The following is a 113,870-nucleotide window of genomic DNA, read 5'->3' as shown; positions in this document are numbered from 1 at the left end:
TCGATGCGCGAGTCCTCGGTGAGCAGGGCCGTGAGCGTATTGGCCATGGTGGGCGAGTCGTCCACCACCAGCACGCGAATCGGGCGACGGGTGTTCATGCGCGCCCTCCCCTGCGACTCATCACGTCGAGCACCTCGGCGAGGAGCCGACCCGCGGCACACTCGCGCTTGCTGAGATAGCCATCCGCGCCCGCCGCCATGCCCCGCTCCCGCGCGGCGGCACTGTCATGCGCGGAGACGAGGATGACGGGCAAGGACGACGTCTCCTTCTTCTCGCGCAGGCGGGCGATGAGCTGCGTTCCGTCCATCTCCTCCATGTCCAGGTCGCAGATGACGACGTCGTACGTGTCCGTCGCCAGCCGGTCCAGGGCGCGTGCGCCACTGGCCGCCAGATGCACGCTGAAGCCACCCGCCTCCAGCATCGCCCGGTGCAGCGCGCGCGCGGTGAGAGAGTCGTCCACCACCAGCGCCCGGCGCTGCGCGGCCACCGCGGCCTGCCCCGACTCCGTCACCAGCCAGTCCGGCCGGCAGATGAGCAACAGCTCACCCCGGCTCAGCGTCGCCGCGCCCTGCCAGGCGGGCACGTCCCGCACCTCGGACGGCAGCGGACGGATGACCAGGTCCCGGTCTCCCACCACGGCGTCCACGCCCAGCGCCACGCGCTTGCCGCCACTCTGGACGATGAGCAGCGGCTGTCCCTCCACCGGAGGCGCCAGGGCCCGCAGGCCCAGCCGCGCTCCCAGGTCCACCACCGGCAACAACTGCCCCTGGTATTCCAGGTGCGCCTTGCGCTTGCCGATGCGCAGCGAGTCCGCGCGCGCCAGCTGCGTGGCCTCCACCGCCAGCATCGGCAGGCCCACCAGCTGCTCCAGCGCGCGCACCACCAGCACCGGCGAGCTGCCCAGGTCCACCGGCAGCGTCATCACGAAGCGCGTGCCCTGGCCCGGCGTGCTGTTCACCTCGATGCGGCCCTGCAGCCCCTCCACCGACGCGCGCACCGCGTCCAGGCCCACGCCGCGGCCGGAGGTGTCCGTCACGTCGGAGCGGGTGCTGAAGCCGGGGCGGAAGATGAGGTCCCGCACCTGGTTCTCGTTGAGCCGCTCCGCCTCGTCGGAGGTGACGACCCCGCGCGACTCGGCCACCTTGCGCACGCGAATCACGTCGATGCCCGCGCCGTCGTCCGAGCACTCCAGGAAGAGCAGGTTGCCCTGCTGCTCGATGCGCAGCGTGAGCGCGCCCTCGTGGTGCTTGCCCGCCTTCTCGCGCTGGGACGGCATCTCCAGGCCGTGGTCCACCGCGTTTCGCAGCAGGTGCACCAGCGCGCCCTGGAGCTTCTCCAACAGGCGCCTGTCCAGCGACAGCTCCGAGCCCACGACGGACAGCCGGGCCTCCTTGCCGAGCTGGCGCGAGAGGTCTCGCACCATGCGCTGGAGCGGATCCAGAATCGTGCGCACCGGGCGCGTGGTGATGGCCTTCAGTCCATCCTCCAGCGCGTCGACGATGTCGCTCGTCTCCTCGCCATCGGTGCGCAGCGAGCGCGACGTGCCGGACAGCAGCGTGCGCGCCTCGGCCGTCTCCGCCAGCAGCCCCTGCTTGGCCAGCACCGTCACCACGCGGTCCAGCTCGCGGCCGCGCTCCTCCACCCGCAGGCGCACCTCGCGCAGCCGCTCCACCTCGCGCATCAGCGACGTCACCTGCCGCACGCTGACCCGCCAGCCCGTGTCCGCCGACTCCGGCACCGCGTCCTGCGGATTCAGCGCCGACGCGGCCTCCACCAGCGCATTCTCTTCGGGCGTCGTGGAGGGCTCGACGGGGGCCGACGCGGGGGCCGCGCCCGCCAGCAGCGCCCCCACCGTCTCGGGCGGGGGCCCTTCGGCCACCAACTGCGCCAGCGCGGCGGCCGGGTCGGGCAGCGCGTCACCCCGCCCATCCGCGTGGGCCTGGGCGCGCAGCATGAAGAGGTCCAGGCCGTGCAGCAGCACGTCCACCACGGACCGGGGCATCTTGCGCGTGCTCGCCTTCAGCGGAGCCAGCGCATCCTCCAGCTTGTGGGCGATGTCGCCCAAATCCTGAAGGCCCAGGCTGGAGGCACTGCCCTTCAGGGTGTGCAGGTGCCGGCCCAGCCGGACGTAGAGCCTGGCGAGCGCGCCCGCATCCAGGCCCTCTCGCTCCAGCTCCAGCAGGTCCATGGTGACCTTCTGGATGACTTCCTGGGCCTCCACGGCGAAGCCCGTGACGAGCCCCTGCAGCATCGGGTCAACGGGCATTGCGTCCTCCCGTCGAGCGCGTGGTGAACAGGCGATTGAGGTCGATGAGGTGGATGAGCTGGCGGTCCTGGGTGAAGACCTCCATCACCGGCCCCTCGGCGCGCACGCGCGCGGCCTCCACCACGCTCATGGGCAGGGTGGTGGGCCGGGGAATGGCCTCACAGTCGAGCGCGCACAGCTCGCCGTCGCCTCGGTCCACCACCAGCAGCACCGCCGGGTCCTGCCGCCAGCCATGGCCTCCCAGCATGGACGCGAGGCTGAGCGCGGAGAGCACCTGGCCCTGGAAGCGCAGCACCCCGACGACATGGGGCGCGGACAGCGGCACCGGCGTCACCATGCGCAGCGGCAGCGCCGCGCGGAGCATCTCCAGGGAGAGCGCGTAGCGCTCCTCGCCCAGGGGGAACTCGGCGATCCAATGCACCGCCTCCTCGACGGTCGTCTCCGCCTGCTCACGCAGCCGGGACGCGCGCCTCTCCAGGAGCTCCACCGCCTCCTGCTCCTGAGCCTCCTCCATGCTCCGAGGAAGGATTTTCATTCGAGCGCCCCCAGGTTGAGGTAGGCGTCAGCGGACGCCTGATAGAACCGCGCCGGAAGGGCTTCGGGCCCGTCCACGAGCTGGTCCGGAGGAAGTCTCTCCGCGCGCATGCGCAGAGCCCGCATCAGCGGCACCGCCGCCTCGCGAGCCCCGGAGCGCTCGCGCAGGAGCGCCAGCTCCAACAGGCCCGGCAGATAGTCGGGCGCCTGACGCACCAGCGACTCCAGCACCGCCGACGCACCGTCCACGTCGCCCCCCTCGATTCGCTCCAGCGCCTCCAGGTGGAGTCGCGCGGGCGGCGGCGGCGGCGTCACCTGCGCGCGCACGGGCGCGGGCGTGGCCATGGGACGACGGATGAGGGGCGCGGGCGGCGCGGCGCGCTCCACGAAGCGGGGCACGGGCGTGGGCGAGGCGGACTCGCCCGGCCCCAGCAGACGGAACGTCTGGAGCTCCGGCGTGCCCTCGCGAACCATGCCCGCGGGCACCCGGTCCGCTTCCACGGCGCCCAGGAAGAGCAACCCGCCGGGATTGAGCGCCCGGGCCAGCAGGGCGATGGCCGCTTCCCGCGCGGACAGGGAGAAGTAGGTGAGCACGTTGCGGCAGAAGATGAAGTCGAAGCGGCCAAAGCGCTCGGGCAGCGGCGCCAGCAGGTTGGACTGCGCGAAGGAGGTGATGCGCCGGACGACGGGGAGGATGGTGACCTGTCGGTCCACGCCGTCCAGGTAGAGCGGGAAGAGGCGGGGCGCCGACTCGCGCCGGGACCAGGTGCCGTACGAGGCACGCCGCGCCGTCTCCAGGCTGGCCTCGTGCAGGTCCGTGCCCAGCACCTCCACCGGGAAGCCGTGGGGCACGGAGGCTTGCAGCGCGGCGGCCAGCGAGTACGCCTCCTCGCCCGTGGCGCAGCCCGCGCTCCAGCCGCGCAGCGCCAGCGAGCCCCGGCGCAGGGCCGCGGGCACGCCGACCTGGGAGAGGTAGCGGAAGTGCTCGGGCTGGCGGAAGAAGTACGTCTCCCCCACCAGGGCCGCGCGCACCAGCGTGCCGGACAGCGTCGACTGGGGAAAGAGCATCTCCCCCAGCAGGTCCGCCGACGAGCGTCCGCGCGCCAGCTCTCCACGCACGACGCGCTCCATCGCCTCGTTGGCGATGGCGTCGTCGCGGAAGCCGGTGATGGATGACACCACCTCCCGCGCTCGGGTCAAAAGCCGCGGGTCGAGCTCTGCGCTCATGCGCTCCGCCTGGCCTCCGCGGCCTCGACCATCCGAGGCAGCTCCCGCAGCAGGCCGCGCGCGACGAACACCCGCGGGTCCAGGATGGGCAGCAGGTGGCCACCCGAGCGCAACATGCCGATGAGCCCCTCGCGCAGCGGGCCGTGGTCCGCGCCGCCCACACGCTCGCGCCGGTCGATGTCCGCCGCCGCGTACTCCTCCGGGTCCTTCACCGTGTCCACCGCGAGCGCCAGCGCCACCCCGTCCACCTGGATGACCACCAGCATGCGCTCCACGCGCGGCATCGAGTGCTCCACGCTCAGCCGCCGCGCCACGTCCAGCACGCACAGCGCCTCGCCCCGCACCTCCACGTATTCACGCAGGTACGAAGGCGCCGTGGGCAACGGCCGCGTCGCCGGGTGCAGCAGCACCTCGCGCACCGAGTCCAGGGGAATGGCGAACTCCAGCGTGCCCACCGTCACCCGCAGCACCAGCAGCGAGCCGGTGCGCGCGCGCCGCCGCGAGTTGGCCAGCGCCTCGCCCACCGCGAGCAGGAGCTCGTCGGCGCGGAAGGGCTTGGCCAGGAACGTCTCCGCCCCCAACCCGATGCACGCCTCCGCGCGGGACTTCTCCGAGGAGATGATGATGACGGGGATGTCCACCGTGGCGGAGTCGGACTTCATCCGCTGGAGGACCTCGTCACCGTCCATCTCCGGCATGGACAGGTCCAGCAACACCGCGGCGGGCCGCAGGCGGGAGACCTTCTCCAGCGCCTCGCGGCCGTTGCTCGCCGTGTGGATGGTGTAGTGGCCGGAGAGGATGGCGCGCTCGAGCGCCAGGATGGCGTCGCTGTCGTCGACGAGCAGCAGGGACGGCAGGCTCACGGCATCAGGCCTTGGACAGGAACTGACGGACGGTCTCCGTCAGCTCGTGGTGGGACACCGGCTTCTGGATGAAGGCGTTGGCGCCCGCCTCCGTGCCGCGCTGGCGCAGGTCCACGCTCTTCTCCGCCGTCAACAGCAGGATGGGCACCGTGCGCAGCTGCGCGTTGCGGCTGGCCCTCACCTCCTTGACGAAGGTGATGCCATCCATCCCCGGCATGTTGATGTCCGCGATGACCAGATTCACCGGGACGAGCTGGAGGATCTTCAGTGCGCGTGTCGCATCGTCCGCCTCCAGCGCCTCCACCCGGAGGTTCATGAGGTAGATCTTGACGATGTTCCGAACGGTCGGGCTGTCGTCCACCAGCAAGACCTTGGTGCTGTTGGTGCTCACGGTGCCACGGCTCCTGCGCAAAGGCTCGCCCACGCGGCGGGATACCCCTGCGAAACGTTGGAGACTCTACCGTGAGGCCTCACACGGTAGATAGCGGGGGGGTCCGCCCGCCGTGACAGCGGGCGGGCAGGTGTCGGATGACCTCGGGGTTCGCCCCCTCCGGCCTACTCGCTCGCCGGCTTGGACGCTGCGGGCTGTGCCCCCTCGTCCGCCTTGAGGTCCACCGGCGGTGCGCCAATCGCGTGGTAGCCACCGTCCACGTGGATCATTTCGCCCGTGGTGGAGGGCAGCCAGTCGGACAACAAGGCACACGCGGTCTTGGAGACCATGTCGTGGCTGTCCTTGGAGTTCCAGCCCAGGGGGGCCTGCTTGCCCCAGCCCTGCTCCAGCGCCTTGAAGCCGGGGATGCCCTTCGCCGCCATGGTGGCCAGCGGCCCCGCGGCCAGGATGTTCACCCGGATGCCCTTGGGGCCCAAATCGCGCGCCAGGTAGCGCGCGGTGGACTCCAGCGCGGCCTTGCACACGCCCATCCAGTCGTAGATGGGCCACGCCACGTTCTGGTTGTCGAAGTCCAGCGCGACGATGGAGCCGCCCGGGGGCATCAGCGGCATGCACGCCACGGCGAGCTCCTTCAGGGAGAACGCGGAGATGCGGAACGCCGTCTGGACACTCTCCCAGGGCGTGTTGAGGAAGTTGCCGCCCAGCGCGTCGTCCGGGGCATAGCCGATGCTGTGCAGCACCCCGTCCACCCGGCCCCAGCGCTGCTTGAGCGACTCCGTGAGCGCCGTGAAGTGGGCGGGGTTCGTCACGTCCAGCTCCAACACCTCGGTGCCCGCCTTGAGGCGCTTGGCGCTGCGCTCGGTGAGCGACTTGGCCCGGCCAAAGCCGGTCAGGACGATGTCCGCGCCCTGCGCGAGCGCGTGCTCGGCGATGCCGAAGGCGAGGGACTGGGGAGTGAGGACCCCGGTGATGAGCAGCTTCTTACCCTGGAGCAGCATGTGCGGCGGCCTCGTGGGAGAGGAAGGGGTGGGGAGCGGGCTGTCTAGCACTCCTTTCGCCCGAAACGGGACGAAACGGGCGATGGGAGTCCCCGGGTGTCCGGGTCTTCCCATCCCGGGGAGGAAGCAGGGTTTCGGTCCGTGGGAATTCCAAGGGTGAAGCTGCGCTCAACAGGGGCATGAATCCTCCTGCTCCCCTGAAGCGGCCATACCCCTGGGGTGCCCCCCGAGGCTCAACAAAGATGCCGCGAAAAACCCCCAACGGGGCGCCCTTCCAGTAAAAGACGACACCGCCATGGCGAACTTCCAGGACACGTTCCTTTCCGGCGCCAACATCGACTTCATCGAGGGGCTCTACGCCCGCTATCTCGAGGACCCCGCCAGCGTGGATTCAAGCTGGCGCGAGGTGTTCGAGCGAAACGATGGTGCCGGCCGTCCCATCTTCAACGCGAAGCTGCTGGAGGCCCCCACGCCGGCCGCACCCGCGGCCAAGGCCAATGGCAAGGCTCCGGCCGCGGCCCAGACGCCCGCGCCCGCCGCCGCTGCCCCCGTGGCTCCCGCCAGCACGGCCCAGGCCCAGGCGCTGGAGCTGCAGTCGAAGGTGGACCAGGCGCTGTTCGCCTTCCGCCTGCGCGGCCACCTGCGCGCGAACCTGGATCCGCTCGGCCGCCCGCGCCCCGCGCTGGAGCACGTCGCGGACGTGGGCATGGTGGACGACAGCCACTTCTCCGCGCGCGAGCGTGAGCAGGAGGTGGAGAGCAGCAACACCTTCCCGCAGCAGCGCGTGAAGCTTGGCGACCTCCTGACGCGCCTGCACAGGACCTACACCGGCAGCATCGGCGTGGAGGTGATGCAGATCCTCGACAGCCAGCGCCGCCGCTGGCTGATGCAGCGGATGGAGCACAGCGAGAACCGCACGGACTTCACCGTGGAGGATCAGCGCCACCTGCTCACCAAGCTCTCCTACGCGGAGGGCTTCGAGAACTTCCTCCACACCAAGTACGTGGGCGCCAAGCGCTTCAGCCTGGACGGTGGCGAGGCGCTCATCCCCATGCTGGATGCCATCGCCGAGGTCGGCTCGGGCATGGGCCTGAAGGAGATCGTCATCGGCATGGCCCACCGCGGCCGCCTCAACGTGCTGACGAACATCCTGGGCAAGCAGCCCAGCCAGATTTTCAGCGAGTTCGACGGCCCCAAGGACCCCAAGGCGTACCTGGGTCGCGGCGACGTGAAGTACCACATGGGCTTCTCGTCGGACCACACCACGCGCCAGGGCAAGAACGTGCACCTGTCGCTGGCCTTCAATCCCAGCCATCTGGAGGCCGTCAATCCGGTGGTGGAGGGCCGCGTGCGCGCCAAGCAGGAGCGCGGCGGGGACACCGAGCGCGTGGGCGTCATGCCCCTGCTCATCCACGGCGACGCGGCCTTCATGGGCCAGGGCGTCGTCGCGGAGACGCTCAACCTGTCCGGCCTCAAGGGCTACGCGACGGGCGGCACCATCCACGTCGTCATCAACAACCAGGTCGGCTTCACCACCGACCCGCATGACTCCCGCTCCTCCATCTACGCGACGGCCATCGCGCAGATGCTGGACATCCCCATCTTCCATGTGAACGGGGATGACCCGGAGGCGTGCGTCCACGTGGCGCGACTGGCGGCCGAGTACCGGCAGACGTTCCACAGCGACGTGGTCATCGACCTCATCTGCTACCGACGCTACGGCCACAACGAGGGTGACGACCCGTCCTTCACCCAGCCGGCGATGTACGAGCTCATCCGCAAGCACCCGACGGTGCGCACGCTCTACGCGAAGGCGCTGGCGGAGCAGTCGCGGATTTCCGCGGAGGACTCGGAGGCCATCAAGCAGCGCTGCCTCCAGGAGTTCGACGCGGCGCTCGTCCGCGCGCGGCAGGAGAGCCAGTTCAAGGAGCCCAGCGCGTTGGAGGGCCTGTGGAAGCCCTACCAGGGCGGCTCGGTGAAGAACGCGCCCCAGGTCGCCACCCGCGTGGACAAGGCGAAGCTGCGCGGCGCGCTCCAGCAGCTGAGCACGGTGCCCGAGGGCTTCCATGTCCACCGCGACGTGGAGCGCACCGTCATCAAGAAGCGCCTGGGCATGCTCGACAGCGAGGAGCTGCAGTGGAGCGAGGGCGAGACGCTCGCCTACGCCACCCTGCTCTCCGAGGGCCACCCGGTGCGCCTGTCCGGTCAGGACTGCGAGCGCGGCACGTTCAGCCACCGCCACGCGGTGCTGCACGACGTGCAGACGGGCGAGGAGTACACGCCGCTCAAGCAGTTCGCCACCGGCCGCGCCAGCTTCCAGGTCGTCAACAGCGCCCTGTCGGAGATGGGCGTGTTGGGCTTCGAGTACGGCTACAGCCTGGACGTGCCGGACGGCCTCACCATCTGGGAAGCCCAGTTCGGTGACTTCGCCAACGGCGCGCAAATCATCATCGACCAGTTCATCGCGGCGGCGGAGAGCAAGTGGCGCCGGCTCAGCGGCATCACCCTGCTCTTGCCGCACAGCTACGAGGGCCAGGGCCCCGAGCACTCCAGCGCTCGCCTGGAGCGCTTCCTGGATTTGTCCGCCGAGGACAACATCCAGGTCTGCTACCCCACCACGCCCGCGCAGATCTTCCACCTCCTGCGCCGTCAGGTGCTGCGCCCGGTGCGCAAGCCCCTGGTCATCATGTCGCCCAAGAGCCTGCTGCGCCGGCCGGAGGCCACCAGCAAGCTGGACGAGCTGGCCACGGGCTCCTTCCAGGAGGTCATCCTGGACAAGGTCGCCCCGGAAGGCGTGACGCGGCTGCTGCTCTGCAGCGGCAAGGTCTATTACGACCTGGTGAAGGCGCGCGACGAGCGCAAGGACGACAGCATCGCCATCGTCCGGCTGGAGCAGCTCTACCCGTTCCCCTTCGACGAGCTGGCCAACCTGGTCGGCAAGCTGCCGAAGCTCGCGGAGATCTTCTGGGTGCAGGAGGAGCCCCGGAACGCCGGCGCGTGGCACTTCATGTTCCCGCGACTGCACGACCTGGCTTCGTCGCGCTCGCAGCAGCAGGTGAAGTTGGGCTACATCGGCCGCGCGGAGGCCGCCAGCCCCGCAACCGGCTTCCCCAAGACTCACGAAATCGAGCAACAGCTCATCATCGAGGAAGCCATCTTCCGAGGGACCAAGAATGGCCGTTGAACTGAAAGTGCCCCCGCTGGGCGAGTCCATCACCGAAGCAGTCGTCGGCAAGTGGAACAAGAAGCAGGGTGACGCGGTGTCCGCGGACGAGCCGCTCGTCGTCCTGGAGACCGACAAGGTCACCATCGACGTGCCCTCGCCCTCGGCCGGCTCCCTGGCCAGCGTCGCCTTCAAGGAGGGCGACAAGGTGCGCGTGGGTGACGTGCTCGGCCTCATCGAGGCGGGTGCCGGCGCTCCCGCCGCGAAGCCCGCCGCCGCTCCGGCTCCCGCCGCGGCTGCTGCCCCGGCCCCTGTCGCCGTCGCTCCCGCCGACGCTGGCGCGGACGCGCGGATGACGCCCACCGCCCGGAAGATGGCGGAGGACAACAAGCTGGACGTCACCCAGCTCAAGGGCAGCGGCACCGCCGGCCGCATCACCAAGGAGGACGTGCTCGGTCAGCTCAACCGCCCGGCCGCGCCTTCCCAGCCCGCCGCCCCCGCCCAGCCCTCGGGCCCCCGCCCCAACGCCGCCCGCGAGGAGCGCGTCCGCATGACGCCCCTGCGCAAGCGCGTGGCGGAGCGCCTCATCCAGGCCCAGTCCAACGCCGCCCTGCTCACCACCTTCAACGAGGTGGACATGGGCGAGGTGATGGCGCTGCGCAAGAAGTACAACGAGAAGTTCCAGGCGAAGCACGGCGTGAAGCTGGGCTTCATGAGCTTCTTCGTCCGCGCGTCGATTGAAGCCCTCAAGGCCTTTCCCCAGGTCAACGCGGAGATTGACGGCGAAGACGTCATCTTCAAGCACTACTACGACATCGGCGTGGCGGTGAGCGGCAGCCGCGGCCTCGTCGTCCCCGTCCTGCGCAACGCGGACAAGCTGTCCCTGGCGGAGCTGGAGAAGGGCGTCGCGGACCTGGGCACCCGGGCTCGCAACGACAAGCTGGGCCTGGCCGACCTCCAGGGCGGCACCTTCACCATCACCAACGGCGGCATCTTCGGTTCCATGCTGTCCACGCCCATCATCAACCCGCCGCAGACGGGCATCCTGGGCATGCACAACATCGTGGACCGCGCCGTCGTCCGCGACGGGCAGATTGTCATCCGCCCCATCATGTATGTCGCACTCACCTACGACCACCGGCTCATCGATGGCCGCGAGGCCGTCCAGTTCCTCGTGCGCGTGAAGGAGTGCATCGAGGACCCGGAGCGCCTTCTCCTCGACGTCTGAGTTGTAGGTGACGCGCCGCGCCGCGACTTACCAGGGAGGCCCGAGCTCAGTGCAACTCGGGCATTCCAGGCCGCTGGCTGGACTTCCAGGCAGGCGTTTCACTACAACTGGACATTGTCTCCCGGTCGTCGGGGGGCGGGAAGAACGGGCGGCTCTCACACGTCGCCCCGCGAGACTGAAGGAAGTGCAATGGCAACCGGTACCGTGAAGTGGTTCAACGACGCGAAGGGCTTCGGCTTCATCACCCAGGACGGCGGAGGTGAGGACGTTTTCTGCCACCACACCGCCATCAACATGGATGGCTTCCGCACCCTCGCCGAGGGTCAGAAGGTGGAGTTCGAGGTGACGCGCGGCCCCAAGGGTCTGCAGGCGCAGAACGTTCGCGCGGGCTGAAACGTCGTCGTAGGTCCTGGCCCTTCCGCGCGGAGGGCCGATGAACGGAGGCCCGCCCCTGGAGTTGAGGGAACCGGGCCTCTTGCTTTTGCGGGGTACGGGGACAGGCCCCGGGCGCGAACGCCCGGAGCCCGGAATCACATCACAGGTTCTTCTTGAAGTGCTCCATGACGCGCTCCCACTGGCGCTCCTTCACCAGCGGGTCCGGCACCATGTGCGTCAGGCCGCTGAGCGGCAGGAGTTCATGGGGCTTGCCGGCGCGGAAGAGCGCATCGCTGAGCTTGAGCGTGTGGAAGAAGTACACGTTGTCATCCGCGGTGCCGTGGATGAGCAGCAGCTTGCCAATGGGCTTGTCCGTCTTCGCGTAGGTGAGCAGCGAGCTCTTCTCGTACGCCTCCGGGTGCTCCTGGGGCAGGCCCAGGTAGCGCTCGGTGTAGTGGGTGTCGTAGTCGAGCCAGTCCACCACCGGGGCGCCGGCCACCGCGGCCTTGAAGACGTCTGGGCGCTGGAGGGCGGCGAGCGCGGCCATGTAGCCGCCGAAGCTCCAGCCCTCGATGCCCACGCGGTTGATGTCGATTTCCGGCAGCACCTTCGCCAGCTCCTGGATGGCGGCGGCCTGGTCTTCAATCGTGATGGTGGCGAAGTCGTACTTCACCTCGCGCTCCCACGCGGCGCCGCGCAGCGGGGTGCCGCGCCCGTCGAACTTCACGACGATGAAGCCGTGGTCCGCCATCCACTGCGGCATCAGGTGCGCCGCCATGCTGTGGTGGACGACGGTGGTGGTGGGGCCGCCGTAGACCTCCACGATGACGGGCAGCTTCTTGCCCGCCTTGAAGTCACGCGGGCGGGTGATGGAGGCCCAGAAGCCCTTGGGGCCCACCTGCCGCACCTCGGTGTTGGGGATGAAGGGCGGCTCCTGCGCGACTTCGGGCAGCTCGCCCAGCTTCGTCCCATCCGCGCGCAGCACCTGGGTGCGGCTCATGCTCTTCAGGCTGGAGCCGTTGACGACGAGCACGTTGCCGTCGCGTGAGGCGGAGCCGCCTTCGACGCCGTCCTTGTTGCCCGTCACGCGCTCCGGCGCGCCGCCCGCCTTCACGCGCCACAGCGCGCTCTGCGTGGGGTTGGGGCCGCCGTTGAAGTACAGGGTGTGGTCCTTCTGGACGAAGCGCGTCATGCCGCGGAAGCCCGCGTCCGGCTTCACCACGCTGCGCTCCAGCGAGCCGTCCGCCTTGCGCTGCTCCACCTCGGGGCCGCCGTTGCGCTCGGTGTACCAGAGGAAGCCACTGCCATCCTCGAGCCACAGCGGGAAGTCCTGCTCCAGGTTGAGCCAGGCGGAATCCTTCTCCACCAGCAGCTCGCGCGTCTTGCCCGTGGCGGGGTCCACCGCGAGCAGCTGCTGCTCGGTCTGCACCCGGTTCTGCACGAGGATGGTGAGCGGGGCGCCCTTCGCCCACGTCACGGTGGCCAGGTACGGGTACTTCGCCGCATCCCACTGGACCCAGGTCGTCTTGCCGCCGGTGACGGGGGTGACACCCAGGCGCACCTTGGCGTTGGGCTTGCCGGGGCGCGGGTACGCGAAGATTTCGCCGCCGCGCTCGGGGTGCATCACATCGACGATGGTGAGCTTCTCCACCTCGGCGGTATCGGACTCGGTGTAGGCCACCGACTTCGCGTCCGGGCTCCACCAGTAACCGGAGAAGCGGCTCATCTCCTCCTGGGCGACGAACTCGGCCACGCCGTGCGACTTCGCGTCGGAGCCGCCCTTGGTGACCCGCTGTTCCTTGTTCGCGGCGACGTCGATTCGGTAGACGTCATTGTCCCGGACATAGGCCACCTGCTTGCCGTCCAGGGAGAAGCGCGGGTCCAGCACGCCGGGGCCCGTCTTGAGCTCCGTCACCTTGCCGCTGGCGCGCTCCACCACGTAGAGGCGGCCGGACAAGGGGACGAGCAGGCGCGTGCCGTCATCCGAAACCTGGTACGAGGTGAAGCCTCGGGCGCTGACGCGCATGCGCTCGCGGCGGGCCTTCTCCTCGGGGGTGAGCGTCTCGTCGGAGCCCTTGAGAATCGCCTCGGGAGTGAGGACCTCCTTCGTCTGCCCGGACGCCACGTCGAACGCGTAGAGCGTCTGCACGTTGGAGGTGGGCTGGGTGCGAAGGAAGAGGACCTGCTTCTCGTCGGGGGTGATTTTGATGCTCACCGGGCGACCGCTCGAGAAGTTGCGGGTCTCCGTGAGCTGTCGCAGGAAGGTGTCTTGCTTCCGCTCCGTCTGGGACATGGGTAGGGGCTTCATCTCCTGGGCGAGTGCGGACGTGCTCACGAAGAGGAGCGCGGCGGTAAGTACCTGGCGCATGGGTCGTCGAAATCCCGCCGGTGGCGGGGCTCCTTTCACGGAAAGGTGCGGGGGAGCCTACACTCGGCCGCCGCGCAAGCTGAGCAAACCCACAACGGACGTGAGGATTCCCGAGGGATGCAGACCGAAGACGACGCCCCGCGGCACCTGAGGCTGGCGGGCATCATCCGACTGGGGCTGGGAGGCGGGCGAGGGCCCTCGGACGCCTATGTCTTCGACCCCCATCGGCTGGCGCTCCCTTCGTGGGCGTGCGCGCTCGGGGAGTCGGGCTCCCCTGCCCTCCTGGTGACGCTCGACAGGCACCTGGACGTGGTGGTGCCGCGAGAGCCCGGGAAGGTGCCCGACCGCTCGGCGGGACTGCGCGCGCTGGACGAGCACGCCCGGTGGTCGCTGGACGTGCGCAACTACGACCACATCCTCGCGGCCATGGAGGCGGGGCTGGTGGGGGATGCCTTGCTGGTGGCCAGGACTCGGCCCCGGGGCTCCTTCGCGGGCGAGACCTACGTGGACACGAAGGGTCGCTCGCACCGACTGGTGGTGGTGCCCACCGTGGACCGCGCGTCCGAGGCGTGGAATCACCCCGCGCCCGGTGACGCGGTGCGAGATGTCCTGGAGCGCGCGGACCAGGTGTTGCTCGACATCGACCTGGACTGCTTCACGTCGCTGAGCGACGCGGACCCGACGACGGTGATTCCGTGGCCTCGCGCCATCATCCGCGAGTTCCTCCTGCCCGAGGGCTCCGAGGATTTCTGGGACGCGGTGCTGAAGCGCACGGTGGCGATGACGCTGGCGCGCGAGCCGCATCACTGCGGTGGATTGCTCGCCTCCGGTGAGTTGTTCCGCGATGCGGCGGAGGTTCTGTTCCGCGAGCTACTGCGCGTCGAGCCGCCGTGAGGCACGGCGGCGCCGGTTCGGAGTGACTCCGCGCGAACGTGGCGAGCTGAACGAGCCACTGTGAGCGAGCCGGCACCCGTTCGTGGCGACTCAGCGCTACAACGACAAGCGGAACGAGCCGCCGTGAGCGAGCCGGCACCCGTTCGTGGCGACTCAGCGCTACAACGACAAGCTGAGCGAGTCGCTGTGAGCGAGCCGGCACCCGTTCGTGGCGACTCAGCGCGACAACGACAAGCGGAACGAGCCGCCGTGAGCGAGCCGGCACCCGCTCGTGGCGACTCAGCGCTACCACGACAAGCCGAGCGAGCCGCTGTGAGCGGGAGCAGCACCGCTGGACGCGCTACAGCGGCGAGTCGAGGAAGCTCGGCCGCAGGTCCGTGACCTGACCGCCCGCGAGCGAGAAGCGGCTGCCCACGGGAGGACGGTCTCCGTTGAGCACGTAGCCGAAGTCGAGGCGGAACGGCACGACGTTGAACTGGGGGAACAGCACGCGCAGGCCCACGCCCACCGACGTCACCATGTCCGGCCTGTCGTTGAACGCGCTGCCCGAGTCCAGGAAGAGCACCCCGCCCACGTGCACCGTTTTGATGACGACGGGCGCGGTGCGGTACTCCACGTTCACCAGCAGCATCCGCTTGCCGGAGTACTCATCCGCCGGTGCGCCGCGAAGCCCGTTGCCACCGCCCAGCAGCGTGATTCGGTCGAACAGGTCATCGATGTTCACATCCAGCAGGCCGCGCGCGACAAAGCGCCCGCCCAGAATCTTGGGCGACACCTGCGCCAGCTCCGCGGCCCAGTGACGATTGTTCCACGTCGCGCCCTCACCGAGCTGCCGACGGATGGCGCCTGACGCGGACACGGTGGTGAGCGCCTCGCCCCAGCGAAGGCGGTAGCGCGCCGCGAGCCCCGCCTCCGTGAAGTGGTTGTCGTCCCCGAAGACAGGAGGCGCATAGCGCACCGTCGCGGAGACCCAGTGGCCCATCTGGTAGTCCTCCGAGAGCACGTACGAGTCCACGTCGCGCAGCACCTCGTACCGCGCCTCGAAGGCACGCAGGGACAACGAGGCGTAGCCCGCGTCCTCCGCGCGCGGCAGGTAGTTGCGGCGGAACCAGTCGGACTGACCCTCCGTCAGCATCGACGAGGAAGGCGGGTCGTAGGAGTAGTGGTACGCGCCCAGCGAGCCACTCACGTTCCACTTGTAGCGCAGGCCATACGAGCGCGTGTACGAGGCCGCGCCAGCGACCTCCTCCGTCCGGTACACGTAGGGCACCGTCGGGCCGTCGGGATACGGGAGCTGCCATATCTCCGCGCCCCGGTAGATGCGATTGGTCTCCACGTTCCACGCGACGGACGTGCTCACGCTCCACGGCGTGGACAACGAATAGAGCGGACGGCTGACGGAGAGACTTCCCCGCGAGCCCTCGGCCTTGCCGCTCTCGCGTCCGATGATGAGCGCGGCGGACTCACTCAAGGACCAGCGGCTGCCCAGCACGCGCGGGTCGGTGTAGCTCTGTCCGAAGCTCAGCGTGTCCAGGCGGAGGGTGAAGTCCAGCGCCAGCTTCTTGCCTCGGCCCAGGAAGTTCTGCTCCGTGCCCTGGAGCCGCAGGTACTGCAGCAGAGAGCCCACCGCGGAAAAGTCACTGTTGAGGCGCAGCGACCAGATGTCCTTGGTGACGACGAGCAGCGCCACCGTCCCGGGCACCTTCCCTTTCACCGGGACGACTCGCACCACGGAGAACAACCGCAGCCCCCGCAGGTTGCGCGCCGTCTCGTCCGCGAGCCGCGTGGAATACGGCTGCCCCGGTGGGAGCAACACCTCGCGTCGGACGACCTCCTCGCGGGTGCGGATGTGGAAGATGTTGAGGAAGTTCGGATACGGGTCGCTCTCCGCGACCACTTCCTCGGTGTCGACGAGCACCTCGGCCAGCGGCATGCCCTCGGGTGACGGCTCCAGTTGACGGCCGTGACGCGTCAGCGCCTCGACGATGAGGGCTTCCTCGTAGTTCTCCTGGGAGAGGCCCTGGGGACGCGCTGGCGCGGGCTCCACGGAGGTCCCCGCCGGAGCCTTCTCCCCTTCTTCCGTCGCACGGGCCTCGCCTGGCGATGGAGCAGGAGACGCGACGGCGGGAGCCGGCGTCTCGGGAACGGGCTCCGCCTGGAACGAGGACAGGGTGAGAGGAACGACGATGAGCACGAGCAGCGGGAGCGCCACGCCGCCATCCTGGCATGCGCGGCCTTCCGCGTGAGCATCTTCATCGCACGGCCCTCCGGATTGCGGCGTGGAGCGCCGACTGTCATCCTCGCCAGATGGACGCGGATGCCCGCGAGTACCGCGCGATTCAGACGTTCTACGGACGGCGCCGCGCTCGGCGCTCCGGCATCCCATACCTGCACCACATCAACGAGGGCCTGTGGGTCCTCCGAGCCCTGGGCGCGAGCGACCACGCCCAACGCGCGTACTGCCTGCACCCGCTGGTTCAGGAGGATGACGCACGAGCCGCCGCCTGGGCCCACGCGCTCGCCACCGGAGCGGACCTCTCCGTGCCTCCCGTCGACGGTGTGAGCGATGAGCCGCGTGTCCTCGCGCTCGCGCTGGACTACCGGGAGACCGCCAATGCCGCGCTGTCCCATCGACCGGACCTGAAGGGGCCCGACGACATCGCGCTCAGCGCCGAGCCCGAGGTCAACGACATGCTCCGCGCCGACAAAGTCCAGAACTACAAGGACTTCATCCGCCATCACCGAGGCAGCCATCCCAGGTCCGCCGAGCTGGAGCGCTATTTCCAGGCGTGGCTCGCGCGACTCGACGTGTCCCCGGAGCAGCTCACACGCTGGCACGCGGCGCTCGAACACCTCCAGGACAACATCCCCCGCACCTGACCCTGTCCCGGGCCGCGCGCCCTCCCATGAGGCTCCTCGACGGCCCGAGGCTCCGTCATGGCGCCTCAGTGAACCTCGCGCGTCCTCTTTGTCCACGCAGAGCTCGAGCCACGGCCCACGGCTCCGTCATGGCGCCTCAGTGAACCTCTCGTGCGTCCTGTCCACGAGGAAGCCGAGCCACGGGCCGGCTCGGCCCTCGGTCGCTCGTCGGGTCGCTCGGAGTGACAGTCCCTGGAGTGCGGCGTCGCCTCTTCCGAGGCGAAAGGTCCCCACCGAAAAACCCGGGTGTAATCCCGACCAGGAGCGGGCGTCTTCCTGGGTGAAGGCGGACAGCCCCTCTCATCACGAAGGGCGAGCCCGCCACGAGCACTCAGCCTTGGAGGCGTCGTCGCCCATGTCCGGCTCCCACCAACACACTCCTTCGACACATAGCCGGGCCTTCGCGCTGGGCATCGGCCTCAACCTGGTCTTCGTGGCCGTCGAGGCCACCTTCGGCTTCCTCTCGGGCTCGCTTGCGTTGCTCGCCGACGCCGGACACAACCTGAGCGACGTGCTCGGGCTGGTGCTCGCCTGGGGCGCCAGTGTGCTGGCCCGTCGCAAGCCCACGGAGCGTTACACCTACGGACTGCGCGGCGCGTCCATCCTGGCCGCGCTCCTCAATGCGCTGCTCCTGCTCGTCGCGGTGGGCGTCATCGGCTGGGAGGCGGTGCAACGATTGGGGCAACCCGCTCCCATCGCCACGGGTACCGTCATGCTCGTGGCGGGAGTGGGTACGCTCATCAACACCGCCACCGCGCTGCTGTTCTGGAAGGGGCGCCAGAGCGACCTCAACATCCGAGGCGCCTTCCTGCACATGGCCGCCGACGCGGGCGTGTCGCTCGGCGTCGTCCTGGCCGGCGCCCTCATCTCCTTCACCGGCTGGATGTGGTTGGACTCCGGGGTGACGCTCGGCATCGCGCTCCTCATCCTCGTGGGGACCTGGGGGCTGCTCCGGGACTCCGTCAACCTGGCCCTGCATGCCGTTCCGGCGAACATCGACATGCCTTCCGTGCGGCTGCAGCTGACACAGTCACCCGGCGTCGCCGAGGTGCATGACCTCCACGTCTGGGCCATGAGCACCACCGAAGCGGCACTCACGGCGCATCTCGTCGTGAGCGAGCAACCGCTGGACGACTCGCGCCTGAGCCACCTCAAGCGCCTGCTCCATGACCGGTTCGGCATCGAGCACGTCACCCTGCAGCTCGAATCGGACACGGCCCGGAATTGTCGCCCGCTCGCATCCAACGACGCTGTCTCCCCCTGCCTGTGAACGACGCCAGCTCCCCATGCACCCCACCCTCCGAGCCCATTTCGACCACGAACTCCAAAGCGCCTCCGAGTCCCAGACCCGGGGCGACTTCCAGGCGGCGTGGCACTTCCTGGAACGTGCCCATGTCCTGAGCCAGGCCCATGCATGGCCTCACCTCCAGGTGCACGGCGCCATGTTCGTCTGGGCCTGGCGGCACGGTGACGTCCGGGAGCTGTTCGGACAACTCCCCCGCTTGTTGCTGGCCGCGCCCGGGTCCTGGCTCGGACGCGCGCCACGGGGAAACACCGGGGGCTCGAACGTGGGCATCTTCACGCCCCTGCCCGTTCCGGAGGACCTCCAAGTCATGCTGCGTCACGAAGCTCCTCCCGCCCCGTGAGGGGCGCGTGCCGTGCGAACCCTCGTTCGCCACCGCGATGAGACAAACGCGGGACGCCCCAGGCGCGGGGCACCGGTTCAGCGAGCAGGCTCCTTCGCCCTGAAGCGCGTGAGCCCCCAGAACAGCAGGGCCACGGCGGCGATGGCCGCGCCCTGGACGCACACGCCGCTCCAGCCCGCGTGCGCGAACACCAGGGTCGAGGTGATGGACCCGGCGCCACTGCCGATGGAATAGAAGACCATGTAGCCGGCCACCAGCCGACTGCGCGCCTCCGGACGCACGGCGTACAGCTCGCTCTGGTTGGTGACGTGCAAGGCCTGGATGGCGAGGTCCAGGGCGACGATGCCCACGCCCAGCGCCCACAGTGACTTCGGCGCCAGCGAGACGGGCCACCACGAGACCAGCAAGACGACGAGTCCGACGCTGGTGGTCCAGTTTCCCCAGCCCCGGTCGGCCAGTCGCCCCGCCCGTGACGCCCCCAGCGCGCCCGCCACGCCCACGAGGCCGAACAGGCCAACCTGCGAATGCGAGAGCGAGAACGGAGGCGCTCCAAGCAGCAACACCATCGGCGTCCACAAGGTGCTGAACGAGGCGAACATCAACAGCGCGAGCACCGCCCGCACACGCAAGACGGGCTCCTCCACGAACAACGTGAACACCGAGCGCAGCAGCGCCGAATAGGACAGGTGCGTGCTCACGCGCTCGCGAGGCAGGACACGGACCAGCGCGACGACGAGCAACAGCGTGGCCCCCGCCGAGACCAGATAGACCGAACGCCAGCCCGCGAGGTCCGACAGGAACCCCGCCACGGTGCGCGCCATGAGGATGCCAATCACCACACCGCTCGTCACCAGCCCGACGACGCGGCCTCGCTCGGCGGGTGCGGCCAGCGTCGCGGCGAAGGCCACCAGCACCTGGATGACGACCGCGAACAGTCCCACCACCGCCAGCCCCGTGAGCAACACCGCCCCCGTGGGCGCGAGTCCCACGACGACGAGCGCCAACACGGACAAGAACATCTGCACCGCGACGAGCCGGCGACGCTCCACCAGGTCTCCCAGCGGCACCACCAGCAACAACCCCAGGCCGTACCCCACCTGCGTGACAGTCACCACGATGCCCACCAGGGCCGGACGCAACCCCAGGTCCCGCGCCATCGAATCCAACAACGGCTGGGCGAAATAGACGTTGGCGACCGCCAACCCGCAAGCCACCGCGAACAACGCCATCACGGCACGCGACAGCGGGGGCGCGGCGTCACCCTCCGACCGAGCGGCCACCTCCTCCACCGGGCGCACGTCTCCACCCTCGGCGCTCCGCGCCTCCGCCCCACTCCGCATGAACCACCCGCCGCAATATGGTTTCAAAATGAAACCACCCGGAATTAGCGACGGGGTTTTGATATTTCAACCCGACATGGCGAAGAAGAAGCCTCCCAGTCGGGCGGAGTGCCCTGTCGAGCGGTCCGTGGACATCATCGGCGACGAGTGGTCGCTGCTGGTCATCCGCGACGCGTTCGACGGCGTGCGCCGGTTCGGCGAGTTCCAGAAGAGCCTGGGCATGGCGAAGAACATCCTCTCCACCCGGCTGCGCCACCTCGTCACGCACGGCATCCTGGAGGTCGTTCCCGCCTCGGACGGCAGCGCGTTCCACGAGTACGTCCTGACGAGGAAGGGGCGGGACCTGTTCCAGGTGCTCGTCGGACTGAGGCAGTGGGGTGAACACCACTGCTTCCAGCCGGACGAGGCCCACTCCGTCCTGGTGGACACGGAGCAGGGGCAACCGGTGCGCGCCTTGGAAGTGCGCTCGGAGAGTGGCCGCCCCGTGACGTCGACCGATACCGTCGTGAAGAAGGTCGCGGAGAAGAAGCCTCGCGCGAAGCGGTGAACCGTGGCCCTCGCGGAGCCACGGCCCGCGACACGCCCTACCCCTCCGACTGCACTTCGATGGTCGGCTCCATCACCACCTCGGCGGTGATGCTCTGCCCGATGAAGCAGTACTTGTGCGCCTTCACGAACATCTCACGCACCTTCTCCACGTCCGTGCCGGGCGCCACGCGGATGAGCGGCGCGAGCCGCACCTTGTTCACGCGCTTCACCTTCTCCACCGTGTCCAGGAACACCGTCACCTGGTCCTCGTAGGAGCGCACGTCCAGCCGCAGCTTCTTCGCCAGCGCGAGGAACGTGAGCAGGTGGCACTGCGCCACCGACGCGCCCAACAGGTCCTCCGGATTCCAGCGCGCGTCATTGCCTCCGTAATTCGTACCCGAGCTCACGAGCAGGTCCGGCTTGCCGTCCGTGCCAGCCACCGCATCGCGGCTGTACTCGCCCGCGGTTGAACCCTGCCACTTGAGCCGCAGCGGAAACCCTTCCACGTCACACCTCCGAGTCGCGTGTCCTGTGGCATCCAGCATAGGCGCTCGACGTGAGCGCGAAGGCGCCTTCCGCGTGTCACTCCCTCCATCGAGGGAGCGCTTCGTCACGACAGGTCCGAGCCCGCGACTCACGCCCCGCGCAGGTCCGCGCCCTTTGGCACGGGCAGCTTCTCGCCCCGGGCCACGGCCGCGACGATGCGCGCCAGGCGCTCCACGCCGTCCGACAGCGCCGCCGGCCCCGGCTGGAGGATGAGGCTGCTCTTCACCTCGTAGAGCTGGTCATCCAGCACCGCGCGCACCTGGGCCCAGCCCGGCCGCGCGGCGATCTTGTCCCGCTTCGCCTTGCGTCCACACCAGCTCGCGATGACGCCGTCCGGGTTGCGCCGCGCCACCTCTTCCGGCTCGAAGATGCGGCCCTTCGCGCCTTGCGACGCCCGCGACTCGCGGCAGATGTCCTCGCCGCCCACCAGCTCCACCAGCTCCGAGCACCAGCGGATGCCGGAGATGAGCGGCTCGTGCCACTCCTCGAAGAAGATGCGCGGCCGTCGCGGCAGCTTCTGCGCCGCCTCCGCGTGTCGCGTGAGGTTCGCCGTCAGCTCGGCGGCCAGCTTCTCCGCCGCCTCCGCGCGCCCCACCAGCGCCCCCGTCACCCGCACCGTCTGCAGTATCTCCGCGAGCGAGCGCTGGTTGAACAGGTACACGGGCACGCCGCGCTTGCACAGCTCACGGCCCAGGTCCGCCTGCAGGTCGGAGAACCCCAGCACCAGATCCGGCTTCAGCTCGAGAATCCGCTCGAAGTTCGCGTCCAGGAACGACGACACCCGGGGCTTCTTGCGCGCCTCGGGCGGGCGCACCGTGAAGCCCGACACGCCCACCACCAGCTCCCCCGCGCCAATCCGGTAGAGCACCTCCGTCGTCTCCTCCGTCATGCACACCACCCGCCTCGGGTAGGGCGGCGCGGAAGAAAGCAACTCGGTCAGGTGGACGCTCATGACGCCACCCTAACGCGCTCCACCTCGCTCGGCCGCTCCCTTGAGACGCCCCCCACGCCTGCTCGAATTCGAGGCCCTCGCACTCCCAGTCGCTCGCCGTGCCAGTCCAGCCGTCCCAGCTGACACACGCCTCGTATCAAACGATGTCCGGTGCTGGACTTTGGCGCGCCCAGGCCGGTTTCTCGGCGTTTGATGCACTGCGCCAACCTGGCAGGTCGCTTGGGGAGTGGACGATTGCGGTGTTAGCATTCCAGCGCATGTTCGACCGGAGCGTCGTGTGCCTTCCCGGTCGGTGGGGGCAGACATGATCGAAAGCAACGCCCCGACGAATGGCGCCCCACCCGAGCTGGTGGACCCGCTTCTTGGACGGGTCCTCAATGAGCGCTTCCGCATCCTGGAGACCCTGGGTGCCGGTGGCATGGGCCGCGTCTACAAGGCCATGCAGGCGCCACTGGACCGACTGGTCGCGCTGAAGGTCCTCAACCCTCACTACAACGACGAGGGCAAGGACCCGGGCTTCCAGAAGCGCTTCTTCCTGGAGGCCAGCGTCACCGCGAAGCTGCGCCATCCGAACACCGTCACCGTCATCGACTACGGCAAGACGGACGACGGCATCTACTACATCGCGATGGAGTACCTGGATGGGCTCACGCTCAGCCAGTTGCTCACGCAGATGGGACCGATTCCGTGGGCGCGCGCGCTCAACATCACGCAGCAGATCGCCCGCTCGCTGCGCGAGGCGCACAAGGTCGGCCTCATCCACCGCGACCTCAAGCCCGCCAACGTCATGGTCCTCAACCAGGAGACGGACCACGACATCGTCAAGGTGCTCGACTTCGGCCTGGTGAAGTCCTTCATCGGCGAGAGTGAGGCGCAGCAGGACACGTCGCTCACGCAGGCGGGCATCATCCTCGGCTCGCCGCAGTACATGGCGCCGGAGCAGGCGCGCAACATCGCCGACCCGCGCAGCGACGTGTACAGCATGGGCGTGGTGCTCTATCAGATGCTGATGGGCCAGCCGCCCTTCCTCGCCGCGCAGAGCATCGACGTCATCGTCAAGCACATCAACGAGCCGCCGCCGCCCTTCGGCGCCATCTGGCCCGGCCACGCCGTGCCCGCCGAGGTCGAGGCGCTGGTGATGAAGTGCCTGGCCAAGCTCCCCGTGGAGCGCTACCAGTCCATGGACGAGGTGCTGGAGGCCATGCGCCGAGTCGCGCACGCCGTCGGCGTCAGCGGCGTCTTCAGCGGCCCCCGCCTGACGGGCGTCGGCAGCGGACCTCGCAGCGGCCCCATCAGCGCGCCTGGCGCCGGCTCCGGCCCCAGCACCATGGCGCTGGACATCGCTGTCGAGGAGCCACCCGCGAAGCCCGGCAAGAGCATGGTGCCGCTCGCCATCTTCGGCGGCTCGCTGCTGCTGGGCGGCGCCGTCGCGCTGGCGTTCGCGCTGCGCCCCTCCACGCCGATGCCCAAGCCCCTGGCCTCGCCCCCCATCACCGCGACGGCGCCCGCCAACCCGACGCAGCCCCCGGCCGTCCCCACCCGGCCGGCCGCCGCCGCGAACTCCCCGGCGACGGCCGCCCTGGGCGCCGCGGATGATGAACTGGCGCTGGCGCCGCTCGTGCCTGGCAATGGCCCCACGGTGCGCTTCGAAATCACCAGCGAGCCCAGCGGCGCCCGCGTGCGCTATCGCGGCAAGGACCATGGCGAAACGCCCCTGAACCTCAAGGTGCCCCTGGACGACGATGGCAGCGCCAGCGCGGTGCTGACCTTCACGATGGACGGCTATCAGCCCGTCACCATCACCGCCACGGGCTCCGGTACCAAGCAGCTCGTCACCCAAAAGCTCAAGAAGAAGTCGAGTCCTCCCCGTCCCCCGCGGGCTTCTGACTCGAACGACAAATTCAAGGACAACCCGTACTAGTGAGACACTACAAAGCCCTTCAACGAGTGGGCCTGCTCGCGCTGTGTCTGTGCGCGACGCAGGTCCTGGCGGACGCACGTCTCGAAGCGCGTCGCCATTTCCGCAACGGCATGAGCCTCATCGGCAAGAAGGATTACGACGAGGGCATCGCCGAGCTGGAGCAGGCCTACGCCATCAAGCCGCACCCCAACGTCCTCTACAACATCGCCCGCGCGTACCAGGACGCGGGCCGGACGGCGGAGGCGCTCGACGCCTACAAGCGCTACGTCACCAGCAGTCCGGCGGACGCGGCCTCCGTGGAGGCCACCATCGCCGCGCTCGAGGAGAAGCAGCGCGCGAGCCAGGCCGCGGCGCAGCCGGAGGACAACTCCGCGCTGCCCATGCCGCCCCCGCCCGCCAGCATCCAGTCGCAGCAGCAGTTGGGCGCGCTCCTGGAGCGGCTGGAGAAGGCGATTGAGCGCGCGGAGACCATGCCCACGACGGGCCCGGGCACCGCGACGCCGTCCACGTATGTCCCGTCCGCGCTGCCCGGCCTCGCGGAGGCGGCGAGCGGCGATGACGGCGCGGTGCCCTACGAGGAGCGCGTGGTGACGGCGAGCCGCCGTGCCCAGTCCTCGCTGGAAGCACCCAACGCCACGACGGTCATCACCGCCGAGGACATCCGCCTGTCGGGCGCCACCAGCCTGCCGGAGCTGCTGCGGCGGGTGCCTGGCGCGGACGTGATGTCGCTGGGCATCGGCAGCGCCAACGTGTCGCTGCGCGGCTTCAACCAGCGCATCGCCAACAAAGTGCTCGTGCTGGTGGACGGCCGCACCGAGTACCAGGACTTCCTCGGCCTGACGCTCTGGTCCTCCATCCCCATCGGCCTGGACGAAATCGAGCGCATCGAGGTCATCCGCGGCCCGGGCAGCGCGCTGTACGGCGCCAACGCCATGTTGGGCGTCATCAACATCATCACCCAGTCCCCGGGCTCGGGGCCCCGCGCGCGCTTCAACGTCACGGCCGGCACCGGCAACAGCGTGGCGGGCTCGTTCCTCAGCCACGGCAACACGGGCGCGCTGCGCTACCGCACGTCGGTGGCGTACTCGCAGGCGGACAAGTGGAGCCGCGACTACGCCAGCAACCGTCCGGACATCGTGCTCAGGGACCCGGACCCGGACATCGGCATGCGCGGCGCGCGCGCCACCCTGTCCGCCGTGTACACCTTCGCGGACGACAAGCAGGTGGGCCTGTCCGGCGGCGTGCACCGCTACACCACGGAAATCTATCCGCTGGGCCTCTTGCGCAACTACTTCATGGACGGCCTGGGCGCCTACGCCAAGGGCGACGTGGAGCTGGGGCCGCTCAAGCTCAAGACGTTCTGGAACCACATCTCCGGCAGCGCCGGTCCCCAGTACGAGCCCATTGGACAGCGCTCGCTGGGCACGGACATCAGCTCCAACCTCTTCAACGCCGAGCTGCTCTTCGCGCGCGCCTTCCAACTGGGCGGCGAGCACCAGCTCAACGTGGGCGTCGAGGGACGCCTCAAGCGCGTGGGCTGGGACTACCTGGGCCCGCTGCGCGAGGAGATTCACGCCGCGGCCTTCGTGCAGGACGAGTGGCGGCTGGCCGAGCCCCTGCGCCTGGTCGCAAGCTACCGCGTGGACCGGCACCCGCTGCTGGACGCAGGGACGCCGGGCCTCGCGCACTCGCCGCGCATCTCCGCGCTGTTCATCCCGATTGAAGGCCACGCGTTCCGCATCAGCGCGGCCTCCGCCTTCCGTGAGCCGACGTTCCTGGAGAGCTACACGCGCCTCCTGGTCCCCGTGCAGGGCGTCAACGGCGCCAGCGCGCTCACCACCGGCAACACCGCGCTGCGCCCCGAGCGCCTCACCGCCTTCGAGCTGGGCTGGCGCGGCGAGTCCGCGGAGCTGGGCATGGACTGGGATGTGGCCCTCTACCAGAACCGGGTGAAGGACCTCATCGGCCTGTCCGCCTTCGAGCGGCTGCCCGCCGGCGAGTCGTATGACGCGGCCTCGGGCAACTACCTCATCGGCCGCTCGCGCTTCGTCAACGAGGACTCCATCTACACCGCGCGCGGCGTGGAAGCGGGCCTCACCCTGGCCCCCGTGGACGGCCTGGGCATCAAGGCGAGCGCCGCCTTCCAGAACGTGACGTCGGACCTGGAGGAGAAGGAGGCGTGTGGGCCGTGCAGCCAGGCGCCGCAGCTCAAGCTGTACGGTGGCGTCACCTACCGCACCAAGGCGGACCTGGAGTTCGGCGTGGACGTGGCCTACACCTCGTCCACCACGTGGATTGAGCGCGAGCCCGCCGCGTCGGACCCCACCCGCATCGAGCTCTTGTCCAACCCGCTGGGCGCCTACGCCGTCATCAACGCGCGCGTCGGCTACGCGGCGGTGAAGAACACGGTGGACGTCGCGCTGGTGGGCAGCCAGCTCGGCTCCGCTCACTCCCAACATCCTTTCGGCAACCGCATCGAGCGGCGCGTCTACGCGACGCTGACGGTGACTCCATGAGCCGCACCCTCCCTTCCTGGAAGCAGTCGCTGGGAGGCGTCCTCGCCGCGTCCCTGCTCGTCGCGGGCTGCGAGTCCCCCACGGTGGTCCCCACCGCGGACGGACGGCAGAACATCCACACCGCCCGCATCGAGGGCAGCCTCGTCGTGCAGTCGCGCTCGCGGGGCAACGCGGTGGTGTTCATCTACGACGCGGACCGGCCACCTCCGCCGCAGGGCACGGGCCGCCCCATCGCCTTCACCGTCGTTCCGGCCGAGCAGCTCTTCGGCCCGGCGCTCGGCACCGACGCGCCCGGCCCCTTCACCGCGCCGTTCTCGCTCAGCCTCGTCGCGGCGGGGCGCTACACGCTGCGCGGCTTCATCGACGTGGACTCCTGCCGCTCCGGCGCGACGCCCTGCCACTTCTCCGACTTCAATCCCTGGTACGGCGTCACCAGCGAGCCCAACCAGGGTGACGTCGGCGGCGCCGCCGTGGACCCCACCACCGGCGTCCCCCTGACGCTGGAGGTCGCCGTGGACCAGGAGGGCCATCCCCTGCCCCTCACCAACGTCACGGTGAGCTTCTCTCAGGCGAGCGCGCAGGTGCCGGTGGACCGGCCCGCGTTCCAGGCCAGCGTCATCGTCGGCGGAGACGCCGTGCTCACCGCGGGCGGGCCGCCCAAGGTGCTGCGCCTGGTGCCCCAGAGCATCGAGGGCGGCGCGGTGGAGCAGCGCCCCAAGGCGTTCCTCGTCAGCTACGTGGACGCTAACCGCGACGGCGTCCCGGATGACGCCAACCGCGACGGATTCGGCGACCTCTGGCCGCGCGTCGTCGTGCGCAAGCTGGCGGACTCCCCCGGGTTGCTCGAGGACAACGACCTGGACCGCAACGGCATCCTCGATGCGAATGGCACCGACTATCCGCACGCCGACGGCACCCGCGATGGTCAGCCGGACCTGGTGGTGCTGGCGGCGGCGCTCGTGCCGGACGCGCTCTACCCGGCGCTCACGGATGAGGCTGGAAACCCGCGCATGACGCCCGTCCCCGTGGCGGAGCTGCACATCGGCGTGCAGGCGGTCGCCCTGGATGCTCGGGACCCGGCCGCTCCCGCGCGGTTGGAGGGACTGCCGAAGGGGCGTTACTCGGTGGTGCTGATCCAATCCACCGGACAGACGTGGCGCGTGCCCAACGAGCTGGCGCCCGCGATTGCCACGGGCATCGGGTTGACCGGGGTGGAGAGCCAGGCGTTCGTGCTCGAGGCCCCCTGATTCCCGCTTCGTCAAGTGGGGTATGGGACGCCCCACGTTCGAAAAACGAGAGGAAGGACGGTGCTTTGACTTCGGCATGTCCTTCCGTCAACATGATTGGGTCTCCAGGGGGACAGCCCCACCAGAGGTTGATGATCCGATGAAGGCCGGCACCCTCCCCTCCCCAGAGCCCGTACCCAACCGCACCACGACGGACCCGGCGCGCCCTCTGGGAGGCCGGACCACCGCGGGCGCGGTGCCCCAGCGTGTCCTGCTGGTGGATGACAGCCGCTCCATCCGGACGCTGCTGAAAATCTACCTGATGGCCCGCAACTTCGAGTTCCTGGAGGCGGAGTCCGCCGAAGAGGGACTGAAGGTCGCCGAGGCGGAGACCATCGACCTCATCCTGACCGACTTCCACATGGACGGGATGAACGGCGCCGACTTCGCGGCGCAGATTCGCGCCAACGCCAACCCCAAGCTGGCCAAGGTCCCCATCCTGATGATGACGGGTGACCCGAACGTGGCGGAGGTCCGCGCCCTGGGTCAGAAGGCCGGCATCAGCGCCTTCGTCCGCAAGCCGGTGAGCTGCGCACAGCTCATGACGCTGGTGGACACCATCCTCCCGCTGCCGCGCAAGTAGTCCCCCAAGCGGCTCGCGCCGTCACTCACGCCGGGTTCCGGGCCGCCGAAGCGGTGCGGGCCCGGCGTTTTCGCATCGCCTCTCTCACGCGCACCGCGAACAGCAGCGCCAGCACCGCGCCGTAGACGAGCGGCTCGGTGACGTCCTGCTTCACCCGCCACACGAAGTGCACCACGCCCAGCACCGCGGCCACGTAGGCCAGCCGGTGCAGCCGCTGCCACCGGGGAAAGCCCAGCCGGCGCACCCAACGGTTCGTGGAGGTGACGGCCAGCGGCACCAGCAACACCAGCGCGGTGAAGCCCACGGTGATGAAGGGGCGCTTCACCAGGTCCTCCAGCAGCGCCTTCAGCGACAGGCCCTGGTCCAGCACGAGGTACGTGAGGAAGTGCGCGCACGCATACGTGAAGGCCAACAGGCCCAGCGTGCGGCGGATGCGCGCGGGCCACGTCCACCCGGTGACGATTCGCAGCGGCGTGCATGAAAGCGACGCCAGCAGCAGCACCAGCGCGAGCAGCCCCGTCTGGTTGAGCGCCGTCTCCACCGCGTTGGGCCCCAGCGCGCCTTGAGGCCCCTGCACGGCGAGGAGCGCCAGGGGCGCGAGGCCGCCCACGGCGAGCGCGGGGTTGAGCCAGGGATGCGGAGGCGAGGCCATGGCTCAGTAGTTCTTCCGCAGGTCCAACCCCGTGTAGAGGTGGGCCACCTGCTTGGCGTAGCCGTTGAAGGGCAGCGTGGGGCGGCGCTCGAAGCCCTCGCCGATGCGCCGCTCGGTGGCCTGACTCCAGCGCGGGTGTGCCACGGCGGGGTTCACGTTGGCGTAGAAGCCGTACTCCTCCGGCCCCGCGAGGTTCCACGTGGTGAAGGGCTGCTCGCGAGTGAGGCTGATGCGGACAATGGACTTGATGCCCTTGAAGCCATACTTCCACGGGACGACGAGCCGCAGCGGCGCGCCGTTCTGCGCGGGGAGCTGCCGGCCGTACAGGCCCATGGCCATGAAGGTGAGCGGGTGCAGGGCCTCGTCCAGCCGCAGCCCTTCCACGTAGGGCCAGTCCAGCACCGCTCGCGTCTGGCCGGGGAGCTGCTCCGGGTCCATCAGCGTGGTGAAGGACACGTAGCGCGCGTGACTGGTGGGCTTCACCCGGGCGAGCAGCGCGGCCAGCGGGAAGCCCAGCCACGGAATCACCATGGACCAGGCCTCCACGCAGCGCATCCGGTAGACGCGCTCCTCCATGGAGAACCAGGAGAGCAGCTGGTCGATGTCCACCGTCTGGGGCTCGTGCACCTCGCCGTCGAGCGTGACGGTCCACGGCCGGGGCTTGAGCAGGTGCGCGAGCCGGGCCGGGTCGTTCTTGTCGAGCCCCAGCTCGTAGAAGTTGTTGTACGTGGTGACGTCCTCGTACGGCGTGCGCGGCTCGTCCGTGTCGAAGACGCCCGTCGCCTTCGCCACGGGCCCCGTCACCTGCCCCGCGTCCGGGACATAGGCGTCCATGGCGCGGCGCTGCTTGCCGCTCAGGAGGTACAGGCCCCCCGCGACGGCGGCGGCGGTGCCGGCGAACAGGCCCGCGTTCTTCAGGAGCTCGCGGCGGCGGAGGTAGAGCGGTTCAGGGGTGACTTCGGAGCCGGGCGGCTCCACGGGCGGCTTGTCGCTCATGCCCCTTTATAACGGGCCCACCCGTCCGGCGGTTACATCGCGGGCGGTGGAGGCTGCGCGCGACGCGTCGGCGCGGGCGTCCTTGACCCGCCACAGTCGCCACCAGGGCGTGCCAGGGGACTGGTGGTGCTCCCAGTGGTAGCCGAAGAAGAAGCAGGACAGCATGGCCCACAGGTGGTTGCGCGGCAGGGTGCGCGCGTGGTGGGGCGCCATGTCCGGAGTCTCCGGGCGCCGGTGCGGCTGGTAGGTGCCGAAGTAGAAGAGCTGCAGCGTGCCCAGCACGGCGGGCAGCACCCAGAACGCGAGGATGCGCGGCTGGGAGACTCCCATGAAGACGAAGATGTTGAACTTGGCCGCCATCACCCCCAGCTGCGGGAGCGTGGTGTAGCGGGCCATGAACGTCCCCAGCCACGGCCAGAAGGACTGGGTGCGGGTGGAGAAGTCCGGGTCCGCGTCGCCCGTGGGCTGCTCGTGGTGGGCGTGGTGGTTGAGCACCAGTCGGCGGTACGACAGGCCGGCGAAGAGGAAGCAGGCGACGGTGCCCACCGTCTCGTTCACCCAGGACTGTCGGGCCACCGTGCCGTGCATGGCGTCATGGCCGGTGATGAACAGGCCGGTGCACAGCCATGCCTGCAAGGCGACATGCAGCCAGGTGAGCGGGGAGTCCCAGGGCAGCTCGGGCGACAACAGCATCCACGACAGGTGCGTTCCCCACGCGCCCAGGATGACGAGCGCGACGAGGATGCCCCAGGGGCCAGGCGGGGCCGAGCGATAGCGGGCCGAGTTCTCCATCTCTCCTGACTCATGGGGCCGGTCCGCCCGCCGCGCACGGGAAACGCACCGCGCGTGGGGGCGAACCAGCGACCGTGGCTACTTCCGCACGCCGGCGTCGGCCGCAGGTGCGGTGGCCTCGCGAACGAGTTCGTCCGCCGTGACGTAGTGGGGCGCGATGTCCACCGGGACGTCCTTCAGGCGCTCCAGCACCTTGCGCACCGGAGGCCGCACCACGCCCATCTTCGCCAGCAGGGCCTCGGCGGCCTTCCGGTCACCCCTGCCCTGGATTTCCATCAACTGCTTCGTCAGGGAGGCGACGGACTGCTGAATCTTCTCCGGCACCACGGAGAAGGTGCCATCCGCGTTGACCTTCACCGCCCCGGTGTCGAGGAAGTGATTGAGTTGGAGGGCCACGCCCTTGCCGTGCGCCTCGTCCGTGCCGAAGCGGATGGAGCGGAACGCGGAGGCCAGGAACGTCGTGTACATGGTGCGGCCCATCGACTTGTCGATGACCCCCGTGTCCATCAGCCGCTGGAGCGCCCACAGGCCGGAGATGTCCGCCTTGGCCTCCTCGAGCGCGCTGGAGGCCACCTGGAGCGCCTGCCGCACCGTCGTCGCCTTGCCGCCCACGGTGATGTTGTGCGGCCCCAGGCCGTGCATCAGCTCGTGCATCAGGATGTGCGTGAAGAAGGCATCGAAGGCCACGTCCTTCTGGTCCTTCGCGGACAGGGCCACCTTGGAGATGGGCACCAGCACGCGCTCGAACTTGGCCTCCTGCACGTTCTTCAGCATGACGCGCTTGGAGCCCATGGCCTCCGTGACGCGCTCGTCGTTGGGCAGGTTGTACGCCGCCGTCTGCACGCCGCGGTTGGCGTCACCCGAGGAGAAGAGGCTGTTGACAACGCGGATGGGGGCCAGCGCGCCAATCTTCGGGTTGCGCAGCTTCGGGTCGATGGGGAGGTTGCTCTCCAATTCCTGGAGGTGGTCGCTGAACTTGGACAGCTTCCCCGTCTCCGCTTCGTCGCGCAGGCCGACGAACGCCTCGAAGGCGGCCTTGTAGTTGAACCAGCCATCCTCGTAGACCTCGTAGGGTCCGACGGTGGGCTCGATGCTCGCGTCCAGCTTCATCCACGCGACTTCGCTGGCGTAGTAGTCGTTGGACAGGAACGCGTCCGCGCGCGAGGTGAGGAACGCCTTGAGCGTGGGCTGCTTCGTCAGCGCGGCGGCCTCGCGGAACAGGGAAGCGGCCAGCGCCAGCTCGCCCTGGTACTCCACGCTGTACGGCACGGTGATGAACTTGCCGTCGGTGCCCTTGCGGATGGTGGTGTAGAAGCCGGTGGCCTCCTTTTGCTGCGCCTCGGGCAGCGCCTTTATCCAGGCCTCGACTTCCGCCTTGGTGGAGCCGGCCGGGTAGAAGTTGCCGGCCTCCGGCTTCGGGGGCACGCCGGGCAGGAAGGGCCGCCCCTCGTCGAGGCTGTTCCACGGGCCCTTGTCCAACAGGAACGCGTGCAGGCGCGCGCGGCCCAGGGGCGACTCGTCCCTCAAGAGATTCAGCAGCACCGTCTCGCTGCCCGCCCAGCGCTGGCGCAGGAACAACGCGTCCATCAGCTGCGAGGCCTGGACGATGCGGGCCAGCGCGCGGCGCTCGTTGTCGGGCAGGGCCTTCAGGTCCACCCGCAACTCCACCGGAACAAAGCGCGCGGTGAGCCGCTGCAGCTCCGCGGCGTCGGGGAACGAGGTGGGGGCTTTCTCCTCGGCGACAGCGGAGCCGGACAGCAGCACCGCCCCGAGCAGGGACAGGAGGGTTCGGTTCATGGCTCTTCCCTACTCCAACCCCGCCCGCCCTCCCAACAATGCGTCGCCCCCGTGTACGTCAGAACATTTCAACCAGACGGTCCCATGACGCGTGACGCGACGCGCGTCGGGGCCTGCTGCCAACATGGGAGAGCCCTGGATTCCCCAGGTTCCTGGAGCCGGCCGAGGGGCTGGCTCATGAAGAGGTTTTCATGACGACGAACCGACTCTCTCTCCTCTCCCGGTGGCGCGCGGCGCTGTGCGTGCTGGCCGGGCTCGCCGTGGGCCTCTCGTCGGCCTCCGCGCACGCGGCGGACGAGGTGAAGCTGCTCAAGGCGGTGAGCACCGTGGGCACCCGCTACGGGCAGACGTGGCAGGACGTCACGTACTTCGTGGTGGTGAAGAACCTGGCCTACGAGAAGCAGGTGGCCATCCACGACAAGCAGCCCGACGGCACCTGGACGGACCTGGCCGCTTCCTACGCGGGCGATGCGGGCGCGGGGCTGGAGCTGTGGAAGGTGACGCGGCAGTACCAGAGCTGGGGGACGACGCCCCAGCCGACGCGGGATTTGGAGTTCGTGGCGAAGTTCACCGTGAATGGCCAGACGTACTGGGACAACAACGGCGGGGCCAACTACCACCTGGGCCGCGCGGACGGGCCGCTGTTGCCGCGCGCCAACGTGCTGGTGGGCACGAGCTACTGGCAGCCCACGGGGGACGTGGACATCGGCATCGACGTGAAGAACCTCGCCTACTCGAAGAACGTCACCGTGGTGTACTCCACGGACGGGTGGGCCACCTCGCACCAGGTCGCCGCCACCTTCACCACCGGGTACTCCGTGGGCTACTCCTACGTCTCCAGCCCCAACGCCCAGGGCGTGGAGCGTTGGCAGGCCCGGATTCCCGCCGGGACGGGCACCCCGGCCTACTACGTCCGCTACGAGGTGAACGGACAGACGTACTGGGACAGCAACTTCGGCTACAACTACCCGCCCGTCTACCCTCCCCTGTAACCCACCCGAGGGGGGACCCGGGTGCCAGGCCTTCACGGGCCCGGCCCGACGGCAGGCTCCCGGGCACCCTCCCCTCGACAGGCTGTTTTCCATGGTTATGGGGAGACGACGCTTGCCGCCCACCCGGGCGCCCGGAGGCCCTGTACCCATGACCGTCGAAGCTGCCCCCCAGCGGGAAACCCACGCCTTCCAGGCGGAGATCAACCAGCTCCTCAGCCTGGTCATCAACTCGCTCTACAGCCACAAGGAGATCTTCCTGCGTGAGCTGGTGTCGAACGCGTCGGACGCGCTCGACAAGCTGCGCTTCCGCGCGATTACGGAGCCGGAGCTCCTGTCGGACGCGCCGGAGCTGGAGCTGCGCATCACCCCCGACGCGGAGAAGAACACGCTCACCATCGAGGACACCGGCATCGGCATGTCCCATGACGAGCTGGTGAAGAACCTGGGCACCATCGCCCACTCCGGCTCGCGCGAGTTCCTCCAGATGGCGACCCAGCGCGGGCAGAAGGACGTGCAGCTCATCGGCCAGTTCGGCGTGGGCTTCTACAGCGCGTACCTCGTCGCGGACCGGGTTGAAGTCGTCAGCCGCGCGGCGGGCAAGGACTCGCAGGCGTGGAAGTGGTCCTCGGAGGCCCACGGCTCCTTCACCGTGGAGCCCGCCGAGCGCGCCGCCCGGGGCACCGCCGTCATCCTCCACCTGAAGGAGGACCAGAAGGAGTTCCTGGACGAGTGGCGGGTGCGCTCGCTGATTACGCAGTACTCCGACTACGTGGGCCACCCCATCAAGCTCCAGGTGAAGAAGACCACCGGGACGGGGGACGACGCGAAGACGGAAGTCGCCCTGGAAGTGGTGAACAAGGCGAGCGCGCTGTGGCAGCGCTCGAAGAGCGAAATCACCGACGAGCAGTACCAGGAGTTCTACAAGCACCTGACCCACGACTGGGACGTGCCGCTGGCGTGGACGCACTTCAGGGCGGACGGCAACCAGCAGTTCACCGGGCTGCTCTTCGTGCCGAAGAACCCGCCGTTCGACTTGAACGCGCAGCAGCAGCGCGGGGTGCGGCTGTTCGTCAAGCGCGTGTTCATCATGGACCGCTGCGAGGAGCTGGTGCCGCAGTGGCTGCGCTTCGTGCGCGGCGTCATCGACTCGGATGACCTGCCCTTGAACGTGTCGCGCGAGCTGCTCCAGGACTCGCAGGTGGTGCGCGCCATCCGCAAGCACGTGGTGAAGAAGTCGCTGGACCTCCTGGAGAAGCTGGCCAAGGACAAGCCCGAGGACTACACGGCGTTCTGGAAGTCGTTCGGCACGGTGCTCAAGGAGGGCCTGGCCACCGAGGCCGAGCACAAGGACAAGCTGGGCGGCCTCCTGCGCTACGAGAGTTCTCGCGAGGAGGGGCTGACGTCGCTTTCGGACTACGTGTCGCGCATGAAGGAGGGCCAGGAGGCGCTCTATTACATGTACGGCGAGTCCCGGAAGGCGGTGGAGGACAGCCCGCACCTGGAGGCGCTGAAGCAGCGCGGCTACGAGGTCCTCTTCATGACGGACCCGGTGGACGAGTGGGCCGCGCAGGGGCTGCGCGAGTTCCAGGGCAAGCCGCTGGTGTCCGCGCTCCAGGCGGACCTGAAGCTGCAGTCCACCGACGAGCAGAAGAAGGAGCACGAGCAGAACTCGGAGGGGCTGAAGGGACTCACCGCGAAGATGAAGGACGTGCTGCAGGACTCGGTGCGCGAGGTGCGCGTGTCGGACCGCCTGACGGACTCGCCGGTGTGCCTCGTGGTGCCGGAGGGCGGCTCGCCGGCGTACCTGGAGCGGCTGCTCCAGCAGCGGGGCAAGGGGATGCCGCGCGTGAAGCGCATCCTGGAGGTCAATCCCAAGCACCCGGTCATCGAGCACCTGAAGGCCGTGCACGAGAAGGACCCCGCGCAGGCGCAGGTGTCCGAGTGGATTGAACTCTTGCATGACCAGGCGCTGCTCACCGAGGGCAGCACCATCTCCGACCCGAACCGCTTCGCGCGTCGGCTGACGGCGCTGCTGACGCAGGTGGCGGGGCAGGCCGCGAAGGCGCCGGTGCCCGAGGTTCCGGCCCCGGCGGTGCCCACGCAGGCCGCGAGCTGACGGCGGCGGCCATGGACCTCCGCCCTGCTTATCCGGGGCTGGAGGTCCGTGGCGGGACTGTTCCGCCGACGTCTGGTGGACAGCGCTGGTGACCTTTCGCGCAAATCGAGGCCGCGGCATTAGACAGCCTTGTGAGTGATAGGGAATGATGGCCGGATGTCCCAGACCTCCTTCGCCGTCTTCACTTGCGACATCCTTCCGACGGCGGCCCCCTCGGCGCGCGCCGCCATCCAGGGAGTGGTCCGAGCCGAGCTCAGCAAGCCCCGCCGGCGCGTGCGTCAGCCGCTCGGCAACCAGTGGCTGGTGCGCTTCGATGACGGGGGCTTCAACGCCTTCGTCCTGGTGATGAGCACGCTGCGCGCGCGCCACCCGGATGCCTTCCGCTATCTGGTGGTGGGCTGGAATGACATGGGCTCGGTGGCGCTCTATCCGCTGGGTGGCGCGGCGCCCACGACGCTCAGCCTCGTGACGGCGATGGCGGCCGTGGCCTCTGGCGCGGATGAGCTGGCGGCGCCGTTGCTCCTGGCCTCGGGTCCGCTGACCGCGGAGTCGTTCCCCTTGCAGTGGACGGAGGAGGCCGGCGCCGCGGAGGACCTGCTGGGTGCGCCGCCGCCCCGGGCGAAGCGAGCTGCCGCGACGGGCCCCCGGCGAACGGTGACGCGTGCCAGGACGGCGCCCGTGGCTCCGGCGGCGAGCGTCGCCGTGCCGGTCACCGCCAGCGTCGCGGTGGTGCGGGAAGTGGCGCCCGTCGCGAAGGCCCCCGTGGCGCCCACCGTGAGCGCGGCTCCGGCGAGTGTGGGCGAGGAGACGAAGGGCCGTGCGCGCAAGAACGCCCGTCACAAGGTGGGAAGCGGCAAGGCGCGTGGGAAGCAGGCCGTGAAGCGCGCGGGTGCGAAGGCGGGTGGCAAGAGCGCCGCGAAGGCACCTCGTGCGGAGCGCGCGGCCGAGGCCGCGAAGCGGCGGCGTCCTACCGCGACCAGCAAGCGGTCTGGGGGAGCCCTCAGCCGCAAGCGACACGGTGCGACGGTGAGCGCCAAGCGCTCCACGTCGGTCAAGGCGACGCGAGGTGCCGCGGCGAAGGCCAAGGCGCCCAAGGCCCCTCGCGGGGCGGCGAAGCGCAAGGGCAAGAACCGCGCTCGCTGAGCCGAAGCCTGAACGCCGCGCTCGTCGATTCGAGATGGAGCGCGGCGCTCGCTGAGCCGAAGCCTGAACGCCGCGCTCGTCGATTCGAGATGGAGCGCGGCGCTCGCTGAGCCGAAGCCTGAACGCCGCGCTCGTCGATTCGAGATGGAGCGCGGCGCTCGCTGGGCCGCGGCATGAGCCCACGCGCGCGGAGATGTGGCTCGAACACGGTGCTCGCCTCGCAAGCGCGGTGCCCACCGTGCGCGCTGCCCCCCGCTACGAGTACAGCCCCAGGTCCGTGAGCACGGCCTCGGCCGCGCGGCGCCCCGAGCCCAGCGCGCCATGGATGGACGCGCTGTCCCGATGGTCACCGCACACGTAGAGCCCGGGTGACAGTCGAACCGGACGGTGTGGAGGCTCCAGCGCCTCCACCGTCTGCGCGGGCAACGCGAACGGCAGCGAGTACGTCCGCAAATGCCGCCACTCCGCCACGCCCGCGCCAAACCACTCCGTCAATTCCTCACACACCCGCGCGCGCAGCGCCTCCCCATCCGAGGACACGCCCAGCACCGACACGGACACGAGGGACTGTCCGCGCGGCGCATACGCCGGAGAGACCTCGCTCATCATCGCCACGTTGTTCACCACGCCCCGCCCCTCGCCGTTGAGCACCAACCAGGGCCCCTCCACCGGTGGCGCGGGCGCGGCGAAGTAGAGACACGTCACCGCGTTCATCATCGGCACCGGCATACCGGGCAGCAGCCGCGCCGCGGCCGGCGGGTCCGCGGCCACCACCACCGCCTGCGCACCCACCATCTCCCCGTCCGCCAACCGCGCACGGTGGCCCCACACCTCCGCCACGGGTGCGTGTCCGCGCAGGCACCCGGGGGGCAGCTTCGCGGCGAGCTGCTCGGGAATCGCGCCCATCCCCTGCTCCGGCACGCCCGCGTCCCCCGAGGAGAACATGCGGAAGACGAACTCGAGGAACCTGCTGGACGTCATCAGCGAACGGTCCAGGAAAACGCCCGCCAGGAAGGGCCGCAAGAAGCCCTCCACCATCTCCTCCGTGAAGCCCAGCTCCTCCAGGTAGCGCCGCGACGTGCGCTGGGGACGCAGCCACACGTCCACCTCCTCGCCCGAGCGCGCCAGCTGCCGCAGCTCCAACACCCGCAGCTTGTCCCAGAAGGTGCCGACCGAACCGAACAGATGGGCGAGCGCCGTCACGGGCTGCCGCAGCGGGTCCACCACCGTGTGCAGCCGCCCGCCCCGCCACACCTTTGCTCCGGGCATGAAGCAATGGAGCTTCAGCGCCTCGACATCCAGTATCCGCTGAGCTTCCGGATAGGCCGTGAGGTACACCTGGAATCCCCGGTCGAGCAGGAAACCCTCGTGCACGTCGGTGCGCACGCGGCCACCCGGTTCCGCCCCGGCCTCCAGGAGCATCACTTTCAAGCGGGATTGGACGAGCGCTCGCGCGCACGCCAGCCCCGAGAGTCCCGCGCCCACGACGATGACGTCCGGGTTCGACACGTGCTCTCCCACATCCGCGCTGGCCCCCCTCCATGCTGGGTCGCCTGGAGCGCGAGCCGCAAGTGGCACTGTCGTCCGGGTTGCTCGCGAGCGAACACTGTGCGGAACTGGCAGGCGAGGTTTCGAAACCTCGAGGCCTCACAACGCCGGCTTCCCGGCGTCAATTAGCGGAGAGAAAGCGGGTATCCCCATGTTGATCGTGATGCGACCAGACGCGACGGCCCAGGACATCGAGCGTGTGAACGACGAGATCCGCCGTCGTGGCTGGCAACCGCACGCGATTCCAGGGGGCACTCGCACGGCCATCGGCATCACCGGCAACCCCGGTGCGGTGGAACCCGAACCCTTCCGAGTGCTGCCCGGCGTCGCGGACGCGGTCTCCATCTCCCAGCCCTTCAAGCTCGTCAGCCGCGAGGTGAAGCCGGAGGACACGCAGCTGCGCGTGGGTGACCTCACCATCGGCGGCGCGTCGTTCCACGTCATCGCCGGCCCGTGCTCGGTGGAGTCGCGTGAGCAGATTCTCTCCACCGCGCACGCGGTGAAGAAGGCGGGCGCCACCATGCTGCGCGGTGGAGCGTTCAAGCCGCGCACCAGCCCCTATGAGTTCCAGGGCCTCAAGGGTGACGGACTGGCGCTGCTCATGGAGGCGCGCAAGGAGACGGGCCTGCTCGTCACCACCGAGGTGAAGGACACCGCGACGCTGGACGCGGTCGACGAAGCCACGGACATCCTGCAGATTGGCGCGCGCAACATGCAGAACTTCAGCTTGCTGGAGGCGGTGGGCGAGCGCCGCAAGCCGGTGCTGCTCAAGCGCGGCATGTCCGCCACCATCAAGGAGCTGTTGATGGCGGCCGAGTACATCGTCGCCCGAGGCAACACCCAGGTCATCCTCTGCGAGCGCGGCATCCGCACGTTCGAGACGATGACGCGCAACACGTTGGACTTGAACGCCGTGCCCATGCTCAAGCAGCTCTCGCACCTGCCCGTCTTCGTGGACCCCTCGCACGGCATCGGCGTGCGCAAGGCGGTGCCGGCGATGATGCGGGCGGCGGTGGCGGTGGGGGCGGACGGCATCATCGTCGAAGTGCACCCGGACCCGCCGCGCGCGAAGTCGGATGGAGCCCAGTCGTTGGACTTCCCCGAGTTCGAGAAATCCATGCACGAAGTGCGAGCGATTGCGCGGGCGATGGGCCGCGAAGTCGTGTCGCTGGGATAGGCGATGACACTCAAGGAAGCGCTGGGCAAGGTGGTGGGCCGGCGCGACCTCACCCGCGAGGAGATGGCCCGGGTCATGGGCCTGATGCTCGCGGGAGAGGCATCGCCTGCTCAAGTGGGGGCGCTGGCGACGGCGCTCAAGATGAAGGGGGAGACGGAGGACGAAATCCTCGGCGCGGCGGAGGCGATGCGGGCCTGCGCGGCGAAGCTGTCTCCCCGGGCGGAAGTGGTGCTCGACACCTGCGGTACCGGGGGTGATGGGGCGCACACCTTCAACATCTCCACCGCGGTGGCCTTCGTGGCCGCCGGGGCGGGGGTGACGGTGGCCAAGCATGGCAACCGCGCCGTCTCCAGTCGGTGTGGCAGCGCGGACGTGCTCGCCGCGCTGGGGGTCTCCATGGAGCGCCCGCATGAGCGCGTGGCGCTCGACATCGACGAGCACGGGGTGGGCTTCCTCTTCGCGCCCTCGCATCACAGCGCGCTGAGGCACGTGGCCCAGGCGCGGCGGGACATGGGCTTTCACAGCATGTTCAACCTGCTGGGTCCGCTGACCAACCCGGCCGGCGCGCGCTATCAGTTGCTGGGCACCTTCGACGGCAAGCGCGTGGAGCAGACCGCGCGCGTGCTGGGACGACTGGGCAGCCGGCGCGCGTGGGTGGTGCACGGCCACGACGGGCTGGACGAAATCTCGCCCTGCTCCCCCACCGAGGTGGCGGAGCTGCGAGAGGACGGCACGGTGCGAGTGTTCACCGTGAGGCCCGAGGACGCGGGGCTGGACCTGGTGCCTCGCGAGGCCATCGCCGGCGGCGACGCGGACGAGAACGCGCAGCGGCTGCGCGCGCTTTTGGCCGGCGAGCGCTCCGGGCTGCGCACGGCGGTGCTGCTCAACGCCGCGGCGGCGCTGGTGGTGGTGGGCATGGTGTCGGACCTGCGCGAGGGCGTGCGGAAGGCGGAGCACGCCATCGACTCAGGGGCGGCGGCGCGCAAGCTGGCTTCGCTCATCCACGGGGCCGTGTCGTGAGCGGGGCACATTCAGGAAGTGCGTCTCCGGCCGCGCCGGGGACGCTGGACCTCATCATGGCGCGCAAGCGACGGGAGCTGGCCCAGCGGCCTCCCCTGTCGCCGCGCGCGCGTCCCGAGCCACGTGACTTCGCGGACGCGCTTCTGAGACGAGCACCGGGGCGCCTGGTGAGTGTCATCGCGGAGGTGAAGCGCAAGAGTCCCTCGGGCGGCGCGTTTCCGCACGCGGACGTGGTGGCGGTGGCCCGGGCCTACGAGGCCGCGGGGGCCAGTGCCATCAGCGTGCTGACGGACGGGCCGGACTTCGGTGGCGCGCTGGAGGACCTCGTCGCCGTGCGAGCGGCGGTGTCGGTGCCGGTGCTGCGCAAGGACTTCCTCGTCGCGGCGCGCGAGGTGGAGGAGAGCGCGCTGTGGGGCGCGGACGCGGTGCTGCTCATCGCGGATGCGCTGGAGGATGGCGAGCTGCGGGAGATGCTCGCCACGGCGCGCGCGGTGAAGGTGGCCGCGCTGGTGGAGGCTCATACGGAGGCGCACGCCGAGCGAGCCCTGGCGGCGGGCGCGGAGCTGGTGGGCATCAACAACCGGGACCTGGCCACGTTGAAGACGGACGTGGGCACGGCGTTGCGGGTGATGCCTCGGCTTCGGACTCGCGCTCGGGGCCTGGTGGCCGAAAGCGGGCTCAAGTCCGTGACGGAGCTGGTGTCGGCGCGTGAGGCCGGAGCTGACGCGGTGCTGGTGGGTGAGTCGCTCTTGCGCGACGCGGACCCTGGACGGGCGCTGCGGCGGCTGCTCGGCGAGGAAGGCCTGTCACCGTGAGCGTTCGGGTGAAGGTCTGTGGTGTCACCCGGCTGGAGGATGCTCGAGGCGCGTGGGAGGCGGGCGCGGATGCGCTCGGGCTCAACTTCTACGCACGCTCTCCCCGGTGCGTGGACGTGGCCACGGCGGCGGCGCTGGCGCGGACCCGGCCGCCGCTGGGCGCGGTGGTGGGCGTGTTCGTCAACGCCTCGCCGGACGACATCCGAGCGAAGGTGCGGGAGTGCGGCCTCACGGCGGTGCAGCTCCATGGGGACGAGCCTCCGGAGGCCTGCTCGGGGTACGGGGTGCCGGTCATCAAGGCGCTTCGCGTGCAGGGGCCGGATGATGTGGCGCGGGCTCGGACGTATCTGCGAGTGGGAGACGTGGCCGGGCTGCTGTTGGACGGGGCGGCGCCGGGGTATGGCGGGGGCGGCGTGGGCTTCGACTGGTCGCTGGTGGCGGGGCTGTCGGGGCATGGCGTGCCGGTGTTGGTGGCGGGTGGATTGAAGCCCTCCAACGTGGCGGAGGCGGTGCGCGCGACGCGGCCGTACGGAGTGGACGTGGCCAGCGGGGTGGAGTCGGCCCCGGGCATCAAGGACATGGACGCGGTGCGCGCCTTCGTGCGGGCCGCGAAGTCCATCAACCTCTGGGAGTGACAGGGATGAACACGGAGACTGCCGCCGGTCGCTTCGGGCGCTTCGGCGGGCGCTACGTGCCGGAGACGCTCGTCCCGGCGCTGATGGAACTGGAAGAGGCGTACGCGGCGGCTCGCGCGGACCCGACGTTCGACGCGGAAGTGGCGCGGGTGCTGCGCGAGTTCGTGGGCAGGCCCACGACGCTGACGCCCGCGCGCCGGCTGACCGAGGCGTGGGGGGGCGCGCACGTCTGGCTCAAGCGCGAGGACCTGGCGCACACGGGGGCGCACAAAATCAACAACACCGTGGGGCAGGTGTTGCTCGCGTTGCGCATGGGCAAGAAGCGCATCATCGCGGAGACGGGCGCGGGCCAGCACGGCGTCGCGACGGCCACCGCGTGCGCGCTCTTCGGCCTGCCGTGCGAGGTGTACATGGGCGCGCTGGACGTGGAGCGGCAGGCGCTCAACGTCTTCCGGATGCGCGCGCTGGGCGCGGTGGTGCGCCCCGTGGAGTCGGGCTCGCGGACGCTGAAGGACGCGATGAACGAGGCCATGCGCACCTGGGTGTCGCAGGTATCGGACACGCACTACGTCATCGGCAGCGCGGCGGGGCCGCATCCGTATCCGACGGTGGTGCGCGACTTCCAGGCCATCATCGGCAAGGAACTGCGCACGCAGGCGCAGGCCGCCTTCGGGAAGCTGCCGGATGCGATTGTGGCGTGCGTGGGTGGCGGTTCGAATGCGATTGGCGTGCTGCATCCGTTCATCGGCGACGCGAGCGTCCGGCTCATCGGCGTGGAGGCGGGAGGCCATGGGCTGGACTCGGGTCAGCATGGTGCGTCGCTGACGCTGGGTTCGGAGGGCGTGTTGCACGGCTCGCGCTCGCTGGTGTTGCAGGACGGGGACGGACAGATTCAGGAGGCGCACAGCATCTCGGCGGGCCTGGACTATCCGGGCGTGGGGCCGGAGCTGGCGCATCTGGCGAAGACGGGGCGCATGGAAGTGCGCACCGCCACGGACGACGAGGCGCTGGCGGCGTTCTACGAGGTGGCCCGGATGGAGGGCATCCTCCCCGCGCTGGAGACGTCGCATGCGTTCGCGCGAGGCAGGGAACTGGCGCGGGAGCTGGGCGTGGGTAGGTACCTGGTCATCAACTGCTCGGGCCGAGGGGACAAGGACGTCGCGACGATTTCCGCGCGAGGCGTCCCGCCCGCGGTGGGGGCGAAGGCGTGAGCGGCGATATCGCGAAGGCGTTCGCACGGGCGAAGGCGCGGGGCGAAGGCGCGCTGGTGGCGTACGCCATGGCGGGGGACCCGGACCTGCCGCGCTCGGTGGACGTGTTCACCGCGCTGGTGGAGGGTGGCGCGGACATCGTCGAGGTGGGCGTGGCGTTCAGCGACCCCATCGCCGACGGGCCCGTCATCCAGGGAGCCGCTGAGCGCGCGCTGAAGGCGGGCTCCACGCTGAAGCGCGTGCTGGAGGAGGTGGTGCCGGAGGTGCGTCGGCGCTGCCCGGAGACGCCGCTGGTCATCATGACGTACGTCAACGTCATCATGGCGATGGGTGAGGAGCGCTTCGCGAAGCTGGCGCGTGAGCGCGGCGTGTCGGGAGCCATCCTTCCGGACCTGCCGCCCGAGGAGAGCGGGAGCCTGCGCGCCACGTTCGACGCGGCGGGCGTGGACCTGATTCCGCTGTGCGCGCCGACGACGCCGCGAGCGCGAGCGGAGGCCATCGCGAAGGACGCGCGCGGCTTCGTGTACTGCGTGTCGGTGGCGGGGGTGACAGGCATGCGCGCGGAGCTACCGCCGGACCTGTCGCAGCGATTGGACCTGGTGCGCAACGCTTCGCCGGTGCCGGTGGTCGCGGGCTTCGGCATCTCCAGCGCGGACCAGGCGCGGACATTGTCGGCGCATGCGGACGGCGTGGTGGTGGGCAGCGCCATCGTCCGGGCCGCGCATGCTGACGGGCCTCAGGCCGCCAAGGCGCTCTGCGCTGAAATCAAGCGCGGCCTGAAGCGCTGAGCGAAGAGGCTTCGGTACGAGGGAGAACGGCGCGAGGAACCCGTCCTCGCAGCGCCTCTCTCGTACCGCACGCGAAGCTATCGGAACGCGTCACCCTGGACCATCTGCATGGCGGAGGGCGCGCACCTGCCATGTAGGAATCGTGATGGGACCGTGAGGAACCCCAAGCCCTCGCCATGTCTCATGACGGCCTTTCCGACGGAGTTGGAGAGGAGTCCTTCATGAGATGTGGCAACTGGGCCGGAGTGATGGCGACGGCGCTGTTTACGGCGAGCCCCACGCACGCGCAGATGGAACCACAAGCAGTCTCCCCACTGGCGTGCCTGCTTACGGCATCGCATGGGGCGCTCCGAATCCACTTCGAAATCAATCGCTGTTACGTCAGCGAGTCGGGGACGGTGAACCTCATCCTGACGCCCTTCGTGGCGAAGATTGAAGGAGGATACGACTCGGGGCTCTACTTCAGCCTCCGAGTGTCACAGCGGACGCTCTCACCCATCGCCGGATACCAGATGGTCCGCGAGTTGGTGGATGCAGCCACCCAGCAAGAGACAGCGCCCGATTGCGGAGACAATGGGAGCTATCGGGCGGCCCTTGAGTGGAGCTGCGATACCCGGAGCACCGCCGGCTGGCAGACCACTGCGCTTAGCGCCCCCACTTGCTACGCGGACATCTTTCCTGACCTCCCCTATGGGACCGCTACGCACAAGGGGACCGCCGTGGACACGAAAGCGGAGGAGCCGTTCTACATGCGCGCCTACGGCATCCATCGCGTTGCGAACCGGATGCTCCAGGAGGCACTGCGCTAAAGCGGGCCCGGCGCACCTCAAGGAGAGGCCGAGCGAGCCTTCTCCCAGATGGCCCGGTAGTCATACGTCGGGTAGAACTCCGTGCGGAACGCGCCCCACGCGCCCTTCTCGAACGCGAGGTTCACCTCGCGCAGTTTCTCGGGAGGAAGCCGCACGGTGACGACCTGTCCCACGCCCATCATCACGTACCAGGACACCACCTCCACGCCGGGAGGCGGGAAGCTCTTGCGAAAGCCCGTGCGGTCCAAATGCGCGTTGATCTCCTCCAGCGTCTTGCCCTGGTCGTGCTTCATGAAGATGGTCAGCAACATCGTGCCATCCGTGCTGGCCCCCTTCCCCGCTGGAGCCTGCGCATGTCCCGGCAGCGCCAGTGTCGAGGCCAGGAGCAACGCGAGGACGGTGGAAGCATGGGGCAACGGGCGAAGGTGACGCATGCGTGACTCCTCGGGAGCAACGTGAATCACCCCAGGGTGCGGTGGACGACGCACGGGTTCAAGCCTCGCGCGTCCGTCGTTGGACAGCGGACCAGATGAAGCGCGCGCCTGGGACGGCGTGGATGGCACAATCCGACCAATGAAAACGCGGGGTCCGCAGGTGGTGCTCGTCCGGCACGGAGAGACGGCATGGAGCCGCAGTGGCCAGCACACGGGGCGCACGGACGTCCCGCTGCTGGAGGAGGGTCGGAAGATGGCGGCGCTGCTCGGCGCCCCCCTGCGCGCCTGGACCTTCTCCCAGGTGTGGAGCAGCCCCCTGAGCCGAGCCTTCGAGACCTGCGCGCTGGCCGGCTACGGCGACGCGGCCCAGCGGCGTGATGACCTCATGGAGTGGGACTACGGCGACCACGAGGGCCGCACCGGCGCGGAGATTCGCGTGGAGCACCCCGGCTGGACGGTGTGGAAGGACGGAGTGCCCCACGGCGAGACAGTGCAACAGGTGGGCGCTCGCGCGGACCAGGTCATCGCCGATGCCCGCGAGGAGAAGGGAGACATCCTCATCTTCTCCCACGGCCACTTCCTGCGCGTGCTCGCCTCGCGCTGGCTGGGCCTCCCGCCGGATGATGGCCGACTGTTCCTCTTGAGCACCGGCTCCATCAGCGTGCTCGGCTCCGACGGAGATGCCGCCCAGCCGGCACTCGCCGGCTGGAACGACACCACCCACCTCAAGGGGTGAGCCACGCCACGCGGCGCGGGCTCAGCACTCTCCGCAGCTCAGCACGGAACCACTGCTCGTCTGCTCGTAGTCCGTGCACGAGGCGCCCGCCGGATTGAAGCACACGCGATAGCGCTCCTGCGCGCCCATGAGCGCGGGGTTGGGCTCGCGGTAGAGGATGCCGCAACACGGGGGCAGCAGCTCCGCGCCGTCCTTCGCGGGAGGCGCCTCGGCGGCGACGCCATTCGGACAGCCCCAGGGGTCCTCCTCGCAGACCCAGCGCGTGCCACAGGCGGAATTGAGGCCGCAGTAGCTACCACCCACGGAGTACCAGGGAGACCAGTTCGCGCAGGAGTCGTAGCCCGGGCACATGCCCAGCGCCGAGTCCACGCTGGACAGCTCCATCTCCTCCACTGGTACGTCCTGTCCACCTTCCGCGGACGACGCGCCTCCGCACGCGCCCAGCATCAGCGCGCCGAACACCACGGCAAGACCGCGCAACACCACGCTTCGGTTTCTCATCGAGGCTCCCTTCCGGCGCCGACCCCGGGAGGGGGCCTCGGTCGCCGGAAGGGCGATGCTACGCATGCGGGTTTCCACGCCCTGGAGCCCTGCTTCGTCGCAATCCAGACAGAGTCAGTCGAGCGACAATGACCCAGCCCCACAGGGCGATTCCCTTCTCTACAGGCGCCCCTCCAGGAAGTTCTTCACCAGGGTGGGTCCCTCGGGAGTCAGCACGCTCTCCGGATGGAACTGGAAGCCCACCACGGGCTTCTCGCGGTGGCGCAGCGCCATGACGAGCCCGTCCTGGCTCCACGCGATGGGCTCCAGTTCGGACGGCAGCGAGGACGCCTCCACGATGAGCGAGTGGTAGCGCGCGGCCTGGAACCCCTGGCTCGCGCCGGTGAAGACACCCGAGCCTCCGTGCTGGATGCGCGCGGACTTGCCGTGCACCGGCTCCGGTGCGCGTATCACCTTGCCGCCAAAGGCCGCGCCAATGGACTGATGTCCCAGGCACACGCCCAGCACCGGCACGCGCGACTGGGCAATCGCGGCCACGCTGATTCCGGCCTCGTGCGGCGTGCAGGGGCCCGGGGAAATCACCAGATGTGACGCCCCCTGGGCCGCGACGCCCGCGATATCGAGCGTGTCATTGCGCACCACCTTCACCTCGGCGCCCAGCGTGTAGAGGAGCTGGACGAGGTTGAAGGTGAATGAGTCGTAGTTGTCGATGACGAGAATCATCGGCCACCTCCCTCACGAGCCAGCCGGAGCGCGGCGGCCATGGCACCCGCCTTGGCCTCCGTCTCATCGGCTTCCTTCGACGGCACCGAGTCCGCCACCAGTCCCGCGCCCGCGGTCCACATGGTCCGGTCTCCATCCACGAAGAAGGTGCGCAAGGCGATGGCCACATCCAGCGTGCCGCAGAAGGACAGGTAGCCCACCGCGCCCGAGTAGGGCCCGCGCCGCTGCACCTCCAACTCGTCGATGATCTGCATCGCGCGAATCTTCGGCGCGCCGGATACGGTGCCAGCGGGGAAGGTGCTGGCCAGCGCATCGAGCGCGTCGAACTTCGAGTCCAGCTTCCCGCGCACCTGCGAGACGATGTGCATCACGTGGCTGTAGCGCTCGATGACCATCAGGTCCTCGACGCGCACCGAGCCCGGCGCCGCCACGCGACCCACGTCATTGCGGCCCAGGTCCACCAGCATGATGTGCTCGGCGCGTTCCTTCTCGTCCGCGAGCAGCTCCTTCTCCAACGCCAGGTCCTCCGCCTCGGAGGCTCCGCGCCGCCGCGTGCCGGCGATGGGGCGCACCACCACGTCCCCGTCGCGCACCTGCACGAGCAGCTCCGGCGATGCACCCACCAGCGCGCGCGCCTCGCCCAGCTCCACCAGGAACAGGTACGGCGAGGGGTTCACGCGCCGCAGCGCGCGATAGAGCGACAAGGGAGGAGGCGCGCCTCGCGACTCGAAGCGTCGCGCGAGCACCACCTGGAAGATGTCGCCCGCGCGGATGTATTCCTTGGAGCGCTCCACCGCGGCCTCGTAGCTGGCGCGGTCCCAGCAGGCCACGGGCTCCCCATCGCCCTTCATGCGAGGCGAAGGTGCATAGGCCTCCGGAGGCAGCGGCTTGAGGAGTCGCTCGGCCATGGACTGCGCGCGGTCCTCCGCGTCCTTCAGCGCGACGGCCACGCTGGCATGCAGCGAGGGCCGGGCGATGGCGGTGACCTTGAGCGTCCCCGTGCGCGAGTCGTGGGTGACGAAGTCCTCGGAGATGAGCCACTCGGAGTCCGGAAAGGACGTGTCGCGAGGGTGCCGGTCCGGAACGGTGGGCTCCATCCACGAGACGCAGTTGTAGTCCATGTACCCCACGAGCCCGCCGAGGAACGGCGCCTCACCGGGGAGCCGGGCCACCGCGAGTTCACGCCACAAGGAGCGCAACACGTCCATCGGCTTGCCGTCGCGTCGCTCCTCGCGCGAGCCACGCCACACGGTGGCGCCGTGCGCGTCCAGGCGCACGCGACCCGCGGCGTGGGTGCCCACGTGGCTGTAGCGCCCGAAGCGCTCGCCGCCGTAGCACGACTCGAGGATGAAACCGCGCGAGCCTCCGCCCAGCTTCAGATACGCCGACAGCGGCGTGTCGAGGTCCGCCGGCAACTCCACCGAGACCGGCACTGCCTCGCCCTGCTCCGCGCGCTGGCGGTAGGCCGCCTTCCGCTCCTGTGCATCCATGGTCATGACCTCTCCCCCGCTACCGCATTGTCTCCGTCCTCCAGACGACCGAGGACTTCGCTCCGGGTGGCGACTCCCGCGCGACCTTCAAGCGCACGCAAGCCGCGCCCCCGCGGCGCGGTCCTCGGTGTAGCGCGGCGGACGTGTCCCGGCGAGGACCATCGGCGAGCCCCTGGGCCGCCATTCCCGGTGAAGCCGTCAAGGCGGGGAGTGATGACCGGGCGGCTGGCGACCATCCCAGGAACCAGGGCGGGTAAGAGGCCTGCGCCCCCCCGGTGGTCGTGCTCGGAAGCCCTCGTTATTTCTGAAGGACCGTGGACGCCTCCGTCTCCTTCCAGGCCCGAAGGCCGCTCGTCACAGTGACGCCCCACGGGCTCTATTGTGAGCCTGGAGGTTTCCACATCGACCCCTGGCGTCCGGTGGAACGGGCGCTCATCACCCATGCGCACGGGGACCACGCGCGCTCGGGCCACCAGCGATACCTGGGCACCCGAGCGGGCGAGGCCCTGCTGCGACGTCGAGTGGGCGCCGACTCACACATCGACACCCTGGAGTATGGCGAGTCGCTGAAGCTCAACGACGTCACCGTGAGCTTCCACCCGGCGGGCCACGTGTTGGGGAGCGCGCAGGTTCGCCTTGAGCACCAGGGCGAGGTGTGGGTCGTCTCTGGCGACTACAAGCGGGCGGCGGACCCGACGTGCGCGCCCTTCGAGGTGGTGCGCTGCCACACCTTCATCACCGAGGCGACGTTCGGCTTGCCCATCTTCCGCTGGGACGATGCGCGCGAAGTGGCGGAGGACATGCTGCGGTGGTGGGACGCGAATCGCGCGGTGGGACGCTCGGCGGTGCTGTTCTGCTACGCCCTGGGCAAGGCCCAGCGGATCCTCGCGGAGCTGGCGCGACTGACGGACCGGACCGCCTTCATCCATGGCGCGCTGCATGGGTTGGTGGAGGCCTACCGGGACGCGGGCGTGAAGATGCTGCCCACGCAGCTCGTATCGGAGGTGGAGAAGGGCACGTCCTTCGCGGGCGCGCTGGTGCTGGCGCCTCCGAGCGCGGGCGGCTCCACCTGGATGCGGCGGTTCGGCGAGGCGGAGACAGGCTTCGCTTCGGGCTGGATGCGCGTGCGCGGCAACAGGCGGCGGCGGGGCTTCGACCGGGGCTTCGTGCTGTCGGACCATGCGGACTGGCCCGCGCTGCTCCGCACGGTGGCGGACACAGGCGCGGAGCGGGTGCTGACGACGCACGGCTCCGCCGAGCCCCTGGCGCGCTACCTCCGCGAGCAAGGCGTGGACGCATCCCCACTGGCGACCCCCTTCGAGGGCGAGGCGGAGGACTGACCCATGCGACGACTCGCGGACCTGTACGAGCGCCTGGACCAGACCACCTCCACGAACGCGAAGGTGGAGGCCCTCACGCGCTACTTCCAGGAAGCGCCTCCCGAAGACGCCGCGTGGGCGCTGTACTTCCTCACGGGACAGAAGCTGAAGCGACTGCTCACCACGAAGCAGTTGGTGGGATGGACGCAGGAGCTGACGGGCATTCCCGACTGGCTGTTCGCGGAGGTGTACGCGTCCGTCGGGGACCTGGCGGAAGTCATCGCCCTGCTGCTGGACAACCTGGAACGACCGAGCACACCGGAAGAGCTCCCGCTGTCGCTATGGCTCACCCAGCGACTCATGCCCCTGCGTGAGCTGGAGGTATCAGCGCAGCGCGAGCAGGTGGTGTCCTGGTGGCGGTCGATGCCCCGGCGCGAAGTCTTCCTGTTGAACAAGATGCTCACCGGGGAGCTGCGCGTGGGCGTCTCATCCACCCTGGTGGTTCGCGCACTCGCGAAGGTGGCGGAGCTTCCCGCGCCGGACGTCGCGCACCGGTTGATGGGGACCTGGACGCCCTCGAAGGAGTTCTTCCAGCAGCTCGTCTCGCCGGACGTCTCGGATGGGCACCATTCGCGCCCGTATCCGTTCTATCTGGCGTCTCCCCTGGAGCAACCGCCGGAGTCCCTGGGCGACCTCTCCGAGTGGCTGGTCGAATGGAAGTGGGACGGCATTCGAGGCCAGCTCATCCATCGGCGGGGCGACGTCTATCTCTGGAGTCGGGGAGAGGAGCTCATCACCGACCGCTTCCCCGAAATCACCGAGGCGGCGAAGGCCCTCCCCGAAGGCACGGTATTGGACGGCGAGGTGTTGGCGTACGAGGACGGCAAGCCCCTGCCCTTCGCGCGGCTCCAGCGTCGAATCGGTCGGCAGAAGCTGACGCCCCGGGTGCTCGCGGAGGCGCCCGCCGCGTTCATCGCGTACGACTTGCTGGAACAGGACGGTCAGGACTTGAGGGCGCTGCCGCTGCGCGAGCGTCGCGAGCGACTGGCCGCGCTGCTCAAGCACCATCCCGCCTTCCCACTGTCCCCCGCCGTGGAGGCGTCCTCGTGGGAGGCCCTGGCGCACACGCGAAGCGAGGCACGTGAGCGGAACGTCGAGGGCTTCATGCTCAAGCGTTCGAGCTCCGCGTACCTCACGGGGCGCAAGCGTGGCGATTGGTGGAAGTGGAAGATCGACCCGTTCACCGTGGACGCGGTGCTGCTCTACGCTCATCCGGGACACGGCCGACGCTCCTCGCTGTACACCGACTACACCTTCGCCGTGTGGAACGGCACGGACCTGCTGCCGGTGACGAAGGCGTATTCGGGCCTCACGGACGAAGAGATTGGCCGACTGGACCGGTGGATTCGCGCGCACACGCGCGAGAAGTTTGGACCGGTGCGTTCGGTGGAGCCCGAGCAGGTCTTCGAGCTGCACTTCGAGGGCATCCAGAAGTCACCCCGCCACAAGTCGGGCGTCGCGCTGCGCTTCCCTCGCATCGCCCGCTGGCGCACGGACAAGAAACCGGGGGACGCCGACTCGCTGGACTCGCTCAAGGAGCTGCTCCATGCCGGCGCGTAGGTCGCCCTCGCTCCGAGCCCAGCTCCAGGCCAGGAGAAAGGCACTCCATGGCGACACGACCTCGACTCCCGCGACCCCGAGGAGGAAGAAACCTCGCCCAGGAGCGCGCTCACCTCCGGCCGTGAGAAGCCCTCCCATGGAGCGACTTCGCGGCTGGTTCACGTCGAAGGGTTGGTCGCCCTATGCCTTCCAGGAGGAAGCCTGGGCCGCGTATGCGCGCGGGGACAGTGGGCTCATCCACGTCCCCACTGGCGCGGGGAAGACGTACGCCGCCTATCTCGCGCCGCTGGCGGAAGTGGCCGAGCACGGAGAGAAGGGGCTCCAGCTTCTCTACGTGACGCCGCTGCGCGCGGTGTCACGCGACGTGGAGCAGGCCCTTCGCGAGCCGCTGAGCGTGCTGGATGCGGACCTCGAAGTGGAGAGCCGCACCGGAGACACCTCCTCCTCGGTGCGACAGCGACAACGGCAGCGCCTTCCCGAAGTGCTCATCACCACACCGGAGTCGCTCTCGGTGATGTTGTCGAACGAGCGCGCACCGGAGCTGTTCTCCTCGCTGCGCGCCGTCATCGTGGACGAGTGGCACGAGCTGCTTGGCTCCAAGCGAGGCACGCAGACGGAGCTCGCCCTGGCGCGATTGAGAGGCTTCGCGCCACGCATGCGCACCTGGGCGCTGTCCGCCACGCTGGCCAACCTGGAGCAAGCCGCCCGACACGCGGTCGGCACCCGCTTCCACCCCACCCTCGTCAGCGCGGACCTGGAGCGCCCGGTGGACGTGGAGACATTGCTGCCGGACGAGGTGGACACCTTTCCATGGGCGGGACATCTGGGCTTCACCATGCTGGCCCGCGTCGCCGCGCGATTGGACCCGGCGCAATCCACGCTCATCTTCACCAACACGCGCTCCCAGGCGGAGCGTTGGTTCGAGGGCCTGCGCTTCGCGCGTCCCGAGTGGGAACACCTGCTCGCGCTGCACCATGGGTCCATTGACCGTGACGAGCGGGAGCGCGTGGAGCGTGGCCTCAAGGACGGCTCCCTGCGCATCGTCGTGTGTACCTCGTCGCTGGACCTGGGCGTGGACTTCGGCCCCGTCGAGCGAGTGGTGCAGGTGGGCAGCCCCAAGGGCATCGGTCGAACGCTCCAGCGCGCGGGACGCGGAGCCCACCGTCCCGAGGCCACATGCAACATCCTCTTCGTTCCCACGCACGCACTCGAGCTGGTGGAGATGGCCGCCGCCCGAGAGGCCCTCGCACGCAAGGAAGTCGAGCCGCGCGAGCCTCCCAACAAGCCCTTGGACGTGCTGGCCCAGCATCTGGTGACGTGCGCGCTCGGAGGCAGCTTCACCCGAGAAGCCCTGCGCCATGAGGTGCGCGGCGCCGCAGCCTACGCGGACCTCACCGATGAGGAGTTCGACTGGACGCTCACGCTGGTCCGTGAAGGCGGCCCCACGCTGACCGCCTACCCGGAGTTCCGCCGCGTCGAGGAGCACGAGGGACGCTTCGTCGTGAAGGACGCCCGCGTCGCCCGGCTGCACCGCCTCAACATCGGAACCATCAGCTCCGACGACGTGGTGGAGCTGCGATACTGGAGCGGGGGCCGGTTGGGCAGCGTGGAGGAGTCCTATGTCAGCCGGCTGCGCCCGGGAGACACCTTCCAGTTCGCCGGAAAGAAGCTGGAGCTCGGCCGACTCCAGGGGCTCACCGCGTATGTGCGGCCCGCGAAATCGAAGGTGACGCGAACCCCGCGCTGGGGCGGCAGTCGCCTTCCACTGTCCACCTCACTGGCCGCCGCCGTCCGCCGCACCCTCGACTCCGCGCGCCACGGCGACGTCACCTCCGACGAGCTCGCCGCCGCATGGCCCATCCTGGAGGCCCAGGAGCGACTGTCACGCATCCCCGCTGCGGGCTCGCTGCTGGTGGAGGTGTGTCAGACGCGCGACGGGCATCACCTCTTCCTCTATCCCTTCGAGGGACGGCGGGTGCACGAAGGACTCGCGGCCCTGCTCGCCCTGCGGCTGACGCGGCTCCAGAAGGCCACCTTCAGTGTGTCCGTGAATGACTACGGCCTGGAGTTCCTCAGCCCCGCACCCTTTCCCTTCGAAGAAGCCCTGCGCCCCCGCCTCTTCACGCGCGAGCGCCTGGTGGAAGATGTCCTCGAGAGCGTCAACGTGGGCGAGCTGACGAAGCGTCAGTTCCGGGACATCGCCCGCGTTGCGGGCCTGGTGCTGCCCGGGCTCCCCGGAGCGCGCAAGTCCACGCGGCAGGTACAGACGAGCGCCGCCCTCCTCCATGATGTCTTCGCCCGCTATGACCCGGGGCACCTGCTGCTCACCCAGGCCCGCCGCGAGGTGCTGGAGCAGCAGTTCGAGCAGGGCCGCCTGGAGCGCGCGCTGGAACGCCTGGAGTCGAGCCCCCTGGAGCTGCTCCATGTCCGGAGGCCCACGCCCCTGGCCTTTCCGCTCGTCGTCGAGCGCATCAGCGCGAGCCTCTCCAGCGAGTCCCTGCTGGAGCGGGTGGAGCGAATGAAGGAGCGATGGACGCGAGACGATGCCAGGTCCGCGTAGGCGGCACCCCGCTGGAGCTTCTTCCAGAACGAGCCCTGCACTGGCCCGAAGCCCGCACGCTCGCGGTGGCCGACCTGCACTGGGGCAAGACGGAGAGCTTCCAGCAACACGGCATCCCCCTCCCCCTGGGGGTGCTCGAGGACGACCTGGCCCGCCTGTCCTCGGCGCTCGCCACCACGGGCGCCCGTCGGCTGCTCGTCCTGGGAGACCTCGTCCACTCCAGGGAAGGCCTCACCCCCGCGCTCATCCGAAGGCTCGCGGACTGGCGCGCCTCCCACGCCGACGTGGAGCTGGTGCTGGTCCGGGGCAACCATGACCTCCGCGCGGGACCCCTGCCAGCGGAGTGGCACCTGGACGTCCACGAGTCCCACCTGGATGAGGGCCCCTTCCGCTTCGCCCACCACCCCACCCCCTCAGCGGGCCGGTACGTGTGGGCCGGTCATCTCCACCCCACCGTGAGGCTGGCGGCTGGCGCGGACCGCCTCCGTCTCCCATGCTTCTACCTGGGGCGAGAGGTGGGCGTGCTCCCCGCCTTCAGCGCGTTCACCGGCGGGCTCGACCTGAAGCGCCGGCCCGGGGAGCGCGTCTTCGCCCTCGCCGGCCCCTCCGTGGTCGAGGTGTAGGATGAGCGACTCCAAGCGCCGCAGGATTCTGGGCATCATCGCCACGGACACCACCTTCGAGCGCACCGAGCACCGGGGCCGGGAGGCCTGGCTGGGCAAGTGCCTGCACTGCAACGCGCATCTCGTGGTGGGACTGGATGGCGAGCCCATCAGCCGGGCCACCATCGAGCACATCCTCCCGCGGACGGCCGGGGGGACGGATGCGCCGGAGAACCTGGGCCTGGCCTGCGCCCGCTGCAACCAGGGCAAGGGCCGCCGGCATGACCCGAACTACCACCGGGACGCGCGCGCCCGGGAGCTGGTGGAGAAGCTGCTCACCCGCCGAAAACAGCGCTGGCGGGAGCCCGACGGCGCGGACTCCGAGTAAGCCTGTCGCAAGTCTCGGTCGACGACATGTCTCTGTCCGAAGCTGAACCCGCGCGCAGGTCTGCCCATACGTCGCGTGAGCATCACGCCGAGCCATCCGAGGGCGCGCGATGATCCACCGTGGAGGGGCAAAGGCTCAACGTCGCTTCCTCCCGCCAGAAGAGAGATTCATCACCTCCGGACCGCGATTTCCCGCCTCCGCGCGAGGAAGTGGTATCCCACGGCCACAACATCAGAATGGTTGACACTGCGGTGTCGATGGTCGATGGTCCCGCGCCGCGTTGGGTTGGGCCTGGAGGAGGGACCTGCCCGCGGCAACATCCATAGAGGTTTCGTTGGACGTGACTGCTTCGCCTTCCGCGTGCCAGGAGCCGCCCCCCCGCCCCGACGGGGCCGGGATCGCCCCGCCGCTTCTCGCGTTCGGCCACGTCCGCGCCTCTTCCTCTTCTTCTGTCACCGCAGTTGTAGAAGCCCCCTTGCCCATGGTCCTGGTATGAGCGGCCCTCTGTTTCCACGCTGGACGAACACGGTGTCTCGGCTGTCCGCCGCGGCGCTTCTTGCCGTGCCCGCCATCGGTATCGGCGGCCTCATGGCTTACGTACGGTCTCCGTACGTCACCAACCAGCAGATGCCCATCGAGCAGCCCATCGAATTCGACCACCGGCACCACGCGGGGGACGAGAAGATCGACTGCCAGTATTGCCACTGGAGTGTGGACAAGGCGCCCTCCGCGGGCATCCCGTCCACCACCGTGTGCATGTCCTGCCACGCCCAGGTGTGGAACAAGAGCCCGTACCTCACCGAGGTGCGCAAGGCCTTCTTCGCCGACTCACCCATCCAGTGGGTCCGCGTCCACAACCTGCCGGACTTCGTCTACTTCAACCACGCCATCCACGTGAACAAGGGCGTGGGATGCGCCAGCTGTCACGGCCGCATCGACCAGATGGGCGCGGTGGAGCAGTTCGCTCCGCTCACCATGGCCTGGTGTCTGGAGTGTCACCGCAATCCCGAGCCGCACCTGCGGCCCTCGGAGTTCATCACGTCGATGACGTGGACTCCGCCGTCGGACAAGGCCGAGGCCATCGCGCTCGGCGAGAAGCTGAAGGATGAGTACGACGTCCACTCGCGCACGAGCTGCTCCACATGCCACCGATGAACACGAAGCGCGACGGCGCGCCGTCGCAGGAATCCTCTTCCTTCGCGCTCCCGGTCGTGTCGGACCGGCCCGCCGCGGCGCCTGACGCCGTCGGTGAGGCACTGGAGCACGCCGCAGCGAACGCCGACTCCGCCGAGCACGGCTACGGCCAGTCGTACTGGCGCAGCCTCGAGGAGAAGCTGGGCACCTCCGAGTACATGGAGGAGTCCCGCCCGGAGTTCCCCGTGGGCGCGGACCTGCCCCCCACGGGCTTCATCCGCCGCGAGTTCATGCAGTTGCTCGGCGCGTCGCTGGCCCTGGCCGGCGCCACGGCCTGCAGCACCCGTCCCGCGGACGAGAAGCTGCTGCCGTACACGAAGACGCCGCCGGAAGTGACTCCCGGCAACCCCCTGCACTACGCGTCCGCGATGACGCTGTCCGGTCACACCTCCGGCCTGCTCATCACCGCCCGCGAGGGTCGCCCGGTGAAGGTCGAGGGCAACCCCGACCACCCGGTCAACCAGGGCGCCGCCTGCACCTTCGAGCAGGCGTGGCTGCTGTCGCTCTATGACCCGAGCCGCGCGCGCGTGCTGCGCCAGGGCAAGACGCCCCGCGCCCAGCGCGTGCTCAACGAGACCATCGCGTCCCTGGTCGGCAAGTCCGCCTCGGAGAACGGTGGCTCGCGCGTGCGCTTCCTCACGGAGGCGGTGGGTTCGCCGCTGACGAGCGACCTGCGCAACCGCATCATCAAGAAGCTGCCCAACGCGCGCTTCCACAGCGCCTCGTCCAACCAGGACACGCAGGCGGAGACGCTGCGCACCCTGTTCGGCGGGCAGCACGTGGCCGCGCTGTACGACTTCTCCCAGGCGGACATCGTCCTGTCGCTGGACGCGGACTTCCTGGAGAGCTGCCCGGGCAACCTGCGCAACATCCGCGAGTTCGCGGACCGTCGCGACCCGCGCAAGGGCAAGCTCAACCGCCTCTACATGGCGGAGGCCCGCTTCTCCATCACCGGCGGCATGGCGGACCACCGCCTGCGCCTGAAGTCGCAGGAAGTCCTCGGCCTCGCCGCCGCGGTGGCCCAGGCCATCGGTGGCAGCGCCGCTTCCCTGGCGGGCGCCGCGGCCGCGAAGTCGCCGCTGCGCGGTGAGCTGGGCAACTGGGTGCAGGCGGTCGCCTCCGACCTGCGCGCCGCCGGTCCCGGCCGGTCGCTGGTCATCGCGGGTGAGCGTCAGCCCGCCGCGGTCCACGCGCTGGCCCACGCCATCAACAACGCGCTCGGCAACGGCGACAAGACGGTCCGCTACATCCAGGCCCCCATCGCGGAAGCGACGGGCATGTCCGAGGTCCGCACCCTGGTGCAGGACATCGAGGCCGGCCGCGTCGACACGCTGGTCATCACCGCCTACAACCCCGTCTTCACGCTGCCGGACGACGTGGGCCTGGGCAAGGTGCTCAGCAAGGACCACCCCGCTCGCGCCAGGCTCAACGTCCTCTACACGGCGCTCTACGAGGACGAGACCAGCGCGCACGTCGACTGGTTCATCCCCGCGGCGCACCCGCTGGAGACGTGGGGCGACGGCCGCTCGGTGGAGGGCACCGTCTCCATCGCCCAGCCGCTCATCCAGCCGCTCTTCAACGGCATGCCGGAGTCGGAGCTGCTCGCCATGTTCCTGGACGAGCCCTTCCGCCCCGCCTACCAGCTCCTGCGCGACTACTGGCGCGGGCAGACGGCGAACGCGGCGGACTTCGAGGCCCGCTGGGAGTCCTGGGTCGCCCAGGGCTTCATCGAGAACACCGCGTCCAACCCCGTCGCGGGCTCGCCGGACTTCGGCGCCGCCGCCTCGCTGGTCGCGGGCTACACGCCCCCGGCCTCGGGTGACCTCGAGCTGAACTTCGTCAACGACTACAAGGTCTACGACGGCCGCTTCGCCAACAACTCCTGGCTGCAGGAGCTGCCCGAGCCCATCACCAAGATGGTCTGGGACAACGCCGCCCTGCTGGGTCCGGACACGGCGAAGGCGCTCAACCTCGCTCCCGGCGACATGGCGGAGCTGACCTACAACGGCCAGAAGCTGACGGTGCCGGTGTGGGTGGTTCCGGGCCACGCCGACAACACCGTGACCATCGCCCTGGGCTACGGCCGCAACGGGCTGCACGAGCAGGTCGCCAAGGGCGTGGGCTTCAACGTCAACCCGATTCGCACCAGCAAGAACCCCTGGTTCGACGGCGGCGCCACGCTCACCAAGGTGCGCGGCAGCTACAAGTTCAGCCTGACGCAGACGCACTGGCGCATGGAGAACCGCCCCATCGCGCTGGACATGCCCATCTCCGAGCTGGAGCACCCGTCCACGGAGACGCAGCACACCCTGCACCGCGTGAAGGGCGAGCTGAAGCCGGGCATCCAGGACAACCTCGTCGATTTCGACTACTCCAAGGGCTACAAGTGGGGCATGGCCATCGACCTGTCCCGCTGCACGGGCTGCAGCGCGTGCGTGGTGGCCTGCCAGGCGGAGAACAACATCCCCGTCGTGGGCAAGGAGCAGGTGGGCCGCAGCCGTGAGATGAACTGGCTGCGCATCGACCGGTACTTCGAGGGTCCCGAGAACGACCCGAAGATGGTCATGCAGCCCGTGATGTGCGTGCACTGCGAGAAGGCCCCCTGCGAGTACGTGTGCCCGGTGAACGCCACCGTGCACTCGGACGAGGGCCTGAACGACATGGTGTACAACCGCTGCGTCGGCACGCGGTACTGCTCCAACAACTGCCCGTACAAGGTCCGCCGCTTCAACTACCTGCACTACACCGCGGGCAAGACGGCCACCGAGAAGATGCTGATGAACCCGGACGTCACGGTGCGCAACCGCGGCGTCATGGAGAAGTGCACGTACTGCGTGCAGCGCATCGAGCGCGCCCGCATCGACGCGCGCGTCAACAAGCACCTCATCAAGGAAGCGGACCTCAAGACGGCGTGCCAGCAGACGTGCGCCGCCCAGGCCATCGTCTTCGGCTCGCTGAACGACGAGAACCAGCTCGTCACCCAGCTCACCGAGGACGTCCGGGCCTACAAGCTCCTGCACGAGCTGGGCACCCGTCCGCGCACCTCGCACCTCATCCGCGTGCGCAACCCGAATACCGCCCTCGAGCCGGCCAAGGCCGCGACGAAGGAAGGGAGCCACTAATCATGGCCGAGACCGCCGCCACCCCGCTCGATCCGCTTGAGCCCCGGGACCTCATCCCGCCGCACCACGACGACAAGTCCCTCAACGAGACGCTGCTGGACCATGTCTGGCGCAAGCCGGGCAAGGGCTGGTTCATGCTCTTCGGCCTGACGCTCAGCGCGCTGGGTCTGCTCGTCGTCGGCGTCACCTACACGCTCGCTCGAGGCATCGGCGTGTGGGGCAACAACCAGCCGGTCGGCTGGGCGTTCGACATCATCAACTTCGTCTGGTGGGTCGGTATCGGCCACGCCGGAACGCTCATCTCCGCCATCCTCCTGCTCTTCCAGCAGAAGTGGCGCACGAGCATCAACCGCTTCGCGGAAGCCATGACGCTGTTCGCCGTCATGTGCGCCGGTCTGTTCCCGCTGCTGCACACCGGCCGTCCCTGGTTCGCCTTCTGGCTGTTCCCCTACCCCAGCACCCTGGGCGCGTGGCCGCAGTTCCGCTCCCCGCTGGTGTGGGACGTGTTCGCCATCTCCACGTACCTCACGGTGTCCGCGCTGTTCTGGTTCGTGGGCCTCATCCCGGACCTGGCCGCGCTGCGTGACTCGTCCAAGACGAAGCTCCAGCGCACCATCTACGGCCTGTTCGCGCTCGGCTGGCGCGGCTCCGGTCGGCACTGGCACAACTACAAGATCGCCTACCTGCTCCTGGCCGGCCTCTCCACGCCGCTCGTCGTCTCGGTGCACACCATCGTTTCGTTCGACTTCGCGGTGTCCCTACTGCCCGGCTGGCACGCGACCATCTTCCCGCCCTACTTCGTGGCTGGCGCCGTGTTCAGCGGCTTCGCGATGGTGATTACGCTCATCGTCCCGGCGCGAAAGTACCTGGGTCTGCGGGACGTGATTACGGACCGCCACCTGGAGAACATGAACAAGGTCATCCTCGCGACGGGCCTCATCGTGTCCTACGGGTACATGATGGAGCACTTCATCGCCTGGTACTCGCAGAACCAGTTCGAGTTCTGGACCTTCTACGTGAACCGCGCCACGGGCCCCTACGCCGGCGTGTACTGGCTGATGATCGCCTGCAACGTCATCACCCCGAACATCTTCTGGTTCAAGAAGTGCCGCACCAGCGTGCCCATCATGTGGGTGGCCTCCATCGCGGTGAACATCGGCATGTGGTGCGAGCGCTTCATCATCATCGTGACGTCGCTGAGCCAGGACTTCCTGCCGTCCTCGTGGGGCATCTACACCCCGACCTGGGTGGACTGGTGCATCTACATCGGCACGCTGGGCCTGTTCGGCACCCTGTTCCTCCTGTTCCTGAAGTTCGTGCCCGCGGTGGCCATCAGCGAAGTGAAGGAGCTGCAGTTGGAGCTCAAGCACGCCGCCCACCAGAAATCCCACGGAGCGCACTAGAGTCATGGAAGCCACTGTCCTCGATTCCTGGGTGCTGGCCGAGTTCGAGACGCCAGATGTCCTCGTGGATGCCACCCGTCAGATGCGGGAGAAGGGCTTCCAGGGGATGGACACCTACTCTCCGTACCCGCTGCACGGCGGCTCGGAGGCCCTGGGCCTGCCCCCCTCGAAGGTCCCCTTCATCGCGCTGTGCGGTGGGCTCACGGGCCTGACCACGGCGCTCGCCATGCAGACCTGGATGAACACGTACGACTACCCGCTGAACATCGGTGGTCGTCCGCTCCTGTCCCTGCCGGCGTGGGTGCCGATTACGTTCGAGCTGAGCGTGCTGTTCGCCGCGTTCGGCATCTTCTTCGGCCTCTTGGGGCTGAGCCGGCTGCCGCAGCCGTACCACCCCGTCTTCGAGTCCGACGCCTTCCGCACCGCGTCCACGCACGGCTTCTGGCTGAGCGTGCCGCATGCGACGGGCCAGGACGCCGCGGCCGTCATTGACCAGCTCAAGGCCCTGGGTGCCACCCAGGTGACCGTCGTCACGGGAGAGAAGGAATGAGGTGGCTCATCCCCGCCGCCGGACTCGTCGCCCTGTCGGGCTGCGACGTCCCCTCGGAGTTCCTCCAGCGCATGGAGCACCAGGCCAAGTACGAGTACTACGAGGCCTCTGATTTCTGGGCGGACGGCCGTGCCATGCGCACGCCCCCGGCCGGAACGGTGCCCCGCGAGCGCTTCGACAAGCTCCCGGAGCTCAAGGACCCCGTCGCCCGGCAGACGGCCCTCAGCGGCCGCGCCAACGGCCAGCCCGTGGCCACCATCCCCGTGACGGTGGACCAGGGCCTGCTGAGTTTGGGTCAGAAGAAGTACAACATCGTCTGCTCGCAGTGCCATGGCGTGCTCGGCGACGGCAACAGCGTGGTGGCGGAGAACATGGCCCTGCGCCTGCCGCCGTCCCTGCTGGAGCTGGAGAGCAAGGCGGCGGGCCACTTCTACACGGCCATCAACGAGGGCTACGGCGTGATGCCGTCCTTCTCTGGTGAGCTCGACGTGCGCGAGCGCTGGGCCGTGGTCGCCTACGTGCGAGCCCTTCAGGAAGCCCGCAACACCCGTACGGGCGGGCAGCAGCCCGTTCCGCAGGAGAACCGATGACCCCCGCAGCCGAAGCCTCAGTCCCCCTGGAGCGCTACACCGGCACGCCGAAGTTGATGGTGCCGGCGTTCGGCCTGGGCGCCCTGGGCCTCTTGGCCACCCTGGCCGGCTTCTTCGCCTCGAGCGATGCCTATGCCAAGGGTGCGGCCGCCCACAGCTACCTGCTCGCCTTCGTCTACTGGGTGGGCATCAGCGTGGCCTTCCTCATCATGGTGGCCATCTTCCACACGGCGAAGGCCAAGTGGCTCATCGTCCTGCGGCGCACCATGGAGACGGGCGCGTCCGCGGTCCCCGTCTTCATCCTGCTCATCATCCCCGTGATTCTCATGGCGGGCTACCTGTACCCCTGGTGGCCGGGCTCGCCGCTGCGCGCCGCCATCACCGGCCTGGAGTCCGAGCACCTGTCGCACAAGGAGCACGGCTACCTGAACTGGAAGTTCACGCTCGTCCGCCACGTCATCTACTTCGTGGTGTGGGCCTTCGCGGCGTGGAAGCTGCGCGGGCTGAGCCTGAAGCAGGACGCGGAAGGCGGGCTGGACCTCACGGTGCGCATGCGCCGCTTCTCCCCCGGAATCCTCCCCTTCCTGGCGCTGACCATCACCTTCGCGTCGTTTGACTGGCTGATGAGCCTCACGCCGCTGTGGCAGTCCACCATCTTCGGCGTCTACTACTTCGCGGGCAGCTTCCTGGCCGCCTTCTGCATCCTGACCATCGCCACCACCAACGCCCGGGGCAAGGACCTCTACGGCAACGTGGTGACGCCGGCCCACTTCCACAACCTGGGCAAGCTGATGCTGGCCTTCACGGCATTCTGGGCCTACATCGCCTTCTCCCAGTTCATGCTGGTGTGGATCGCCAACATCCCGGAAGAGGCGCCCTGGTACGGCCTGCGCATCTTCGGCGCGTGGAAGCCGATGTCCATCGCCCTGTTCTTCGGCCACTTCGTGCTGCCGTTCTTCGTGCTGCTGTCACGGAATCTGAAGCTGCAGCCCCGCAAGCTGTCGGTGGTGGCCGTCTACCTGCTGGCCATTCACGCGGTGGACCTGTACTGGCTCATCTGGCCGGCGCTGACGGGGACCAACGGCCCCACCTTCCACTGGACGCTCATCACCGCGTTCCTGGGTGTGGGTGGCATCGCGGTGGGCTTCGCGCTGATGAACGCGCGCAACAACTACACGATGCCGGTGAAGGACCCCTACATCGCGGAGTCCCTGAGGTACGTGCAGCCATGAAGAAGACCCAGGTTGAGCTCGAGTCGCGTGTCATCGTCGGCGCCCACGGTGTGGCCGCCGAGGAAGACCACATCGTGATGAGCAAGGTGGTGGGCATTGGCGCCGGCTCGCTCGTCATCTTCGCGGTGGGAATCGTCTGGGCGTACGCCATCCAGGTCCGCACCATGAAGGAGGCCCAGCCGGACGGTCCTCCTCCGCGTCCGGCGGCCATGGGGCAGTACGAGGTGGGTATCGTCAACCAGCGCCTGTTCGAGCAGGACTGGCACGCCGAGGAGAAGATTGGCGGCCAGCAGCAGGCCCTGCAGGCCGGCTGGGGCGACCAGCCGGGCGTCAAGGCGCACCCCAACCTGGACGAGGCGATGAAGTCCGTCATCGCCAAGAGCCGCAACCCGCCCCCGGCGCCTCCCGCGCCCGCCCCGCCGCCGGCTCCGGAGCCCACTCCGGCGCCGCGGCAGTAGCTTCCCTCACCTGCCTCGCGTAAGAGCCGTCCGCGATGATGTCCATCCTCTCCTACATCTCCCCGTGTGCCCCGCGCCGGGGGATGCTCGCCGTCGTGGCGCTGCTCGTCGCCACGGCGCTCCCGGCCTCCGCGATGCCGGGTGGGGGCAAGACGCCCCGCGCCATCGTTGAAGCACAGCAGGACGCGCCCCCGCAGCTCAAGGGTGTGGACGTGGAGGAGCACCTGGGTGAACCGGTGCCCCTGACGACCCGCTTCATCGACGTGAACGGCCAGGACGTGACGCTGGGCTCGGTGTTGCCCAAGACACTCCCCACCCTGTTGACGCTCGTCTATTACAACTGCCCCATGCTCTGTAACCTGGTGCTCAACGCCCAGGTGAAGTCCATGCGGGAGCTGGGGCTGGAGCTGGGCCGCGACTACGAAGCGGTCACCATCAGCGTCGACCCCGAAGACACCCCGGCGATGAGCAACGAGCGCCGGCGCAAGCACCTTCAGTCCATGGGGAAGCCGGAGAGCGCGCCCTGGCACTTCCTCACGGGCACCGACGAGCAGATCCACCGCATCGCCGACGCGGTGGGCTTCAAGTACACGTATGACGCGAGCACGAAGCAGTACGCCCACCCCGCGGTGGTGATGGTGCTCACGCCGGAGGGGAGCATCTCCCGGTATCTGTACGGGACGGACTTCCCCGCCAAGGACATGAAGCTGGCGTTGCTGGAGGCGGCCGGTGGCCGCGTCGGAACCAGCTTCGACCGCGTGGTGATGTCCTGCTTCAAGTATGACACCGCGACCCGGCGGTATGGCTTCTACATCTTCGGGTTCATCCGCCTGGGCGGCATGGCTGTCTTCCTCGCCCTGGCGACGATGCTGATCTATTTCTGGAGGCGCGAGCTGAAGAAAGGCGCGGCGGCATGAGCGAGCTTCTCAACAACCTTCTGTTCCTCCCGGAGAGCGCGTCCACGTTCGCGGAACGGGTCGACCTGCTGCACCACTTCGTCGTGGGAACGACGATGGTGATGTCGGCTGGCGTTGGCCTCGCGGCGCTGTTCATGTTCTTCCGGTACCGCCGGCGGATTCCCGACCAGGCAACCGAGTACGTCGTCCCCACGCTGAAGACGGAGTTCCTCTTCGTCTCCGTCCCGCTGGTGTTCTTCCTGGCCTGGTTCGGTATCGGCTTCAGGGACTTCACCTGGGTCACCACGCCGCCCAAGGACGCGATGGACGTCTACGTCATGGGCAAGCAGTGGATGTGGAAGTTCGCATACCCGGAGGGCCCCAACGGCGTGAACGTCCTTCACGTCCCGGCCAACCGTCCGGTGCGACTGCTCATCACTTCCCGGGACGTGCTGCACTCGTTCTACGTGCCGGCCTTCCGCATCAAGATGGATGCGCTGCCGGGTCGCTACACGCAGATCTGGTTCGAGGCGACCAAGCCCGGCACGTACCAGGTGCTCTGCACCGAGTACTGCGGCCTGTCGCACTCGAAGATGCTCGCGGAGGTCGTGGTCCTCCCCCAGGAGGAGTACGACGTCTGGATCAAGGACCAGCGCCGCGGCCGGTTGCAGGACCGCCAGGACGCGCTCGCGGACACCTCGCTGGTGCCGCCGGTGGCGCGCATGGTGGACCAGGGCCAGGTGCTGGCCGGGACGCAGGGTTGCCTGAAGTGCCACTCGGTGGATGGCTCGGCGCACATCGGCCCCACCTTCGTTGGCATGTATGACCGCGTGGAGAAGCTGGATGACGGCCAGACCATCCGCGTGGACGAGGCCTACATCACCCAGTCGATGATGGACCCTGGAGCCCACCTGGTGTCGGGCTACCAGAATGTGATGCCGACGTATCAGGGCAAGCTGCAGGGCCCCGAAACGGCCGCCATCGTCGAGTACATCAAGTCGCTTCGCACTCCGAACGTCCGCGAGGGCGCCTCCGAGGGACCCGCCTATGACCCCATCCAGTAGCCTCGATACGGCGGGGGCCGCCCCGCACGACGAGCACCACGACGACCACCCGAGCTATCTGGTGGATGGCACCACCATCAAGAGCTGGCTCTTGACGGTGGACCACAAGCGCATCGGCGTGATGTTCCTGTTCTTCATCCTGCTGTTCTTCCTCGTGGGCGGCATCTTCGCGATGCTCCTCCGGGTGGAGCTGCTGACGCCGGGTCCGACCATCATGGACGCGATGACGTACAACCGTACGTTCACGCTCCATGGCCTGGTGATGATCTTCCTGTTCATGATTCCGGCGATTCCGGCCGTCTTCGGCAACTTCATGTTGCCGCTGATGCTGGGCGCCAAGGACGTGGCCTTCCCCCGGCTGAACCTCGCGTCGTTCTACATCTACCTGACGGGCGCCGTGTTCATGCTCTGGGGCATGCTCAACGGCGGCCTGGACACGGGCTGGACGTTCTACACCCCGTACAGCACGCACACGACGACGACGGTGGCGCCGGTGATGTTCGGCGCTTTCATCATCGGCTTCAGCTCCATCGCCACCGGCATCAACTTCATCGTCACCTGCCACACGATGCGCGCGCCCGGCATCACCTGGTTCAAGATGCCCCTGTTCGTCTGGGCCATCTACGCCACCAGCTGCATCCAGGTGCTCGCGACGCCGGTCATCGGTCTGTTGACGGTGCTGGTCGCGGTGGAGAACCTGTTCAGCTTCGGCATGTTCGACCCGGCGCGCGGCGGCGACCCGGTGCTCTTCCAGCACCTGTTCTGGTTCTACAGCCACCCGGCCGTGTACATCATGGTGCTGCCCGCGTTCGGCGTGATGAGCGAGATTGTCAGCACGTACAGCCGCAAGAACATCTTCGGCTACCGCGCGGTGGCGTACTCCAGCCTCGGCATCGCCTTCGTCGGCTTCTTCGCCTGGGGCCACCACATGTTCGTGTCCGGTCAGTCGACCTTCGACGCGGGCGTGTTCGGCGTGCTCACCATGCTGGTGGGCGTGTTCACCGCCATCAAGGTCTTCAACTGGGTGGGCACCGTCTACAAGGGCGCCGTCGACTTCAAGACGCCGTTCGCCTACTTCTGCGGCTTCCTGTTCTTCACCGTGTTCGGTGGCATGACGGGCATCGCGCTGGGCACGGTGTCGCTGGACGTCCCGTGGCACGACACCTACTTCGTCGTCGCCCACTTCCACTTCATCATGGTGGGAGCGACCATCATGGCCTTCCTGGCCTCCCTCCACTACTGGTTCCCGAAGATGTTCGGGAAGACGTACCACGAGGGATGGGGCCTGGTGTCCGCGGCGCTCATCATCCTGGGCTTCAACGCGACGTTCATCCCCCAGTTCCTGGTGGGCAACAACGGCATGCCGCGCCGGTACTATGACTACCCGGAGCGCTTCCAGGCCCTGAACGTGGCCTCCACCGCGGGCGCGTCGCTGCTCGCCTTCGGCTTCATCATCATCGCGTGCTACCTGACGTACGCGCTGGTGTTCGGCGAGGCCTCTGGCAAGAACCCGTGGCGCAGCAAGGGCTACGAGTGGGTGAGCGAGTCGCCTCCGCCGACGCACAACTTCGTGGGCCCGCAGGTGACCTTCCCCGAGGAGCCCCACTTCTACGTCGACCCGAAGAAGGCCGAGGTTCCCGATGCAGTCTAGCGCCCACACCGCCGACGGCACGGCCAACGTGCCGCGCCTGGCGGAACACTTCGCGTCGCTCGAGGTGCAGAACCATGCCGCCCGTCTGGGCATGTGGCTGTTCCTGGCGACGGAAATCCTGCTCTTCGCCGGCCTGTTCGTCTGCTACGGCTGCTACCGCTTCCTCTTCCCGGAAGCGTGGGCGGCGGGCAGCCGCAGCCTGGACCTGACGATGGGCACGGTGAACACCATCGTCCTCATCACCTCCTCGCTGACCGCGGCGCTCGCGGTGCACTACGCGAAGGAGGGGAAGAACAAGATGGTGGGCGTGATGTTCGCGCTGACCCTCGTGATGGCGGTGGGCTTCCTCGTCATCAAGTACTTCGAGTACGCGCACAAGTTCCACATCGGGACGCTGCCGGGCCGGTACTACTTCTACGAGGGGATGCAGATGCCCGGCATCACCCTCTACTTCACGGTCTACTTCTGCTCGACGGCGCTGCACGCGCTGCACGTCATCATCGGCATGACGGTGCTGGCGGTGGCGATGGTCCGGGCGTTCAAGAAGAAGGACTTCGGCCCCAACAACTACACGATGGTCGAGCTGGGCAGCATGTACTGGCACCTCGTCGACCTGGTGTGGATCTTCCTGTTCCCCATGCTGTACCTGGTCTGAGGGCGACACCACCATGGCCATCGCCAACGAATCCCATCAGGAAGAGAAGAACATGCACGCGCACCACGGAGCGGGCCGCTACTGGCTCATCTGGGGTGTCCTGCTGGTGTTGACCGTCGTCACCGTCGTCACCGGCCGCATGCACCTGCCGTCCTTCGGCCTGCTGCTCGCGCTCGTCATCGCCACGGTGAAGGGCACGCTCGTCACGCTGTACTTCATGCACCTGGCCGAGCACCGGGGCGCCAACCGCATCGTCTTTGGCGTCTCCATCGTCTTCGTGGTGCTGATGCTCATCATCCCGCTCGCGGACTTCGGCACCCGCTTCCGTGGCGCCAACCCGCCCGGCTCGCAGTACAGCGACCTGCAGCCCCCCGATATCGGCACGGGCGCGCAGCGCGGCCGGTTCGGCGGTGGGCTGAGGCCGCACCAGACGAAGGACACGCCCGAGACTCCGGAACCCGGGCACCACTGATATCCCGGGGCCTTTCAAAAGGCCCCTGCTTCAACCGCGCGGCGCCGAGGGAGACTTCCCCGGCGCCGCGTTGCTTTTGTCCGGTTACAGCGCCACTTCCAGGTTGAAGGCCAGCGCGGTGTCCGTGGACACCTTGCCTTCGGGCGGCTTGCTGTCGTGCTTCACCATGAAGCTGACGCCCAGGGACAGCGACTCGGTCAGGCCCACGGAGAGCTGCGTCTGGCTGTTGGCCAGCACGCGGGAGTCACCGATGACGCTCAGCAGCACCTCGGCGTCCTCCTTCAGGAGGACTTCCTTGGTGATGCCATAGCGGAAGGCCACGCCGAAGCGCGGGCCGCCCAGGTCCACATCCGGCAGGTCCATCCGCGACGGGTAGTACTGGAAGCGCGTCTCGCGCGCGTAGCGGAAGGCGAGGTCCGTGCGCAGGTAGGACTCGCGCTCGTCCTTCGACTTCTCGTCCCACCAGAGGACGCCAAGACCGCCTTCGCCGGAGGTCCGCGACTCGACGCTGCCCACGTGGTCCGTCAGCGCGCCCGCCAGCAGGTAGCCGCTGAGCATCTTCGTGAAGCGCCGGTCCCCGCGCAGCTCCACGCCCGCGTTGAGGGCCACCAACTGCGACTCCGCCTCCTCCCCCGACACCTCCGGCGGACGGCTGCGGCCATAGTTGCCGAAGGCCTTCACGCCATAAATCCAGTGCTCGGTGGTGCGCGACGCGCTGGCCAGACCGCTGAACGTCAGGGTGGAGGCGTTGCCCGTCAGGGAGATGAGGCCCAGGCCCACGACGATGTCCCACTCCTCCTTCTTCTTCGCGGCGGCCGCGGCCGCGGCGGCTGCGTCAGCATCAGCCGGCTTCGCGGGCGTGGCGCCGGCGGCGATGCCAGCGGCGCGCTCGGCGGCCTCGGCGGCGCGGGCACTGGCCTCGGCGGCGCGCTCGGCGGCGGCGGCGGCGCGCTCGGCGGCGGCGGCGATGCGCTCCTCCGGCGTGGCGGCGACCGGGGCGGCCTGCGGGGCGGGCTCCTGGGCGGGAGCAGTCGGCGCGGGCGTCTGGGCCTGCAGGGACGTGGCAATCAAGAGGGCTGCGGAAAGCATCGGTTCTCCAAGGTCTTCGCGGTGCCGGCGGACAGAGTCCCGGAGAGCACCATGCGTCCTTTGCCGCCCCCGGGGCCGGCGCGGCTCCCTTCCTGCTTCAAACACGCAGCGTGCGGCAATGGTTGATTGTCGTGGTTGTGCTTAATTCCAGGGGGGGCCCGCTACACCCAGGAGATTCGCATTTCATGAGCACCGCCCGAGTCGCGCTGCTGTGCACGCTGCTTCTGCCCGCACTGGCCGCCGCCCAGCGCGTCACCGTCCCCGTGGACGTGGGCGTGGGGCCCGCCGCGTACATGTTCTTCGGGCCCGTCTTCGACGACCAACCCATCCACACCGGCGTGAAGCTCTCCGTGGAGGCAGTGCTGGACAAGGACTGGCTGAAGAAGAACCAGCGCGCCATTCCCACGCGCTATCGCAAGTACGCGAAGAGCGTGGACGAGGTCCGCATCTCCCCGTCCATCTTCATCCCCGACTCGTTCATCATCTCCCCCAAGCTGAAGAACACCGGCATGTATGGCGTCACCTGGAAGCCCCTGGGACTGGGCCTGCCATTGAGCTCGGGGCCGGTGCGGTTCTCCGTGGGAGGCGGCCTCCTGCTGACGTATGCGTATCTGTACTCGGACACGCTGGCGAATACGCACTTCCTGCGGCCGGGCGCCGAGCTGGGCGTGGACCTGGAGCTGCAATTCTCCAAGAACTTCCTCGTCAGCCTGGGCTGGGAGTCCGCGCTCTACGTTCCCCAGGCGCTGGGGAGCCTGGGCCTGCCGGACCGGGTGCGCGACGGCCTCTTCCATGTGGGCCAGGCGTACCTCCAGCTCCACGTCCGATTCCCATACACCACGCACCTGTAAGCCTTCCGGGTGGATGCGCCGGACGCCTGGGTGGCGCTACGTTGGCGTGACATGCACCTGGTCCTCGCCACCGATGCGCAGAAAGCCGAACGGGACCGCGTCACCCACGCCGCCTGGGGCTCGCCGCTCTCCGTGGAGCAGTTCCACCAGCGAGAGCTGCGACTGCGCGCCCACCCCTGGTGTCGGGAGGGGATGCGCACCTGGCTGTGGCTCGACGACGCGGGCCAGGTGCTGGCCTCGTGCGAGACGTTCCACACGGACAGCTACCTGCGAGGCCTCGACGGCGTGGCCACGCGTGGCGTCAGCCAGGCCATCGCCAGCGTCTTCACCGAGTCCGCGCTGCGGGGCCACGGGCATGCGACGCGGTTGATGGACGAGGTCGCCGCCCGACTGGAGCACGAGTCTCCCAACCACCACGCCGCCCTCCTCTTCTCCGACGTGGGCCCCGCGCTCTACCGCCGCTCCGGCTATCTCGAGGCACCCGCGTGGGACTGGCAGCTGTCCGCAGTCGGCGGCCTGTCCACGCACGCGGTGGACGCGCTCCTGTGTGACGGCGACGTGCCCGGAGTCGTGGCGAGGACCCAGCGTCCGGACGTGCCCTTCCTCCTCTGGCCGAGCGCCGCGCAGATGGACTGGCATCTGGAGCGGGAGCGCATCTACTCGGAGCTCCTGCACCGGCCCCGCCCGGAGGCGTGCGGCGCGACGGTGGGCAACTCCTCCGCGCTGTGGGCGATGATGGCCCGGTATGGCGAGCTGGTGGTGCTGCTGCTCGACGCGGAGTCGGTGAAGGACGCCGTCGCCCTGCTGGAAGCCGCGCGAGGCGTGGCCCACCGGGCGGGACTGGCTCGCGTGGTCATCTGGGAGGAGCCCGCCACCCTGCCCTGGGTGGCGCGGGTGCCCGGCGCCCTCCGCGTGGCGCGAGATGGCTCGCTCCCCATGATGCGGCCCCTGCGGCCTGGCCTGCCACCCGCCGAGCGCGTGGCGTTCTCCCGCGCGCTCTGGGTGTGACGCCCGGATAGGATGCGCGCATGGCCAAGCGCACGCGCATCATCGAGGGCACCTGGAACTGCACGTCGTGCGACGCCAAGGACATCCTGGCCCGGCACAAGCGCTGCCCGACCTGCAACAACCCCCGCGAGCTGTCGGGCGACGAGTCGGACTTCGACTTCGGCGACGTGGACGCACAGAGCGGCAAGTCCCTGCGCGAAGGGGTGACGGACGACAAGGCGCTGGAGCTGGCGGGCGCGGGCGAGGACTGGTTCTGCGCCTTCTGTGGCGCCGCGAATCGAGGGGACCAGCCCCGGTGCAAGCACTGCGGCGCGGAGCGCTCGGCGGACGCGAAGGCCGCGCCGCTCCAGGCGTTCGACACGCCCGAGAGGAAGCCTCCCGCCGCGCCACCGCCGGAGACGAAGCCGCGCTTCACGAAGAAGTGGCTGTGGCTGGGCGTGCTGTTCTCGTGCTGCTTCAGCTCGGGCCTGTACGCCATGTGGGCCCGGACCCCGCACGACTTCCCCGGGGAAATCACCGGCACGTCGTGGAAGGTCGCCGTGACGCAGGAGCGCTTCACCGCCGTGCAGAAAACAGGCTGGGCGGATGAGCTGCGGCGGAGCAGCGCGCGGATGCCCGTCAACGGCGCGGGTGAGGTGGCGGGCGTGGACAACGTGCGGGACTGCGTGGAGCGCCAGCGAGGCACTCGAAAGGTGGCGGACGGAACAGAGCGGGTGTGCCGCTCCAAGACGCGCCGGGTGGCGTGTGGTACCGAGGAGAAGTGCCGCCGCCGGGACAAGGGCAACGGCTTCGTCGAAGAGGTCTGCGAGGACATCACGAAGTACTGCAACGAGCGCTACGAGGACTGTCAGAACGAGACGCGCTACCGCAACGAGCCCGTCTACGCGCGCCAGTGCGCGTATGACACGTATGAGTGGAAGCCCGTGGACCGCCGCGAGGCGACGGGGCAGGACGGCAACCCCGCGTGGCCCACGCTCCAGCCAGGCGCCACGGACCGGCAGCACCGCTCGGAGGAGTACACCGTGCACATCCGCTACGAGGATGACGGCGTGAAGGAGACCGTGCTCATGCCGAAGACGGAGCGGGATTTCCTGAGGTGGAAGAAGGGCCAGGGTGTCGTCGTCACGGTGACGAACTCGGGGGATTTGAAGCAGGTCGTCCCACGCTGAGTCACGGAAGGACCTCCCTCATGGAATGCACCCGTTGTGGCGCCTGCTGCGTGGCGCCGGACATCGCCGCGCTCGACAAGCCGCTGGGGCTGCGCTGTCCGCACCTCACCCAGGACAACCTCTGCTCCATGTACGAGAACCGGCCGAGCATCTGCCGCGACTACCAGGCAGATGAAGTCTGCCAGCTCATCGAGGCCCCCACGCTGGAGGAGCGCGTGGGCAAGTACCTGGCCCTCTTCGACCTCACGGACGAGGCGAAGGCCGTGAAGGCGCGGGGCTGTGCGTCCATGAAGCGGGCCCGACTCCAGTCGCCGCCAGCGGGGCCCGAGTCACCCACCCAAGCGCCCGGTGGAGAACGACCCCGCTGACGGGCCGACACGGACCCTTGTCCCCGTCCCCCTCAGGGGGCTATCCCGGAGTCGTGAACTTCCAGCCGACCGAGCCCTTCGTCGCCGCACCGGGCCTGACGAACGAGCATGCGCAGACCATCTACGCGAACCTCGTGCGTCCCCGTCATGTCCCTCCGCTGAGGCGGGAGCGGCGCGAACTGCCCGACGGGGACTTCGTCGACCTGGACACCTTCGACGGCCCCGCCGGCGCGCCGCACGTGGTGGCGCTGCACGGCCTGGAGAGCTCGTCCCGGGCCGGCTACATCACCGCCATCCTCCGGGGCGCCGCGGAACGAGGCTGGGGCGCCACCGCGCTCAACTTCCGCTCGTGCAGCGGTGAGCCCAATCGGCTCGCGCGCACGTACCACTCGGGCCATATCGACGATGCGCTCGGCCTCTTGCGCGACTTGCGCGAGCGCGCCACCGGGCCGCTGTTCGCCGTGGGCTTCTCCCTGGGTGCCAACGTGCTGTGCCGGCTCCTGGAGGACCAGGGCGAGGACGCACCCGTGAAGGCCGCGGCTTCCGTCAGCGCGCCGTATGATTTGGACGCTTGTTGCAAGAAGCTGGATGGCCCCGGGCCCATCCACCTGGTGTACCGGGAGCGCTTCTTGCGGACGTTGAAGGGCAAGGCGCGCGCGAAGCTCAAGCGCTTCCCCAAGGCCTTCGACGGCCGCGCCATGGAAGCGGCGCGCACGGTGCGGGCGTTCGACCATGCCGTCACCGCGCCGCTGCACGGCTTTGACAGCGCCGAGCACTACTACGCCGAGTCCTCCGCGGGCCCGAAGCTGCACGCCATCCGCAAGCCCACGCTGCTCATCAGCGCCGCGGATGACCCGATGCTGGAGGCCCCCGTCATCCCGCCCAACGCGAAGGACAATCCGCGCTTGAGCGTGGTGTTGACCGAGCACGGCGGACACGTGGGCTTCGTCGCCGGCCGCGCGCACCGCCCCCGCTTCTGGGCCGAAGACCAGGTGCTGGAGTACTTCGCGACGTTCCGCTGAGCGCGTGCCGCCCTCGCGCCGCCCGCGACGTCCCGTCAGGACGCAGATGCGTCCTGACGGGACACGTGGCCCCCGCTCCAACAGTCGCCCACGCCCGCCGCTCATCCGCTGACCCGTCGGGGCCCTGGTATGGGCTTTGCTGCTCGCAAAGCTCCATGAGCCATCAAGCACTCGCCCACCGCATCGCGGAGCTGACCGGAATGGCTCGCTTCGCGTTTTGCGTCATCGACGGCCCTTTGACATACAAGCTCAAGAGGTATGACGCCCTGGTCTGCTACTCGACTGGAATCGAGGGCAACCTGCCCGTCCCTCCCATCGTCGCCCTGCAGATGGCCTTTCGAGGCGGACTCACCCGCATCCACGTGCCGTCAGGTTACAGGCAGACGCGCTGGGAGATGGGGACCTTGAAGTTCCTCAAGCGCGCGGCGGAGGAAGTCAAACTCCTCGAGGGAGATGTGACGCGTTATCTGCTCATTGCATTCCCCATGGCGGGGAGCGACTGGACCCTCATCAACTTCCTGAAGGCCGAGCCGCGCAAACTGTCCACGATGGAGAGGGCAGGCATCACGAACTACAAGCCCCTGGGGCGCTTCAGAGCTCCGGCTCCAGACAGCATCGTGGGCCCCTCGCTCAACCTTCGAAAGCCGGGCGCATGGGATGCGACCGCGATCCGCGCGCATCGCTTCTACATGATGCTGGCGTTCAGCCTCCTCCATCACCGCGGGGAGCTCCTCCAGGGCCTGTCCGGCTTCGCGCAAGAGGGCAAGGGCCAGAGCGTGGGCGCGGTCCTGGTGGATGGCACGGGAAAGATTCTCTCGTGGTCCGTCAACACCGCCTACGACAACGCCTGCTTTCATGCCGAGGTCAATCTGTTGCACGCCTACCTCGGGCGACACCAGCAACTCCCGGACGGGTTCGCGATCCTCTACACCACGCTCCAGCCCTGCCACATGTGTGCGGGGCTCATCGCGAGGTTGATTGAGCAGGGACATGAACTCCAGGTCGTCTATGGCGAACACGACACCCATTACTCGGGGGGGCGGACGGTGCTCGACGAGAAGAACGCCCAGCTCTATCTGAACTCGACAGAGAAGTATTCGGGTGGGAAACCCAAGGCCGTTCGACTGCCCAAATCATTCGCCCCGACTTCATCGCGCTACATGCCCGACGAGTTGGAGAAGAGCTTCAGCAAGGCCGGCGAGCAGGAGGTCCACTCACGGCTCGTCTATCTTTTGGGAAGAAAAGGCCAGGAGAAGATTGTCTTCGACGAGAAAGGGTACTACCCGGGCCCCGTTCTCATCGAGCAGGCCTGGGAGGCATTGAAGCTCAAGCTGCGCAAGTACCTCGACCGGGAGTTCGACGACACCGATCTCTTCGAAGTCCGCCAGAATCTGAGTCAGTTGTCCCGGTATCTGTCTCAATGGCTGACCCATATGGGCCTTCGTGAGCCTCAGCCCCAGCGCACGGTGACTTCGACCCGAAGCACGTCGAACTGGGACGAAGGCAAACTCCAACACTTCACCGCGCCCGCATTCCTGCACGCGACCAACCTGCGTGAGGACGACGCTGAAATGCTCCCGTTCGAGTTCCCGTCGCCCCCACCTCAGCCGAGCATCATCCCTTCACCGAGCGACCTCAACAACGGGCCCTTCTCCTTCCTCTCGGTCTTCCCCCAGCCTGCGCCGAGCCAGGGCATTCCGCGCTTCAGCTCCCGGCCGGAGCAAGAGGAGAAGAAAAAGGCCTCGGCCATCTTCCTCGACGTCACCAAGGACGAGGAGGAGGCCTTCCAGCCTCCGAGGGGGACTCCTCCTGTGTGGCAACCCTCGACCATCGTTATCGACCTCACCAAAGAGCTCTCTCCCGTCACCTCACATTCAGCGACGCCCACGAATCGGAAGCGGCCCCTGGAGGGCCTGAACGGCCCACCCAACATCTTCGGGAAGCAACCTTCCAAGCAACACACGACGAATCCGGTGGAGAAGAAGAGAAGGGTGGAGCACCCGGCGCCGCGGGCGCAGACAAACACTCAGCCCTCGTTTCCGCTCATGGATAGCAGGCAGCCCTACACCACCGTGGAGATGATGAGGGTGCATCTGACGCGCACCAAGCAGCGCACCGTGCGGCCTCCGGGCAAGGCTCCCAAGGCGCTCGTCTACCACGTCGGGAACTGCCCGAAGATGAGCCTGGTCCGCTACACCCTCCAGAGCGAACAGGGCCTCAAGGCCCTGCAGTATGGAGACGCCAAGGGCTTCAATGCCTGCCCCCACTGCACGCGGTAAGGAAGCAACTCCCCGACACGAACCTCGGTTCAGCCGAAGGACAACAGGAAGCCCAGCTTCGCCGTGGGCCGCACGGTGCGCAGCATCCACGAGCGCTCTTCCCCAGGCCCCACCGAGCCGCGAAGCGACTCGTCCAGGTCCTTCATGCTGGGGCCGTACAGCTCCATGAAGCTGACGCCGCCGCGCAGGAAGAAGGTGATGCGCCCGGGCATGTTCAGCTCCAGCCCCACGAGCGCGCTGGCGTAGCTGTAGCCCACGCGCTCCATCGATGGCAGGGGCGGCAGGGACAGGTCCGCGAGCCTGCGCTCCAGACCCTGCACGTCCGCGGGCTGCGCATGACCGACGTCCAGCGTGAAGGCCGGCGAAAGCCTGCCGCGCATGGGAAGCAGCGTGAGCCCCGCGCGCGCGCCAGCACGGACGCCATTGTGCGTGGCCCCCAGGTGCAGCCGCACCGCGTGCGTGGGACGGAACGAGATGGACAGGCCCGCGCCCTCCGTCACGCCCGCATCCAGCATCAAACCAAAAGGCGCCAGCCGCTCGGGGTCCTGTGCCGCCCTCCGGCGCACCTCCACCCCATCCGCCGCCAGCGCCACGCGCGCCACGAGCACGAACAACAGCGCGGTCAACGTGGACAGCATCCCCATGCGTCGAGTCCCCACCCCAGCCCGCCGCGACGCTCCGCGGTCCCCGTCATCGCCAACCAACACCCACCGGACAGCTCCGGCGGCCCCTTGCCCTCCCAGGTGACGTCCCCCTGGCACCACCCTGCCCCGCCCTCCACCGCGCGACGACGCCTTCGCGCGTGCCACCCCGTCGTGGCCCCCATCCCCGAGGTGAATCAGGCTCCGGTGGAAACCCCCGCTTCCACCAGAGCCCGGCTCGCCCTTCCCGCCGCCCGCCCCCCATCCACCTGCGCCACCGCTCGCGAGTCCCGAAGCCCCGCCGCGCCTGTCGCAACCACGCCCCCTCACCGGCCCCCGTCCTGCTCCGACCCACTGACGAGCCTTGCCTCCCCACTCCAGGCACCGACTTGTCCCCGCCCGACCCCTTGCACGACGCGTCCCCGCCCCCATCGCCCCCCACCGGACCGCGTCTTCCCCCGCTGCCTGAACCCATAGCATTCGCCGTGCCGACGCCTGCGGGGCGCTCGAAGCCAGTGAGTACGCGCGGTTGCGGGGAGGCCATCGTCCTTGGGGATGAGGCCACCGGTCGGAACCGGAAAAATCTCCGGGCCTCCAGGGTGGGCGGCCTAACGTGCATGCGCGTTGTTTGCCGAAGGGGAGGAATCGCTTTGCGCCTGCAAGTCGTCACCACGGCCCTGCTCGCCCTCAGCGCGTGCTCACGCACGACGGAGGGGCCCTCGCCCGCGGTGGAGCGCATCGTCAACCCCCGCGCCCGCGTCAGCGAGCTTCCCCAGGTCTGCAACGCGCAGGGCGGGCAGACAGGCTGGAGCCTGGAAGTGGTGGGCAAGCGCTTCACGCCCGTCCCCGGCGAGGCGCTCACGGACACGCCGACGGTGGAGCTGCCCGTGGTGACGCTGCGAGGGCCATCCACGTACACGCTGACGCGGAGCCAGGTCTTCTACGTGCGTCCGGAGCTGCTCGTGCTCAACGTTCCCACGCGCGACAGCACGCCTCCGGTGGAGCTCGCCCCGGGCACCTATGAAGTGGAGGTCGCCAATCCCCTGGGCGGCACCGGCTCGCTGCCGGACGCGGTGAGGGTGGTGCCGCCTCCCACGGTGACTCGCGTGGTGCCTCCGGTGGATGGGTACACGGCCACGGGCACCAATCCCATCGTCATCGAGGGCAGCGACTTCCAGCCAGGCTCGTCCCCCATCATCGTCCTGCGCCGCGAGGGCGAGACCGACCTGCCGCTCTTCTTCGTCACCGTCGTTTCGACGACGCGCATCGAGTCGGAGATTCCGCCGGGCACTCCCGAGGGCCTCTATGACCTGGTGGTCACCCAGCCTGAGGGCTGCGCGGACATCGCTCCTGGCGCGGTCGACCTCCGCTATCCCCACCTGGGGGCACTCACGCTGACGCCCAGGTCCGGCGGCGAGCTGAGCAACACCGCCATCCGCCTCTTCAATGCCCCCACGGGCGACCAGCGCGGCTTCACGGACGCGCCGGAGCTCTTCGTGCTGGCGTCCTTGAAGACAGCCCCCTCCGTGTTGCAGCGCATTCCGCTGCGCGCGGTGACGCGGGTGTCGGCCAACGAGGTCACCGCGGAGCTGCCCACGTGCTCGGGCTTCGAGGAGCCTGTCAGCGACCCCAAGTGCCCCAACGGCCTCGCCCCCGGCGGGCCCTATGCGCTCGAGGTCATCGACCCGAGCGGCGCGGTGGGAGCGGTGCCCGCGTCGGAGGGCTTCACCGTGGTGGCCGAGCCGACCGCGACGCGCACCTCCGACGACGGGGCCCCTCCCCTGCCTGGAGCCCTCCTGCCATGAACGCACTCGTGCTCGTCGCGCTCACCGCGCTCGCCGCTTCCGGCTCGAAGTCCGCCGCCTCGACGGAAGGTGTCGGAGGAGGCCGCGTGCTGCTGGCGCCGAAGGTGGGCTTCTTCAAGTCCACCGCGCCGCTGGGGGGAGACCTCTACCTGGGCCTGGAGCTGGGCTACGTCACGCCGCTCTTGAAGCGACGGCTCGCGGTGGTGCTGGAGGTGAACTACCACCGGCCGCAGGCCTCCGGTGCGCTCACGGACTCACAACTGGGGGGCTTCGGCGCGCCGCCTCCGGATGGCCGCTACACGCTCGCGGTGCGCGAGGTCGCCTTCCTGCTGTCGGCGGTCTTCCGCTTCGAACGGGCCCTGGGTCCGCTGACGCCGTACGTGGGAGGTGGCCCCGGGCTGTACCTGCACCGCGCCACGTCCGACCTCTTCGGCGCCACCGCGTCGGAGAGCGGTGGCGGCCTGGGCCTGCAAGCGCTCGCGGGGCTGGAGCTTCCACTGGGCCCCGGCGGCCTCTTCTTCGAAACGCACTACCACCTGGCCCCGCTGGACTTCGTCACCACGGGCGATGTGAATGTCGGAGGCTTCCTCGCGGGAGGCCTGGGCTACCGCCTGCGCCTGTGAGGCTTCAGGCCCGTCCCACCGGCGGGCGCAGCACCCTCAACACTTCCTGGGCGACCAGGTCCCGGACCGCGGTCCTCAGCGCATCGAGGAGGTGGTGGAGGGATTCGGTGGTGTCACCCGGGGCGTCGATGACGCGCTCGTGGCTGCCGTCGAAGACGCGCATGCGGCCCGGCACCAGCGCGATGACCGGCTGCGTCGGGTAGCGCTTGCGCAAGAGCCCGAGGAAGAGCGGGTGGTCCTCGTCCTGCCTGCGCAGGTCCACCACCACGAGCGCGGGTGGTGACGAGGTGATGGACGCGAGCGCGTCGTCGGTGTCGCCGGTGGCGGAGATGGCCAGGCTCTCATCGTCGACCGCGAGGACGCGGCGCAGCAGCTCGCGCGAAGCGACATGGGGGCTGGCGATGAGGACGCGACGCATCTGACTGGAAACCTAACCCTTCCAGACCGCGATGGCCGCACCCGAGAAGGCGACCGCAGACCCCAGCACCCGGGCGAGCGTGGCGGGACGGTTCTCCACCATCGCATCCCAGACAAGGCTGGTGGCGAGCTGCGCGGCGATGAGCAGGAGGACGGAATGCACGGCGCCCACGCGGCCAATGGCCCAGGGCATGCCGACCACGATGACGACGCCGCACAACCCGGGCAGCAGGTGCCAGAAGGTGAAGCCGGAGAAGCGCCCCTGTGCGGCGGCCTCGGGCCACAGGCCGGGCACGGAGCGCGCCACCGCGTACACGGCGAAGGTGGCCACCGTCGCAACCACCATGTTCATCAACACCGCGCCCAGCAGGCCCCACTGGCCGGCGAAGCGCTTGTTGAGACCACCCTGGGCGACGACTGCCAGCCCACACAGCAAGGGAACGAGCGAGACAAAACGCATGGGCGCGGGTGGGTATCCCGAACGCGGGGCCTCCTGCAAGGAGACATGCGCGGCCACGACTTCCCTCTCGCCTTCGCGATGTGGCTGGCGGAACGTGGATTGACCGGCTAGGTCCCATCGGCGCCCATGGACGGCTCCTGCGAGCTCCACTTCGACTGCGGCACGCTGGTGGCTCCCACGCTGCCGGATGACGCGCGGCTGCTCGCCCTGTTCCAGAAGGATGGTCGCACGGGTGTGTACCGCGCGCCGGCATGGCACTACCGCGACGTGGTGCTGCGGCTGCGGGAGCTGGGCGTGGGGTACGACGACCGGGCGAAGCGCTTCGAGCCGCTCGAGATGGCGCTGACCGTTCCCATCCAGCCGTTTCCCCACCAGAGCGCGGCGTTGGAGGCGTGGACGAAGGCAGGGGGACGGGGCCTGGTGGAGCTGCCGACGGGCGCGGGCAAGACGCTGCTGGCGGTGCTGGCCATCGCCCACGTGAAGCGGCCCACCCTGGTGGTGGTGCCGACGCTGGATTTGATGACGCAGTGGCAGGGCGTGCTCGCGCGCCACTTCTCCGTGCCGGTGGGGATGCTGGGCGGCGGGGTGAGTGACCGACAGTCGCTGACGGTGACGACGTACGACTCGGCGGCGATGCAGACGGAGTTCCACGGCAACCGCTTCGGCCTGCTGGTCTGCGACGAGTGTCACCACCTGCCGGCGCCGAGCTACCGCTTCATCGCGGAGGGCTCGTTGGCGCCCTACCGGCTGGGCCTCACCGCGACGCTGGAGCGCACGGACGGCGGGGAGCGGGTGTGCGAGGAACTGCTGGGCCCACGCGTACACCGCACCGACATCCGCGAGCTTCAGGGCGAGTACCTGGCGCCCTACGAGGTGAAGCAGGTGGCGGTGCCGCTGACGGCGGACGAGAAGGCTCGCTACGACGAGGCACGGGCGCTCTATCTCAACTTCGTGCGCAAGCTGGGCGTGCGGCTGTCCGCGCCGGATGGGTGGGCGCGCTTCCTGGCGCAGAGCCAGCGCAGCGACGAGGGCCGGGCCGCGTATCGCGCCTACCGCGAGCAGCGTCGCATCGCCCTCACCTCCAGCGGCAAACAGGAGGTGCTGTGGCGCATCCTCCTGGAGCACCGCGAGGACCGCGTGCTCGTCTTCACCGACGACAACGAGACGGTGTACACGCTGGCGCGAAGGCTGCTGCTTCCCGCCCTCACGCATCACACGCCCGTGCCGGAGCGCAAGGCGCTGCTGGCGGCCTTCTCCTCTGGAGAGCTGCCCGTGCTGCTCACCTCACGTGTGCTGAACGAGGGGGTCGACGTGCCCGAGGCGCGCGTGGGCGTGGTGCTCAGCGGCAGCGGCAGCGTGCGCGAACATGTACAGCGGCTGGGACGCATCCTGCGCAAGCGCCCCGGAAAGCGCGCGCTCTTGTACGAGGTGTGCTCCGCGCAGACGGCGGAGAGCGGCATCAGCGAGCGGCGACGTCAGCACGACGCCTATCAGGAGGAACCCTGAGGTGCTGATGCCCGCGCGACTCACCGTCGTGGATGCATTGGCGCGCCGCGTCCTCGAGCGGCGGCGCCGGTACGAAGCCTATCGGGAGGAACCCGCGGTGCTGACACCCGCACGTCTCAGCAGCGGAGATGCAATGGCGTACCGCGTCCTCGCGCGGCGGCGCCGGTGCGAAGCCTATCGGGAGGAGCCGGCTGCGCCGACACTCGCACGCCCCACCGTCGGGGATGACCTGGCTCGCCGCGTCCTCCCACGAGGCCCGACGTGCTGACGCGTGAGCTGCTCGCCTTCCGCGTGAGCAAGGGCGTGCTTCGCCCCGCCTTCGTGAAGCGCGACGATGAGGCACTGCTGTCCCTGGCCTCGGAGCTGCTTGCCACCGTGGAGTCATCCCGGGGCGAGACGAGTGACGACGTGGAGGAAACCCTGGGCCTGTCGGCCGGGGCCTTCACCCGCCCTAAAATCGCGCGCGGACTGGTGAAGCTCGTCCTGGACCGGCTCGTCTTCGAAGAGCCCGCGCCCGGCGCCTCCGAAGCCCGCTGGGAGCGCTTCACGACGGCCGCCCGAACCCTGCGCACGCTGCCCCCCGACACCTCCGTGGAGGGTTACGAAACACGGCTGGAGCAAGCCCTCGGCGTGCCCCTGACGGACGCACGGGCCGCGCTCTACGCGGACCTGCCTGGGAATCGAAAGCTCCTGGGCTGGGATGGCGAAGCCCCCACGGCGCAGGTGCTCGTGGACCGCTACAACCTGGCGCTGGCCCAGGGGCCGCTGCTGTCGGCCAGGCGCCTGACGCTGCGGGCTCGCTCACCGGAGCTGCTGCGCGTGCGCAAGGTGCTGCGGTGGCTGAAGTTCTGCCGCCTCGTCGCGGAGGTGCGCCGCGATGGGCCGGACTGGGAGCTGGAGGTGGAAGGGCCCGGCGCCATGCTGGCGATGCAGAAGAAGTACGGCCTGCAGCTCGCCTCGTTCCTGTCGGTCGTCCCGGTGCTGGAGCGCTGGGAGCTGAAGGCCACCGTGGAGCCTTCGCGCCGGCAGGCCACGCTGACCCTGAGCGACAAGGACCCGCTCGTCTCGCCCCTACCCGCCGCGTTGGGCCACGTGCCGGAGGAAGTCATGTCGCTGTCGGCGAGCTTCGCGGATGACGCGTGGGAGCTGGACCTGACGCCCCTGCCCCGACACGTGGGCGCCGCGAGCCTGTGCGTGCCGGACCTGACCTTCCGTCACCGCGCGTCGCGCCAGGAAGTCGCGCTGGAGCTCTTTCACCCCTGGCACGCGAGCGCCCTGACACGCAGGCTCGCGGAGCTGCGCACGCGACCGGACACAGGACTCCTGCTCGGAGTCGACCGCGCGCTCCTGTCGAAGGAGCCCACCGAACGCGAGACGCTGGAGGGCCACCCCCAGGTGGTTCTCTTCCACGGGTTCCCCTCCGCGAAGAAGCTCCGGGAGCGGCTGGGGAAGCTGGAGGCCGCGCGCGCCAGTACGTAGCGCACGGCCGGGCGTCAGCCGTTGCCCTTGGGCCGGAACTGCGCGGCCAGGACACTCAGCAGGCGGATGGCGCTGCGGTCCAACTGCTTGGCCCGACGCAGCAGGCGGCGCAGCTCACCGGACTCGCCATACTCGCTGGGAGGCTCCGCGGCCCACTTCACGTCCTGGGTCGGCTTGAGACCCAGCGCTTCGTCCGCGGAGATGGAGAGCACCACGCACAGCCGGCGGAAGGTCTGGATGCTCGGCAACATGTGGCCGCGCTCCAGTCGCCCGTAGACTTCACTCGCGATACCGATGCGCTCCGCGACGTCGGCCTGCGTCAGATTCAGGCGAGTCCGTGCGAGGCGCGCAGCTCCTCCGAGGCGGGATGCGAGGGTCTTTTCCATGTTCGTTAACCTACCGGGTCCGCCCATGTCGATATGACTTGAGAGGTTGGCATCCAAGAACTTCCCAGGTAGTCTTATGGGAACCTGACCTGAGGCGTTCCCCTCACCGTGACGGCGTCGAAACCGATGACCGCGAAGCCCGTACTCACCTTCTTGTTCGTGGACGAAGACCCGCTCGCGCTCGCGGCGCTGCGGCGACTCGCGAGGGACCTGCCAGGTGACAAGCGCTTCGCGCGCGACATGACGGAAGCGCTCGCGCTCGTGCAGGAGGAACCGCCGCGCGTGGTGGTGAGCGGAGACCTGCTGCCGGATGGGGATGGACTGGGCCTGCTGGAGCAGGTGCGCGCGCGCCACCCGTGTACGGCCTGCGCGCTCCACGCGGTGCGCCCTCCGGCCAGGCCGTGTCTCCGGGGCATCACCTGGATGGACCGCGCCGCGCCGCCCTCGGAGGTGCATGCGCTGCTGCGGGCCCTGGGCGCGCGCCCCTGGACGTGCTCGGCCTGAGACAGGGACACCTCACGGTGCGGCGCGCCTCCGCCACCCGCGTTAAGGTGGCCCCCGCTCCGCCATGAAGCTCTACGCCATCAGCGACTTGCATCTGCGCCACGCCGACAACCGGCTGGCCCTGCAGACCCTCCCCTTCTTCCCGGACGACTGGCTCATCGTCGCCGGCGACGTGGGCGAAACCCTGTCCGAGATGGACTTCATGCTGCGCACCCTGACGGCGCGCTTCCGACAGGTCATCTGGGTGCCGGGCAACCACGAGCTGTGGACCCTGCCCTCCGAGCAGCCCCCGCTGAAAGGCGACGCGCGCTACCAGCGACTGGTGGCGCTGTGCCGCAGCCACGGCGCGCTCACCCCCGAGGACCCCTACCCGCGCTGGCCCGGCGAGGGCCCGCACCGCGTCATCGTCCCCATGTTCCTGGGCTACGACTACTCGTTCCGCCCGGACCACGTGCCGGAGGACAAGGCGCTGGAGTGGGCCTGGGAGGATGACCTGCTGTGCACCGACGAGGTGCTGCTGCATCCCGAGCCCTATCCCACCCGCTCCGCGTGGTGCGCCGCGCGCGTCGAGGCGACCCAGGCGCGGCTCGACGCCCTGCCCGCGGGCTGCACCACCGTGCTCGTCAATCACTACCCGCTGCGCCACGAGCACGTGCGCCTGCCGCGCATCCCCCGCTTCTCCATCTGGTGCGGCACCAAGCGCACCGAGGACTGGCACGCGCGCTACCGGGCGGAAGTCGTCGTCACCGGCCACCTCCACATCCCGCTGACGCAGTGGCGGGATGGAGTGCGCTTCGAGGAGGTGTCGCTCGGCTACCCCCAGCAATGGAAGCACCGGGGCGGAATCGAGCGGTGCCTGCGCGAAATCCTGCCGGGCCCCGCCGTCCGCCCGCTCTGACGAACCCCGCACATGACAAAGCCCCGGACGTCCGTGAGGAAACGGACGACCGGGGCCTGGTCCGGCGCGACCCGAAGGCCGCGCCGGTTACGTCAGGTGCTTACTTGTGCGACGCGATGAACGCGATGCCTTCGTAGCCACCCTTGGCGCCGAAGACCTCGATGTAGTACTTGCCGGCCGGCACGTTGATGAGGTTGCACACCTCGGACTGGTGCTCCTTGACGCTGCGGCAGTCGTAGTCGAACTTCGACGGCGCCGACGCGAGCTTCACGTAGATGTCCGGGTTGCCCTCACCCTCGCCCGTCTGGATGTACAGGCTGTTGGTGCCGGTGCCGGGCTTGCGCTCCGGAACCTGGATGGTGAACACCCGCGACGAGCCCGCCGCGCCAGAGAGGTTCTTCACGGCCACGCCGCTCTGCACGGGCACGTAGCCACCCTTCCAGGTGACGGTCAGCGTCACGCCCGTGTAGGGGCTGAAGCCGTTGAGCATCACGTACCACTTGCCGTGGTTCGGCGTGGGGAACGGGCAGCTCTCCGCGTTGCCCGAGCGGTACGGACGGCAGTCGTACAGGCTCGTCGTGGGAGCATTGCCGTACCGGACGTACATGTCCGCGTCGCCCGTGCCACCGGAGATGGTGAACGTCAGGTCATACGCGCCTTCCGGCACCGTGACATCCCAGTACTTCTTCTCGCCGCGGCCACCGGAGATGTTCGAGATGGGGACGTCCTTCTCGATGGGGTCCGAGACGACGATGATGGGCACGCCGACGCCCGTCGCCTTCCAGGCGTTGCTCACCGACTCGATTTCAGCGGCGGTGTAGCCCAGCTGCGCCGCGGCCTGCTCGGTGGCGAGCTTGGCCGCATCGAAGTTGGAGCCGGCCAGGAGGATGTCCCGGTTGGCGCGGTAGAAGATCTGCCCGGCCTTCTCGATGCCGATGCCCGCAACCACCGTCGTCGTCTTGGCGCGCGGGTGCGTGCCACCCTGCGAGAGCAGGTAGAACGCCAGGTTGGGGATACCGGAGCTGTAGTGCACGTCCACGCCGGAGGAGTAGTCCGGGTAGTAGTCGAGCGAGTCGCCGTCCTGCGTGGGGTTCGCCATGTAGCGCAGGGCGTCGTTCGGGATGGACGGGGTCCAGATGTCGTCGCCCACCAGCCACGTACGGTTGCTGACGACCTTGCCATCGCCGAACCACTCGCACACCGCGCCGAAGATGTCCGACATGGACTCGTTCAGGCCGCCGGACTCACCGGAGTAGGTGAGGTTGGACTCGTGCTCCGTCACGGCGTGGGTCAGCTCGTGCGCCGTCACGTCCAGCGAGTTCGCCAGGTTGCTGGCGTTCACGCCGTCGCCATCGCCGTACACCATCTGGGTACCGTCCCAGAAGGCGTTCACGTAGGCGACGCGGTGGTGCACGGTGCTGATGAGGACGCCACCGGTGTTGTCGATGGAGTCACGGCCGTACAGCTCCTGGTAGCAGTCGTAGACAGTGCCCAGGTGGTCGTAGTTGGTGTTGACGACCTCGTCGGCGTGCTCGGGCTGCCCCTCGGAACGAGCCAGCGCACCCGGCAGGGTGGTGGTGTTGTTGCCGTTGTGCAGGCGGCGGTTGAGCGCCGTGTGGACGCGCGGCAGGCGGGCCATCACGTCGCCGTTCTTCGCGTTCACGAGCACGTCGTCGCGAACCGGCGTGCCGTCGCGCTTCTCACCCGTCTGGGTGAGCTTGTACGCGAGGATGAGCTGGTCGGAGTCGCGCCAGTAGACGAGCTCGCTCTCCTCCTGGATGACCAGACCCTCGTGCGTCTCACGGTCGGCCTGGAGGGACGCCTTCGCCACCGACACATCGACGCCGGCCTTGGTCTCGGCCTTCAGGTCGCTGCGGGTGTTGGTGTTCGCCGCGTAGACCTCGCCATTGCGGGCGTGGATGCGCAGCTCGCCGCCCAGCACGGGGATGTTGTTGACCCGGATGCCATAGCGGAAGTGGCTGTCACCCTGAAGGTCCGTGTAGGCCTTCTTCAGGAACAGGTCGCCCGTGTTCAGGTGGAACAGGGGAGCCACGGCGGCTACCGCGGGGGCCAGCTCGGCCTCACGCATGGACGCCGCGCCCGCGGGCGCAATCGCGATGGGGCTCAGCTTGCCCGTGATGAACGTCGGGACGTCGGAAGCATCCCGCGCGAGAATCTTCGTCCCGGACTCCAGGGCCGCGGTCTTGCTTGCGGTTTCCTGGGGCTTGGCCTCGGGAGCAGGGGTGGACTCATTGCAACCAACAAGGAAGGACAGCGCCGCAACACCAAGTGCACCGCGCACTCGCTGATTCACCATTGTAATCCTCCTAAGCGGAAAGATTAGGAAGCACAGTGCCACGGGATGGTTACGTATTTCAAGGTTGCGCGATAATTTCACTAAGTAGCCTATTCTTAAATTACGAGTTTTGGGAAAAATACCCATGCATTTCAATGACTTATGGGTGCCCTACCCACTGCTTTCACGGATTCATGCGACGTAGTGGGTAACCCTAGCCCCCTCAGAATTTCCAGAAAAAAGCGTGACCGAAGACAGTCAGCCAAGGTCCGCGCGCGAGGCCCCGGGCAATTTCGGCGGCAATTTCGACAGGAATTGAGGGTGGGAGGGATTCCGGCGTCCGAGTGGTGCGGCCATGCGTTTTCAGGCTCGCGCTCTACCACTGAGCTATCTCCCGGAAGACAGTCGGGAGAGCTGGATTCGAACCAGCGACTTCAAGCACCCAGGGCGTGTAGGGCTGTACCGGCCGGACGCCGGAAATCCTCTCGGGAGACGCGCGCCCCGCGCCGCGCCTGACGGGGAGTTCCACGGGGCAGCCACCGTGTGTCCCTTTGCGGATGCGCTGGGGTGCGCGAGGCTCCCGCGCTGGGAGGAAGGGACATGCGCGCACTTCAGTTGCAGCGACTGGAAGGACCTGAGGGCCTCACGCTGGTGGAGGTGCCGGAGCCCGATGCGGCGGATGCGGTGCTCATCGACGTGGTGGCCGCGGGGGTGAGCTTTCCGGACCTGCTGCTGACACGGGGGCAGTACCAGTTGAAGCCGCCCGTGCCCTTCGTGCCGGGCGTGGAAGTGGCGGGCGTGGTGCGCTCCGCGCCCGCGAGCGCGACGGTGAAGCCGGGCGACCGGGTGATGGCGTTCAGCTTCGGCCTGGGAGGCTTCGCGGAGGTGGCGGCGATTTCGCCGGACATGGTGTTCCGCATCCCCGCGCGGTGGAGCTTCGAGGCGGCGGCGGGCGTGGTGATGAACTACCACACGGCGCACTTCGCGCTGCACCGGCGCGGGCGCTTGAAGGCCGGCGAGACGGTGCTGGTGCATGGCGCGGCGGGCGGCGTGGGAACAGCGTCCGTGCAGGTGGCGCGCGGCGCGGGGGCGCGGGTGCTCGCGGTGGTGAGTGACGAGCGCAAGGCGGAGGTGGCGCGCAAGGCCGGGGCACACGAGGTGCTGCTGTCGAGCGGGGACTGGCTCTCGCAGGTGAAGGAGAAGACGGGCGGACTGGGCGCCAACGTGGTGGTGGACCCGGTGGGCGGCGACATCTTCGACAAGAGCCTCAAGGCGCTGGCGCCGGAGGGACGGCTGCTGGTGGTGGGCTTCGCGGGAGGCCGCATTCCCGAGGTGGCGGTGAACCGGCTGCTCTTGCGCAACATCGACGTCGTGGGCGTGGCCTGGGGCGGCTTCCTCCTCCATGAGCCGTCGGTGACGGCGACCATCGCCAAGGACCTGGAGGCGATGGCGGACCAGGGCATCCTCGAGCCGGTGGTGGGCAGCGTCTTCCCGCTGGAACAAGGAGCGCAGGCCCTGCGCGAACTGGAGAGTCGGCGCGCGACGGGCAAGGTCGTCCTGCGCATGCGGCAGGGCTGAGCGACGCGGGGGCGAGCGGGGGAATACCGCTCGCCCACCGAGCATGCGTCCCTTCGGCCCCGTGCACCGCCTCGCTGTCGTCTTCGGGCGTCGTCCGCAGGTTGCTGACAGGAGGTGTCAGCGCCATGGCGGACGACCCCATCATCGACCGGCAGCACCAGCGCGAACGCGAGCAGGAGCGACAGCGGCTGCGCGAGCAGGAGCAGAAGGACCTGGAGGTGGAGGCGCGACGAGGCGCTCGGCCCCTGGAGGGCTACGCCGGAGGGCACACCACCTGGGCGAGCGCGCAGGATGACGCGGAGGCCTCCGTCGTCCACGCCCACGACGCGGAGGAGTCCTGGGAGGCCAGTCAGCGGCAAGCCCGCCTGGAGCCCGAGCCCTCGGGCCGCGCCGTCGAGGAAGAGGAAGAAGACGCACCTCCAGAGCGCGACTGAGCCAGGGGGCAGCGACTAACGTCCGCGCCGTGCCCTCGACTTCGCTTCCCGTTCCCACCGTGCTGCAGCCCGACGAGGCGCGGCGTTACCTCGTCGGACACCTGGGACTCGCGCGCCCCCTGTTTCCTCCCGGGGCGCGCGGAGTTCGCGCGCTCCTCAAGTCGCTGCGCTGCATCCAGTTGGACCCGCTGGATGTCATCGGCACCAACGCGGACCTGGTGGCGCTGGCGCGCGTGGAGGGCATCGCTCGCGGCGACGTGTACCGCCACCTGCTGCCGGGCCACGCCTTCGAGCACTTCGCCAAGGAGCGCTGCCTGCTGCCCGCGAGCGCCTTCCCGTACTACCGCGAGCGCGCGGCCCAGGCGCCCTGGTGGCGACTGGAGGAGCGGCTCAAGCGCATCCCCGAGCCGGTGTTGCACGCCGTGCTGGACGAGGTGACGCAGCGAGGCCCGTCCTCCTCTCGCGAATTGAAGGACCACGGCGCGGTGGTGCCCATCGACTGGAGCGGATGGAAGGGCACCGCGCGCGCCACCGCCATGGCGCTGGAGGTGCTCTGGACGCGCTGCCAGGTGGTGGTGTGCGGACGCGGCCCCGGCGGCAAGGTGTACGACGTGCCTGGACGCGCCCTGCCCCGGATGGCCGACGCCCGGGTGAAACACACGTTCGAGCGCTGGGCCCTGAGCGAACGCGTGGAGGCCGCCGGCCTCTTGAGCCGCGCCAGCGGACCGCACTGGTCCATGCTGTCCGACGTGCGCACCTCGGCGCTGCCCGACACGCTGGTCGCCGAAGGGCTCCTGGAGGAAGTCACCGTGCCGGGCTCGCCCCGACGGTACCTGGCGCCTTTGGGCTTTCGGGAGCGCGAGTTCCCGGAGCCCGACGCTCGGATGCGAATCCTGGGACCGCTGGACCCGGTGCTCTGGGACCGGGGGCTGGTGAGCGTGGCGTTCGGCTTCGACTACATCTGGGAGGTCTACAAGCCCGCCGCGCAGCGACAGTGGGGCTGGTACGTGTGTCCGCTGCTGCACCGGGGACAGCTCGTGGGGCGACTGGAAGCCCGCGTGCGCGAGGGCGTGCTCCAGGTGGACAATCTCTGGCGCGAGAAGGGCGTGAAGCTGGACGACGCGGCGCTGGACGAAGCCCTCGCGCGCCACGCGGTGGCCTGTGGCGCGGAGGTCGCTCGCAGGCCCCGCGCCCGCGCCGCGTCCTGAGCCCTCAAGGCCGCTCAGGTCGGCGGCTTGGGCAGCTCGCGCTCCAGGGCATCCGCCGCGCCCGCGTCCCGCAGGACGCCGAAGCGCTGACGGGAGCACGCGAGGAGCTGCCCCGCGTAGACGGTGTCCGACAGCGCCCCCACGAAGTCGCCATGCTCCGCGAGGGTGCGGGCCCGCTCGTCCATCAAGTGGGCGAGGATGCGCGCCTGCTCCGCGTGCGCGAACAACCGCACGACGGAGCGCGCGTCGAACAGCGTCAGCGTATCCAGCTCCATGCCGAGCGTCGTGAGGCTGGCCTCTCGCAGACTCTGGAGGCTGGCCTCCAGTGAGCGCTCCGCCCGATTGCGAGCGAGGTCCGGGGCCAGGCGACCGAGCTCGCGGAGGGACTGGAGGACGATGACCTGACGCAGAAGGGGCATGCGGGGGAGAACTACACTCCGGGCCGGAGGAATCATCCAGTCCCCCTGTCCTCCTTTCCCACGAGGCGGCCCCGCGTCGCCCGCCCCGCCACGACGCCCGGTGGACCGCCCCACCGGAGCCGCGTCACACTCCGTGAAATGCACCGCTTCCGATGGGTCTTCTTCGTCCTGCTTCAGTCGCTCGTCGCCCAGGCCGCCGAGTACCGCGTGGGCCCGGGCCAGCCTCTCGCCAGCATTGGCGCCGTGCCCTGGGAGTCGCTCCAGCCCGGTGACACGGTGTTCATCCATGCCCGCCCGACGCCCTATGCGGAGAAGTGGGTGCTGGGAGTGCGAGGCACGGCCTCCGCGCCCATCACCGTGCGCGGGGTGCGCGACGCGGCGGGCAACCTGCCGGTCATCGTCGGGGAGAACGCGACGACGCGCTCGCAGCTCAACTTCTGGAGCGAACAGCGCGGCATCCTGAAGATTGGCGGCTCCAACACGCCCGCTGACACGATGCCCGCCTATCTCGTGGTGGAGGACCTGCACCTGCGCCGCGCACGAGGTGCGTTCACCGGTCGCAGCGGGGCCTCCACCTACAGCGACAACGCGGCCGCCATCTTCATCGAGAAGGGCGAGCACCTCACGATTCGCGGCTGCGTCCTGGAGGACAGCGGCAATGGCCTGTTCGTCGCCAACGAGACGTCGGACCTGCTCGTCGAGCGCAATCACATCCTCGGCAATGGCAACATCGACAGCATCTACGAGCACAATGCATATACCGAGTCGCTCGGCATCACCTACCAGTTCAACCGCTTCGGGCCCCTGTGCTCGGGGTGTCTGGGAAACAACCTGAAGGACCGGTCCGCCGGCACCGTCATCCGGTACAACTGGATTGAGGGCGGTAACCGGCAACTCGACCTGGTGGAGTCCGACAGCGTGGCCGTTCGCGCGGCGCCGTCCTATGCGCGGACGTTCGTCTACGGCAACGTGCTGCTGGAGCCCGCGGGCGCCGGTAACCGGCAAATCATCCACTTCGGCGGAGACAACGGGACGACGGCGGACTACCGCTCCCAGCTCTACCTCTTCCACAACACCATCGTCTCCTCGCGCACGGACCGCACCACGCTGCTGCGGCTGTCGACGAATGCCCAGACGGCGCACGTCACGAGCAATGTCGTCCTGGTGGCCGCGGTAGGAGGCAACACGCTGTCACTCACGGACGAGGCCGGCACGCTGCGGCATGGCGGTAACTGGTACAAGCCGGGTTACGTCTCCACCTTCGGCACGCTCACGGGCTCCGTCGTGGACACCGGCGGTAACCTCACTGGCACCACGCCCGGCTTCGTCAACCTGGATGGCCAGGATTTCCACCTCGCCTCGGGCTCGCCGCTGCGCGGGGCCGCGGTGGCGCCTCCCTCCGAGGCCGCGTCCCTCACAGTGGACTGGCAGTACGTGAAGCACGTCGCGGCGGAGGCACGCACCGTGACGAGTCCGGGGCACATCGGTGCCTACGGGGATTCTTCGGGACCGGTGACCGGGACGCCGGATGCGGGCCCAGGCACTCCGGACTCCGGGACACCTGACGCGGGGCCGGGGACTCCGGATGCTGGGGCGCCTGACTCGGGAACGGATTCACCGGGGAAGTCCGACGATGACGGGGGCTGCGGAGCAACGGGGAGTGGCTTCGCGGGTCCTCTCGGGCTGCTGGCCCTGGCGGCCCTCGCGCTTCGCCGGAAGTGGGTGCGGGAGTAGGCCCCGACCTCCACATGAGGCCACGTGCCGCGCTCTTCACGGGCACAGCACGCCTGTGTGCCCGGGGGCTGCGCGACTCCGGCGCCGAACTCGAGCACGCCCATTCGCGCGACTCCGGGGGCCTTGGAGCCAGGCGAGTGAGGCCCCCTGTACGAGATGCCGGAGAGGCTGCGAGACTCCTCGGCGGTGGTTGACCCCTCTGCCGTCCCCTCGGCCCCTCCCGTGAAGCCCGTCCGCCGTGTCGCCAGCCGACGCGAGCAGGGCGTCGTCTTCTCCGTGTCCTTCCTGTTCCTGCTCGTCCTGGAGGCGCTGTTCCGCCGGTTCACGACGGACGGGCTGCGCTTCCAGGCGTGGAACTCCGAGCGGATGATGCAGACGCTGTCGCTCCGGGAGCTGCGCGACGAGCCGGTGCGCTCCCTCTGGTATCTGCACATCCAGCCTCCCCTGCTGGACATGTTGCGCGCGGTGCTCGGAGGGCTTCACGGCTCGCTCGACAGCGTCGCCCTGGTGGACGCCGTGGACCGGTGGACCTACGTCGCCTGGGCACTGGTGTTCGCGGCGACCGTGACGCTCGTCTTCGCCTGGGTGCATCGAGTGGCGGGGAGGGCCGCCGCCATCGTCGGCGCGGTGGTGACGGCGCTGCATCCGGGCGCCCTCGCCTTCGCCACCTTGCTGGACAGCACGGCCGCGAGCGCCCTCGCCTTCCTGTGGTTCTGCTTCGAGCTGTGGCGACTTCAGCGAGAAGGAGGCTCCATCGCCCGGCTCGCCACCGCGTCACTGGTCCTCTTCTTCCTGCGCTCCATCTTCCAGTGGCCCTTCTTCCTGCTCGTGGCCCTGTGCCTCGCGCTGAGGAACGTTCCCCTCCGGCGCGTGGGACGGTACGTCGCGCTGGTGGCGCTGTTCGCGGGGCCCTACGTCGCCAAGCAGCTCGCGCTCTTCGGCACGTCCATGACGTCCACCTTCGACGGACTCAACTTCTGTCGAGCCATTGGCCTGGGCGAGCCGGACCTCGGCGCCATGCGCCTGCCCTCGAACGTGCTGCCCACGGGGCTGCCCTCCCCTTCGAGCGCCGCCGTGCTGCGCCAGGACGAAAAGCTGGGGGGTTACTACAACTACAACCACCTGGATGCCCTGCGCTACTCGGTGGGCCTGAAGTACGTGTGCCGCCGGGCGCTGCTCGAACAACCCCTCTCCACGACGCTGGCCTCCTTCGCGGAGAACGCCTCGCTGTATGGCGAGCCCTCCAGCCGCTACCAGCCCAATGTCCTGGTGGACCGACTGCCGTGGCGTGAGCCCCTCGACTTCTTCTTCTCCTCACCCGTGCTCTGGCTGCTGCTGCTCCTCACGGGGGGGATGGCCGCGAGGCGACTCGAGGGCCGAGCAGCCTGGCTCCGCGTGGCCGGACTCCTGCTGCCCGTGCTGTACGTCGCCACGGTGAGCATCCTGTTCGAGAAGGGCGAGAACATGCGGTTCAAGTACTTCATCGAGCCGGTGCTCCTCGTGTTCCTCTGCGTGGAAGGCTCAAGACTCGCCGCGCGGGTCGTCGCCCGGTTCACGACACACACCGTGCCAGTGAAGACACACGAAGGCTCCGGAGTCGGTTGACGCCCGCGCCTCTGCTAGGCTGCGCGGCGGAACATGAAGGACCTGGACGCCATCCTCCGCGCCCGCGCGCACTCGCGGGGCCCCTGGGTACTGGCCACGGTGGTCGCCGTGTCCGGCTCGTCATACCGCAAGCCCGGCGCCCGGATGTTGATGGGCGAGGACGGCTGGCTCGCGGGTGGAGTGAGCGGCGGCTGCCTGGAGGCCGACATCGTCCGCAAGGCGTTCTTCTGGACGAGCACCGGCCCGCGCGTGCTGCGCTACGACTCCACGGGAGAAGGCGCCGAGGACGAAGGGGGCCTGTCCTTCGCGCTCGGCTGCAATGGCGTCGTGGATGTCTTGCTGGAGCGCTGCGAGCCGGGCCCCGTGGATGCGCTCGCCTTCGCGGCCGAGGCACGAAACCTGGGACGGCGAGCCGTCGTCGCCACCGTGTACCAGGGGCCCACGCACGCCGTCGGTGCGCGGCTGATGTTGCGCGATGACGGACTGGAGGCCGGTCACATCGCGGGCCCCCTGGGGGAGGCCGTTCGCGAGGCGGCTCGGGAGGCGCTGGAGGTGGGGCGCACCTGGAGCGGCCCGTGTGGCGGCGCGGACGTGCTGGTGGAGGTGGTGGAGCCTCCGCATGCGCTGGTGCTCTTTGGCAGCGGCTTCGATGTGGCGCCCGTCGTGGTGCAGGCGGCGGGGTTGGGATGGCAGGTGACCGTGGTCGCGGATCGCCCCACGGAGACCTTGCGGCGCCGCTTCCCCCTCGCGCACGCGGTGGTGTCCGCGAAGGCGCGCGAGGCCGCCGCGACGGTGCCCCTGTCTTCACGCACGCTGGCGGTGTTGATGACGCACAGCCTGCCCCAGGACCAGGAGCTGCTGGCGGGCCTGCTGCCTCGGGCCTTGCGCTACCTGGGCGTGCTGGGGCCTCGCTCTCGCACGGACAGACTGCTCGCTGCGCTCTCTCCGGCGCCCAGCGCGGCGATGCTGGAGAAGCTGCACGCGCCCGTGGGGCTGGACCTGGGCGCGGAGGGCGCGGAGGAGATTGCCCTGTCCATCGTCGCCGAGCTTCAGGCCGTCATCGCTGACCGAGAGGGCGGGAAGCTGCGCGAGCGACAGGCGCCCATCCACACGGCGGCGACGCCTCCCGTGCGGAAGCTCGCGTGACCGCCGAGCGCGCAACGGTGGGCGTGGTGTTGCTGGCGGCGGGAGGCTCCTCTCGCCTCGGGCACCCCAAGCAGCTCGTTGTCCATCAAGGCCAGACGCTGGTTCGTCGCGCCGCCGAAGCGGCCCTCTGCCTCGGTGGGCCCGTCGTCGTCGTCCTGGGCGCTCACAAAGAAGCCATTGCATCGGAGCTCACCGGGCTGCCCGTGCGCACCGTGGCGCATTCCGACTGGGCACTCGGCCCGGGTGGCTCGCTGACGGCGGGACTCGCGGCGATGCTCGCGACAACCGACGCGCCTGCCGTGGAGGCCGTGCTCGTCATGCTGTGCGACCAGCTTCGCGTCGATGCCGCGCATCTGGCGGCGCTCGTGGCCACGTGGCGAAGCACCGGTGCCCCCGTCGTGGCCTCCGAGTACGACGGGACTCGCGGCGTGCCCGCCCTGTTCGCCCGCTCGGTGTTCGCGGAGCTGGAGTCGCTCTCCCCGGAGCAAGGTGCGCGCAAGGTGATTGCCCGTGAGCCCTCGCGTGTCGCCACCGTCCTGCTCCCGGGCGGCTCCGAGGACGTGGACACTCCCTTGGACCTGGCCCGGCTGAAGTAACCAGCGAGCCCTCCTGGCCCAGCTCCTGCTGGAACTTCCGGAAGCGATGGCCGTCGTGAAGATAAAGCCCCTCGCGCGTTCCCACCCACAGGAGCCCCACCCGGTCTCGCAGCACCTCCGTGACGACTTCCACGGGGAAGACACGCGAGACTCCCGCCTCCTCCGGCGCGCCCTCGGAGGCGCCAGCCAGGAGCAGCCACAACAGGAGGACGAGCGGTCTTGGCACGCGAGGCGCTGACAGAGGCAGGGGCCCCGGACGGCAGCAAGGTCGCGACCTCGCGTCCGTCCGCCCTTACAGTCGCCCGCTGTTCAACTTATGCTGTCCGCAGGGTGGCACGCGGAGGGCACCTCATGGCTCACGCCCGCGGCCACCGCCCAGGGGGGAATACTTCATGGAGAAGAAGGACCAGCAGACACTCATCAAGGTCGGCCTGGGCGTGCTCGCCTTCAAGTGGTTGTCGGGAGAGTTCATCTTCCTGTTCTCCATCGGCATCCTGCTCGCCATTGCCTCCATCGGCATCGTCATCGGGCTGGCCGAGTGGTTCCTCAAGTACGGCCTCATCGCCCTCGGCATCTACGTCATCTTCGTGCTGACGCTGCGCTGGCTGCACGGCGGCAAGAAGCAGCGCGACCTGTCCGACCTCCCCGACTTCGAGCAGCTCACGGCGTCCTCTCGCGCGAAGGCCGAGCGGCTCGAGGAGATCGACCCGGGCGAGGCCCTGGCCCGCTTCAAGGCGGAGCACCTGGCGGAGCTCCAGCAGCCCACCCCGCCGCCTCGCAAGCCGTGAGCGTGAGCGCCTCGACAGCGCGGACGTGTGGCCCCTGTCGCCCAGGTGTGGCGACGTGAGGCACCTGGCCCGGCGCCCCCTGGGATGGATGCTGTTCCTCCTCGCGCTGTCGATGCTCCTGTTCTTTCCCCGCCTCATCGACGCGCTCAAGGCGCTGGAGCATGAGCCCGTGGAGCTCAAGTCGGGCTCGCTCCTCGTCGCCAGACCCGGCCGCGTGTCTGGCGCCTTCGACGAGACGGTGGTGTTGCTGCTGGACGCGGGCGAGGCGCGGAGCACCTGGGGGCTGGTGCTCAATCGCGTGCGCACCCAGGAGGACCAGCCGCTGCCCGTGGGCGTGGACCGCTGGGGCGGGCCGGTCCGCGCGGAGCACCGCATCACCCTCACGCTGCGAAGCCCGCCACCCGAGGGAGCGCATCCCCTGCCAGGCGGCCTCTCCTGGTACGAAGGGAGCCGGGAGCCTCACCTGCCCGTCGGCTCCTCGCTCACCTTCGAGGGCCTGGCCGCCTGGGCCCCCGGACAGCTCGAGGAGGAGCTCGCCCGGGGAGGCTGGTGGGTGATGGAGGGCCGCGCGACGGATGTGTTCACCGCGCCGGGCTCGCTGTGGGTGGAGCACGCCGCTCGGCACCTGTGAGGGCGTGACGCACTCCCGCCTTCCTTCGTGCAGCCCCGCTCATGGGACGCATGGGAATCGCACGGCCTGGATTCGTCGACCTCCGGACACTGCTGCAATGCGGCGACGCCGGTATGGCTTGGGAAGGTCCTGGCCCGTGACTACCTCCCCAGGGCCCCGCCACTCCGAGACGGTTTCCCATGCGACAGCTCCGCTCCCCTGCCCCGTTCCACCTCTTCTCAGTCCTGGCGCTGGCCACCGCGCTGACCTCCACGTCCGCCCTGGCCCAGCCGGCGGCGACGCCGCTGGAGGACAATCGCCGCATCACCCTGGGCTACATCGCCATCGCCTATGAGCTGGGCGCGGTGTTGGACCCGACGCTCGAACCCGGCGGCGCCAGCGCCGTGCGGCCCAACTGGTTCACCTTCGCGCCCCACGCCTCGCAGACCGGAGGTGAGGGCATGTTGGGCACGGCCATCGCGAAGCGCATCATCGCCGCGGCGCGTGGGCAGCCCTCGCTGTCGGTGCTCCATGCGCTCCAGCGCGTGGGACTCAACGCCCAGCTGCGCGTCTCTCCCGAGCAACTGGGGCTGGAGCTGGTGCTGCGCGGACTTCCCATCGACGCGGCCTCCTCGCTCGCCGCGCTCATCACGTCGCTCAACGGCGCGGCGCTGCTGGACGTGCGCACGCTGGCCGCCACGGCCGCGCGCTTCGCCGCGCTCTACTGGAGCGCTCCGGGCTTCTGGCCGCTCGACAAGGCGGAGAGCATCGTCATGACGCTGGAGCGCACGCTCCACGAGGGCAACCTCGCCATCTTCACGGACATCGGCGGCTCGGGGCAGCTGTACCTGGACTGGCGCCGGGGCGCGGGCGCGGTGACGCCGGAGCGCGTGCTGACGGAGTTCACGCTGGTGGACTCGGTGCCCGCGCAGGCCTCGCAGGCGTATGCCTACGCGCTGGCGCACGCATACGACGTCCCGCGTCCCTACCTGTTCGAGCAGGTCTTCCCGGGGATGCACTACAAGAGCCTGCTGGTGGCCGCCTTCGCGCTCTACGAGAAGGCCCGCGTGGCGCCGACACCCGCCGAGCGCGACGCGCTGGTGGCCATGGGCAACAACTACATCGCCTGGCGCGAGCAACATGACATGGCGCAGCCCGTCTTCTCGCCCGCGGTGCCGCGACCGGACGAGGTGTCGCGCGTCGCGCTGCTCCAGATTCTCACCCCGCTGTTGCGCACGGAGTTCGGCACGGTGGTCTGGAACTACGCCGACTACGCGTACAGCCAGCCGGACCGCGACGGGAATCCCCTGACGTCTCCTCCCACCGAGTACAACTGGGCCGTCTTCATGGACCGGTGGACGGGCATCCTCTACGCCTTCGACCAGGCGTACCTCCATCCCACGGGGCTGTGGGTCATGCCGACACCCATCGAGGACCCGACCGCGCTTTCAGGCGGGTCCTGAGCCGCATGCCCCGTCCGCCTCGCGGAGTCAGCCGGAAGAGGGGTCGAAGCAAGCTCCGGTGGATGGCCCGGCGTGCGGACGCAGGCCCGCGTCACGATTCTCCGAACAAAGGAGGCGACTTGACGCATTTGGAGCGCCAGGGGACGGTTCAGTTCTACATGAACCCCGCGCCGTCCCCCGTGTCCGGCTCCTCGAAAGACACCTCCCACGACCCGCGAGTGTTGCCCGCCGCCGCCGCTGACGAGGCGGGCCTCTCCGCCGACGCGCGCCTGTGTGTGCTGCGGGAGATGATGAGCGAGGCGTTCCTCTGCCTGGACGCCCATGGGCGGATTCGAGAGGTGAACGGCCGCGCCGCCGCGCTCCTGGGCCTCCCCGCCGACCAACTCCGGGGACAGGAGCCGTGGGTGGCGGAGCCCGCGCTCGCGGGCACGTCCCTGCACGAGCGGTTGATGGCCGCGCTCGCCACCCGCGAAGGCGGACGCTTCCTGGCGGAGCTGCCCTCGCGCACCTGGCTGGACGTGAATGTCCAGGTCGTCGGCGAGGAGACGTGGGTGCTCGCGGCCGACATCACCCGCCGGCAGCGCGCGGAGAACGAGGTGGCGCGGACCGAGGAGCGCTTCCGTCAGCTCGGCGAGCGCTTCCAGGTGGCGCTGGACTCGGCGCAGATGGCCGTCTGGGAGACGAACCTCGCCACCGGTCAGGTGTTCCGCTCGGAGGGACATGACCGCCTCTACGGCTATCCGCATCCGCTGACGGAGTGGACCCACGAGCGGTTCATCGAATCGCTGCATCCGGACGACCGGCCGGGCGTCCAGTCGCAACTGGATGACATCTTCGCGGGCAAGACGGATTCGTACATCTCCACCTTCCGGACGTACTGGCCGGACGGCTCGTGGCACTGGCTCACCAGCCGGGCCCGGGTGCTGCGCGACGCGACGGGCAAGGTGGTGGTCATCCGGGGCGCCATCCTGGACATCACCGCGCTGAAGGAGACGGAGTTCGCGCTGCAGGAAGCGGTGCGCACGCGCGACGACTTCCTCTCGTTGGCCAGCCACGAGCTGCGCACGCCGCTGACGTCCCTGCGGCTCCAGGCCCAGTTGCTGCGGCGCATGAGCGAAAGCGCGCCCACGGAGACGCTCGGCTCGGTCAAGGTGCAGGCGAAGCTGGAGGCCACCGAGCGACAACTGCGCAGGCTCAGCGCGCTGGTGGACAACCTGCTGGATGTCAGCCGCATCCGGACGGGCAAGCTGGACTTCCACTTCACCGAGGGCGACCTCGCGGCCGTCGTCTCCGACCTCGTCGCGCGCTTCGGCGACGAAGCCCGTCAGACAGGAGTGCAGCTCAATGCGTCGGTGGAGGGGCCGATGATGGGCCGCTTCGACCGGCTGCGGATGGAGCAGGTGGTGAGCAACCTGCTGTCCAATGCCCTGCGCTACGGCTCGGGCAACCCCGTGTTCCTCTCGCTCACGCGCTACGGCGGCACCCTCCGCCTGATGGTGCGGGACAACGGGCAGGGCGTCCCGGAGAAGGACCGCGAGCGCATCTTCGAGCGCTTCACCCAGGGCGACAACGCGCAGCGGCGCGGAGGCATGGGGCTGGGGCTCTACATCGTCCAGCAGATTGTCGAGGCCCACGGCGGCCACATCCGCGTGGAGGACTCGCCCGGCGGGGGCGCGACGTTCGTGGTGGACCTGCCGCTCTAGGACGCGCCGGGCTCGTCGCGCACGAAGGCGAAGCCCCGAGGCACCTCCAGGCGATAGCCCGGGTCCTCGAACAGAAGGCGCGCGCCAGTGCCCTCCAGCACCTCCCGCAGGTGGCGCACGTGGACGCGCAGCGCGTTGTCGTGCAGGCGCGGGTCATAGTCCGCCTCCCACATGGCCCGCACACACGCCTCCTTCGACAGCGTGCGCCCGGGTTGGCGAGCCAGGGCGTACAGCAGGCGGCGGGGAAGCACGCGCGTGGCCAGCGAGACGGTGCGGCCTCCGGCGCGCAGCGCATGGTCCCTGGCGTCCAGCACCACCGCGTCCGAGGCGGCGACGGGCGCCTCGACGGCGAGCCGGGAGCCGTCGGACGTCACCACCCGCAGCGAGGCGAGCGTGCGCGCCAGCTCCGGAATCAGCTCCGGGTCCGCCGCGCCTTCCGACGCGGAGCGCGCCGCCGCCTCCATCGAGCCCCGGACCTCCGTCGCGCGCTCGGAGAGCCGGTGCAGCATGGCCCGGGACAGGTGGGCCAGCGCGCGCTCCATCGCGAAGTCCTCGCCTCGCGCGAGGGGCTCCAGCGACGCCAGCAGTCCCTCCGCGCGCACGCTGTCGCCCGCCGTCGCCGCGGCCAGCGCCGCCAGCGCCCGCTGTCGCGCCGCCACGCCCGGACGCACCTCGCGAGGCTCCACGGCGCCAGGGCGCTCCACCTGTCGCAGCACGTCCGAGGCGCGGGCCGTCTCGGCGGCGCGAACCAGGCCCTCGGCGCCGCGCGCGCGTGCATCCGCCGCCGCGTCGTCCAGCAGCGCCAGCCCCTCCGCGCGCCGCCCCAGCTCCAACAGCATGCGGCCCGCGCCAACGCGGGAGAGGTGGTGGACGAAGAGATAGCCGCCCTGCTCCGCGCGCACTGCCACCTCTCGCAGGCCAGCCAGCGCGGCGCGCCGCTCGCCCCGCTCTCCGAGCACAAGCGCGGCGATGCAGTCCAGCTCCAGCGCGAGCCTCGGCGCGCCCAGCTGTCCCAGCCGCTCCCGCACACCATCCAGCGCGGCCTGCGCCTGCGTGAAGCGCCCCAGCCGACTGAGGATGCCCGCGGACATCGCGGCCACCAGCGGCCCGCGCGAGTCGAGCGGCGCGCCCTCCAGCAAGGACAGACACTGGCTCAGGGGCTCCTCGAGCCCCTCGTCCCGGCCTTCAATCCAGCACATCAGCGCGCGGGCATAGGCGCACCAGCCGAGCACGCGCTTGTCGTCGGATGCGGCGCACGCGGCGTCCAGCATCTCCAGGGACTCATCCAACCGGCCCTGGAAGAAGCGCAGCGCGGCCCAGGCGAGCAGTTGCTGAAGGAAGACCTCCGCGTCGCGCGGCATGGGCATGGACCCGAGCGTCCGCTCACACGCGGGCAGCTCCAGCGAGAAGAGGGCCACCCGGACCAGCACCGTGCCCACCTGCTCGCGCAGCCCCGCGCTCCGCGCATCCTCCGCGTCTCCCAGTGAGGCCAGCAGCGCCACGAGCTCCGCGTACGCGCGGCGCAAGTCCAGCAGCCGCACCTGGGCACGGGCGCGCGCAAGCCCCACGTCCGGTGTGCACAGCGCGGGCGGCAGCGAGCCCAGCAGCGCCAGCAGCTCCCCCGCGGCGCCCTGCCGCACGAGGGCCTCCGCCTGCTCGACGACGAAGGAACGGCGCTGCTCATGGCGGCCCAGTGCCTGGAGATGGCGGCACATCGCGCGCACCCGCACCACCTCCGGCAGGGGCTCGCGCGCGAGCAACCCCAGGAGCGCTTCGTGCGCGGCGCGTGCCTCGTCGGCGTCGAGCAACGTCTGGAAGGCCTCGCGCACCAGGTCGTGGACGCCGTGGCGGCCCCGCGCGTCCGTCTCGACGAGGAGCCGGGCGGAGAGCCGCCGCAGCGCCTCGCCCGCCGCCTCTTTTGGCAGCACGTCGCGCAGGGCCGAGGCGGGCAGTGGCAGCTCCGACAGGGCCAGCACGGCGGCCACATGCCGCTCGTCCGGAGGCAGCGCGGCGAGGGCGGCGCGCACCGGCTCCTCCACGTCCGCGTCATTCGCATGCGCGCGCCTGAGGAGGAACGGCACGCCCCGCGAGCGGGCCCACGCCGCGGCGAAGCCCTCCCGCGCGCCATACAGCGTGTCCAACTGCCGCCACAGCAGCTTCGCCGCGGCCTCCGGCAGCCCATCCAGCCGCAGCTCGAAGCGGTCCGGACTGGTGGCCTGGCGCGGCACCTCCTCGCGCGAGGTGGCCAGCAACGCGCCCTGGCGCAGCCGCCCGCCGAGCCCCTCCACCAACGCGAGCCGCTCCTCCGGCCGCAGCACGTGCAGGTCGTCCAGGACGAACAAGGCCCCGCGCGCTTCCAGCTCCCGCGCCAGATCCTCCAGTCGCGAGTCATCCGACAAGGCCTGGGCCACGGGCGCCTCGCGCAAGAGGCGGCGCGCGTCGTCGACCACGGCGTCCAACGTGTCTCCAGGAGCGATGCGGCGGTGGACCACCGGCCCCCGGTGGCGCGACGCGACGGCGGCCACCAGCGCGGACTTGCCCACCCCTGGCAGCCCATAGACGACGCCCGTGCGCACGCGCTTCAGCAACGTGCCCAGCCGCTGGAGCTCCTGCTTGCGCCCCACGAAGACGGCGGGCGGCCCCAACCCTCGCGGCGTTCCGGCCCGCGACGCCTCCTCTCGCGACGCACGGGCAGCGCGCGAGACGGTGCCTTCAGTGCGCCTGCGTCGACTGCGGGGAGAGGGCGTTCCGGTGGGCATGATCGACCTCGGACCGACTCAGGAACCGCCCTCGCCACGCGGCGCTCGCTCGCCCTCACTCGGGGTGAGAAGCGACAGGGACAGCGTCTCGGGCGTCACCGCGCGGCCAGGTCTCATGTGCCCCAGCCTGACACACCCTCCGGCCGTATCCCTATGTCCAGCCGTCAACGACTGAGGGTTCGCCACTACGCGGAATCCGCCCACCCTGTGGGCCAACCCCAGACATCGTGTGTTTCAGGGTCACTCCGATTTTTCACAATTTGTCGCCCTCCGAGAAGGAATTGGCGCGCGAAGCGAAACAACTCGAAGTGAAATCGCGCATCATTCCCCAGCGTCCCAATGGCCAGGGAGCAAGCAGCCTCACCTGGTCAGCGCGCCATTGGGATTTCCGTCCGGAGGGCGCTCCGATGTGGATTGAAACCATCATCATGCCCCGGGAAGAGCGTGGGCCTCGACAGCCCCCGCCCCCGCGAGACAGGCGTGCAGTCCTGCTCGCGGCGGGAGAGGAGAGCCGCGCCTTGCGAGACCAGGTGATGGGGTTCCTGAGCGCGCATCACCTGCTGGGAGCGGTGAAGTGGATGAGTGAGCCGGGCTTCCTCCCCCTCGTCACCCTGCACTGCACGGAGCGCGCCCTGGAGAAACTCCGCGAGGCCGCTGAGTTCGTCGTCGGTTGCGCGGCGCCCGTGGATGCCTACCAGCCGCTGACCACCACGGAGCCGGAGCTCTCTTCTTCGGAGCCGGTGTCCATGGCGGTGCCCGTCTTCGCTCGCTATCCCTGATGCATGGGCGCCCTCTTTGGCGCCACGCCTCACACCTGGGCCGCCGCCTCTGACTCCAGCAGGAACGCGCCCAGCTCCAGCACACGCTCCGCCACGCGGGCCGCATCGCTCGCGGAGGTGCAGAGCCGGGTGATGGCCTCTTCCGCGGACTCCGCGCTGGCCAGCCCGCGCACCCACTCCGGGGTGCCATCCTCGCCGGCGGGGTGTCCCTCCTCGGCGGCCAGCATCCAGTCCCGCGCGCCCTGACGCAGCCGCTCGGCCTCGTCCGCCGTGAAGACGAGCACCGCCGTGTCGTCATGCGTCGCGGTCCTCGGGTGGACCCGGCGCAGCGCCTGCACGAGCTGGTGGGCCACCCCCGTCAGCGTGACCTCGTGGACGTGGCTGTGCGCATCGCCCACCTCGCCCCGGCTGCGCAGGATGAGATTCCCCAGGAGCGCCGTGTATTGGAAGTCCTCGCGCCCGGTGCGCTCGTCGGTGGTGAAGACACTGGCCTCGCGACCGAGCCACGACTCCGAGCCCACGAAGCGGGCCTCCCCCACCGCGACTCGCACCGTCGCCGTGGAGACGCCGCGCGCCTCGCACACCTCGTCGGAGAGCGCTCCAGCGGAGAGCAGCTGGTGGTACGCCGCCAGCCCCTCGTCCAGGGTGACGTCGAAGTCCACCTGCCACCCCGTGAAGCAGAGGTCGTCCCCCGCGATGCCCGGACCCGCGGCGGCGCCCCCCACGCCGCGCGCGAAGTCCTGGAGCACCGACAACATCCCCGTGGGGCCGACGAGGACGCGGACGGTGCGAGCATCCCGCGCCGGCAGGAGCCATGAAGTCCCGCTCGCGAGCACGGCGAGCTCCGCCGTCCGCCCCCCAGCCATCGGCGATTCCCCCGGACCGCCCCAATCCCCTGTCATCGACTTCCCCCTGAAGTGAATGCTTGGGGAGTTGTCGTCCAAACCGGGGCGGAGGTGGAATTAAACCGAGTTAAATCCGCCGCCCCGCCCCCGACGCCGCGTCACGCGAAGTGCTCGCGGAAGGCGCGCGGGTTGGGCCCGTCACCGCTCCGCTCGTACACCGCGAACACCACGCGCCTGAAGGCGCCGGGCAGGGCCGCCAGGGCGAGCGAGAAGGCGTTGGCGACCTCCACCGGCTCGTTGCGGAAGACGCCGCAGCCCCATGCTCCCAGGACGAGGACCTCATGGCCCTGGTGCGCCGCCACCTGGAGCACCTTCAGCGCCCGCGCGCGCAGCACCTCGTGGATTTGAGGCCGCAGGCCCACGTCCACCCGGAGCGCCTCACCGGCATTGGGCGCGGGCGCGGTGAGCACGGAGAGGCAGAAGGGCCGCTCCAGCAGCTCCAGCGAGTCATCCCGGAAGAACGGCACGTCCGGCGAGTAGATGAGGTGGTCGGTGTACAGCATCGAGCGCTCGGCGCGATTCGCGTCGTAGTAGCCCCGCTGCGAGAGCAGGCACGGATAGAGCGCCGAGCAGCGCGCCAGGTCCTCCTCCTGCGCCTTCGCGCCGCCCAGGAAGCCGCCGCCCGGGTTCTTCGCGGAGGCGAAGTTGAGCGCGGCGACCCGCGTCTCTCCTTCCTCCTCCACCAACCGCCGAGCGGCCTGCCCCGTCTTCTCGCCCGTGACTTCGATGTGGAGGTCCGGACGCTCCAGGCCCGGCGCGAAGGGAGGGAGCCGCCCGAAGTCGTCGGGCCGGTACAGCAACGTCCCGCTCACGGCGCGCGCCACCAGGTTCCCCAGCGAGACGCTCCGCCCCGAGGGCGCCTCATACGTCCCCAGCTCCGCGATTCGCACCGTTTGCCGCGCCAGCTCCTTCAACGACATGACCCGCTCCTGACAGACCTCCGCCGCGAATAGGCGGCGAGACTTCGTGTTAATTACACACGAACCATATCAACCCGTCCTGACAGGTGTCGCGCGACGGGGAGGAACGAGCCGCCGGCCCCGGGGTGCGCCAGGGCCGGCGGTGAGGCCGGGTGCTACTCGCAGCCGACGCGCTGGGTGCGGCTGACCACCAGGTTGTCGACCCACGTCTCGGAGGCCGACGGCCCCTGCGGATGCACGAAGCCGTAGCCCACCCAGAAGTTGTTGAAGGAGCGCATGCCGATGTCGGTGAAGTCGTGGGCCAGCGCGCCGTCCACGTAGACTCGCGCGTTGCCGTGGGTGCTCGACGCGGTGGGGCGGCGCACCTCCCACTCCAGGCAGACCCAGCGGCCGGTGGACATGCCCAGGTTGACGGGCGGGCCCTGACGATTCCAGCCCTGCCCCGTCCTCGCGGACCAGTCATCGAGCGCGAACCCCGTGTCCCGGATGACCTGCAGCTCGATGCCGCCGAAGTCCGAGTTCGTGTCGGAGAAGAGGACGAAGTAGGTGCCCATCTGCCCCTGGTCGCCGGGGAAGGCGTTCATGAACACGTGCGCGCGCACGAAGAGCTGCGTGTCGAACGGGGGGATGCTCTTCATCCACCGCGCAATCGCCTGGCCCTCGTTCTGCTTCTCGTCGATGCCGTCCTCCGTCACGATGTGCAGCGAGCGCGCGCCGGTGTGAGGCTTCGTGCCGTCCGCCTCGATGGTGGAGTGCTCGCGGCCGACATCCCAACCCGCGGAGCCGTTCTCGAACGTCTCGCAGAGGATGGCGCCGGTGGGGCAGGACGCGTTGCCCGTGCCGCCATCGCCCGGGGGGCTGCCGGCGTCGGTGCCCGAGTCGGTGGGATTGGAGCCACCATCATCGCCGGGCTTGTCATCGTCATCACCGGAGCACGCCGGCATCACGCCCCACGCCAGCAACGCGATGGGCAGCAACAGAGTGACTTTGAAACGCATAGGGTCCTTCCAGGTTCGGGCGCGAGGCCCGGCCATGTCTGACGGAGCGCCCCGCGGGGCCGGGGCTCGCTCTGGGGGTAAGGAGGCGTGGCGGGCTCCCCGGGCCGGCGCCAACCTCCGAGCGAAACAACTACCACTCCGAGCGCGCCCCCGGCAGCGGGGCCCGGCGGACCCAGGAGCGCGGCCCGCGCCACGTGCCGTCCACCCGCCCGCCTGCCCGGCACCACCCGGTGCCCCGCATCGAAACGGTGGCATCCCCTCCCGGGAAGGTGCAGAACTGCGCGCCTCGAACCCCCCACGTGAGGAATGCGCTCCCATGAAGCTCTACTACTCGTCCGGTGCCTGCTCCCTGTCCCCGCACATCGCCCTGCGTGAGGCGGGCCTGAAGTTCGACCTCGAGAAGGTCGACCTGCGCGGCAAGAAGACGGAGACCGGCGCGGACTACTTCGCCGTCAACACCAAGGGCTATGTCCCCGCGCTCCAGCTCGACAACGGCACGGTGCTGACGGAAGGGCCCGCCATCGTCCAGTACATCGCGGACCAGGCGCCCGAGGCGAAGCTGGCCCCCGCCAACGGCTCCATCGAGCGCTACAAGCTCCAGGAGCTGCTCAACTTCATCTCCACCGAGATTCACAAGGCCTTCAGCCCCCTCTTCAACCCGGCGTTTCCGGACGAGGGGAAGAAGATCTACAAGGACCGGCTCGCGGTGCGCTTCAAGACGCTGGACGAGGTCCTGTCGAAGAACACGTTCCTCATGGGTGAGCAGTTCACCGTCGCGGATGCGTACCTCTTCACCGTGCTGAACTGGGCGAAGCCCATGCAGGTGGACCTGGAGGCGTTCCCCGCGGTGAAGGCCTACCACGCGCGCGTCGCCGAGCGTCCCCACGTGCAGGCGGCGCTGGCCGCCGAAGGCCTCAAGAAGTGATTCCGGCCTTCGTCAAGCTGCTCGTCTCGGACCTGACGCGCTCCCTGGCGTTCTACGAGGCGCTCGGCTTCGAGCGCACCCAAGCAGAGCCGCCCTTCGTCCGCCTCCAGTGGGCGGGCGCGGTGGACGTCTACCTCGTCGCGCCTCCAACGCAGTTGCAGTTGGAAGGCCGGCGGGGACTGGGCGTGCTCGTGGGCTTCCGCGTCGAGGGCGCAAGCGGCCTGGACGAGCTGCTCCTGCGGGCGCAGGCGCAGGGGGCCGTGGTGGAGGGCCCCGCCATCCAGCCGTGGCACACCCGGGAGGTCATCGTCACCGACCCGGACGGCTACCGGCTCAACTTCATCGAGCCCGCGTAGCGCCGCCTGACCTGGAGGGTTTGCAGAGGCCCTCCAGGAGCAGGTCCATCATCAGGGTCGCGGTGCGCATCAGCGGACGCATGTCGATCCACTTGTCCTCGGGCCCCATCACCAGGTGCAGCGCGACGAGGCCATGCAGGCCGCCCCAGAGCGCCTGACTCACCAGCTCCACGTCCTGGTGCTCGGGCCTGAAGCAGTCCGCGTCCTTCGCCTCCTGCACGGACTGGCGCAGGAAGGCATAGGCATCCTGTTCGGGGTTGCCCTGCTCCGGGCCGTCCGGTCCCGTGGTCCCCACTTCGGCCGGGCGGCGCTCCATGAAGAGCAGGCGGTAGGTGGTGGGGTACTCCTGGGCGAAGTCGATGTACGCCCGCCCCATCTTCCGCAGGCGCTCCACGGGGTCCTTCACCTTGGCGACCTTGTTGAGCACCTCCGCGAAGCGCAGGAAGTCATGGGCGCACAGCTCCTGGATGAGCGCGGCCTTGTCCTTGAAGTGCACGTAGATGGCGGTGGCGCTGTACTCGATTTTCTCGGCGACGCGCCGCATCGTCATCGCCTCGTAGCCCTCCTGGACGTAGAGCTCGCGCGCCGCATCCAGGATGCGCTGCCGCGTCGCCTGCTTCTCCCGCTCTCGTCGCTCCTTGATGCCCATGGTGCCTCTCGAGTGCCGCTATGCCGCGCCACCGGCCGATGCGACGGAGCCGGGCAGCGGGGACGCGGGCCCCTCGCTGGCCGGTGCCTCGCCCTCCCGCTCCACCTCCGGGGCCAGCAACTTGTACACCACCGGCGTCACCACCCGGGTGAGGACGGTGGAGGAAATCAGCCCACCGATGATGACCCACGCCAGGGGTGAGTAGAGGCTGCTGTGCTCCAGCGCCAGGGGCAGCAGGCCCCCCAGGGCCGTCAGCGTGGTGAGCAGGATGGGCAGGAAGCGCGTCTCGCCCGCCTGCTCGATGGCCTCGTCCACGGACAGGCCCCGCGCGCGCAACTGGTTGGTGAAGTCCACCAGGAGGATGCTGTTCTTCACCTCGATGCCCACCAGGGCGATGAAGCCGATGGAGGCGGTGAACGACAGCGTGTTGCCGGTGAGGAACAGCGCGAGGATGCCGCCCACCAGTCCCAGCGGAATCACCGACGCGACGATGAGCGTGCTGCGGAACGTGCGGAACTCCAGCACCAGCACCGCCAGCACACCGAAGGCCGCGATGATGCCGGCCGCGGACACGCCGTCGAAGCTCTCCTGGCGGCTCTCCAGCTCTCCGGCCGCTTCCAGACGGTAGCCCGGCGGCGGCTTCACCTCCGCGTCCAGCCGGCGCAGCACGTCCTGGATGACGTTGTCGTTGATGTAGCCGGTGGCCACGCTGGCGGAGACGGTGACGGAGCGCTCGCCGTCGTGGTGGGTGACGCGGTTGGGGCTGGCCTCCAGGCGCACCTGGGACACCTGCATGAGCGGCACCTGCGCGCCGGTGACACTGGCCACATGCAGGCGCTCCAGCGCGCCCAATGCCGGCCACGCGCCGGACTCCAGCGGCATCCGGACGAGGATGGGATGGTCCTCGCCCGCCTCGTCGCGGAAGGTGCCCGCCGGCAGACCCGCGAGCCCGAAGCGCACCGCGCGCGCCACCTCCGCCGCGGGCACACCCAGTTGCCCCGCCTTCTCCCGGTCCACCTCCACCTGGAGGTCCGTGCGACGCGTCTGCACCGGGTTCTTCACGTAGAGGGTGCCCGGTGTCGTCTCCAGCACCTGCTGGGTCCGCGCGGCCAGCGTGCGCAGCGTCTCCAGCTCCGGCCCCACCAATCGCACCGCCACGGGCGCTTCGATGGGAGGCCCCTGCTCGAACTCGCGCACCTCGATGCGCGCGCCGGGGTACGCGGACAACTCCGCGCGCAGGCCGTCGAGCAGCGCGGGCGTCGTCTCCGAGTCGTAGTCCTGGAGCTGGACGAAGAGATCGCCCACGTTGGGGCGCTCCGCGCTCGGCTGGACGTTGTAGTAGACGGACGGATGGCCCCGCCCCGCGTTGGCGGAGACGGAGACGACCTCCGGCCGGCGGCGCAGGGCGTCCTCCACGAAGCGCACGGCCCGGTCCGTTTCCGGGAGGCTGGCCCCCTCGGGCGTCTCCACCTTCACGTAGAACATGGGCGTGCCGGCCTTCGGAAAGAGGCTGAAGCCCACCACCGGCACCAGCGCCAGGCTGCCCACGAAGAGCGCCGCGGCCACCACCACCGTCACCACCGGCCGCGCCAGCGCGCGGTGCAGCAGCGGGCGGTAGCTGCGCTCGATGAAGTGGTGGAAGAAGCGCAGCACGCGGTTGCCCTCCGGGTGCTCGCCCTCCGAGAGGAAGAGGCTGGCCAGCAGCGGAATCACCGTGAGCGACACCAGCAGCGAAGCGAGGATGGTGAACACCACCGCCATGGGCAGGCTGCGGATGAACTGACCGGACGTGCCGGGCAGGAACAGCAGCGGCACGAAGGACAACACCAGCGTGGCGGTGCAGCCCAGCACGGCGAGCCCAATCTGCGACGTGCCCTCGATGGCCGCCCGCACCCGGCTGCGCCCCATACGCAGGAAGCGGGCGATGTTCTCCACCACCACGATGCTGTCATCCACCAGGAGCCCCAGGGCGATGACGAAGCCGACGATGGAGAGCTGGTTGAGCGTGAAGCCCGCGTGGTGCAGCGCCGCGAGCCCCAGGGCCAGGGACAGGGGAATGGACACCATGACGATGAGGCTGGCCCGGAAGCCCAGGGGCAGGAGCGTCACCAGCACCAGGGCCAGCGCCAGCGCGAAGTCCATCGCGAAGCCGCCCAGCCGCCGCTCCACCTGGAGCGACTGGTCGAACCCCGTCTCCAGCCGGACACCCTTCGGCAGCTCCCGGGCCCACTCGCGGGCGACCTCGAGCGACGCATCCCTCACCGCGAAGACGTTGCCACCTTCCTTCTGCGTGACGCCGACGAAGACAGCGCGCTCGCCGTTGAAGCGGCCCAGGTGCACCGCGTCCTGGTCCCGAAACGACACGTCCGCCACGTCCTGCAGGCGCACCACGCCCGCCTCTCCACCGGACACCACGGTGGCGCGCACCTGTTCGAGCGACGTGTACTCGCTGCTCGTCTTCACGTTGAAGCGCCGCGCGCCCAGGTCCACGCTGCCCGCGGGGACATTGAGGTTGGCGCCGCCGAGCGCTTGCAGCACCCGCTCCAGCGACACGCCCACGCGCGCCAGTCGCTCCGGGTCCACCGACACGCGCACCTCCTGCTTCGTCGCCGCGAAGACCTCCGCCTTCTTCACGCCGGACACATGCGTCAGCCGGTCCGCCAGGGCGTCCGCGTGCCGCTCCAGCTCTCGCGCGGAGACATGGGGCCCCACCAGGGCGAACTGCACCACGCTCACGTTCGCCGCGCTGTGACGGAGGACCTCCAGGCGCACCAGTCCCGAGGGAAGCTGGGGCCGCGTGGCGGTAACCTGCCGCAGCACCTCCGCGTGTTTGTCATCCGGGTCCGTGGAGGACTCGAACTCGATTTCCAGCTGCGCCAGCCCGTCCTCCATCTGGCTGCGCACCTCCTTCACGTCATCGAGTTCCTCGAAGGCCTCCTCGAGCGGGTCCACCACGAGCTGCTCGAGGTCCGCCGGGCTCGCACCGGGGTACACGGCGATGAGCGTGAAGCCCGGCATCGGGAAGACAGGGTCCTCCGCGCGGGGAATGGACAGCGCGCTGGAGACGCCCAGCGCGACCAACATGGCGAACACCACCAGGGTGAGCTGCGGGTTCTTCACGGCCGCGGTGGAGAGCTTCATCGCGCCTCCACCACCGCCACCGCCTGGCCGTCGCGGAGGAAGGCCACGCCATCCGTGACGACGTGGGCGCCCACGTCGGGCCCCTCGGACAGGGCCGCGCGGCCGTCCTCGGAGGAGAGGAAGGCCACCCTCACGCGCTGGCGCCGCGCGCTCCGACCATCCGGGTTCACGATGAAGACGCTGGCCACGTCACCGTCCCCTTCCAGCAGTGCCTCCACGGGAATGAAGCGCACCGTCTGCCGCTCGGACGGAAGGACCCGCGCCTTCGCGGAGAGGCCTGACAACAGTCGCGGGGAGGGCTCCGCGCCACCTCGCTCGTCGGCGCCGGCCACACGTGCGGGAACCTCCTTGGGGAGTCGCAGCTCGAGCTCCACCTCCGCCGTGCCCAGGCCCGGCGTGGCGGCGCTGGCAATCTCGCTGACGCGCGCCTGGAACGTCCGGCCGGGGTAGGCGTCGAGCGATACTTCCGCCGCGTCCCCTTCCCGCACGCGCACGACGTCGCGGTCCGTCAGGCCCACGCGGACGACCCAGCCGCCATCCGCGCTCGCGAACTGGAAGAGGGCCTGGCCGGGGGACACCACCTCACCGGGCTCCACCAGCCTCCGGAGGATGCGCCCGTTCGAGGGCGCCACGAGGGTGGCCTGTCGCTGGTTGAAGGCCGCGGCGCTCCAGGCGGCGTCGGCGACCTCGAAGGCCGTGGTGGCGTCTTGCAGCTGCGCGCGCGTGGCCACCTGGGCCTCGTGAAGTTGCTTCGCGCGCTCCAAGTCTCGGGCCGCCTTGTCCCTCGCCTCGCGAGCCTGGGCCACCTGGGGGCCAATCTCCGACGGGTCCAACGCGGCCAACACCTGCCCTCGCGTCACCGACCGACCCTCGTCCACGGCGACCTGCCTGACGATGCCACCCAGCTTGAAGGACAACCGCAGCTCCTGCTTCGCGGCGAGCACCCCGCTGGCGCGCACCGGACGGGTGACCTCCTCCGCCACGACGGGCACGGAGCGCACCTGGACGGGCGCTTCACCGGAGGAAGCAGGCCCCGGAGCGGCGGTGGCCGGGCGCGAGCACCCCACCAGGGACAACAGCCCCACGACGAGGATGGCGAAGCCGCTCATCCACGCGGCGGACAGGGTCAACGACGGGGCACGCACCATGACGGCGACTCCCTCCCGCCTTCATCGAGGCAGGCAGACACCCCTCCTCATCGCGAGGCCGGGTTTACACAGGACCACCACTTAACGCTGTTAACCAAACGAGACAAGGTGGTTCACATAACTTCATAAACCCCCCATCGGAGTCTGGACGTGGACGGGTGCCCTCATGGCGAGCGGCGGCCTCGCGTGTGGCGCGTCGCGGGCGCGACCAACCCCCTCCTCACCTGCTCGCCTTCGCATGCGACCAGGCCGTCCGCCCCACGGACAAGCACGCTGGAAGGAAGAGGCGAGGGCCGCGCGAGGCCCGCACCGAGGTGTACGGTGACATGTCGTCCGGCACGCACAGGGCCGGGCCTTCGCCGCACATGTCTTCCCGCGTCGCCTCACTCCTCGAACACGTCCGCGCGAACGCGGAGAACCGGCCCGGCATCTACCGGATGTTGGGGCCCTCGGGCGAAGTGCTCTACGTCGGCAAGTCCGTGCGGGTGCGCTCGCGGCTGCTCTCCTACT

General features: G+C 69.3%; 102 protein-coding genes (2 of these 102 cut by a window edge). 67 read left to right on the top strand and 35 right to left on the bottom strand.

Annotated features, from left to right (window positions below):
* The 7 genes from HUA78_RS28655 to fabI form a co-directional block, all read right to left on the bottom strand.
* Window positions 1–98 carry the beginning of a chemotaxis protein CheB gene (locus tag HUA78_RS28655; RefSeq protein ID WP_141645691.1) on the bottom strand. 973 nt of this gene lie to the left of the window's left edge, so 98 of the gene's 1,071 nt are visible here — the first part of the coding sequence; the start codon lies at window positions 96–98; the stop codon falls past the left edge of the window.
* On the bottom strand, window positions 95–2,266 hold the full coding sequence (locus tag HUA78_RS28650; protein WP_174477592.1) for a response regulator: 2,172 nt from the start codon (window positions 2,264–2,266) through the stop codon (window positions 95–97). Before HUA78_RS28650 ends, HUA78_RS28655 begins: the two co-directional genes overlap by 4 nt.
* Window positions 2,256–2,801 (bottom strand): chemotaxis protein CheW, encoded by a 546-nt coding sequence (locus HUA78_RS28645; protein WP_174457600.1) that lies wholly within the window; start codon window positions 2,799–2,801, stop codon window positions 2,256–2,258. Before HUA78_RS28645 ends, HUA78_RS28650 begins: the two co-directional genes overlap by 11 nt.
* Entirely contained in the window at window positions 2,798–4,027 is a 1,230-nt protein-coding gene (locus tag HUA78_RS28640; protein WP_174463188.1) for a protein-glutamate O-methyltransferase CheR, read from the bottom strand. The genes HUA78_RS28645 and HUA78_RS28640 overlap by 4 nt, the downstream gene beginning before the upstream one ends.
* The gene (locus HUA78_RS28635) at window positions 4,024–4,890 is read right to left on the bottom strand and encodes a response regulator (RefSeq protein WP_141645695.1); all 867 of its coding nucleotides are present in this window, start codon (window positions 4,888–4,890) and stop codon (window positions 4,024–4,026) included. Before HUA78_RS28635 ends, HUA78_RS28640 begins: the two co-directional genes overlap by 4 nt.
* A 4-nt stretch (window positions 4,891–4,894) precedes the next feature.
* Entirely contained in the window at window positions 4,895–5,281 is a 387-nt protein-coding gene (locus tag HUA78_RS28630; protein ID WP_141645696.1) for a response regulator, read from the bottom strand.
* A gap of 164 nt (window positions 5,282–5,445) precedes the next feature.
* On the bottom strand, window positions 5,446–6,279 hold the full coding sequence (fabI, locus tag HUA78_RS28625; protein ID WP_141645697.1) for an enoyl-ACP reductase FabI: 834 nt from the start codon (window positions 6,277–6,279) through the stop codon (window positions 5,446–5,448).
* Between the two features lie 295 nt (window positions 6,280–6,574).
* Here fabI and HUA78_RS28620 point away from each other — a divergent pair, with 295 nt between their 5' ends.
* The 3 genes from HUA78_RS28620 to HUA78_RS28610 all read left to right on the top strand — a co-directional run bounded on the left by HUA78_RS28620 (window position 6,575) and on the right by HUA78_RS28610 (window position 11,063).
* A complete protein-coding gene (locus HUA78_RS28620; protein ID WP_174457601.1) occupies window positions 6,575–9,463 on the top strand; it encodes a 2-oxoglutarate dehydrogenase E1 component in 2,889 nt (962 codons plus the stop codon).
* Entirely contained in the window at window positions 9,453–10,670 is a 1,218-nt protein-coding gene (gene odhB, locus HUA78_RS28615; protein WP_174477591.1) for a 2-oxoglutarate dehydrogenase complex dihydrolipoyllysine-residue succinyltransferase, read from the top strand. The genes HUA78_RS28620 and odhB overlap by 11 nt, the downstream gene beginning before the upstream one ends.
* A gap of 189 nt (window positions 10,671–10,859) precedes the next feature.
* Window positions 10,860–11,063 carry a cold-shock protein gene (locus HUA78_RS28610; RefSeq protein WP_015352191.1) on the top strand — a complete coding sequence of 68 codons (204 nt, stop codon included), beginning with the start codon at window positions 10,860–10,862 and terminating at the stop codon, window positions 11,061–11,063.
* Between the two features lie 142 nt (window positions 11,064–11,205).
* On the opposite strand, the gene HUA78_RS28605 is transcribed toward HUA78_RS28610, so the two are convergent.
* Entirely contained in the window at window positions 11,206–13,413 is a 2,208-nt protein-coding gene (locus tag HUA78_RS28605) for a S9 family peptidase (RefSeq protein WP_174457603.1), read from the bottom strand.
* Between the two features lie 117 nt (window positions 13,414–13,530).
* On the opposite strand from HUA78_RS28605, the gene HUA78_RS28600 reads away from it, so the two are divergent.
* Window positions 13,531–14,307 carry a UPF0489 family protein gene (locus HUA78_RS28600; protein ID WP_141648867.1) on the top strand — a complete coding sequence of 259 codons (777 nt, stop codon included), beginning with the start codon at window positions 13,531–13,533 and terminating at the stop codon, window positions 14,305–14,307.
* A 340-nt stretch (window positions 14,308–14,647) separates the two neighbouring features.
* On the opposite strand, the gene HUA78_RS28595 is transcribed toward HUA78_RS28600, so the two are convergent.
* Window positions 14,648–16,519: a BamA/TamA family outer membrane protein gene (locus HUA78_RS28595; protein ID WP_174477590.1), complete on the bottom strand. Its 1,872-nt coding sequence runs from the start codon at window positions 16,517–16,519 to the stop codon at window positions 14,648–14,650.
* 95 nt (window positions 16,520–16,614) lie between these two features.
* Between HUA78_RS28595 and HUA78_RS28590 the strand changes: the two genes are divergently transcribed.
* From HUA78_RS28590 to HUA78_RS28580, 3 genes are all read left to right on the top strand, one after another.
* A complete protein-coding gene (locus HUA78_RS28590; RefSeq protein WP_174477589.1) occupies window positions 16,615–17,187 on the top strand; it encodes a hypothetical protein in 573 nt (190 codons plus the stop codon).
* Between the two features lie 394 nt (window positions 17,188–17,581).
* Window positions 17,582–18,496 carry a cation diffusion facilitator family transporter gene (locus HUA78_RS28585; RefSeq protein ID WP_174477588.1) on the top strand — a complete coding sequence of 305 codons (915 nt, stop codon included), beginning with the start codon at window positions 17,582–17,584 and terminating at the stop codon, window positions 18,494–18,496.
* A 16-nt stretch (window positions 18,497–18,512) separates the two neighbouring features.
* Complete coding sequence (locus tag HUA78_RS28580) at window positions 18,513–18,872, top strand: DUF3703 domain-containing protein (RefSeq protein ID WP_174477587.1); 360 nt, start codon at window positions 18,513–18,515, stop codon at window positions 18,870–18,872.
* Window positions 18,873–18,949: 77 nt separating this feature from the next.
* Here the strand turns inward: HUA78_RS28580 and HUA78_RS28575 are convergent, their stop codons facing one another.
* Window positions 18,950–20,212 carry an MFS transporter gene (locus HUA78_RS28575; protein WP_174477586.1) on the bottom strand — a complete coding sequence of 421 codons (1,263 nt, stop codon included), beginning with the start codon at window positions 20,210–20,212 and terminating at the stop codon, window positions 18,950–18,952.
* A 76-nt stretch (window positions 20,213–20,288) separates the two neighbouring features.
* Between HUA78_RS28575 and HUA78_RS28570 the strand changes: the two genes are divergently transcribed.
* Window positions 20,289–20,759 carry a helix-turn-helix domain-containing protein gene (locus tag HUA78_RS28570; protein WP_174468733.1) on the top strand — a complete coding sequence of 157 codons (471 nt, stop codon included), beginning with the start codon at window positions 20,289–20,291 and terminating at the stop codon, window positions 20,757–20,759.
* 37 nt (window positions 20,760–20,796) lie between these two features.
* Here HUA78_RS28570 and HUA78_RS28565 read toward each other — a convergent pair whose 3' ends face one another.
* Window positions 20,797–21,246 carry an OsmC family protein gene (locus tag HUA78_RS28565; protein ID WP_174457609.1) on the bottom strand — a complete coding sequence of 150 codons (450 nt, stop codon included), beginning with the start codon at window positions 21,244–21,246 and terminating at the stop codon, window positions 20,797–20,799.
* 128 nt (window positions 21,247–21,374) lie between these two features.
* The gene (locus tag HUA78_RS28560) at window positions 21,375–22,238 is read right to left on the bottom strand and encodes an ABC transporter substrate-binding protein (RefSeq protein ID WP_174457610.1); all 864 of its coding nucleotides are present in this window, start codon (window positions 22,236–22,238) and stop codon (window positions 21,375–21,377) included.
* 304 nt (window positions 22,239–22,542) lie between these two features.
* Between HUA78_RS28560 and HUA78_RS28555 the strand changes: the two genes are divergently transcribed.
* The 4 genes from HUA78_RS28555 (at window position 22,543) to HUA78_RS28540 (ending at window position 28,544) form a co-directional block, all read left to right on the top strand.
* The gene (locus HUA78_RS28555; protein ID WP_174477585.1) at window positions 22,543–24,159 is read left to right on the top strand and encodes a serine/threonine-protein kinase; all 1,617 of its coding nucleotides are present in this window, start codon (window positions 22,543–22,545) and stop codon (window positions 24,157–24,159) included.
* Window positions 24,159–26,675 carry a TonB-dependent receptor domain-containing protein gene (locus HUA78_RS28550; RefSeq protein ID WP_371745677.1) on the top strand — a complete coding sequence of 839 codons (2,517 nt, stop codon included), beginning with the start codon at window positions 24,159–24,161 and terminating at the stop codon, window positions 26,673–26,675. Before HUA78_RS28555 ends, HUA78_RS28550 begins: the two co-directional genes overlap by 1 nt.
* Window positions 26,672–27,922 carry a hypothetical protein gene (locus HUA78_RS28545; protein WP_174457612.1) on the top strand — a complete coding sequence of 417 codons (1,251 nt, stop codon included), beginning with the start codon at window positions 26,672–26,674 and terminating at the stop codon, window positions 27,920–27,922. Before HUA78_RS28550 ends, HUA78_RS28545 begins: the two co-directional genes overlap by 4 nt.
* A gap of 139 nt (window positions 27,923–28,061) precedes the next feature.
* The gene (locus tag HUA78_RS28540; RefSeq protein ID WP_141648225.1) at window positions 28,062–28,544 is read left to right on the top strand and encodes a response regulator; all 483 of its coding nucleotides are present in this window, start codon (window positions 28,062–28,064) and stop codon (window positions 28,542–28,544) included.
* A gap of 25 nt (window positions 28,545–28,569) precedes the next feature.
* On the opposite strand, the gene HUA78_RS28535 is transcribed toward HUA78_RS28540, so the two are convergent.
* The 4 genes from HUA78_RS28535 to HUA78_RS28520 form a co-directional block, all read right to left on the bottom strand.
* The gene (locus HUA78_RS28535; RefSeq protein WP_174477584.1) at window positions 28,570–29,196 is read right to left on the bottom strand and encodes a sulfite oxidase heme-binding subunit YedZ; all 627 of its coding nucleotides are present in this window, start codon (window positions 29,194–29,196) and stop codon (window positions 28,570–28,572) included.
* A 3-nt stretch (window positions 29,197–29,199) separates the two neighbouring features.
* The gene (msrP, locus tag HUA78_RS28530; RefSeq protein WP_174477583.1) at window positions 29,200–30,192 is read right to left on the bottom strand and encodes a protein-methionine-sulfoxide reductase catalytic subunit MsrP; all 993 of its coding nucleotides are present in this window, start codon (window positions 30,190–30,192) and stop codon (window positions 29,200–29,202) included.
* Between the two features lie 6 nt (window positions 30,193–30,198).
* Window positions 30,199–30,984, bottom strand: a complete 786-nt coding sequence (locus tag HUA78_RS28525; protein WP_174468339.1) for a fatty acid desaturase — start codon at window positions 30,982–30,984, stop codon at window positions 30,199–30,201.
* Window positions 30,985–31,062: 78 nt separating this feature from the next.
* Window positions 31,063–32,781, bottom strand: coding sequence for a hypothetical protein (locus tag HUA78_RS28520; RefSeq protein ID WP_174457616.1), 1,719 nt, complete (start codon window positions 32,779–32,781; stop codon window positions 31,063–31,065).
* A gap of 191 nt (window positions 32,782–32,972) precedes the next feature.
* Here HUA78_RS28520 and HUA78_RS28515 point away from each other — a divergent pair, with 191 nt between their 5' ends.
* The 3 genes from HUA78_RS28515 to HUA78_RS28505 all read left to right on the top strand — a co-directional run bounded on the left by HUA78_RS28515 (window position 32,973) and on the right by HUA78_RS28505 (window position 37,032).
* On the top strand, window positions 32,973–33,773 hold the full coding sequence (locus HUA78_RS28515) for an endonuclease (protein ID WP_174477582.1): 801 nt from the start codon (window positions 32,973–32,975) through the stop codon (window positions 33,771–33,773).
* A 148-nt stretch (window positions 33,774–33,921) separates the two neighbouring features.
* A complete protein-coding gene (gene htpG / locus HUA78_RS28510; RefSeq protein WP_174477581.1) occupies window positions 33,922–35,889 on the top strand; it encodes a molecular chaperone HtpG in 1,968 nt (655 codons plus the stop codon).
* 156 nt (window positions 35,890–36,045) lie between these two features.
* The gene (locus HUA78_RS28505; RefSeq protein ID WP_174477580.1) at window positions 36,046–37,032 is read left to right on the top strand and encodes a hypothetical protein; all 987 of its coding nucleotides are present in this window, start codon (window positions 36,046–36,048) and stop codon (window positions 37,030–37,032) included.
* 255 nt (window positions 37,033–37,287) lie between these two features.
* On the opposite strand, the gene HUA78_RS28500 is transcribed toward HUA78_RS28505, so the two are convergent.
* A complete protein-coding gene (locus tag HUA78_RS28500; protein ID WP_174477579.1) occupies window positions 37,288–38,541 on the bottom strand; it encodes an NAD(P)/FAD-dependent oxidoreductase in 1,254 nt (417 codons plus the stop codon).
* A 190-nt stretch (window positions 38,542–38,731) separates the two neighbouring features.
* Between HUA78_RS28500 and aroF the strand changes: the two genes are divergently transcribed.
* The 7 genes from aroF to HUA78_RS28465 all read left to right on the top strand — a co-directional run bounded on the left by aroF (window position 38,732) and on the right by HUA78_RS28465 (window position 45,035).
* Window positions 38,732–39,757, top strand: a complete 1,026-nt coding sequence (gene aroF / locus HUA78_RS28495) for a 3-deoxy-7-phosphoheptulonate synthase (RefSeq protein ID WP_141648895.1) — start codon at window positions 38,732–38,734, stop codon at window positions 39,755–39,757.
* A 3-nt stretch (window positions 39,758–39,760) separates the two neighbouring features.
* Window positions 39,761–40,777: an anthranilate phosphoribosyltransferase gene (gene trpD, locus HUA78_RS28490; protein WP_174457620.1), complete on the top strand. Its 1,017-nt coding sequence runs from the start codon at window positions 39,761–39,763 to the stop codon at window positions 40,775–40,777.
* Window positions 40,778–40,833: 56 nt separating this feature from the next.
* Window positions 40,834–41,592: an indole-3-glycerol-phosphate synthase gene (locus HUA78_RS28485; RefSeq protein ID WP_174477578.1), complete on the top strand. Its 759-nt coding sequence runs from the start codon at window positions 40,834–40,836 to the stop codon at window positions 41,590–41,592.
* Window positions 41,589–42,227, top strand: coding sequence for a phosphoribosylanthranilate isomerase (locus tag HUA78_RS28480; protein WP_174457622.1), 639 nt, complete (start codon window positions 41,589–41,591; stop codon window positions 42,225–42,227). The genes HUA78_RS28485 and HUA78_RS28480 overlap by 4 nt, the downstream gene beginning before the upstream one ends.
* Before the next feature lie 5 nt (window positions 42,228–42,232).
* Window positions 42,233–43,438, top strand: a complete 1,206-nt coding sequence (gene trpB / locus HUA78_RS28475; protein ID WP_174477577.1) for a tryptophan synthase subunit beta — start codon at window positions 42,233–42,235, stop codon at window positions 43,436–43,438.
* Complete coding sequence (trpA, locus tag HUA78_RS28470) at window positions 43,435–44,226, top strand: tryptophan synthase subunit alpha (protein ID WP_174463178.1); 792 nt, start codon at window positions 43,435–43,437, stop codon at window positions 44,224–44,226. The genes trpB and trpA overlap by 4 nt, the downstream gene beginning before the upstream one ends.
* A gap of 221 nt (window positions 44,227–44,447) precedes the next feature.
* Complete coding sequence (locus HUA78_RS28465) at window positions 44,448–45,035, top strand: hypothetical protein (protein WP_174477576.1); 588 nt, start codon at window positions 44,448–44,450, stop codon at window positions 45,033–45,035.
* A gap of 17 nt (window positions 45,036–45,052) precedes the next feature.
* Here the strand turns inward: HUA78_RS28465 and HUA78_RS28460 are convergent, their stop codons facing one another.
* Entirely contained in the window at window positions 45,053–45,469 is a 417-nt protein-coding gene (locus HUA78_RS28460; protein WP_174467266.1) for a hypothetical protein, read from the bottom strand.
* Between the two features lie 139 nt (window positions 45,470–45,608).
* On the opposite strand from HUA78_RS28460, the gene HUA78_RS28455 reads away from it, so the two are divergent.
* Complete coding sequence (locus HUA78_RS28455; protein ID WP_174463177.1) at window positions 45,609–46,205, top strand: histidine phosphatase family protein; 597 nt, start codon at window positions 45,609–45,611, stop codon at window positions 46,203–46,205.
* A 21-nt stretch (window positions 46,206–46,226) separates the two neighbouring features.
* On the opposite strand, the gene HUA78_RS28450 is transcribed toward HUA78_RS28455, so the two are convergent.
* The 3 genes from HUA78_RS28450 to HUA78_RS28440 form a co-directional block, all read right to left on the bottom strand.
* A complete protein-coding gene (locus HUA78_RS28450) occupies window positions 46,227–46,706 on the bottom strand; it encodes a hypothetical protein (protein ID WP_174457625.1) in 480 nt (159 codons plus the stop codon).
* 159 nt (window positions 46,707–46,865) lie between these two features.
* Window positions 46,866–47,429: an aminodeoxychorismate/anthranilate synthase component II gene (locus tag HUA78_RS28445; RefSeq protein ID WP_141647862.1), complete on the bottom strand. Its 564-nt coding sequence runs from the start codon at window positions 47,427–47,429 to the stop codon at window positions 46,866–46,868.
* The gene (locus HUA78_RS28440) at window positions 47,426–48,919 is read right to left on the bottom strand and encodes an anthranilate synthase component I family protein (protein WP_141647867.1); all 1,494 of its coding nucleotides are present in this window, start codon (window positions 48,917–48,919) and stop codon (window positions 47,426–47,428) included. Before HUA78_RS28440 ends, HUA78_RS28445 begins: the two co-directional genes overlap by 4 nt.
* 314 nt (window positions 48,920–49,233) lie before the next feature.
* On the opposite strand from HUA78_RS28440, the gene HUA78_RS28435 reads away from it, so the two are divergent.
* The 17 genes from HUA78_RS28435 to HUA78_RS28355 all read left to right on the top strand — a co-directional run bounded on the left by HUA78_RS28435 (window position 49,234) and on the right by HUA78_RS28355 (window position 68,695).
* Entirely contained in the window at window positions 49,234–50,259 is a 1,026-nt protein-coding gene (locus HUA78_RS28435) for a ligase-associated DNA damage response exonuclease (RefSeq protein ID WP_174477575.1), read from the top strand.
* A gap of 3 nt (window positions 50,260–50,262) precedes the next feature.
* Window positions 50,263–51,858 carry an ATP-dependent DNA ligase gene (locus tag HUA78_RS28430; RefSeq protein WP_174477574.1) on the top strand — a complete coding sequence of 532 codons (1,596 nt, stop codon included), beginning with the start codon at window positions 50,263–50,265 and terminating at the stop codon, window positions 51,856–51,858.
* A gap of 136 nt (window positions 51,859–51,994) precedes the next feature.
* The gene (locus tag HUA78_RS28425) at window positions 51,995–54,418 is read left to right on the top strand and encodes a ligase-associated DNA damage response DEXH box helicase (protein ID WP_254623939.1); all 2,424 of its coding nucleotides are present in this window, start codon (window positions 51,995–51,997) and stop codon (window positions 54,416–54,418) included.
* Complete coding sequence (pdeM, locus tag HUA78_RS28420; protein ID WP_174477572.1) at window positions 54,388–55,041, top strand: ligase-associated DNA damage response endonuclease PdeM; 654 nt, start codon at window positions 54,388–54,390, stop codon at window positions 55,039–55,041. The genes HUA78_RS28425 and pdeM overlap by 31 nt, the downstream gene beginning before the upstream one ends.
* 1 nt (window position 55,042) lies before the next feature.
* Window positions 55,043–55,408, top strand: a complete 366-nt coding sequence (locus HUA78_RS28415; RefSeq protein WP_141646855.1) for an HNH endonuclease — start codon at window positions 55,043–55,045, stop codon at window positions 55,406–55,408.
* A 492-nt stretch (window positions 55,409–55,900) separates the two neighbouring features.
* On the top strand, window positions 55,901–56,563 hold the full coding sequence (locus HUA78_RS28410) for a cytochrome c3 family protein (RefSeq protein WP_141646856.1): 663 nt from the start codon (window positions 55,901–55,903) through the stop codon (window positions 56,561–56,563).
* A complete protein-coding gene (locus HUA78_RS28405) occupies window positions 56,560–59,724 on the top strand; it encodes a TAT-variant-translocated molybdopterin oxidoreductase (RefSeq protein WP_174457686.1) in 3,165 nt (1,054 codons plus the stop codon). Before HUA78_RS28410 ends, HUA78_RS28405 begins: the two co-directional genes overlap by 4 nt.
* 2 nt (window positions 59,725–59,726) lie before the next feature.
* Entirely contained in the window at window positions 59,727–61,127 is a 1,401-nt protein-coding gene (gene nrfD, locus HUA78_RS28400) for an NrfD/PsrC family molybdoenzyme membrane anchor subunit (RefSeq protein ID WP_141646857.1), read from the top strand.
* Window positions 61,128–61,131: 4 nt separating this feature from the next.
* Window positions 61,132–61,677: a DUF3341 domain-containing protein gene (locus tag HUA78_RS28395; protein ID WP_141646858.1), complete on the top strand. Its 546-nt coding sequence runs from the start codon at window positions 61,132–61,134 to the stop codon at window positions 61,675–61,677.
* Complete coding sequence (locus HUA78_RS28390) at window positions 61,674–62,267, top strand: cytochrome c (RefSeq protein WP_141646859.1); 594 nt, start codon at window positions 61,674–61,676, stop codon at window positions 62,265–62,267. Before HUA78_RS28395 ends, HUA78_RS28390 begins: the two co-directional genes overlap by 4 nt.
* Complete coding sequence (locus tag HUA78_RS28385) at window positions 62,264–63,499, top strand: hypothetical protein (RefSeq protein ID WP_174477571.1); 1,236 nt, start codon at window positions 62,264–62,266, stop codon at window positions 63,497–63,499. The genes HUA78_RS28390 and HUA78_RS28385 overlap by 4 nt, the downstream gene beginning before the upstream one ends.
* Window positions 63,496–63,957, top strand: coding sequence for a hypothetical protein (locus HUA78_RS28380; RefSeq protein ID WP_174477570.1), 462 nt, complete (start codon window positions 63,496–63,498; stop codon window positions 63,955–63,957). The genes HUA78_RS28385 and HUA78_RS28380 overlap by 4 nt, the downstream gene beginning before the upstream one ends.
* A gap of 35 nt (window positions 63,958–63,992) precedes the next feature.
* A complete protein-coding gene (locus HUA78_RS28375; RefSeq protein ID WP_141646862.1) occupies window positions 63,993–64,874 on the top strand; it encodes an SCO family protein in 882 nt (293 codons plus the stop codon).
* Window positions 64,871–65,917, top strand: coding sequence for a cytochrome c oxidase subunit II (gene coxB / locus HUA78_RS28370; RefSeq protein WP_141646863.1), 1,047 nt, complete (start codon window positions 64,871–64,873; stop codon window positions 65,915–65,917). The genes HUA78_RS28375 and coxB overlap by 4 nt, the downstream gene beginning before the upstream one ends.
* Entirely contained in the window at window positions 65,901–67,568 is a 1,668-nt protein-coding gene (locus tag HUA78_RS28365) for a cbb3-type cytochrome c oxidase subunit I (RefSeq protein WP_141646864.1), read from the top strand. Before coxB ends, HUA78_RS28365 begins: the two co-directional genes overlap by 17 nt.
* Window positions 67,558–68,223: a cytochrome c oxidase subunit 3 family protein gene (locus tag HUA78_RS28360; protein WP_141646865.1), complete on the top strand. Its 666-nt coding sequence runs from the start codon at window positions 67,558–67,560 to the stop codon at window positions 68,221–68,223. Before HUA78_RS28365 ends, HUA78_RS28360 begins: the two co-directional genes overlap by 11 nt.
* Before the next feature lie 13 nt (window positions 68,224–68,236).
* Window positions 68,237–68,695, top strand: coding sequence for a cytochrome C oxidase subunit IV family protein (locus HUA78_RS28355; protein ID WP_141646866.1), 459 nt, complete (start codon window positions 68,237–68,239; stop codon window positions 68,693–68,695).
* Between the two features lie 84 nt (window positions 68,696–68,779).
* Here HUA78_RS28355 and HUA78_RS28350 read toward each other — a convergent pair whose 3' ends face one another.
* A complete protein-coding gene (locus HUA78_RS28350) occupies window positions 68,780–69,784 on the bottom strand; it encodes a DUF481 domain-containing protein (protein WP_174457630.1) in 1,005 nt (334 codons plus the stop codon).
* A gap of 185 nt (window positions 69,785–69,969) precedes the next feature.
* Between HUA78_RS28350 and HUA78_RS28345 the strand changes: the two genes are divergently transcribed.
* From HUA78_RS28345 to HUA78_RS28320, 6 genes are all read left to right on the top strand, one after another.
* Window positions 69,970–70,635, top strand: a complete 666-nt coding sequence (locus HUA78_RS28345) for a hypothetical protein (protein ID WP_174477569.1) — start codon at window positions 69,970–69,972, stop codon at window positions 70,633–70,635.
* A gap of 51 nt (window positions 70,636–70,686) precedes the next feature.
* A complete protein-coding gene (locus HUA78_RS28340) occupies window positions 70,687–71,643 on the top strand; it encodes a GNAT family N-acetyltransferase (RefSeq protein ID WP_174477568.1) in 957 nt (318 codons plus the stop codon).
* A gap of 20 nt (window positions 71,644–71,663) precedes the next feature.
* A complete protein-coding gene (locus tag HUA78_RS28335; protein WP_174457633.1) occupies window positions 71,664–72,812 on the top strand; it encodes a hypothetical protein in 1,149 nt (382 codons plus the stop codon).
* Between the two features lie 20 nt (window positions 72,813–72,832).
* Window positions 72,833–73,180 (top strand): YkgJ family cysteine cluster protein, encoded by a 348-nt coding sequence (locus HUA78_RS28330; RefSeq protein WP_174468504.1) that lies wholly within the window; start codon window positions 72,833–72,835, stop codon window positions 73,178–73,180.
* Window positions 73,181–73,233: 53 nt separating this feature from the next.
* Window positions 73,234–74,202, top strand: coding sequence for a hydrolase (locus HUA78_RS28325; RefSeq protein ID WP_141646875.1), 969 nt, complete (start codon window positions 73,234–73,236; stop codon window positions 74,200–74,202).
* 155 nt (window positions 74,203–74,357) lie between these two features.
* Complete coding sequence (locus HUA78_RS28320; protein WP_174477567.1) at window positions 74,358–76,481, top strand: Bd3614 family nucleic acid deaminase; 2,124 nt, start codon at window positions 74,358–74,360, stop codon at window positions 76,479–76,481.
* A gap of 29 nt (window positions 76,482–76,510) precedes the next feature.
* On the opposite strand, the gene HUA78_RS28315 is transcribed toward HUA78_RS28320, so the two are convergent.
* Window positions 76,511–77,125, bottom strand: a complete 615-nt coding sequence (locus tag HUA78_RS28315) for a hypothetical protein (protein ID WP_141646873.1) — start codon at window positions 77,123–77,125, stop codon at window positions 76,511–76,513.
* A gap of 647 nt (window positions 77,126–77,772) precedes the next feature.
* Between HUA78_RS28315 and HUA78_RS28310 the strand changes: the two genes are divergently transcribed.
* Together HUA78_RS28310 and HUA78_RS28305 are read left to right on the top strand one after the other, a co-directional pair.
* Window positions 77,773–78,927: a hypothetical protein gene (locus HUA78_RS28310; protein ID WP_174466635.1), complete on the top strand. Its 1,155-nt coding sequence runs from the start codon at window positions 77,773–77,775 to the stop codon at window positions 78,925–78,927.
* Window positions 78,924–79,550, top strand: a complete 627-nt coding sequence (locus HUA78_RS28305; protein WP_141646002.1) for a hypothetical protein — start codon at window positions 78,924–78,926, stop codon at window positions 79,548–79,550. The genes HUA78_RS28310 and HUA78_RS28305 overlap by 4 nt, the downstream gene beginning before the upstream one ends.
* Before the next feature lie 4 nt (window positions 79,551–79,554).
* Here the strand turns inward: HUA78_RS28305 and HUA78_RS28300 are convergent, their stop codons facing one another.
* Both HUA78_RS28300 and HUA78_RS28295 read right to left on the bottom strand, forming a co-directional pair.
* Window positions 79,555–79,968, bottom strand: coding sequence for a DNA-binding response regulator (locus HUA78_RS28300; protein WP_141646001.1), 414 nt, complete (start codon window positions 79,966–79,968; stop codon window positions 79,555–79,557).
* A gap of 12 nt (window positions 79,969–79,980) precedes the next feature.
* Window positions 79,981–80,427: a DMT family transporter gene (locus tag HUA78_RS28295; RefSeq protein ID WP_141646000.1), complete on the bottom strand. Its 447-nt coding sequence runs from the start codon at window positions 80,425–80,427 to the stop codon at window positions 79,981–79,983.
* A gap of 126 nt (window positions 80,428–80,553) precedes the next feature.
* Between HUA78_RS28295 and HUA78_RS28290 the strand changes: the two genes are divergently transcribed.
* Window positions 80,554–81,933, top strand: coding sequence for a DEAD/DEAH box helicase family protein (locus tag HUA78_RS28290; protein WP_174457638.1), 1,380 nt, complete (start codon window positions 80,554–80,556; stop codon window positions 81,931–81,933).
* Window positions 81,934–82,194: 261 nt separating this feature from the next.
* On the top strand, window positions 82,195–83,412 hold the full coding sequence (locus HUA78_RS28285) for a DUF790 family protein (RefSeq protein WP_174477566.1): 1,218 nt from the start codon (window positions 82,195–82,197) through the stop codon (window positions 83,410–83,412).
* A 14-nt stretch (window positions 83,413–83,426) separates the two neighbouring features.
* On the opposite strand, the gene HUA78_RS28280 is transcribed toward HUA78_RS28285, so the two are convergent.
* Window positions 83,427–83,798 (bottom strand): helix-turn-helix transcriptional regulator, encoded by a 372-nt coding sequence (locus tag HUA78_RS28280; RefSeq protein WP_141645997.1) that lies wholly within the window; start codon window positions 83,796–83,798, stop codon window positions 83,427–83,429.
* A 126-nt stretch (window positions 83,799–83,924) separates the two neighbouring features.
* Between HUA78_RS28280 and HUA78_RS28275 the strand changes: the two genes are divergently transcribed.
* Together HUA78_RS28275 and HUA78_RS28270 are read left to right on the top strand one after the other, a co-directional pair.
* Window positions 83,925–84,302 carry a response regulator gene (locus HUA78_RS28275; protein WP_174457687.1) on the top strand — a complete coding sequence of 126 codons (378 nt, stop codon included), beginning with the start codon at window positions 83,925–83,927 and terminating at the stop codon, window positions 84,300–84,302.
* A 64-nt stretch (window positions 84,303–84,366) separates the two neighbouring features.
* The gene (locus tag HUA78_RS28270; protein ID WP_141645996.1) at window positions 84,367–85,200 is read left to right on the top strand and encodes a metallophosphoesterase; all 834 of its coding nucleotides are present in this window, start codon (window positions 84,367–84,369) and stop codon (window positions 85,198–85,200) included.
* 100 nt (window positions 85,201–85,300) lie between these two features.
* Here the strand turns inward: HUA78_RS28270 and HUA78_RS28265 are convergent, their stop codons facing one another.
* A complete protein-coding gene (locus HUA78_RS28265) occupies window positions 85,301–87,517 on the bottom strand; it encodes a M4 family metallopeptidase (RefSeq protein WP_174477565.1) in 2,217 nt (738 codons plus the stop codon).
* 579 nt (window positions 87,518–88,096) lie between these two features.
* On the opposite strand from HUA78_RS28265, the gene HUA78_RS28260 reads away from it, so the two are divergent.
* From HUA78_RS28260 to HUA78_RS28250, 3 genes are all read left to right on the top strand, one after another.
* Window positions 88,097–89,074, top strand: a complete 978-nt coding sequence (locus HUA78_RS28260; protein WP_174457642.1) for an NADPH:quinone oxidoreductase family protein — start codon at window positions 88,097–88,099, stop codon at window positions 89,072–89,074.
* A 125-nt stretch (window positions 89,075–89,199) separates the two neighbouring features.
* Window positions 89,200–89,508 (top strand): hypothetical protein, encoded by a 309-nt coding sequence (locus HUA78_RS28255; RefSeq protein WP_174477564.1) that lies wholly within the window; start codon window positions 89,200–89,202, stop codon window positions 89,506–89,508.
* A 29-nt stretch (window positions 89,509–89,537) separates the two neighbouring features.
* On the top strand, window positions 89,538–90,716 hold the full coding sequence (locus HUA78_RS28250) for a winged helix DNA-binding domain-containing protein (protein ID WP_174466631.1): 1,179 nt from the start codon (window positions 89,538–89,540) through the stop codon (window positions 90,714–90,716).
* 14 nt (window positions 90,717–90,730) lie between these two features.
* On the opposite strand, the gene HUA78_RS28245 is transcribed toward HUA78_RS28250, so the two are convergent.
* A complete protein-coding gene (locus tag HUA78_RS28245) occupies window positions 90,731–91,135 on the bottom strand; it encodes a hypothetical protein (protein WP_141645991.1) in 405 nt (134 codons plus the stop codon).
* Between the two features lie 138 nt (window positions 91,136–91,273).
* Between HUA78_RS28245 and HUA78_RS28240 the strand changes: the two genes are divergently transcribed.
* The 8 genes from HUA78_RS28240 to HUA78_RS28205 all read left to right on the top strand — a co-directional run bounded on the left by HUA78_RS28240 (window position 91,274) and on the right by HUA78_RS28205 (window position 100,780).
* Window positions 91,274–92,869, top strand: coding sequence for a right-handed parallel beta-helix repeat-containing protein (locus HUA78_RS28240; RefSeq protein WP_174477563.1), 1,596 nt, complete (start codon window positions 91,274–91,276; stop codon window positions 92,867–92,869).
* A 186-nt stretch (window positions 92,870–93,055) separates the two neighbouring features.
* Window positions 93,056–94,474: a hypothetical protein gene (locus HUA78_RS28235; RefSeq protein WP_217442624.1), complete on the top strand. Its 1,419-nt coding sequence runs from the start codon at window positions 93,056–93,058 to the stop codon at window positions 94,472–94,474.
* 33 nt (window positions 94,475–94,507) lie between these two features.
* Complete coding sequence (locus HUA78_RS28230; protein ID WP_174477561.1) at window positions 94,508–95,620, top strand: XdhC/CoxI family protein; 1,113 nt, start codon at window positions 94,508–94,510, stop codon at window positions 95,618–95,620.
* A complete protein-coding gene (locus HUA78_RS28225; protein WP_371745676.1) occupies window positions 95,617–96,216 on the top strand; it encodes an NTP transferase domain-containing protein in 600 nt (199 codons plus the stop codon). The genes HUA78_RS28230 and HUA78_RS28225 overlap by 4 nt, the downstream gene beginning before the upstream one ends.
* Window positions 96,217–96,608: 392 nt before the next feature.
* Window positions 96,609–97,004: a hypothetical protein gene (locus HUA78_RS28220; protein WP_174463158.1), complete on the top strand. Its 396-nt coding sequence runs from the start codon at window positions 96,609–96,611 to the stop codon at window positions 97,002–97,004.
* Window positions 97,005–97,059: 55 nt separating this feature from the next.
* On the top strand, window positions 97,060–97,635 hold the full coding sequence (locus HUA78_RS28215; RefSeq protein ID WP_174463157.1) for a YqgE/AlgH family protein: 576 nt from the start codon (window positions 97,060–97,062) through the stop codon (window positions 97,633–97,635).
* Between the two features lie 179 nt (window positions 97,636–97,814).
* Window positions 97,815–99,077: a hypothetical protein gene (locus HUA78_RS28210; protein ID WP_174477560.1), complete on the top strand. Its 1,263-nt coding sequence runs from the start codon at window positions 97,815–97,817 to the stop codon at window positions 99,075–99,077.
* 119 nt (window positions 99,078–99,196) lie between these two features.
* The gene (locus HUA78_RS28205; protein WP_254623938.1) at window positions 99,197–100,780 is read left to right on the top strand and encodes a PAS domain-containing sensor histidine kinase; all 1,584 of its coding nucleotides are present in this window, start codon (window positions 99,197–99,199) and stop codon (window positions 100,778–100,780) included.
* On the opposite strand, the gene HUA78_RS28200 is transcribed toward HUA78_RS28205, so the two are convergent.
* Window positions 100,777–103,539, bottom strand: a complete 2,763-nt coding sequence (locus HUA78_RS28200) for a winged helix-turn-helix domain-containing protein (protein ID WP_174477558.1) — start codon at window positions 103,537–103,539, stop codon at window positions 100,777–100,779. The two genes, HUA78_RS28205 and HUA78_RS28200, sit on opposite strands and share 4 nt — an antisense overlap.
* A 407-nt stretch (window positions 103,540–103,946) precedes the next feature.
* Between HUA78_RS28200 and HUA78_RS28195 the strand changes: the two genes are divergently transcribed.
* Entirely contained in the window at window positions 103,947–104,318 is a 372-nt protein-coding gene (locus tag HUA78_RS28195) for a hypothetical protein (protein ID WP_174477601.1), read from the top strand.
* 29 nt (window positions 104,319–104,347) lie between these two features.
* On the opposite strand, the gene HUA78_RS28190 is transcribed toward HUA78_RS28195, so the two are convergent.
* From HUA78_RS28190 to HUA78_RS28180, 3 genes are all read right to left on the bottom strand, one after another.
* Window positions 104,348–105,184 carry a hypothetical protein gene (locus tag HUA78_RS28190; protein ID WP_174477557.1) on the bottom strand — a complete coding sequence of 279 codons (837 nt, stop codon included), beginning with the start codon at window positions 105,182–105,184 and terminating at the stop codon, window positions 104,348–104,350.
* A 137-nt stretch (window positions 105,185–105,321) separates the two neighbouring features.
* Window positions 105,322–106,143, bottom strand: a complete 822-nt coding sequence (locus HUA78_RS28185; protein WP_174477556.1) for a TIGR02452 family protein — start codon at window positions 106,141–106,143, stop codon at window positions 105,322–105,324.
* Window positions 106,144–106,298: 155 nt separating this feature from the next.
* Window positions 106,299–107,141 carry a hypothetical protein gene (locus HUA78_RS28180; RefSeq protein WP_174477555.1) on the bottom strand — a complete coding sequence of 281 codons (843 nt, stop codon included), beginning with the start codon at window positions 107,139–107,141 and terminating at the stop codon, window positions 106,299–106,301.
* Window positions 107,142–107,457: 316 nt separating this feature from the next.
* Between HUA78_RS28180 and gstA the strand changes: the two genes are divergently transcribed.
* Window positions 107,458–108,066 carry a glutathione transferase GstA gene (gene gstA, locus HUA78_RS28175; RefSeq protein WP_174457655.1) on the top strand — a complete coding sequence of 203 codons (609 nt, stop codon included), beginning with the start codon at window positions 107,458–107,460 and terminating at the stop codon, window positions 108,064–108,066.
* On the top strand, window positions 108,063–108,422 hold the full coding sequence (locus HUA78_RS28170; RefSeq protein WP_141646749.1) for a VOC family protein: 360 nt from the start codon (window positions 108,063–108,065) through the stop codon (window positions 108,420–108,422). Before gstA ends, HUA78_RS28170 begins: the two co-directional genes overlap by 4 nt.
* Here HUA78_RS28170 and HUA78_RS28165 read toward each other — a convergent pair.
* Genes HUA78_RS28165 through HUA78_RS28155 form a run of 3 tightly spaced genes read right to left on the bottom strand, consistent with a single transcriptional unit; the run spans window position 108,406 to window position 113,360 of the window.
* Window positions 108,406–109,071 carry a TetR/AcrR family transcriptional regulator gene (locus HUA78_RS28165; protein ID WP_141646748.1) on the bottom strand — a complete coding sequence of 222 codons (666 nt, stop codon included), beginning with the start codon at window positions 109,069–109,071 and terminating at the stop codon, window positions 108,406–108,408. The two genes, HUA78_RS28170 and HUA78_RS28165, sit on opposite strands and share 17 nt — an antisense overlap.
* 18 nt (window positions 109,072–109,089) lie before the next feature.
* Window positions 109,090–112,212, bottom strand: a complete 3,123-nt coding sequence (locus tag HUA78_RS28160) for an efflux RND transporter permease subunit (RefSeq protein WP_174457658.1) — start codon at window positions 112,210–112,212, stop codon at window positions 109,090–109,092.
* Complete coding sequence (locus HUA78_RS28155) at window positions 112,209–113,360, bottom strand: efflux RND transporter periplasmic adaptor subunit (RefSeq protein WP_174457659.1); 1,152 nt, start codon at window positions 113,358–113,360, stop codon at window positions 112,209–112,211. The genes HUA78_RS28160 and HUA78_RS28155 overlap by 4 nt, the downstream gene beginning before the upstream one ends.
* Before the next feature lie 365 nt (window positions 113,361–113,725).
* Between HUA78_RS28155 and HUA78_RS28150 the strand changes: the two genes are divergently transcribed.
* Window positions 113,726–113,870, top strand: the 5' portion of a protein-coding gene (locus HUA78_RS28150) for a UvrB/UvrC motif-containing protein (protein WP_174457660.1). The gene runs 920 nt beyond the window's last position; the window shows 145 of its 1,065 coding nt (coding positions 1–145); its start codon is at window positions 113,726–113,728; its stop codon lies beyond the right edge, outside the window.

Origin of the sequence: Myxococcus sp. CA033, assembly GCF_013336625.1 — a bacterium.
Taxonomy (GTDB): domain Bacteria; phylum Myxococcota; class Myxococcia; order Myxococcales; family Myxococcaceae; genus Myxococcus; species Myxococcus llanfairpwllgwyngyllgogerychwyrndrobwllllantysiliogogogochensis.
This window is presented reverse-complemented; position numbering and strand designations above follow the sequence as displayed.

Coding starts and splice junctions, on each gene's coding strand:
- HUA78_RS28590 (WP_174477589.1), top strand. CDS start 16,615: ATGGACGCGGATGCCCGCGAGTACCGCGCGATTCAGACGTTCTACGGA.
- HUA78_RS28525 (WP_174468339.1), bottom strand. CDS start 30,984: ATGGAGAACTCGGCCCGCTATCGCTCGGCCCCGCCTGGCCCCTGGGGC.
- HUA78_RS28520 (WP_174457616.1), bottom strand. CDS start 32,781: ATGAACCGAACCCTCCTGTCCCTGCTCGGGGCGGTGCTGCTGTCCGGC.
- HUA78_RS28300 (WP_141646001.1), bottom strand. CDS start 79,968: ATGCGTCGCGTCCTCATCGCCAGCCCCCATGTCGCTTCGCGCGAGCTG.
- HUA78_RS28270 (WP_141645996.1), top strand. CDS start 84,367: ATGAAGCTCTACGCCATCAGCGACTTGCATCTGCGCCACGCCGACAAC.
- HUA78_RS28380 (WP_174477570.1), top strand. CDS start 63,496: ATGAAGAAGACCCAGGTTGAGCTCGAGTCGCGTGTCATCGTCGGCGCC.
- HUA78_RS28585 (WP_174477588.1), top strand. CDS start 17,582: ATGTCCGGCTCCCACCAACACACTCCTTCGACACATAGCCGGGCCTTC.
- pdeM (WP_174477572.1), top strand. CDS start 54,388: ATGGACGCGAGACGATGCCAGGTCCGCGTAGGCGGCACCCCGCTGGAG.
- HUA78_RS28165 (WP_141646748.1), bottom strand. CDS start 109,071: ATGGGCATCAAGGAGCGACGAGAGCGGGAGAAGCAGGCGACGCGGCAG.
- HUA78_RS28580 (WP_174477587.1), top strand. CDS start 18,513: ATGCACCCCACCCTCCGAGCCCATTTCGACCACGAACTCCAAAGCGCC.
- HUA78_RS28230 (WP_174477561.1), top strand. CDS start 94,508: ATGAAGGACCTGGACGCCATCCTCCGCGCCCGCGCGCACTCGCGGGGC.
- HUA78_RS28505 (WP_174477580.1), top strand. CDS start 36,046: ATGTCCCAGACCTCCTTCGCCGTCTTCACTTGCGACATCCTTCCGACG.
- HUA78_RS28335 (WP_174457633.1), top strand. CDS start 71,664: ATGGCCAAGCGCACGCGCATCATCGAGGGCACCTGGAACTGCACGTCG.
- HUA78_RS28315 (WP_141646873.1), bottom strand. CDS start 77,125: ATGGGGATGCTGTCCACGTTGACCGCGCTGTTGTTCGTGCTCGTGGCG.
- aroF (WP_141648895.1), top strand. CDS start 38,732: ATGTTGATCGTGATGCGACCAGACGCGACGGCCCAGGACATCGAGCGT.
- HUA78_RS28570 (WP_174468733.1), top strand. CDS start 20,289: ATGGCGAAGAAGAAGCCTCCCAGTCGGGCGGAGTGCCCTGTCGAGCGG.
- HUA78_RS28365 (WP_141646864.1), top strand. CDS start 65,901: ATGACCCCATCCAGTAGCCTCGATACGGCGGGGGCCGCCCCGCACGAC.
- HUA78_RS28350 (WP_174457630.1), bottom strand. CDS start 69,784: ATGCTTTCCGCAGCCCTCTTGATTGCCACGTCCCTGCAGGCCCAGACG.
- HUA78_RS28385 (WP_174477571.1), top strand. CDS start 62,264: ATGACCCCCGCAGCCGAAGCCTCAGTCCCCCTGGAGCGCTACACCGGC.
- HUA78_RS28460 (WP_174467266.1), bottom strand. CDS start 45,469: ATGCGTCACCTTCGCCCGTTGCCCCATGCTTCCACCGTCCTCGCGTTG.
- HUA78_RS28200 (WP_174477558.1), bottom strand. CDS start 103,539: ATGCCCACCGGAACGCCCTCTCCCCGCAGTCGACGCAGGCGCACTGAA.
- HUA78_RS28355 (WP_141646866.1), top strand. CDS start 68,237: ATGGCCATCGCCAACGAATCCCATCAGGAAGAGAAGAACATGCACGCG.
- HUA78_RS28560 (WP_174457610.1), bottom strand. CDS start 22,238: ATGAGCGTCCACCTGACCGAGTTGCTTTCTTCCGCGCCGCCCTACCCG.
- HUA78_RS28255 (WP_174477564.1), top strand. CDS start 89,200: ATGGCGGACGACCCCATCATCGACCGGCAGCACCAGCGCGAACGCGAG.
- HUA78_RS28360 (WP_141646865.1), top strand. CDS start 67,558: ATGCAGTCTAGCGCCCACACCGCCGACGGCACGGCCAACGTGCCGCGC.
- htpG (WP_174477581.1), top strand. CDS start 33,922: ATGACCGTCGAAGCTGCCCCCCAGCGGGAAACCCACGCCTTCCAGGCG.
- HUA78_RS28430 (WP_174477574.1), top strand. CDS start 50,263: ATGCGACGACTCGCGGACCTGTACGAGCGCCTGGACCAGACCACCTCC.
- HUA78_RS28545 (WP_174457612.1), top strand. CDS start 26,672: ATGAGCCGCACCCTCCCTTCCTGGAAGCAGTCGCTGGGAGGCGTCCTC.
- nrfD (WP_141646857.1), top strand. CDS start 59,727: ATGGCCGAGACCGCCGCCACCCCGCTCGATCCGCTTGAGCCCCGGGAC.
- HUA78_RS28485 (WP_174477578.1), top strand. CDS start 40,834: ATGGCGCGCAAGCGACGGGAGCTGGCCCAGCGGCCTCCCCTGTCGCCG.
- HUA78_RS28245 (WP_141645991.1), bottom strand. CDS start 91,135: ATGCCCCTTCTGCGTCAGGTCATCGTCCTCCAGTCCCTCCGCGAGCTC.
- HUA78_RS28180 (WP_174477555.1), bottom strand. CDS start 107,141: ATGCGTTTCAAAGTCACTCTGTTGCTGCCCATCGCGTTGCTGGCGTGG.
- HUA78_RS28395 (WP_141646858.1), top strand. CDS start 61,132: ATGGAAGCCACTGTCCTCGATTCCTGGGTGCTGGCCGAGTTCGAGACG.
- HUA78_RS28320 (WP_174477567.1), top strand. CDS start 74,358: ATGAGCCATCAAGCACTCGCCCACCGCATCGCGGAGCTGACCGGAATG.
- HUA78_RS28645 (WP_174457600.1), bottom strand. CDS start 2,801: ATGAAAATCCTTCCTCGGAGCATGGAGGAGGCTCAGGAGCAGGAGGCG.
- HUA78_RS28340 (WP_174477568.1), top strand. CDS start 70,687: ATGCACCTGGTCCTCGCCACCGATGCGCAGAAAGCCGAACGGGACCGC.
- HUA78_RS28540 (WP_141648225.1), top strand. CDS start 28,062: ATGAAGGCCGGCACCCTCCCCTCCCCAGAGCCCGTACCCAACCGCACC.
- HUA78_RS28465 (WP_174477576.1), top strand. CDS start 44,448: ATGAGATGTGGCAACTGGGCCGGAGTGATGGCGACGGCGCTGTTTACG.
- HUA78_RS28575 (WP_174477586.1), bottom strand. CDS start 20,212: ATGCGGAGTGGGGCGGAGGCGCGGAGCGCCGAGGGTGGAGACGTGCGC.
- HUA78_RS28445 (WP_141647862.1), bottom strand. CDS start 47,429: ATGATTCTCGTCATCGACAACTACGACTCATTCACCTTCAACCTCGTC.
- HUA78_RS28195 (WP_174477601.1), top strand. CDS start 103,947: ATGTGGATTGAAACCATCATCATGCCCCGGGAAGAGCGTGGGCCTCGA.
- HUA78_RS28415 (WP_141646855.1), top strand. CDS start 55,043: ATGAGCGACTCCAAGCGCCGCAGGATTCTGGGCATCATCGCCACGGAC.
- odhB (WP_174477591.1), top strand. CDS start 9,453: ATGGCCGTTGAACTGAAAGTGCCCCCGCTGGGCGAGTCCATCACCGAA.
- HUA78_RS28280 (WP_141645997.1), bottom strand. CDS start 83,798: ATGGAAAAGACCCTCGCATCCCGCCTCGGAGGAGCTGCGCGCCTCGCA.
- HUA78_RS28620 (WP_174457601.1), top strand. CDS start 6,575: ATGGCGAACTTCCAGGACACGTTCCTTTCCGGCGCCAACATCGACTTC.
- HUA78_RS28405 (WP_174457686.1), top strand. CDS start 56,560: ATGAACACGAAGCGCGACGGCGCGCCGTCGCAGGAATCCTCTTCCTTC.
- HUA78_RS28210 (WP_174477560.1), top strand. CDS start 97,815: ATGCGACAGCTCCGCTCCCCTGCCCCGTTCCACCTCTTCTCAGTCCTG.
- HUA78_RS28555 (WP_174477585.1), top strand. CDS start 22,543: ATGATCGAAAGCAACGCCCCGACGAATGGCGCCCCACCCGAGCTGGTG.
- HUA78_RS28185 (WP_174477556.1), bottom strand. CDS start 106,143: ATGTCGTTGAAGGAGCTGGCGCGGCAAACGGTGCGAATCGCGGAGCTG.
- HUA78_RS28260 (WP_174457642.1), top strand. CDS start 88,097: ATGCGCGCACTTCAGTTGCAGCGACTGGAAGGACCTGAGGGCCTCACG.
- HUA78_RS28265 (WP_174477565.1), bottom strand. CDS start 87,517: ATGGTGAATCAGCGAGTGCGCGGTGCACTTGGTGTTGCGGCGCTGTCC.
- HUA78_RS28535 (WP_174477584.1), bottom strand. CDS start 29,196: ATGGCCTCGCCTCCGCATCCCTGGCTCAACCCCGCGCTCGCCGTGGGC.
- HUA78_RS28450 (WP_174457625.1), bottom strand. CDS start 46,706: ATGAGAAACCGAAGCGTGGTGTTGCGCGGTCTTGCCGTGGTGTTCGGC.
- HUA78_RS28515 (WP_174477582.1), top strand. CDS start 32,973: ATGACGACGAACCGACTCTCTCTCCTCTCCCGGTGGCGCGCGGCGCTG.
- HUA78_RS28410 (WP_141646856.1), top strand. CDS start 55,901: ATGAGCGGCCCTCTGTTTCCACGCTGGACGAACACGGTGTCTCGGCTG.
- HUA78_RS28290 (WP_174457638.1), top strand. CDS start 80,554: ATGGACGGCTCCTGCGAGCTCCACTTCGACTGCGGCACGCTGGTGGCT.
- trpD (WP_174457620.1), top strand. CDS start 39,761: ATGACACTCAAGGAAGCGCTGGGCAAGGTGGTGGGCCGGCGCGACCTC.
- fabI (WP_141645697.1), bottom strand. CDS start 6,279: ATGCTGCTCCAGGGTAAGAAGCTGCTCATCACCGGGGTCCTCACTCCC.
- HUA78_RS28390 (WP_141646859.1), top strand. CDS start 61,674: ATGAGGTGGCTCATCCCCGCCGCCGGACTCGTCGCCCTGTCGGGCTGC.
- coxB (WP_141646863.1), top strand. CDS start 64,871: ATGAGCGAGCTTCTCAACAACCTTCTGTTCCTCCCGGAGAGCGCGTCC.
- HUA78_RS28600 (WP_141648867.1), top strand. CDS start 13,531: ATGCAGACCGAAGACGACGCCCCGCGGCACCTGAGGCTGGCGGGCATC.
- HUA78_RS28640 (WP_174463188.1), bottom strand. CDS start 4,027: ATGAGCGCAGAGCTCGACCCGCGGCTTTTGACCCGAGCGCGGGAGGTG.
- trpB (WP_174477577.1), top strand. CDS start 42,233: ATGAACACGGAGACTGCCGCCGGTCGCTTCGGGCGCTTCGGCGGGCGC.
- HUA78_RS28605 (WP_174457603.1), bottom strand. CDS start 13,413: ATGCGCCAGGTACTTACCGCCGCGCTCCTCTTCGTGAGCACGTCCGCA.
- HUA78_RS28650 (WP_174477592.1), bottom strand. CDS start 2,266: ATGCCCGTTGACCCGATGCTGCAGGGGCTCGTCACGGGCTTCGCCGTG.
- HUA78_RS28275 (WP_174457687.1), top strand. CDS start 83,925: ATGACCGCGAAGCCCGTACTCACCTTCTTGTTCGTGGACGAAGACCCG.
- gstA (WP_174457655.1), top strand. CDS start 107,458: ATGAAGCTCTACTACTCGTCCGGTGCCTGCTCCCTGTCCCCGCACATC.
- HUA78_RS28220 (WP_174463158.1), top strand. CDS start 96,609: ATGGAGAAGAAGGACCAGCAGACACTCATCAAGGTCGGCCTGGGCGTG.
- HUA78_RS28155 (WP_174457659.1), bottom strand. CDS start 113,360: ATGGTGCGTGCCCCGTCGTTGACCCTGTCCGCCGCGTGGATGAGCGGC.
- HUA78_RS28305 (WP_141646002.1), top strand. CDS start 78,924: ATGAACGCACTCGTGCTCGTCGCGCTCACCGCGCTCGCCGCTTCCGGC.
- HUA78_RS28190 (WP_174477557.1), bottom strand. CDS start 105,184: ATGGCTGGGGGGCGGACGGCGGAGCTCGCCGTGCTCGCGAGCGGGACT.
- HUA78_RS28610 (WP_015352191.1), top strand. CDS start 10,860: ATGGCAACCGGTACCGTGAAGTGGTTCAACGACGCGAAGGGCTTCGGC.
- HUA78_RS28240 (WP_174477563.1), top strand. CDS start 91,274: ATGCACCGCTTCCGATGGGTCTTCTTCGTCCTGCTTCAGTCGCTCGTC.
- msrP (WP_174477583.1), bottom strand. CDS start 30,192: ATGAGCGACAAGCCGCCCGTGGAGCCGCCCGGCTCCGAAGTCACCCCT.
- HUA78_RS28160 (WP_174457658.1), bottom strand. CDS start 112,212: ATGAAGCTCTCCACCGCGGCCGTGAAGAACCCGCAGCTCACCCTGGTG.
- HUA78_RS28375 (WP_141646862.1), top strand. CDS start 63,993: ATGATGTCCATCCTCTCCTACATCTCCCCGTGTGCCCCGCGCCGGGGG.
- HUA78_RS28425 (WP_254623939.1), top strand. CDS start 51,995: ATGGAGCGACTTCGCGGCTGGTTCACGTCGAAGGGTTGGTCGCCCTAT.
- HUA78_RS28295 (WP_141646000.1), bottom strand. CDS start 80,427: ATGCGTTTTGTCTCGCTCGTTCCCTTGCTGTGTGGGCTGGCAGTCGTC.
- HUA78_RS28345 (WP_174477569.1), top strand. CDS start 69,970: ATGAGCACCGCCCGAGTCGCGCTGCTGTGCACGCTGCTTCTGCCCGCA.
- HUA78_RS28455 (WP_174463177.1), top strand. CDS start 45,609: ATGAAAACGCGGGGTCCGCAGGTGGTGCTCGTCCGGCACGGAGAGACG.
- HUA78_RS28330 (WP_174468504.1), top strand. CDS start 72,833: ATGGAATGCACCCGTTGTGGCGCCTGCTGCGTGGCGCCGGACATCGCC.
- HUA78_RS28440 (WP_141647867.1), bottom strand. CDS start 48,919: ATGGATGCACAGGAGCGGAAGGCGGCCTACCGCCAGCGCGCGGAGCAG.